General features: G+C 72.5%; 105 protein-coding genes and 1 tRNA gene (2 of these 106 only partly in view). 40 read left to right on the top strand and 66 right to left on the bottom strand.

The window, feature by feature from the left end:
- Together ACFQ46_RS04975 and ACFQ46_RS04970 are read left to right on the top strand one after the other, a co-directional pair.
- On the top strand, positions 1–605 hold the 3' portion of the coding sequence (locus ACFQ46_RS04975) for a putative bifunctional diguanylate cyclase/phosphodiesterase (protein ID WP_380257766.1). 1675 nt of this gene lie to the left of the window's left edge; the window shows 605 of its 2280 coding nt (coding positions 1676–2280); the start codon falls outside the window, past its left edge; the stop codon is at positions 603–605.
- 59 nt (positions 606–664) lie between these two features.
- On the top strand, positions 665–3025 hold the full coding sequence (locus ACFQ46_RS04970) for a diguanylate cyclase domain-containing protein (protein ID WP_380257764.1): 2361 nt from the start codon (positions 665–667) through the stop codon (positions 3023–3025).
- On the opposite strand, the gene ACFQ46_RS04965 is transcribed toward ACFQ46_RS04970, so the two are convergent.
- The 3 genes from ACFQ46_RS04965 to ACFQ46_RS04955 form a co-directional block, all read right to left on the bottom strand.
- Positions 3000–4034 (bottom strand): DUF559 domain-containing protein, encoded by a 1035-nt coding sequence (locus ACFQ46_RS04965; protein ID WP_380257762.1) that lies wholly within the window; start codon positions 4032–4034, stop codon positions 3000–3002. The two genes, ACFQ46_RS04970 and ACFQ46_RS04965, sit on opposite strands and share 26 nt — an antisense overlap.
- A 149-nt stretch (positions 4035–4183) precedes the next feature.
- Positions 4184–4648 carry an OsmC family protein gene (locus ACFQ46_RS04960; RefSeq protein WP_380257761.1) on the bottom strand — a complete coding sequence of 155 codons (465 nt, stop codon included), beginning with the start codon at positions 4646–4648 and terminating at the stop codon, positions 4184–4186.
- 47 nt (positions 4649–4695) lie between these two features.
- Entirely contained in the window at positions 4696–4983 is a 288-nt protein-coding gene (locus ACFQ46_RS04955; RefSeq protein WP_380257759.1) for a hypothetical protein, read from the bottom strand.
- Positions 4984–5218: 235 nt separating this feature from the next.
- Between ACFQ46_RS04955 and ACFQ46_RS04950 the strand changes: the two genes are divergently transcribed.
- From ACFQ46_RS04950 to ACFQ46_RS04940, 3 genes are all read left to right on the top strand, one after another.
- Entirely contained in the window at positions 5219–7372 is a 2154-nt protein-coding gene (locus tag ACFQ46_RS04950; protein ID WP_380257757.1) for a putative bifunctional diguanylate cyclase/phosphodiesterase, read from the top strand.
- 78 nt (positions 7373–7450) lie between these two features.
- A complete protein-coding gene (locus ACFQ46_RS04945; RefSeq protein ID WP_380257755.1) occupies positions 7451–9568 on the top strand; it encodes a SpoIIE family protein phosphatase in 2118 nt (705 codons plus the stop codon).
- A gap of 115 nt (positions 9569–9683) precedes the next feature.
- On the top strand, positions 9684–12176 hold the full coding sequence (locus ACFQ46_RS04940; RefSeq protein WP_380257753.1) for a SpoIIE family protein phosphatase: 2493 nt from the start codon (positions 9684–9686) through the stop codon (positions 12174–12176).
- Between the two features lie 20 nt (positions 12177–12196).
- Here the strand turns inward: ACFQ46_RS04940 and ACFQ46_RS04935 are convergent, their stop codons facing one another.
- A complete protein-coding gene (locus ACFQ46_RS04935) occupies positions 12197–12565 on the bottom strand; it encodes an ATP-binding protein (RefSeq protein ID WP_380257751.1) in 369 nt (122 codons plus the stop codon).
- A 158-nt stretch (positions 12566–12723) separates the two neighbouring features.
- On the opposite strand from ACFQ46_RS04935, the gene ACFQ46_RS04930 reads away from it, so the two are divergent.
- The 5 genes from ACFQ46_RS04930 to ACFQ46_RS04910 all read left to right on the top strand — a co-directional run bounded on the left by ACFQ46_RS04930 (position 12724) and on the right by ACFQ46_RS04910 (position 18797).
- On the top strand, positions 12724–13767 hold the full coding sequence (locus ACFQ46_RS04930; protein ID WP_380257749.1) for an NAD(P)-dependent alcohol dehydrogenase: 1044 nt from the start codon (positions 12724–12726) through the stop codon (positions 13765–13767).
- Between the two features lie 95 nt (positions 13768–13862).
- Positions 13863–14534 carry an NADPH-dependent F420 reductase gene (locus tag ACFQ46_RS04925; RefSeq protein ID WP_380257747.1) on the top strand — a complete coding sequence of 224 codons (672 nt, stop codon included), beginning with the start codon at positions 13863–13865 and terminating at the stop codon, positions 14532–14534.
- Between the two features lie 134 nt (positions 14535–14668).
- A complete protein-coding gene (locus ACFQ46_RS04920; protein ID WP_380258433.1) occupies positions 14669–16936 on the top strand; it encodes a putative bifunctional diguanylate cyclase/phosphodiesterase in 2268 nt (755 codons plus the stop codon).
- Positions 16933–17922 (top strand): D-2-hydroxyacid dehydrogenase, encoded by a 990-nt coding sequence (locus tag ACFQ46_RS04915; RefSeq protein WP_380257745.1) that lies wholly within the window; start codon positions 16933–16935, stop codon positions 17920–17922. Before ACFQ46_RS04920 ends, ACFQ46_RS04915 begins: the two co-directional genes overlap by 4 nt.
- Positions 17919–18797: a diacylglycerol/lipid kinase family protein gene (locus ACFQ46_RS04910; RefSeq protein WP_380257743.1), complete on the top strand. Its 879-nt coding sequence runs from the start codon at positions 17919–17921 to the stop codon at positions 18795–18797. Before ACFQ46_RS04915 ends, ACFQ46_RS04910 begins: the two co-directional genes overlap by 4 nt.
- On the opposite strand, the gene ACFQ46_RS04905 is transcribed toward ACFQ46_RS04910, so the two are convergent.
- The 6 genes from ACFQ46_RS04905 to ACFQ46_RS04880 form a co-directional block, all read right to left on the bottom strand.
- Positions 18754–19584 carry a nucleotidyltransferase domain-containing protein gene (locus ACFQ46_RS04905; protein ID WP_380257741.1) on the bottom strand — a complete coding sequence of 277 codons (831 nt, stop codon included), beginning with the start codon at positions 19582–19584 and terminating at the stop codon, positions 18754–18756. The genes ACFQ46_RS04910 and ACFQ46_RS04905 overlap by 44 nt on opposite strands.
- A 50-nt stretch (positions 19585–19634) precedes the next feature.
- The gene (locus ACFQ46_RS04900; RefSeq protein ID WP_380257739.1) at positions 19635–20423 is read right to left on the bottom strand and encodes an alpha/beta fold hydrolase; all 789 of its coding nucleotides are present in this window, start codon (positions 20421–20423) and stop codon (positions 19635–19637) included.
- Between the two features lie 10 nt (positions 20424–20433).
- On the bottom strand, positions 20434–21984 hold the full coding sequence (locus ACFQ46_RS04895) for a diguanylate cyclase domain-containing protein (protein ID WP_380257736.1): 1551 nt from the start codon (positions 21982–21984) through the stop codon (positions 20434–20436).
- A 98-nt stretch (positions 21985–22082) separates the two neighbouring features.
- The gene (locus tag ACFQ46_RS04890; RefSeq protein WP_380257734.1) at positions 22083–22460 is read right to left on the bottom strand and encodes a hypothetical protein; all 378 of its coding nucleotides are present in this window, start codon (positions 22458–22460) and stop codon (positions 22083–22085) included.
- Positions 22461–22538: 78 nt separating this feature from the next.
- Positions 22539–22631, bottom strand: a tRNA-Ser gene (locus ACFQ46_RS04885).
- A 70-nt stretch (positions 22632–22701) separates the two neighbouring features.
- On the bottom strand, positions 22702–24870 hold the full coding sequence (locus ACFQ46_RS04880) for a GGDEF domain-containing protein (RefSeq protein ID WP_380257732.1): 2169 nt from the start codon (positions 24868–24870) through the stop codon (positions 22702–22704).
- 165 nt (positions 24871–25035) lie between these two features.
- Between ACFQ46_RS04880 and ACFQ46_RS04875 the strand changes: the two genes are divergently transcribed.
- A complete protein-coding gene (locus ACFQ46_RS04875) occupies positions 25036–25776 on the top strand; it encodes a polyprenol monophosphomannose synthase (protein ID WP_380257730.1) in 741 nt (246 codons plus the stop codon).
- 45 nt (positions 25777–25821) lie between these two features.
- On the opposite strand, the gene ACFQ46_RS04870 is transcribed toward ACFQ46_RS04875, so the two are convergent.
- The gene (locus ACFQ46_RS04870; RefSeq protein WP_380257728.1) at positions 25822–26235 is read right to left on the bottom strand and encodes a VOC family protein; all 414 of its coding nucleotides are present in this window, start codon (positions 26233–26235) and stop codon (positions 25822–25824) included.
- A 269-nt stretch (positions 26236–26504) separates the two neighbouring features.
- On the opposite strand from ACFQ46_RS04870, the gene ACFQ46_RS04865 reads away from it, so the two are divergent.
- A complete protein-coding gene (locus ACFQ46_RS04865) occupies positions 26505–27623 on the top strand; it encodes an EAL domain-containing protein (protein WP_380257726.1) in 1119 nt (372 codons plus the stop codon).
- Between the two features lie 99 nt (positions 27624–27722).
- Here ACFQ46_RS04865 and ACFQ46_RS04860 read toward each other — a convergent pair whose 3' ends face one another.
- The 8 genes from ACFQ46_RS04860 to ACFQ46_RS04825 all read right to left on the bottom strand — a co-directional run bounded on the left by ACFQ46_RS04860 (position 27723) and on the right by ACFQ46_RS04825 (position 34582).
- A complete protein-coding gene (locus ACFQ46_RS04860; RefSeq protein WP_380257724.1) occupies positions 27723–28619 on the bottom strand; it encodes a response regulator in 897 nt (298 codons plus the stop codon).
- Positions 28620–28623: 4 nt separating this feature from the next.
- On the bottom strand, positions 28624–29139 hold the full coding sequence (locus tag ACFQ46_RS04855; RefSeq protein ID WP_380257722.1) for a chemotaxis protein CheX: 516 nt from the start codon (positions 29137–29139) through the stop codon (positions 28624–28626).
- A complete protein-coding gene (locus ACFQ46_RS04850; RefSeq protein WP_380257720.1) occupies positions 29136–29519 on the bottom strand; it encodes a response regulator in 384 nt (127 codons plus the stop codon). Before ACFQ46_RS04850 ends, ACFQ46_RS04855 begins: the two co-directional genes overlap by 4 nt.
- Complete coding sequence (locus tag ACFQ46_RS04845; protein WP_380257718.1) at positions 29516–30346, bottom strand: CheR family methyltransferase; 831 nt, start codon at positions 30344–30346, stop codon at positions 29516–29518. The genes ACFQ46_RS04850 and ACFQ46_RS04845 overlap by 4 nt, the downstream gene beginning before the upstream one ends.
- A 1-nt stretch (position 30347) precedes the next feature.
- Positions 30348–31607 (bottom strand): chemotaxis response regulator protein-glutamate methylesterase, encoded by a 1260-nt coding sequence (locus tag ACFQ46_RS04840; protein ID WP_380257716.1) that lies wholly within the window; start codon positions 31605–31607, stop codon positions 30348–30350.
- 568 nt (positions 31608–32175) lie between these two features.
- Positions 32176–32892 (bottom strand): YcnI family protein, encoded by a 717-nt coding sequence (locus ACFQ46_RS04835; RefSeq protein ID WP_380257714.1) that lies wholly within the window; start codon positions 32890–32892, stop codon positions 32176–32178.
- 20 nt (positions 32893–32912) lie between these two features.
- Positions 32913–33536 carry a hypothetical protein gene (locus tag ACFQ46_RS04830; RefSeq protein WP_380257712.1) on the bottom strand — a complete coding sequence of 208 codons (624 nt, stop codon included), beginning with the start codon at positions 33534–33536 and terminating at the stop codon, positions 32913–32915.
- Positions 33537–33625: 89 nt separating this feature from the next.
- Positions 33626–34582 (bottom strand): hypothetical protein, encoded by a 957-nt coding sequence (locus ACFQ46_RS04825; RefSeq protein WP_380257710.1) that lies wholly within the window; start codon positions 34580–34582, stop codon positions 33626–33628.
- Between the two features lie 171 nt (positions 34583–34753).
- On the opposite strand from ACFQ46_RS04825, the gene ACFQ46_RS04820 reads away from it, so the two are divergent.
- On the top strand, positions 34754–35581 hold the full coding sequence (locus ACFQ46_RS04820) for a hypothetical protein (RefSeq protein ID WP_380257708.1): 828 nt from the start codon (positions 34754–34756) through the stop codon (positions 35579–35581).
- Complete coding sequence (locus ACFQ46_RS04815) at positions 35578–36339, top strand: hypothetical protein (RefSeq protein WP_380257706.1); 762 nt, start codon at positions 35578–35580, stop codon at positions 36337–36339. Before ACFQ46_RS04820 ends, ACFQ46_RS04815 begins: the two co-directional genes overlap by 4 nt.
- 70 nt (positions 36340–36409) lie before the next feature.
- On the opposite strand, the gene ACFQ46_RS04810 is transcribed toward ACFQ46_RS04815, so the two are convergent.
- The 7 genes from ACFQ46_RS04810 to ACFQ46_RS04780 form a co-directional block, all read right to left on the bottom strand.
- Entirely contained in the window at positions 36410–36856 is a 447-nt protein-coding gene (locus tag ACFQ46_RS04810) for a chemotaxis protein CheW (protein WP_380159021.1), read from the bottom strand.
- Position 36857: 1 nt separating this feature from the next.
- On the bottom strand, positions 36858–39239 hold the full coding sequence (locus tag ACFQ46_RS04805) for a chemotaxis protein CheA (protein WP_380257704.1): 2382 nt from the start codon (positions 39237–39239) through the stop codon (positions 36858–36860).
- 198 nt (positions 39240–39437) lie between these two features.
- Entirely contained in the window at positions 39438–41030 is a 1593-nt protein-coding gene (locus tag ACFQ46_RS04800) for a methyl-accepting chemotaxis protein (RefSeq protein ID WP_380257702.1), read from the bottom strand.
- A 157-nt stretch (positions 41031–41187) separates the two neighbouring features.
- Positions 41188–41811, bottom strand: a complete 624-nt coding sequence (locus ACFQ46_RS04795; RefSeq protein ID WP_380159027.1) for an ATP/GTP-binding protein — start codon at positions 41809–41811, stop codon at positions 41188–41190.
- Entirely contained in the window at positions 41792–42187 is a 396-nt protein-coding gene (locus ACFQ46_RS04790) for a DUF742 domain-containing protein (protein ID WP_328294254.1), read from the bottom strand. Before ACFQ46_RS04790 ends, ACFQ46_RS04795 begins: the two co-directional genes overlap by 20 nt.
- Positions 42188–42193: 6 nt before the next feature.
- The gene (locus tag ACFQ46_RS04785) at positions 42194–42640 is read right to left on the bottom strand and encodes a roadblock/LC7 domain-containing protein (protein WP_328294253.1); all 447 of its coding nucleotides are present in this window, start codon (positions 42638–42640) and stop codon (positions 42194–42196) included.
- A 123-nt stretch (positions 42641–42763) separates the two neighbouring features.
- The gene (locus tag ACFQ46_RS04780; RefSeq protein ID WP_380257700.1) at positions 42764–45937 is read right to left on the bottom strand and encodes a nitrate- and nitrite sensing domain-containing protein; all 3174 of its coding nucleotides are present in this window, start codon (positions 45935–45937) and stop codon (positions 42764–42766) included.
- A gap of 184 nt (positions 45938–46121) precedes the next feature.
- On the opposite strand from ACFQ46_RS04780, the gene ACFQ46_RS04775 reads away from it, so the two are divergent.
- Genes ACFQ46_RS04775 through ACFQ46_RS04765 form a run of 3 tightly spaced genes read left to right on the top strand, consistent with a single transcriptional unit; the run spans position 46122 to position 49477 of the window.
- On the top strand, positions 46122–46730 hold the full coding sequence (locus ACFQ46_RS04775; RefSeq protein WP_380257698.1) for a molybdenum cofactor guanylyltransferase: 609 nt from the start codon (positions 46122–46124) through the stop codon (positions 46728–46730).
- Between the two features lie 9 nt (positions 46731–46739).
- A complete protein-coding gene (locus ACFQ46_RS04770; RefSeq protein WP_328294250.1) occupies positions 46740–47729 on the top strand; it encodes an NAD(P)H-quinone oxidoreductase in 990 nt (329 codons plus the stop codon).
- On the top strand, positions 47726–49477 hold the full coding sequence (locus ACFQ46_RS04765) for a glycoside hydrolase family 15 protein (RefSeq protein WP_380257696.1): 1752 nt from the start codon (positions 47726–47728) through the stop codon (positions 49475–49477). The genes ACFQ46_RS04770 and ACFQ46_RS04765 overlap by 4 nt, the downstream gene beginning before the upstream one ends.
- A gap of 28 nt (positions 49478–49505) precedes the next feature.
- Here ACFQ46_RS04765 and ACFQ46_RS04760 read toward each other — a convergent pair whose 3' ends face one another.
- The 7 genes from ACFQ46_RS04760 to ACFQ46_RS04730 all read right to left on the bottom strand — a co-directional run bounded on the left by ACFQ46_RS04760 (position 49506) and on the right by ACFQ46_RS04730 (position 56051).
- The gene (locus ACFQ46_RS04760; RefSeq protein WP_380257694.1) at positions 49506–49934 is read right to left on the bottom strand and encodes an Hsp20/alpha crystallin family protein; all 429 of its coding nucleotides are present in this window, start codon (positions 49932–49934) and stop codon (positions 49506–49508) included.
- Between the two features lie 181 nt (positions 49935–50115).
- On the bottom strand, positions 50116–50964 hold the full coding sequence (locus tag ACFQ46_RS04755) for a hypothetical protein (RefSeq protein ID WP_380257692.1): 849 nt from the start codon (positions 50962–50964) through the stop codon (positions 50116–50118).
- Positions 50961–51794 carry an extracellular solute-binding protein gene (locus ACFQ46_RS04750; protein ID WP_380257690.1) on the bottom strand — a complete coding sequence of 278 codons (834 nt, stop codon included), beginning with the start codon at positions 51792–51794 and terminating at the stop codon, positions 50961–50963. The genes ACFQ46_RS04755 and ACFQ46_RS04750 overlap by 4 nt, the downstream gene beginning before the upstream one ends.
- 49 nt (positions 51795–51843) lie before the next feature.
- Positions 51844–52710 (bottom strand): carbohydrate ABC transporter permease, encoded by an 867-nt coding sequence (locus tag ACFQ46_RS04745; protein WP_380258431.1) that lies wholly within the window; start codon positions 52708–52710, stop codon positions 51844–51846.
- A 74-nt stretch (positions 52711–52784) separates the two neighbouring features.
- Positions 52785–53729 (bottom strand): ABC transporter permease, encoded by a 945-nt coding sequence (locus tag ACFQ46_RS04740; RefSeq protein WP_380258429.1) that lies wholly within the window; start codon positions 53727–53729, stop codon positions 52785–52787.
- 292 nt (positions 53730–54021) lie between these two features.
- Positions 54022–54909 (bottom strand): sugar phosphate isomerase/epimerase family protein, encoded by an 888-nt coding sequence (locus tag ACFQ46_RS04735; protein WP_380257688.1) that lies wholly within the window; start codon positions 54907–54909, stop codon positions 54022–54024.
- Positions 54910–54935: 26 nt separating this feature from the next.
- Positions 54936–56051 carry a Gfo/Idh/MocA family protein gene (locus ACFQ46_RS04730; RefSeq protein ID WP_380257686.1) on the bottom strand — a complete coding sequence of 372 codons (1116 nt, stop codon included), beginning with the start codon at positions 56049–56051 and terminating at the stop codon, positions 54936–54938.
- Positions 56052–56192: 141 nt separating this feature from the next.
- Here ACFQ46_RS04730 and ACFQ46_RS04725 point away from each other — a divergent pair, with 141 nt between their 5' ends.
- The gene (locus tag ACFQ46_RS04725; RefSeq protein WP_380257684.1) at positions 56193–57161 is read left to right on the top strand and encodes an aldo/keto reductase; all 969 of its coding nucleotides are present in this window, start codon (positions 56193–56195) and stop codon (positions 57159–57161) included.
- A 93-nt stretch (positions 57162–57254) separates the two neighbouring features.
- Here the strand turns inward: ACFQ46_RS04725 and ACFQ46_RS04720 are convergent, their stop codons facing one another.
- The 4 genes from ACFQ46_RS04720 to ACFQ46_RS04705 form a co-directional block, all read right to left on the bottom strand.
- A complete protein-coding gene (locus ACFQ46_RS04720; RefSeq protein WP_380257682.1) occupies positions 57255–58748 on the bottom strand; it encodes a mannitol dehydrogenase family protein in 1494 nt (497 codons plus the stop codon).
- Positions 58749–58782: 34 nt separating this feature from the next.
- The gene (locus ACFQ46_RS04715; protein WP_380162266.1) at positions 58783–59592 is read right to left on the bottom strand and encodes a carbohydrate ABC transporter permease; all 810 of its coding nucleotides are present in this window, start codon (positions 59590–59592) and stop codon (positions 58783–58785) included.
- Positions 59593–59675: 83 nt separating this feature from the next.
- Positions 59676–60647 carry a carbohydrate ABC transporter permease gene (locus ACFQ46_RS04710; protein WP_380159047.1) on the bottom strand — a complete coding sequence of 324 codons (972 nt, stop codon included), beginning with the start codon at positions 60645–60647 and terminating at the stop codon, positions 59676–59678.
- Positions 60648–60744: 97 nt separating this feature from the next.
- Positions 60745–62208, bottom strand: a complete 1464-nt coding sequence (locus tag ACFQ46_RS04705) for an ABC transporter substrate-binding protein (RefSeq protein WP_380257680.1) — start codon at positions 62206–62208, stop codon at positions 60745–60747.
- 186 nt (positions 62209–62394) lie between these two features.
- On the opposite strand from ACFQ46_RS04705, the gene ACFQ46_RS04700 reads away from it, so the two are divergent.
- Positions 62395–63366 carry a sugar-binding transcriptional regulator gene (locus ACFQ46_RS04700; RefSeq protein WP_380257678.1) on the top strand — a complete coding sequence of 324 codons (972 nt, stop codon included), beginning with the start codon at positions 62395–62397 and terminating at the stop codon, positions 63364–63366.
- A 52-nt stretch (positions 63367–63418) separates the two neighbouring features.
- Entirely contained in the window at positions 63419–64693 is a 1275-nt protein-coding gene (gene hisS / locus ACFQ46_RS04695; protein ID WP_380257676.1) for a histidine--tRNA ligase, read from the top strand.
- An 18-nt stretch (positions 64694–64711) separates the two neighbouring features.
- Here the strand turns inward: hisS and ACFQ46_RS04690 are convergent, their stop codons facing one another.
- The 5 genes from ACFQ46_RS04690 to ACFQ46_RS04670 form a co-directional block, all read right to left on the bottom strand.
- Positions 64712–65638 (bottom strand): glycerophosphodiester phosphodiesterase, encoded by a 927-nt coding sequence (locus ACFQ46_RS04690; RefSeq protein ID WP_380257674.1) that lies wholly within the window; start codon positions 65636–65638, stop codon positions 64712–64714.
- A 4-nt stretch (positions 65639–65642) separates the two neighbouring features.
- The gene (locus ACFQ46_RS04685; RefSeq protein ID WP_380257672.1) at positions 65643–67007 is read right to left on the bottom strand and encodes an ABC transporter substrate-binding protein; all 1365 of its coding nucleotides are present in this window, start codon (positions 67005–67007) and stop codon (positions 65643–65645) included.
- Positions 67008–67034: 27 nt separating this feature from the next.
- Entirely contained in the window at positions 67035–67940 is a 906-nt protein-coding gene (locus ACFQ46_RS04680; protein ID WP_380257670.1) for a carbohydrate ABC transporter permease, read from the bottom strand.
- Positions 67937–68857, bottom strand: coding sequence for a carbohydrate ABC transporter permease (locus ACFQ46_RS04675; RefSeq protein WP_380257668.1), 921 nt, complete (start codon positions 68855–68857; stop codon positions 67937–67939). The genes ACFQ46_RS04680 and ACFQ46_RS04675 overlap by 4 nt, the downstream gene beginning before the upstream one ends.
- 160 nt (positions 68858–69017) lie before the next feature.
- Positions 69018–69839: a DNA-formamidopyrimidine glycosylase family protein gene (locus tag ACFQ46_RS04670; protein ID WP_380257666.1), complete on the bottom strand. Its 822-nt coding sequence runs from the start codon at positions 69837–69839 to the stop codon at positions 69018–69020.
- A 79-nt stretch (positions 69840–69918) separates the two neighbouring features.
- Between ACFQ46_RS04670 and ACFQ46_RS04665 the strand changes: the two genes are divergently transcribed.
- Both ACFQ46_RS04665 and ACFQ46_RS04660 read left to right on the top strand, forming a co-directional pair.
- Entirely contained in the window at positions 69919–71157 is a 1239-nt protein-coding gene (locus ACFQ46_RS04665) for a TolB family protein (RefSeq protein ID WP_380257664.1), read from the top strand.
- A 77-nt stretch (positions 71158–71234) separates the two neighbouring features.
- Positions 71235–72278 (top strand): esterase-like activity of phytase family protein, encoded by a 1044-nt coding sequence (locus tag ACFQ46_RS04660; protein WP_380257662.1) that lies wholly within the window; start codon positions 71235–71237, stop codon positions 72276–72278.
- A gap of 7 nt (positions 72279–72285) precedes the next feature.
- On the opposite strand, the gene ACFQ46_RS04655 is transcribed toward ACFQ46_RS04660, so the two are convergent.
- The gene (locus tag ACFQ46_RS04655; RefSeq protein ID WP_380257660.1) at positions 72286–73443 is read right to left on the bottom strand and encodes an epoxide hydrolase family protein; all 1158 of its coding nucleotides are present in this window, start codon (positions 73441–73443) and stop codon (positions 72286–72288) included.
- Positions 73444–73504: 61 nt separating this feature from the next.
- Between ACFQ46_RS04655 and ACFQ46_RS04650 the strand changes: the two genes are divergently transcribed.
- Positions 73505–74017: a CGNR zinc finger domain-containing protein gene (locus ACFQ46_RS04650; protein WP_380257658.1), complete on the top strand. Its 513-nt coding sequence runs from the start codon at positions 73505–73507 to the stop codon at positions 74015–74017.
- Positions 74018–74037: 20 nt separating this feature from the next.
- Here ACFQ46_RS04650 and ACFQ46_RS04645 read toward each other — a convergent pair whose 3' ends face one another.
- From ACFQ46_RS04645 to ACFQ46_RS04630, 4 genes are read right to left on the bottom strand one after another with little or no spacing between them, the layout of a single operon-like run.
- The gene (locus ACFQ46_RS04645) at positions 74038–75111 is read right to left on the bottom strand and encodes an aldose epimerase family protein (RefSeq protein ID WP_380257656.1); all 1074 of its coding nucleotides are present in this window, start codon (positions 75109–75111) and stop codon (positions 74038–74040) included.
- A 10-nt stretch (positions 75112–75121) separates the two neighbouring features.
- On the bottom strand, positions 75122–75349 hold the full coding sequence (locus tag ACFQ46_RS04640; protein WP_380257654.1) for a hypothetical protein: 228 nt from the start codon (positions 75347–75349) through the stop codon (positions 75122–75124).
- The gene (locus ACFQ46_RS04635) at positions 75346–76761 is read right to left on the bottom strand and encodes a PspC domain-containing protein (protein WP_380257652.1); all 1416 of its coding nucleotides are present in this window, start codon (positions 76759–76761) and stop codon (positions 75346–75348) included. Before ACFQ46_RS04635 ends, ACFQ46_RS04640 begins: the two co-directional genes overlap by 4 nt.
- A 44-nt stretch (positions 76762–76805) precedes the next feature.
- Complete coding sequence (locus ACFQ46_RS04630) at positions 76806–77219, bottom strand: PspC domain-containing protein (RefSeq protein WP_328294223.1); 414 nt, start codon at positions 77217–77219, stop codon at positions 76806–76808.
- 114 nt (positions 77220–77333) lie between these two features.
- On the opposite strand from ACFQ46_RS04630, the gene ACFQ46_RS04625 reads away from it, so the two are divergent.
- From ACFQ46_RS04625 to ACFQ46_RS04615, 3 genes are all read left to right on the top strand, one after another.
- Positions 77334–78563: a sensor histidine kinase gene (locus ACFQ46_RS04625; protein ID WP_380257649.1), complete on the top strand. Its 1230-nt coding sequence runs from the start codon at positions 77334–77336 to the stop codon at positions 78561–78563.
- Positions 78564–78592: 29 nt separating this feature from the next.
- Positions 78593–79246: a LuxR C-terminal-related transcriptional regulator gene (locus ACFQ46_RS04620; RefSeq protein WP_380162268.1), complete on the top strand. Its 654-nt coding sequence runs from the start codon at positions 78593–78595 to the stop codon at positions 79244–79246.
- A gap of 106 nt (positions 79247–79352) precedes the next feature.
- The gene (locus ACFQ46_RS04615) at positions 79353–80363 is read left to right on the top strand and encodes a Gfo/Idh/MocA family oxidoreductase (RefSeq protein WP_380257647.1); all 1011 of its coding nucleotides are present in this window, start codon (positions 79353–79355) and stop codon (positions 80361–80363) included.
- Between the two features lie 78 nt (positions 80364–80441).
- Here the strand turns inward: ACFQ46_RS04615 and ACFQ46_RS04610 are convergent, their stop codons facing one another.
- From ACFQ46_RS04610 to ACFQ46_RS04590, 5 genes are all read right to left on the bottom strand, one after another.
- On the bottom strand, positions 80442–82046 hold the full coding sequence (locus ACFQ46_RS04610) for an MDR family MFS transporter (RefSeq protein WP_380257645.1): 1605 nt from the start codon (positions 82044–82046) through the stop codon (positions 80442–80444).
- Positions 82047–82075: 29 nt separating this feature from the next.
- Positions 82076–82654: a TetR/AcrR family transcriptional regulator gene (locus tag ACFQ46_RS04605; RefSeq protein ID WP_380257643.1), complete on the bottom strand. Its 579-nt coding sequence runs from the start codon at positions 82652–82654 to the stop codon at positions 82076–82078.
- Positions 82655–82701: 47 nt separating this feature from the next.
- Positions 82702–83034 carry a hypothetical protein gene (locus ACFQ46_RS04600; protein WP_380258427.1) on the bottom strand — a complete coding sequence of 111 codons (333 nt, stop codon included), beginning with the start codon at positions 83032–83034 and terminating at the stop codon, positions 82702–82704.
- Complete coding sequence (locus ACFQ46_RS04595; RefSeq protein ID WP_380257641.1) at positions 83018–83821, bottom strand: GPP34 family phosphoprotein; 804 nt, start codon at positions 83819–83821, stop codon at positions 83018–83020. Before ACFQ46_RS04595 ends, ACFQ46_RS04600 begins: the two co-directional genes overlap by 17 nt.
- A gap of 82 nt (positions 83822–83903) precedes the next feature.
- A complete protein-coding gene (locus tag ACFQ46_RS04590; RefSeq protein WP_380257639.1) occupies positions 83904–85400 on the bottom strand; it encodes an MDR family MFS transporter in 1497 nt (498 codons plus the stop codon).
- An 81-nt stretch (positions 85401–85481) separates the two neighbouring features.
- Here ACFQ46_RS04590 and ACFQ46_RS04585 point away from each other — a divergent pair, with 81 nt between their 5' ends.
- A complete protein-coding gene (locus tag ACFQ46_RS04585) occupies positions 85482–86105 on the top strand; it encodes a TetR family transcriptional regulator (protein WP_380257637.1) in 624 nt (207 codons plus the stop codon).
- Between the two features lie 67 nt (positions 86106–86172).
- Here ACFQ46_RS04585 and ACFQ46_RS04580 read toward each other — a convergent pair whose 3' ends face one another.
- Positions 86173–86901, bottom strand: coding sequence for an SDR family NAD(P)-dependent oxidoreductase (locus tag ACFQ46_RS04580; RefSeq protein ID WP_380257635.1), 729 nt, complete (start codon positions 86899–86901; stop codon positions 86173–86175).
- 93 nt (positions 86902–86994) lie between these two features.
- Between ACFQ46_RS04580 and ACFQ46_RS04575 the strand changes: the two genes are divergently transcribed.
- The 4 genes from ACFQ46_RS04575 to ACFQ46_RS04560 are packed head-to-tail and all read left to right on the top strand — an operon-like array spanning position 86995 to position 89783.
- Positions 86995–87945, top strand: coding sequence for an AraC family transcriptional regulator (locus ACFQ46_RS04575; RefSeq protein ID WP_380257633.1), 951 nt, complete (start codon positions 86995–86997; stop codon positions 87943–87945).
- Between the two features lie 25 nt (positions 87946–87970).
- Positions 87971–88480 carry an RNA polymerase sigma factor gene (locus ACFQ46_RS04570; RefSeq protein WP_380257631.1) on the top strand — a complete coding sequence of 170 codons (510 nt, stop codon included), beginning with the start codon at positions 87971–87973 and terminating at the stop codon, positions 88478–88480.
- Positions 88477–89379 (top strand): hypothetical protein, encoded by a 903-nt coding sequence (locus ACFQ46_RS04565; protein ID WP_380257629.1) that lies wholly within the window; start codon positions 88477–88479, stop codon positions 89377–89379. The genes ACFQ46_RS04570 and ACFQ46_RS04565 overlap by 4 nt, the downstream gene beginning before the upstream one ends.
- Positions 89376–89783, top strand: a complete 408-nt coding sequence (locus ACFQ46_RS04560; protein WP_380257627.1) for a hypothetical protein — start codon at positions 89376–89378, stop codon at positions 89781–89783. The genes ACFQ46_RS04565 and ACFQ46_RS04560 overlap by 4 nt, the downstream gene beginning before the upstream one ends.
- Here ACFQ46_RS04560 and ACFQ46_RS04555 read toward each other — a convergent pair.
- The 7 genes from ACFQ46_RS04555 to ACFQ46_RS04525 form a co-directional block, all read right to left on the bottom strand.
- The gene (locus ACFQ46_RS04555) at positions 89770–91443 is read right to left on the bottom strand and encodes a glycoside hydrolase domain-containing protein (RefSeq protein ID WP_380257625.1); all 1674 of its coding nucleotides are present in this window, start codon (positions 91441–91443) and stop codon (positions 89770–89772) included. The two genes, ACFQ46_RS04560 and ACFQ46_RS04555, sit on opposite strands and share 14 nt — an antisense overlap.
- A complete protein-coding gene (locus tag ACFQ46_RS04550) occupies positions 91440–92366 on the bottom strand; it encodes a TIM barrel protein (RefSeq protein ID WP_380257623.1) in 927 nt (308 codons plus the stop codon). The genes ACFQ46_RS04555 and ACFQ46_RS04550 overlap by 4 nt, the downstream gene beginning before the upstream one ends.
- The gene (locus tag ACFQ46_RS04545) at positions 92363–93436 is read right to left on the bottom strand and encodes a Gfo/Idh/MocA family protein (RefSeq protein ID WP_380257621.1); all 1074 of its coding nucleotides are present in this window, start codon (positions 93434–93436) and stop codon (positions 92363–92365) included. The genes ACFQ46_RS04550 and ACFQ46_RS04545 overlap by 4 nt, the downstream gene beginning before the upstream one ends.
- Before the next feature lie 16 nt (positions 93437–93452).
- Positions 93453–94595 (bottom strand): enhanced intracellular survival protein Eis, encoded by a 1143-nt coding sequence (gene eis / locus ACFQ46_RS04540; protein WP_380257619.1) that lies wholly within the window; start codon positions 94593–94595, stop codon positions 93453–93455.
- Positions 94595–95485, bottom strand: coding sequence for a carbohydrate ABC transporter permease (locus ACFQ46_RS04535; RefSeq protein WP_380257617.1), 891 nt, complete (start codon positions 95483–95485; stop codon positions 94595–94597). Before ACFQ46_RS04535 ends, eis begins: the two co-directional genes overlap by 1 nt.
- A gap of 5 nt (positions 95486–95490) precedes the next feature.
- Positions 95491–96396, bottom strand: a complete 906-nt coding sequence (locus ACFQ46_RS04530; RefSeq protein WP_380257615.1) for a carbohydrate ABC transporter permease — start codon at positions 96394–96396, stop codon at positions 95491–95493.
- 65 nt (positions 96397–96461) lie between these two features.
- Entirely contained in the window at positions 96462–97739 is a 1278-nt protein-coding gene (locus ACFQ46_RS04525) for a carbohydrate ABC transporter substrate-binding protein (protein WP_380257613.1), read from the bottom strand.
- Between the two features lie 122 nt (positions 97740–97861).
- Between ACFQ46_RS04525 and ACFQ46_RS04520 the strand changes: the two genes are divergently transcribed.
- Positions 97862–98647, top strand: coding sequence for a DeoR/GlpR family DNA-binding transcription regulator (locus tag ACFQ46_RS04520; RefSeq protein WP_380257611.1), 786 nt, complete (start codon positions 97862–97864; stop codon positions 98645–98647).
- Here ACFQ46_RS04520 and ACFQ46_RS04515 read toward each other — a convergent pair.
- The 4 genes from ACFQ46_RS04515 to ACFQ46_RS04500 form a co-directional block, all read right to left on the bottom strand.
- Positions 98635–99642 carry an alkaline phosphatase family protein gene (locus ACFQ46_RS04515; protein WP_380258425.1) on the bottom strand — a complete coding sequence of 336 codons (1008 nt, stop codon included), beginning with the start codon at positions 99640–99642 and terminating at the stop codon, positions 98635–98637. The genes ACFQ46_RS04520 and ACFQ46_RS04515 overlap by 13 nt on opposite strands.
- Positions 99639–102500, bottom strand: a complete 2862-nt coding sequence (locus tag ACFQ46_RS04510; RefSeq protein WP_380257609.1) for a glycoside hydrolase family 2 TIM barrel-domain containing protein — start codon at positions 102498–102500, stop codon at positions 99639–99641. Before ACFQ46_RS04510 ends, ACFQ46_RS04515 begins: the two co-directional genes overlap by 4 nt.
- Entirely contained in the window at positions 102497–105583 is a 3087-nt protein-coding gene (locus ACFQ46_RS04505; protein ID WP_380257607.1) for an alpha-mannosidase, read from the bottom strand. The genes ACFQ46_RS04510 and ACFQ46_RS04505 overlap by 4 nt, the downstream gene beginning before the upstream one ends.
- Before the next feature lie 77 nt (positions 105584–105660).
- Positions 105661–107022 carry a 6-phospho-beta-glucosidase gene (locus ACFQ46_RS04500; protein ID WP_380257605.1) on the bottom strand — a complete coding sequence of 454 codons (1362 nt, stop codon included), beginning with the start codon at positions 107020–107022 and terminating at the stop codon, positions 105661–105663.
- 113 nt (positions 107023–107135) lie between these two features.
- Here ACFQ46_RS04500 and ACFQ46_RS04495 point away from each other — a divergent pair, with 113 nt between their 5' ends.
- A complete protein-coding gene (locus tag ACFQ46_RS04495; protein ID WP_380257603.1) occupies positions 107136–108110 on the top strand; it encodes a carbohydrate kinase family protein in 975 nt (324 codons plus the stop codon).
- On the opposite strand, the gene ACFQ46_RS04490 is transcribed toward ACFQ46_RS04495, so the two are convergent.
- Positions 108103–109332, bottom strand: a complete 1230-nt coding sequence (locus ACFQ46_RS04490) for a VWA domain-containing protein (protein WP_380257600.1) — start codon at positions 109330–109332, stop codon at positions 108103–108105. The two genes, ACFQ46_RS04495 and ACFQ46_RS04490, sit on opposite strands and share 8 nt — an antisense overlap.
- A gap of 76 nt (positions 109333–109408) precedes the next feature.
- On the opposite strand from ACFQ46_RS04490, the gene ACFQ46_RS04485 reads away from it, so the two are divergent.
- The 7 genes from ACFQ46_RS04485 (at position 109409) to ACFQ46_RS04455 (ending at position 114527) form a co-directional block, all read left to right on the top strand.
- Positions 109409–110233 (top strand): oxidoreductase, encoded by an 825-nt coding sequence (locus ACFQ46_RS04485; RefSeq protein WP_380257598.1) that lies wholly within the window; start codon positions 109409–109411, stop codon positions 110231–110233.
- Between the two features lie 53 nt (positions 110234–110286).
- On the top strand, positions 110287–111219 hold the full coding sequence (locus ACFQ46_RS04480; RefSeq protein WP_380257596.1) for an aldo/keto reductase: 933 nt from the start codon (positions 110287–110289) through the stop codon (positions 111217–111219).
- Positions 111220–111298: 79 nt separating this feature from the next.
- Positions 111299–112144, top strand: coding sequence for a phosphatase PAP2 family protein (locus tag ACFQ46_RS04475; protein ID WP_380257594.1), 846 nt, complete (start codon positions 111299–111301; stop codon positions 112142–112144).
- Positions 112145–112159: 15 nt separating this feature from the next.
- Positions 112160–112777, top strand: a complete 618-nt coding sequence (locus tag ACFQ46_RS04470; RefSeq protein WP_328294191.1) for a bacterial proteasome activator family protein — start codon at positions 112160–112162, stop codon at positions 112775–112777.
- A gap of 80 nt (positions 112778–112857) precedes the next feature.
- A complete protein-coding gene (locus ACFQ46_RS04465) occupies positions 112858–113187 on the top strand; it encodes a hypothetical protein (protein ID WP_380257592.1) in 330 nt (109 codons plus the stop codon).
- Positions 113188–113310: 123 nt separating this feature from the next.
- On the top strand, positions 113311–114294 hold the full coding sequence (locus tag ACFQ46_RS04460; protein ID WP_380257590.1) for a hypothetical protein: 984 nt from the start codon (positions 113311–113313) through the stop codon (positions 114292–114294).
- Positions 114291–114527: a hypothetical protein gene (locus ACFQ46_RS04455; protein ID WP_380257588.1), complete on the top strand. Its 237-nt coding sequence runs from the start codon at positions 114291–114293 to the stop codon at positions 114525–114527. The genes ACFQ46_RS04460 and ACFQ46_RS04455 overlap by 4 nt, the downstream gene beginning before the upstream one ends.
- Here the strand turns inward: ACFQ46_RS04455 and ACFQ46_RS04450 are convergent.
- Positions 114508–114909 carry the 3' end of an HAD family hydrolase gene (locus tag ACFQ46_RS04450; RefSeq protein ID WP_380257586.1) on the bottom strand. 462 nt of this gene lie beyond the right edge of the window, so 402 of the gene's 864 nt are visible here — the last part of the coding sequence; its start codon lies beyond the right edge, outside the window — the gene reads right to left on this strand; its stop codon occupies positions 114508–114510. The two genes, ACFQ46_RS04455 and ACFQ46_RS04450, sit on opposite strands and share 20 nt — an antisense overlap.

Genomic DNA, 114909 nt, shown 5'->3' with positions numbered 1-114909 from the left:
GCCACGCCGTGCAGTGGGCCTACGAGGCCGGAGTGTTCTCCGTCGGCGTCGGCCTGGCCGTCAACGTCTCCGTCGTGCAGCTGCAGTCCCCGGGTTTCGCCGACATCGTCCGCGAGATCCTCGACCAGTACCGGATCGCCCCGCACCTGCTGACCCTGGAACTCACCGAGTCGGTGTTCCTGGACGAGGACTCCCCCGCCGAACGCGTCGTCACCGAACTCGCCGGCCTGGGCTGCCAGATCGCGATCGACGACTTCGGCACCGGGTACTCCGCCTTCGGCTACCTCGGCCGGCTGCCCGTCCACGTGCTCAAGATCGACCGTTCGCTGACGCAGTCCCTCACCGACGACGTCAACGGCCAGTCCGTCGTGACGTGCGTCGTCGACCTCGCGAACCGCCTCGGGCTGAGCGTCGTCGTCGAGGGCGTCGAGACCCAGCAGCAGGCCGACATCTGCCGCTTCATCTCCGCGCCGCTCGGGCAGGGGTGGTTGTACTCCCCCGCCGTGCCGCGGGAACTGCTCGGCGAGCAGCTCGCCCACGTCTACCCCGTGCCCGACGCCTTGGGGCTCGAGGACGAGACCCGCGTCCCAGCGACGGAGTTCTGAGCCGGTCCGAACGGGTGTCCGCACTACGTTCCACCGCTCCACGTGCCGATGTCTGGAGGGTGACTCTCCGGCCCCTCCCGCGGGTCGACGTTCCCGCGTCGGCCCGGAGCGTCTGCTTCGCCGCCCTGTTCCTCGGCGCCGTCTACCTCGGGCGGCTCACCGTCATGGACGGGACCAGCCTGAGCGTCGTGTGGCCCGCCGCCGGGGTCGCCGCCGCGTGGCTGAGCGTCCAGCACGGAACCCGGACCCGCTGGCTCGACCTCGGCCTCCTCGCCGCGGTCACCGTCGCCGTGAACGCGGCGACGGGCGCCGGGCCCGTCCTCCTCACGGGTTTCGTCGTGACCAACGTGGTGCAGGCGGAACTGTTCGCGGTGCTGCGCCGACGCTGCTTCTCCCCCGCCGCGACCTCCTTCGGCAGCCGCCAGCTCGCGGTGCTGCTCGCCGTGACGACCGCCGCCTGCGCGGTGGGGACCCTCGGCGGGATCGTGACGATGCTGCTGAACGGTTCGCCCGTGACCTGGATCCGGATCGCCGTCTGGTTCACCCGGAACTGGGCCGGGATCCTGCTGGTCACCCCGGTGCTGCTGCGCACCTTCCACCGCGTCCCCGTCCGCCTCCCGCGCGGCGCCGGTCGCAACGCGGAACTCACCGGCGTCCTGGGCCTGTCGCTGCTGGCCTACGTCGGGGTGTTCTGGGGCATCGAGGGACTGCCCCTGGCGTTCCTGCCGCTGGCCACGACGATCTGGCTGGCCCTGCGCTTCGACACCACGATCGTCGTCGTCACCGACCTCGTGATGGCGGCGATCACGATCCTCGGGACCCTCACCGGCCACGGCCCGTTCGCCTCGATCCACGACCCCCTCACCCAGGTCCTGGTCGTCCAGGTCCACGTCGCCTTCCTGGCCGTGCTGGGCCTCGCCCTCGCCGTCGGCCGCGACGAACGCAGCTCACTGGTGGGCCGGCTCTCCGCCGCGACCGCGGAAGCCGTCGAGGCACGCGCCGAGGCCGAGCGCCACGGCCGCTTCACCGACGCCGTCCTGGCCGGCGTCGGTTCCGGCATCGTCGTCTCCGACCGGGACGGGCGGCTGCTGCTCTTCAACGACACCGCGCGCGCCTGGCACGGTCTCGACGCCGACGCCGGCCTCGATCCCGCCGAGCACGCCGGGAACTACCACCTCTACGGCCCCGACGGCTCGACCCCGCTGGCCGACGCCGACATCCCGCTGCTGCGGACGCTCGCGGAGGGCACGGTGAGCAACGCCGAGATCGTCATCGCCCGCCCGGACGGCCCCCCGGTCCCCGTGGTCTGCAACGGCCGCACCGTCACCGGTGTCGACGGGGAGGTCCTCGGAGCCGTCGTCGCCATGCACGACCTCAGCGACCTCCGGGCCCGCGAGACCGCCCTCGCGGAGGCGAACGCCCGGCTGGCCACGCACGCCACCAAGGTCGAGCAGCTGGCTGCGGCGTCCCGGACGGTGCTGAGGGCCGAGGACCCGCGCCAGGCCGTCTGCGCCGCCGCCGCCGAGATCGCCGGTGCCGACGCCGCCTACCTCATGCAGCCCGACGGGCAGGGGCGACTGGTGACGACGTCGACCGTCGGCCTGCCCGAGGACCTGGTGCTGAGCGTCGACGTCCGCCACGACGTCAGCCTGGTCCTGACCAGCTACCTGTTCTGCGAACCCGTGTTCGTGGCCGACGTCGAGACCCACCCGCACGCCAGCGCGGTCCTCACGGAGGCCTGCGGCACGGTGTCGGGCGCCTGGCAGCCCGTCGTCGACGCCGACGGCCGCGTCGTGGGGGTCCTCGGGATCATCTGGCGCCACCGGCTCGCGGTGCTGGAACCGACGACCGCCGTCGTCCTCGAAGGGCTGGCCGCGGAGGCCGCGCACGCCTTCGCCCGCGCCGACCTGCACGCCCAGCTCGCCCGCGCCGCCCAGCACGACGCCCTCACCGGCCTGGTCAACCGCCGCCGCTGGGACGACGTGGCCCGCCAGGAGATCGCTCGCGCGACCCGGCAGCGCGCACCGCTGACGTTCGCGCTGCTCGACCTCGACCACTTCAAGCGCTACAACGACACCCGCGGCCACCTCGCGGGCGACGAGCTGCTGCGGGCCTTCGCCGCGGCGGCGGGCGAGCAGCTGCGCGAGCTGGACACGCTCTCGCGCTGGGGCGGGGAGGAGTTCGCCGTGCTGCTGCCCGGCTGCGCCGCGATCGACGCCGTCGACGTGCTGGACCGCATCCGCGCCGCCGTGCCCGACGGCCAGACCTGCACGGTCGGGGTCTGCGAGTGGCTGCCGGGGATGGACGCCGAGGAGGTCATGGCCGGCGCGGACCGGGCGCTGTACCGGGGCAAGGACACCCGCAACGTCACCGTCGTCGGGTCCTGCGCCGACGTCACCGTCGTGGGCCCGGCGAGGTGAACGCGGCGGCAGCACCGGCGAGGTCTCGCCAGGAAGTGGAACGTTCGGCGGCCGTTCGCGCCTGGGAAGCCGCCGAAGGTTCCACTCCTCCGCCGGGTCGGACGATGCGACCGTCGGAGAGTCTCGCGGACCACCCAGCGCCGGCGAGACCGAGCCGCTGAGCCTCGTGGAGGCGGTGGACGGTGCGGGGTCGGCGGATGGTGACGTCGGGCTCGAAGAAGCGCAGCACCCGCAGACCGACGGTCTCGAGACGCGCCTCCCGCAGGTGGTCCTCGCGGGCCCGTCGCTCGTGCCACGTCCGACCGTCGTACTCGGCGACGAGACCGGTCACGGGGTCGAGCAGGTCGACCACACCCAGCCGGTGCCCGTCGGCGGTGAACACGTCGACGTTGGCCAGGGGACGGACGAGACCCGCGTCGCACTGCCAGACCAGTCGCAACCGGGTCTCCCCCGGGGACCACGAGTGCTCGCCCAGCAGCTCGAGGACCTCGCGCAGCGCGGGCAGTCCCCGCATCCCCGGGTGAGCCGTCGCGAAGGCCCGGACGTCCGCGACGGAGACCAGCGGCGTCGCCAGCAGGCACTCCGCGGCCGCGATCCCCTCCTTCGGGTCCTGCGCCCACCGGATGAGGTCGACGACCGTCTGCTCGGGGCTGGTCACGGGCAGACCGGCGGCGTCACGGACGTCCTCGACGCCCGAGCGCAGGTAGCGGATGCCCGGCCTCGGGCGCAGCTTCGACGTCCTGGGCAGGTGGATGAGGACGTCCTGGGGCCCGTCGGGGCCGATGCCGTCGAGGTGTCGCGCGCCGAGGAGCCTGGCTGCGGCCCAGCCACCCAGCACGTCGCCGGGGCGCATCAACCGGGAGGCGGCCTGGATGCGCAGGTCCGGGGAGTCGGGAACGTCCGCGGCGACGTGGATCCCACGGTGCACCCGACGGAACCGGCGCCCCGCGAGGACGTCCTTGCTGATCCCTGCAGCGGTGAGGTCGGCGGTGCGCTCGGGGAGGTCCATCCACCGAGGGTGGACACCCGGCCGCGCCCACGGTCCGCACCGTCCACAGGCGCTGGTCCAGAGCGTCCCTGTGCACAGAAGGACGCGAGGGAAGGGGAACGTTCAGCGGCTTCCGTCGTCCGGGAAGCCGCCGAACGTTCCCCTTCTCGTCAGACGCTCAGCGGGACCGCGCTCCAGGTGCTGGTGAAGGTGAGGCCGCTGCGCTGGAAGAGCTGGGTGACGGGGCAGCGGCGCTCGGTCTCGCTCTGCAGCCGCGCGAACTGCTCGGGGGTCGCGTCGGTCTCGAGGGTCACCTCGACGGTGACGGCGTCGAAGTTGGCGTTGCCCTCGGCGCCGGTGGAGATGACCGACGGGTCGAGGTCGCCCTGGGCCCGCAGCTGCCAGCGGCCGAGGGTGAGCCCGAGGCTCTTGGCGACGAGGCTGCCGGTGACCTGGTGGCAGGAGGTCAGGGCCCCGAGGGCGTAGCTGAGCGGGCTGGGTTCGGCGTCGGCGCCGCCGAAGGCGGGCAGGGTGTCGGCCCGGAACTGGTGCGGGTCGTCACCGAGGGCGGTGAGGGTCTGGGCGACCCCGGTCCCCTCGGCCTCGACGACGAACGGGACGGTCTGCTTGGCCACGGGTTCCTCCTGCGCTGCGCCCGGCGGTCGGGAACGCACGACGAAACCTACGGTCGCCGGGGGGAAGCGCCAACGGAGGTCAGCCGGGACGGCTCGGGCGCGCGGCTCATCAGCCGCTCCCGCAGGAAGGTCTGGAGGTTCGCGCCGAGCGGGTCGCCGGGTTGGGCCTTCTCGGGGTCGTCCAGGCCCCGTTCGCGGCGGGAGACCCGGGGACCGGTGGCGCGCAGCGACAGGAGGAGGCGACGGGAGTACGTCCCCGCGAGCAGACAGTGCCCGGCCTCGGCGCGGAGAGTCAGGTCGAGCCCGTCCAACCAGTCGTCGTAGGAGGCGATCACGCGGTCAGTGTGCACCCCGGTCGTCCACCTCCGGATCACCCGAGAGGACCCACCTCGGACGGTCACCACGCGATCTCCATGCGTCACCGGGGTGGTGTCACGCGCCGCGAGACGGGCTGTCCGGCACACAGGTTCCGGCCTGGAGCTCACCCATTCGACCGATGGATCTAGCCATCACCCGCGCCGATGACCAGGATGGCGGACGGGAGGGGCCACGAGCACCGAGGGGGCAGTCATGGGGGACACGGTCGTCACCGTGGTCGCGCTCGCCCGCACGACGGTCATCGCCGCCTCGTTCGCGGCCCTGACCCTCCGGGTGCGGCGCCCCGCCGGCGAGCGATCGGTGTGGCGCTCCTACCAGTTCGGCGTCGGGACGCTGCTCCTCGGTTCCGCGCTCGACACCGTCGTCCGGGCCGGCGGGATCCGGTCCCCCGTCACGGGCGTCGCGCTCGTCGCCTGCGCGCAGACGACGTGCTTCTTCCTGTACCGCGCCCTGCTGCACTGGAACCGCCAGCGCACCTCGACGTCGGGCACCGGCCGGGCGGACTGGCTGCTCGGCGTCGGGAGCACGGCCGCGTTCACCGGGATCCTGCTGACGGCGGCCGCGTCCGCCGGCCACCGGGCGGGCGCCTTCGCGACGCAGCTGCACGCCTTCCACCTCAGCGCCCTGCTGGTGCTCCTGGTCTCCTACCTCGTCGTGATGATCTCGGCCCAGGCCGTGCGCAACGCCCGCGGCTGGGTGGTCGTGGCGAGCGTCGCCGTGGTGCTGGCCGGCCAGGCGCACCTCGCGCTGCACCCCTCGGAGACGACTCAGGTCCTGGCCTCGCTGTCCTGGGCCGGGCTCGCCGCGACCCTCGGCGGGTGCGCGCTGCTGCACCCCTCGCCCAAGGGGCCCTCGGTGCCGTCGCCGCTCTCGCTGGCCGTCAGCGCGTTCGGGGCGCTCGGGCTGGGTCTGGTGACGGCCTTCGCCGCCCTCAGCGTCCCCGGGGCCCGCGCCGCGCTGGTCTGGGCGGGGCTCGCGATGCTGCTGGCCTGCGTGCGGTTGTTCCGCTTCGTCGGCGAGATCACCGCGCAGGACCGCGACCGTCGCGACGCCCGCACCGACGAGCTGACCGGGCTGGGCAACCGCCGGGCCTTCACCGCGGCCGTCGAGGAGGCCTGCGCGGGTGAGGCCCCGATCGCCGTGGCCCTGCTCGACCTGGACCGCTTCAAGGAGGTCAACGACCACCACGGTCACGGCGTCGGGGACCGGCTGCTGCAGGTCGCGGCCGTCCGGCTGCAGGAACTCACCCCGCCGCGGGGACTGCTGACGCGGCTCGGCGGCGACGAGTTCGCCGTCGTCCTCACCGGCGCCGACGCGGCCGCCGCGCTGCGCACCGCGCGGACCTTCGCCGCGGCGATCGGCGGCGGCCTGATCGTCGAGGGCCGCTCCTTCGACGTCGGCGCCAGCGTCGGCGTGGCCACCTCCACCGGTCTCGACGACCTCGACGGGCTGGAGCTGCTGCGCCGGGCGGACGCCGCGATGTACGTGGCGAAGGGCGGCGGCGGCGGCGTCACGCTGCACGACGACGAGATCGACCGGCTCTGGCGGGGGCGCGCCGATCTGGCCGAGGACCTGCACGCCGCCTTCGAGTGCCCGACGGTCCTCCCGTTCGAGGTGCACTACCAACCCCAGCTCTGCCTGCGCAGCGGCGAGGTCGTCGGCGTCGAGGCCCTGGTGCGCTGGCAGCACCCCCGGCACGGGCTGCTCGCCCCGGCCGCGTTCCTCTCCATCGTCGAGGAGCGCGGGCTGATGCCGGCCCTCACCTCCCACGTGGCCCGGACCGCGAGCGCCGACCTGGCCCGGTGGCGCGCGGCGGGGCTCGACCTGCGGTTGTCGATCAACACCTCCACGACGTACCTGTCGGACCCGCAGCTGCTGGAGGTCCTCGACGAGGTCGTCCGCAGCGGCACGGCCCCCTCCCGCCTGGTCGTGGAGGTCACCGAGACCACCCTGATGCGGGACCCGGAGCGGGCGCTGGCGATGTGCCACGAGATCACCGCGCGCGGTTGCGCGCTGAGCATCGACGACTTCGGGACGGGGTACTCCTCCCTGGCCTACCTGGCGAACCTGCCGGCCACGGAGCTGAAGATCGACCGTTCGTTCACGATGCGTGCGCTGACCGACGTGCGGATCGCGGCGATCGTCGCGGGGACGGTGGAGCTGGCCCACCACCTGGGTCTGCGGACCGTGGCGGAGGGGGTGGAGGACGAGGGGACGCTGGAGCTGCTGCGGCGCACGGGGTGCGACGAGTCGCAGGGATACCTGCACTCGCGGCCGGTCCCGGCGGCGGAGCTGCTGCGCTGGGTCATGGACCGGCGTCGGGCCGCGGCCGTCGCCGTGGTGTGAGGGCAGGACCACCGGGGCGGCCGCCGGGCCCCGCGCTCAGGCTCGCGCCACCCCGGAGTGGGGCTTAACCTCTTTCCGATGGACGGGACGAACTCGACGGCGTTCGCCGGGACCGCCGCGCAGTTGCCACAGGTCCTGCACGGTCAGCCCGGTGCGGTGCTGCTGGTGCGGGTGGCCGACGGCGTGGTCCTCTTCGCCAACCCCCTCGCGGACCAGCTGGCTCCCGGGATCTCCCTGCCCTGCGCGGTCGACGACTGGTCGCGGGCGGCGGGTCTGCAGGCTTCCGACGGCATCGACATCTCCGACCCGGCGACGGGCTCCTCGCCGCTGTCCCGGATCGCCCGCGGCGAGCCGGTGCACGGCGAACGCGTCACCGCAGCCCGGTCCTCCGACATGTCGGGCGCCCGTGAAGCTCTGTGGGTCATCGGCCTGCCGTTGTCGGACGCGCCCGTCGACGAGCTCAGCGGGCTGGCCCTGGTGGCGTTGCTGCCGCTGCGCGAGGAGGGACTGGTCCGCGACGCGAAGGAGTCCGCGGAGCGCCTGCACAGCCGCGCGGTGCTGGCCAGCGACCTCTCCTTCACGATCTCCGACCCGACGCAGCCGGACAACCCGCTGGTGTGGGTGAACCCCGCCTTCGAGCGGGTGACCGGGTACGGCCGGGAGGTGCTGGGGCAGAACTGCCGGTTCCTGCAGGGGCCGGAGACCGACCGCGACGCGGTCCAGCGGATCCGGCGTGCCCTGGAGACGGGCGAGACGATCACGGAACTCCTGCTGAACTACCGCAAGGACGGCACGGCGTTCTGGAACGAGGTGGTGATCTCCCCCGTCCGCAGCGCCGACGGTCGGGTCACGCACTTCGTGGGCGTGCAGTCGGACGTGACGATGCGGGTGCAGGCCGAGCGCGAACGCGATGCGGCGCTGGCCTACGCCCGCGACGCCCGGCACCGGCTGGAGTTCCTCTCCAGGGTGACCGAGCAGTTGTCGGAGGTCCTGGATCCCGATGCCGCGCAGGACCTCCTGCCCTCCCTGGTCGTCCCGGAGTTCGCCCAGTGGGCGTTCGCGACCCTCCTCGACGGCGGCGGCCGGACGCGGCACATCCACGCGTCGCATGCGAACCCGGCGATGACCGCGGAGACCGACCGGTTCCAGGAACTGCACGACGGGCTGGGCGACGGCTCGATCTCGATGCAGGTGCTGCACGGGGAGCTCGGGCCGACGCTGGTGACCGTCACCGACGACCTCGTCGACGCGGTCGCGACGACCGAGACCGCGCAGGTCCTGCGCCGTCTCGGGCTGGGCAGCGCGATCGTCGTGCCGCTGCGCGCGCGGGGTCTGGTGACGGGTTCGCTGACGCTGCTCTCGGGCCCCGACCGGGCCGCCTTCACCGAGGACGACCTGGCGACGGCGAGCGACCTGGGGGCCCGGGCCGGGGTGGCGCTGGAGAACGCCCGGCTCTACGCCCAGCAGCGGACGTCGTCGGAGACGTTGCAGCGCAGCATGTTGAGCCCGCCGACCCAGTCGGCCGGGCTGTCCATCGCCACCCGCTACCACCCGGCGGCGGAGGCCGCGCAGGTCGGTGGGGACTGGTACGACGCGTTCACCCAGCCCGACGGGCGAACCGTCGTCGTCATCGGTGACGTCATGGGTCACGACGTGTCGGCGGCGGCCGCGATGGGCCAGCTGCGGACCCTGGTGCGGGCGCTGGCCTACGACCGTTCCGCGCAGCCCGACGAGGTCCTGCGGCGTCTCGACGAGGTCCTCGCGGGCCTCGGCCTGACGACGCTGGCCACGGCGGTCGTCCTGCAGCTCGACCCCGAGTCCGCCGACGGCAGCCGGGTGATCCGCTGGTGCACGGCCGGTCACCTGCCCCCGGTGGTCGCCGACCCGGACGGGTCGGTGCGCTTCCTGGCCGGGGAGGGGATCGTCCTGGGCCTCGGCGCCGGTCAGCAGCGCGTGCAGCAGGAGGCTCGCCTCGAGCGGGGGTCGACGCTGCTGCTCTACACCGACGGTCTCGTGGAACGGCGCGACCGTCCGATGGACGTCCGTCTGGGTGAACTGCGTGACGTCGTGCACGCTGTGGCCGGGGTGGAAGGGGCGGACGTGGAGACGCTCTGCGACCAGCTGCTGGTGCGGATGCTGCCCGACGGCAGCGACGACGACGTGGCCATCGTCGCGGTCCGCGTCACCGGCACCTGACCCCACAAATCTTCTAGACTCTTCTAGACGCTCCCGACCCTACGGAACCGAACACTCTGCGTCATGATGTGTGACGGGGAGCATTCGACGCCACCCCTTCGAGGGGAGACGACGGGTGACGGAACAGACCGGCGAGGACGCCCGCATCGCCGCGACCGAGCGTCTGCTGGGTGCCGCCCCGCTCGGCGCCCTCGACGTCGTGACGTCGCTGGCGGCGCAGATGCTGCACACCACCTCCGCCGAGGTCTCGCTGGTCACCGACGTGCGGCACACCGTCACCGCGGCCGGCGAGACGGCGCAGAACGCCGGTTCGAGCACCTCCCGCATCGACTCCTTCTGCGCCATCGTCGTGGAGGAGGGGCAGGCCCTCGTCGTCGCCGACGCCGTCCACGACGTCCGGGTGCGCGACCGCCGGCCCGTGGTGACGGGGTTCCTCGGGTCCTACCTCGGGGTCCCGATGATCGCCGACGACGGCAGCGTCGTCGGGTCGCTCTGCGTGCACCAGCACGAACCCCGCGGTTGGACGGCGCACGAGCAGGAGATCCTCACCGAGCTCGCGAGCGCGGCCACCGGCCACCTCGAGATCTCTGCCCTCACCGACGACTACCGCGGCCGGCAGCGGGCCGCGGAACTCGGGTCGGCCGCCACGGCGGCGGGGATCGGCACCTGGGAGTGGAACTTCGCCGACGACTCCCTCGTCTGGGACGACGTCCTGCTGGACCTCTTCGGGCTCACCCCGGAGACCTTCGGCGGCCGCATCGACAGCTTCAACGCCGCCGTCCACCCCGAGGACCTGCCCGAGGTCACCCGCCTCCTGACCGAGGCCATCGCCACCAGCGGGGTCTACGAGGCGCAGTTCCGGATCCTGCGCCCCGACGGCGGACTGCGCTGGATCGCCGCCCGCGGGAAACCCTCCCCCGGCCCGGACGGCCGCGTCGACCGGTTCGTGGGTGCGGTGACCGACCTGACCGCGTTGCACCGCGGGGAGGCGCGCATCGGGACCGTGCTGGACACCATGGCCGTCGGCTACGTCGCGCTGGACCGGGAGGGGCGGTTCACCTACGCCAACACCGAGGCCGAACGGGTCCTCGCGACCCCGCGGGCGCAGTTCCTCGGCCGGACGGTCCGGGAAGCGTTCCCGACGATCGAGGGCTCGACGGTGATCCAGGAGTACCGCCGCGTCGCGGACGGCGGCGCGAACGTGTCCTTCGACGCCTACTACCCACCCCCGCTCGACGCGTGGTTCGAGGTCCGGGTCGTACCCGTCGACGACGGGGTCGGGATCTACTTCTTGGACATCAGCGGACGAATTGCGGCGCAACAGGAAGCGGAACGCAACGCGGAACGGGCCGCCGCCCTGGCCGAGGTCGCCGGCGCCTTCGCCGAGACCCTCGACGCCGAACAGGCCCTGCTGGACGCCGTCCGTGCGCTGGTGCCGCGGTTCGCCGACTGGACCATCGTGTCCACCCTGGACGGGGGCACGGCGTCCTGGAAGAAACGTCTCCGCGACGTGGGGGCCTGGCACCACGACCCCCTGCTGCGGGGGGTCCTCGAGGAGTACCGCGGACTGCGGGTCGAGGCGTTCGCCCACGACTCCCCGGTCCGCGACGCGCTGACCCACGGGACCCTCGTCCTGGTGGACTCCGCCGCCCTGCCCCCCGGTCACCTCCTGGAACCCGGACGCGCGCACGAACTCCTCGTCGACCTGGCTCCTGCCACCACCGTCGTCCTGCCGTTGCGCGGCCGGGGCCGGACCCGGGGACTGCTGACCGTGGCCCGCACCGCGGACCGCGAACCGTTCTCCACCGAGGACACCGCCACGTTGGAGGAGGTCAGCCGCCAGATCGGACTCGGCCTGGACAACGCGCAGCTCTCCGCCGCGCAGCGCGGTCTGGCCGAGGAACTGCAGTTGAGCCTCCTCACGGAACTCCCCCGCTTCGGCGACCTGCAACTCGTCGCGCGCTACGTCGCCGCCGCCGACGGCGCCCAGATCGGCGGCGACTGGTACGACGGCTTCACCGTCGCCGACGGCAGCACCTTCCTGGTGATCGGCGACGTCACCGGCCACGACCGGGGTGCGGCCGTCGCGATGGCGCAGGTGCGCAACGTCCTGCGCGGGGTGGCCCACGCCCTCCGCGACTCCCCCGCCCGCATCCTCGAGGCCCTGGAACGGGCGATGCGCGACCTCGCCGTCGACACCCTCGGGACGGCCGTCCTGGCCCGGGTCGAACAGGGTCCGACCGACACCACGCGCGTGCTGCGCTGGTCCAGCGCGGGCCACCTCCCCCCGCTGGTGGTGCACGCCGACGGGCGGGCGGAACTCCTCGACCGCCCGCACGACCTGCTGCTGGGGCTCGACTCCGGCCTGCAACGACACGACCACACCGTCGCCCTGCTCGAGGGCGACACGCTGCTGCTCTACACCGACGGGTTGGTGGAACGCCGCGACGAGGACCTCGACGAGGGGCTCGACCGGTTGCGGCGCAACGCCGTCGAGCTCGCCGGGCTGCCCGCGGACCAGTTCTGCGACACGCTGCTGGAGCGGATGTCACCGGGCAGCGAGGACGACATCGCGCTCCTGCTGCTCCGCGTGCACCCCACGTCCTGACCCGGCGGAGTCAGACGAGGTCAGGCGGAGAGGTCGCACCAGACGGTCTTGCCGCTCGCTTCCGGGCGCACACCCCAGGCGGAGCTGAGGACGGCGACGAGCCCGACCCCGCGTCCGGACTCGGCGTCGGCACCGGGGGTGGACAGCTGCGGCGCGGCCTCGCTGCCGTCGCTGACCTCGAGGTGCAGGACCCCCGAGCGGCAGTCCACGCAGGCGCGGACGGGGGGCTGACCGTGCTCGACGGCGTTGACGATCAGCTCGGAGATGACCAGCAGAGCCCGGTCCAGGACGTCCCCCGCGTGGTCCGGGCACATGCGCGAGCGCACGAACACTCGGGCCCGACGGGCCGCGGACAGGTCCGCCGGCAGGTCGAGCTCGGCTTCGGGCATCGCCTCGCACACAGGACCATGGTGCTGCCGGTACGGGTGGGCCGCGTCTGGTAGAAGGTGCAACCACTTGTTCTGCGCCTTCCCGGGTGTCGGGATACCGTCGGCCACGGCGCAACGACGCGTGTCCGCACCCCCCGGCAACAAGCACTGGAGAAGTCGTGCCCACCACAGTCAAGGCCTACGCCGCCACGTCCGCGACCGAGCCCCTGACGCCGTTCGAGGTCGAACGCCGCGACGTCGGACCCAAGGACGTCGCGATCGACATCAAGTTCGCCGGCATCTGCCACTCCGACATCCACACCGCCCGCAGCGAGTGGGGCCCCGCGAACTACCCGGTCGTCGTCGGCCACGAGATCGCCGGGATCGTCACCGAGGTCGGCTCCGAGGTCACCAAGTTCACCGTCGGTGACCGCGTCGGCGTCGGCTGCATGGTCGACTCCTGCGGGGAGTGCAAGAACTGCACCGCCGGCAACGAGCAGTTCTGCCTCAAGGGCAACATCGGCACCTACAACGGCGTCGGCAAGGACGGCCAGCCCACCCAGGGCGGCTACTCCCAGGCCATCGTCGTGACCGAGGCCTTCGTCCTGAACATCCCCGACGGCATCGAGCTCGACGAGGCCGCGCCGCTGCTGTGCGCCGGGATCACCACGTACTCCCCGCTGCGCCACTGGGGCGCCGGCCCCGGCAAGAAGGTCGCCGTCGTCGGCCTCGGTGGGCTCGGTCACATGGCCGTCAAGATCGCCGCTGCCATGGGCGCGGAGGTGACCGTCCTGTCGCAGTCGCTGAAGAAGCAGGAGGACGGGCTGCGCCTGGGCGCCGCGCACTACTACGCGACCTCCGACGAGTCGACCTTCGAGGACCTCAAGGGCTCCTTCGACATCATCGTCAACACCGTCAGCGCGCAGCTGGACTTCGACAAGTTCCTCTCGCTGCTCGAGGTCAACGGCGCGATGGTCAACGTCGGTCTGCCCGAGAAGCCGATCTCGCTGCACATGTTCTCCGTCGTCACGGGCAACCGCAGCTTCGCCGGCTCCAACATCGGCGGGATCCGCGAGACCCAGGAGATGCTCGACTTCTGCGCCGAGCACCACCTCGGGTCCGAGATCGAGACGATCCCGGCCGAGAAGATCAACGAGGCCTACGAACGCGTGCTCGCCTCCGACGTGCGCTACCGCTTCGTGATCGACACCGCCACCCTCTGACCCGCTGCGTCCCGGCGCGCGACCTCGCGCGCCGGGACGTCCCCGGCCCTCGACCCGGGGGAGCGCACCGGCGGGAGGCGACCTACGGTGCGGACATGGACATCGGCATCATCGGCGCCGGCAACATCGGCGGAAACCTCGCACGCTCCTTCACCGGTCTCGGTCACCGGGTCCGGATCGCCAACTCCCGTGGGCCGGAGACGCTCGCGGACCTCGCCGCGGAGACCGGCGCGGTCGCCGTGCCGGCGGGCGAGGCGGCGCAGGGCGCTGAACTCGTGGTCGTGACCGTGCCGCAGAAGAACGTGCCGGACCTGCCCGCAGGTCTGCTCGACGCCCTCCCCGACGGCACCGTCGTGATCGACACCGGCAACTACTACCCCCGTGAACGCGACGGCCTGATCGCCGAGATCGAGGCCGGTACCCCGGAGACCGTGTGGGCCGCGCAGCACCTCGACCCGGCCGGCCGGCTGCGGTGGGTGAAGGCGTTCAACGGCATCCAGGCCGAGCACCTGCTGAGCGCGACCCGTCCCGTGGGCGACATGGAACGCCGGGCCCTGCCCGTCGCCGCCGACGACGAGGAGGCCAAGGCCACCGTCATCGCCCTGCTGGACGAGATGGGCTTCGACGGCGTCGACGGCGGCTCGCTGGCCGACTCCTGGCGCCAGCAGCCCGGCACCCCCGTTTACGGGGCCGAGGGCAGTGCCGAGACGATCACCGCCGCCCTCGCCGCCGCGCCGCGCGAGCGCCCCGCCGACTTCCGCGCCTGACCTTCCGGAGGTCGAGGAGGCCCACCCCCGCTGTCGTGGAGGTGGGCCTCTCCCACGTTCCGGGGCCATCCGGGTGGTTGAACGTCAAACCACTCTTCCGGCACCCGTTCAGCGTCGAAGGTGGCGTTGTGAAGATGATTCCTCGACGCAGGGTGACCGGGCTGGCGCTGCTGTGTGCCGTCGGCGCGGCCGGGCTCGCGTCGCCGCTGGCCACGGTCAGCTACGTCGTGCTGCTCGTCCTGCTGCTCCTGGCCCTCGTCGTCCGCCCCGTCGTCCGGGCGGAGAGCCGGTGGGTCTGGGGCGGTTTCGCGACCGGTGCCGCGCTGCTCGCCGGGACCCAACTGGTCCTCCTGCTGTCCTCGCACGGCGCGAGCGACGTCACCGCGGCGGCCCTGACCGAGCACCAGGTCCTCGCCTCGCTCGCGCTGCTGGCCTACCCCGTCTTCTACGGCGCCCAGATGGGTCTGCTGCGACGGCGCGTGCAGGACCTCCTCCCGAGCGCCTGGCTGGACGGCGCGCTCACCATGATCGCTCTCGCGGCGTTCGCCGCGGCGGTGCTCGTCGAGCCCGTCGCCGAGGCGACCGGGGTCGGCCGCCTCGCGGCCCTCGCGCTGGTCGGCCGACCCGCGTTCGACCTGCTGCTGTTCTCCGTGGCCCTGGCGACCTGCGCCATCCTGCGCCGACGGACCGAGCGCGGCACGGTGCTGCTGGTCGTGGCGTTCGGGGTGCTCACGCTGTCCGACGTCGCCGGCGTGCTCCGCCTGTGCGGCACGTTCACCGGGCCCGCCCTGAGCCCGGCCGTCGACGCCGGCCGTCTCGTGGCGCTCGCCCTGGTCTGCCTGGCCTCCTGGGCGCGTGGCACCGAGCACGTCGCGGAGCGGGTCGTCGCCGGGTGGTCGACCATGCTGACCCCGCTCGTCGTGCTGGTCATCAGCTGCTCCCTGCTCGCCGTCGACCACGTCGACCGGCTGCCCGCCCCGACGGCCCAGCTCGCGCTGCTCGGCCTGGTCGGGGTGGGGTTCAAGGGCGCGGTCGTCTTCCGCGAGGTCCTGCGCCTGGCCGACAGCCGCCGGCTGGCCCTGACCGACGACCTGACCGGCCTGCCGAACCGCCGCGCCCTGGCAGCGGCGCTGCGAACCACTCAAGAGGACGACGCCCCCGCCGCTCTGCTGCTGCTCGACCTCGACGGGTTCAAGGAGGTCAACGACACCCACGGGCACGCCCAGGGGGACCTCCTCCTGCAGCTGACGGCCCAGCGGGTGCGCGGCGTCGTCCCCGCGGGCGGTCTGCTGACCCGGGTCGGCGGTGACGAGTTCGCCGTCCTGCTGCCCGGACTCGGTGCGGCGGAGGCGAGCAGCGTCGCCGTGCGGATCGCCGAGGCCCTGGACGAACCCGTCCTCGTGGGGTCCCGCTGGACCTCCCTCGCCTCCAGCACCGGCATCGCGTCGTGGCCGTTGGGGAACCACTCACCGATCGCCGATCCCGCGGGTGAACTGCTGCGCCGCGCCGACGCGTCGATGTACGTCGCCAAGCGCGCGGGCGGAGGGTTCTCGGTCTACGACGACGAGGCCGACCGGGCCGCGCGGGCGCAACGGTCCCTGGCCGAGGAACTCGCGCACGGGATGACGGCCGGCCAGCTCGTGCCGTACTACCAGCCCCAGGTGGACGTGCGGACCGGCCGGACCGTCGGCATGGAGGCACTCGTCCGCTGGCAGCACCCGCGGCTGGGGACGCTCGCTCCGGCCGCCTTCCTGGACCTCGCCGAGAGCCACGGGCTGATGGCCGACATCACGAGCACCGTCCTGCGCCAGGCCGCCGCCGACGCGACCACCTGGGCCCGGCACGGGCGACCGCTGCGCATCTCGGTGAACCTGGCGACGAGCTGCCTGCTGAACCCGGCGCTGCCCGACCTGGTCGCGACGGTGCTCCAGGAGTCGGGCCTCGATCCCGCGGCGCTGGTCCTCGAGATCACCGAGACGACGTTGATGGCCGACCCGGAACGCAGCCGGGAGACCATCGAGGACCTCCTGCTGCTCGGCACGTCGGTGAGCATCGACGACTACGGGACGGGGTACTCCTCGCTCGCCTACCTGCAGGACCTCCCCGCCGCCGAGCTCAAGCTGGACCGCGCCTTCACCGTGCGCCTGACGGGAGATCCCCGCACGGCGGCGATCATCGCGAGCACCGCCGACCTCGCCCACAGCCTCGGGCTGCGGATGCTCGTCGAAGGGGTCGAGGACGCGGAGACCCTGCACCGCCTGGCCGAACTCGGCGTCGACGAGACGCAGGGCTACCACCACGCACGACCCATGCCCGCCTCGGCCGTCCTCGGCTGGCTGGCCGGGCACTCCCCCGTCCCCGCCGCCGGAGGGCAGGACCGGATCGCCAGGATGGTCCGGTGACCGCCGACCACGACCTCCTCGTCGTCCCCACCGGTTCGTCCCCGGACCTCGCGCCGTTGCGGGAGCTCACCACCGTCCGCCTCGTGCGGCCGGAGGACCCCGGACTCGCCCAGGCCCTCGCGGACGCCGACGGGCTCGTCGTCTGGGACGGGTTCGACGCGCGGATCGCGCAGGCCTGGGAAGCCGCTGCGCCGCAGCGGCTCCGCTGGGTGCACACGAGCAGCGCGGGTCCGGACCGGCTGCTGTTCCCCGCGTTGCGCCGGCACGCCTCGACGCTGACCTGCAGCCGCGGTGTCCTGGACACCGACATCGCGGAGTACGTGCTGGCCTGCGTCCTGGGCTTCCTCAAGGACCTCCCCGCGACGGTGCGGCTCCAGGACGGGCACCGCTGGCAGCACCGCGAGACCCGCAGCCTCGCCGGGTGCCGCGCCCTGGTCGTCGGGGCGGGGTCGATCGGCACCGAGGTCGCCCGGTTGTTCTCCGCGCTCGGGGTCCGCGTCGACGGGATCGTGCGCAGCGCCCGGCCTGCCGTTGCTCCGTTCGGGTCGTTCTCCGGCCCGGAGACCCTGGCCGACGTGGTCGGTGACCACGACCTCGTCCTCGTCACGGCCCCCCTCTCCGAGAGCACCCGCGGTCTGCTCGGGCGTGAGGTCGTGCGGCGGATGCGGCCGGGGACGATCGTCGTCAACGTCGGCCGGGGGCCGGTCGTGGACGAGGACGCGCTGCTGGAAGCGTTGCAGGAGCGCCGGATCGGCGGGGTCGCCCTCGACGTCTGGACCCGTGAACCGCTGGCCGCCGACAGTCCCTGGTGGAACACCCCCGGCGCCCTCATCTCCCCGCACCTGGCCGGCGACGCGGTGGGGTTCACCGCGCGACTCGAACTGCTGCTGCTGGACCAGGTCGCCCGCTTCGTCGCCGGCGAACCGCTGCGCCACGTCGTCGACAAGGAGCACGGGTACGTCACAGCCCCTACGGTGGCACCGTGAGTGAACCACTGCGTCGTGTCGTCGTCGTCCTGAACCCGAACAGCACCGGTGACGGCCCTGACAACGCCCGCGGTCTGCGCGACGAACTCGCCGTGACGGCACCGGACCTCCCCGTCGAACTCGTCGAGACGGAGCGCGCCGGCCACGCGGAGGAACTCGCCTGCGACGCGGTCCGGGCCGAACCGGGAACCCTCGTCGTGTCCGCCAGCGGGGACGGTGGCTACCACGAGGTCGTCAACGGCGTGATCACGGCGGGCCGGGGCGCGGCCGCGGTGCTGCCGTCCGGCAACGCCAACGACCACGCCACCGCGACCCAGGAACGGCCTCTCGCGGAGGCGATCCGGGACGCCGCCACCGCCGGGGTGAGCACGAGGATCGACCTGCTCGAGGTCTCCGGTTCCGGGCGGACCCGGGTGGCGCACTCCTACGTCGGCGCCGGGATCACCCCGGTCGCAGCGGCCGCGCTCAACGAGCACGACCTCGACGCCGTCAAGGAGTCGCTCCTGGTGGCCAAGGCCTTCTGGGGGTACCGACCGTTGACGATCACCCACGACGGCACCGACATCGACATCGACAGCCTGGTGTTCGCCAACATCGACCGGATGGGCAAGTACGCCCAGCTCTCCGAGGGCTCCGCCCCCGACGACGGCAAGTTCGAGACGCTGCTCATCCCGCACCGCGGCAAGCTCCGCCTCATCGCGGAGTTCCTCCGCGTCCTGAGCGGGCGGCACGAGTACCGGTCGCGTTCGACGCCCTACGAGTTCCGCACGCACACCCCGATGCCGTTGCAGCTCGACGGCGAGGTGTTCCACGTCGACGCCGGGTCGAGCGTCACCGTGCGCTGCCTGCCCCTGGCCCTGCAGACCGTCGCCTGACCACGACGACCGTCTCCTCGAGGAGTTCCCGGGCGGTGTCGAGGCGGCGGGCGAGTTCCCCGCCGTCGGCGAACACCGACTGGGCCCGTGCGGCGAAGCCCTCGGGTGCCCGCGGCAACCGGCCGGTGGCCGCGATCGCCCCCTTCTCGTTGAGGACGTAGCGCCCCGCGTCGGCGTGCAGGGCGTGCGCGCACAGCAGCAGGACCCGGAAGAGGACCGCCGCGACGTAGGCGGCGTCCCCGCGGGGAACGGCCTTCGCGACGCCGCCGAGCAGGAACTCCGCCTCGTCGAGGCGCTGCACGACCGCCGCCCGCAACGCCGGCGGGAACCCGGCGACGGTCTCCTTCAACGCCGCCAGTTCCCCGGTCGGGTCGGCCAGCAGCACCCCGTGGGCGAGTTCCCCGGCGTACGTCGTGCCCGGGAACCCCAGCGGGTGCCCGACCTGGAAGTGCCAGTCGTAGCGTCCCGCCACCGCGTCGCGGCAACTCCGCGCGACGCGGTCGACGTCGCGGTAGATCCAGTCCACGGCCGTGCCGTCGATCCGCAGCCACGCCCCGCCGTCCACCCAGGCGCCCCAGCCGCCGGGTTCGCTCACCCCCGTGGGCGTCTGCGACACCTCGTCCGCGAGGCGCTGGAGCGCGGCGACGTCCAGGGGCGGGCGGTAGTGGAGGCCGAGGTCGACGTCGGAGTCCGGGGTGTGCTCACCGCGGGCCCGGGACCCGCCCAGGGTGACGCCCACGACTCCGCCGATCCCGACGAGCCGGGCGGCGACGGGTTCCGGGTCCACGGGGCGAGCATCTCGCACCGTCCCCCCGCGGCGTCCAGTGGTTTCCTGCGTCAGAGCGGGGTGAGGAAGGCGAGGGTGGCGGCGGTGGCGAGGGTCCGGAACTCCTCCAGGTAACCGTGCCGGGCCCCCGGGAACACCGTGAGCCGGGCGTCGGGGACGGCCCGGGCGAGGAGTTCCGCGTTGGCGACGGGCGTCATCGCGTCGTCGGCGCCGTGCAGCACGAGCGTCGGCGCGGAGATCGCCGCCAGGAGTTCGCCGCCGTCGTGGGTGGTGCTGGCCGCGTGGTGCGCGCGACGGACGCGCGGGGTCCCGCGCGGGGTGAACCGCTGCGCGACGTCGGGGTTCGCGTCGATCCAGCCGGGGGTGAAGAACAGTTCCTGCAACCCCCGCAGGCCCTCCGGGGTGGCCGTGTGCCGCATCGACCGGGTGACCTCCGGATCGCGCGGGACCTCCTGCGCACCACCGGGTCCGCTCGCCCCCAGCACGAGGCGGTCGACGCGGTCGGGGTGGCGCGCGGCGAGGACCGTCGCGACCCGGCCCCCCATCGAGAACCCGTACACGTGGGCACGGTCGAGGCCCAGGTGGTCGAGAACGGCGACGGCGTCGTCGGCGAAGGTCGACGTGCTCCACTCCCTCGGGGTGACCCGTCCCGCGCCCGTCCCGCGGGTGTGCACGGCGACGACGCGGAGACCGGCCGCGGCGAGGTCGGAGCGCAACCCCAGGAACACCTCCGGACCCAACGACTGCCCGGCGAGCAGCAGGACCGTCGTCGAACCGCCGCCCACGTCGAACCCGAGGGTCCCGCCGTCGACCGGGATCGTCCGCTCCTCGAACTCCACGCCGAGCAGGCTAGCTCTCGATGCGCACCGATCCTCGACGGGCCTTCTTGACCAGGTACATCCGGGCGTCGGCGGCCGCCAGCAACGTCTCGACGAGCCCGCCGACCTCGTCGGTGCACGAGGCGGGCAGCGCGGCGGCCAACCGGAACGGGTCCTCGCGGACGGCTCCGATGCTCGCGGTCGCGGTGAGCGGTCGCCCCGCGAGGAGGAAGGGTTCCAGCAGCGCCCGGCGCAACCGTTCGCTCACGTCGCCCGCCTCCAGGCCCGGCTCGGTCACCAGGACGGCGAACTCGTCACCACCCCAGCGCGCCGCGCAGTCGCCCTCGCGGACGCAACCGCGCAGGCGTTCGGCCACCCCGCGCAGCAACTCGTCCCCCGCGGCGTGGCCGAAGGTGTCGTTGACGGCCTTGAACCCGTCGAGGTCCACGAAAGCCACGACGACGGGAACCCCGGTCACCAGGGACTCCCGGACCGCCTCGCCGATCCGGTCGGAGAACCGGCGACGGTTCTCCAGTCCCGTCAGGGGGTCGACGTGGGCCATCAGGTCGAGCTGTCGTCGCTGTCGTTCGGCGGTGGCGAGCAGGACCCGGTGGTCCTGCAGGGCCAGGAACTGCCGGACCACGACCAGGACGGCGATCGTCAGCAGGAGGGCGAGGACGAACCGGTCGGTGGAACTCCACAACCTGACCACGGCGAAGGCCGTCGCCGGGACGAGGGCGAAGTACGGGACGAGCCACCCCCAGGACCCCGCGGACGGCGGACGTCCCGGGTCACGCGTGGTGCGCCGGTAGCGGGCGGTCAGGGTGAACAACCCGAACCCGACGATCCAGCCGACGTCGGCCGGCCCACCCGTCTCGAAACCACCCCGCAGCAGCCCGTAGAAGTACGTCGCGTCGGCGAACGCGAAGACCCCGCCCCCCGCCAGCACCAGGACCCCGGGGAGCGTCAGTCCCGCGCGGAGGATCGAGATCAGGGTCACGGTGACGAACACGACGTCGAACACCGGGTAGGCCAGGGGGACGACGAGTTCGTGCAGGGACTGACCGGACCCGCGGACGGCCGACCCCAGCCACAGCACCCAGAGCACGGTGAGCAGCGAGAGGCCGACGAGGCTCCCGTCGATCGCCGCCCGGATCCCCGCACGCGAACGGACGCGACCGCGCAGGTGCACCAGGGCCGAGCCCACCGAGAGCGCGGAGAAGGCCAGGAAGGGCACGTCGGCCCAGTTGGTGGTGCCGACCCGCAGGTGCAGCACGTCCTGCACCGCGAAGATCCCCTGCCCGGAGCCCCAGCAGAGGCAGGCCGCGGAGAACAGCAGACGCGGACGCCGCACCCACCCCGCGGTGACGCTCCGGGCGACCCAGGCGTACGTGACGCCGGCGACCAGGGCGGCGAGCGCCTCGACGAGGCCGAAGGCGAGCAGGGTCCCCGTGCTCCCGCGGCCGAGCACCTGCTGGAGGACGGCCAGGGTCACCAGGAGGAGCGCGAGGACGGCGGAGTCCACGCCGAGGCGGCCCGAGGCGCCCAGCGCGTCCCGTCCCCTGCTCGAGCGGTCCCGCACCTGGGGTTGATCGGTCCGGACGGGCGGCGACTGGACGTCCGTTCACCCGTCAGCCGGGTGGGGTCACCCGTCCGGCAGCACCCTGCGAACTGCGGGGGCTACTCCCCGTCGGCGGGGCGCATGAGCCGCAGCACGGGCGCCGTCGTCAGCCGCTGCCGGGTGAGGGCGGCACCGACGAGCACGACGACCAGGCCCAGGAACGCCAGCGGCCAGAAGTTCAACGCGACCGCCAGCGCCAGCAGCACCAGCGCGACCACGAGGGGGACCACGACGGGCATGCGGTTGTACCAGCGGGGCTGCAGGACGGCCGCGGCGTACCACCAGGCCACGGCGGCGACGCGCTCGTCGGGGTGGCGGCGGCCCTGACGGGCCAGGGCCAGGACGTCCTTGCGGTCCTCGACCGGGAGGGCCTCGAAGGCCCGGACGGCGTTGACCCGCCGCTGCGGGGGCAGTTCGGGCCCCACGACCGCGCTCATCGTCCTACCTCGTGCACGGCCCCATCGTAGGCGCGTGGCGCCGGGACCCCGCGACGGGTGGCACCGGTCGTGCTGGTGCGGAGGGCATGGGATTCGAACCCATGGGGAAGGGGTGGATACCTCCCCAGCGGTTTTCAAGACCGCCGCATTCGGCCGCTCTGCCAGCCCTCCCCCGGCGCACCGTTCGCACGGTCCGCCGGACGGGGACCATCGTAGGGGCGCCGGCCCGCGGGACGGAGCCTCAGCCCCCGCCGGCGGCGCGCGGTCGGCCCAGGTGGAAACCCTGCCCGTGCAGGACCCCGAGGCCGAGGACGCAGTCGAGTTCCGCCGCGGTCTCGATCCCCTCGGCGATGAGCGTCGTCCCGGTGCGCTGGGCGAAGGTGGCCAGCGACGCCGTCAGCGCCTGCCGGGTCCCGTCGCGGTCGATGCCCTGGACGAGGCTCATGTCGAGCTTCACGAACTCCGGGTCCAGGGCCAGGACGTGGCGCATGCTGGCGAAGCCCGCACCGGCGTCGTCGACGGCGATGCGGACCCCCTCGCGCCGCAGCGGGTCGAGGTGGCGCAGCAGCGTGGCGTAGTCCTCCACCTGCTCGTGCTCGGTGATCTCCAGGACGATCGCGTCGAGACGTCGTCCCTGCAGCAGCCGCGCCAGGGCCGGCGACGACGCCACCTCGGGACTCACGTTCAGGGCGAGGAAACCCGCCTCCGGCGCCTCGCGCAGCGCGGCCGTCAGCGCCGCCAGTTCCAGCTGCACACCGGCACCGACGTCGGCCGCCTGCTCGAACCAGTCGGCGGGTTCCCCCTCGGGGAACCGGCTCAGCGCCTCGACCCCGACGGGGCGCGACGTCCGCAGGTCGACGACGGGCTGGAACACGGGGCGCGGGCCGCCGTCGCGGTGCAGCTGGTCCAGGCGGGCCAACACCCGGCGACGTCGCCCGTTGCGCGCCTCCTCCTGGGTGAGCAGATCGCTCATGGCTTCCGCGAGCACCTCGAGGACCCCGGCGTCGCGCTGACGCAGGTCGGGTTGGGGCCGGCTCGAGATCGCGCAGAGGGTTCCGTACAGCGACCCGTCCCGGAGGTGGACCGGGGCCGCCAGGTAGGCCCCGATGTCCAGGACCTCGGTCAGCGCCAGCGACGCGGTCGCGGGATGGGCCCGGGCGTCGGGGATCACGGAGTCCAGGTGCCCGTCCAGCAGCCGCTGGCAGTAGGACTCGTCCCGACGGCAGGAGAAGCCCCGCGGGTCGCGCACCCCCGGTCCGGTGGCGGTGTACTGCAACCGCCAGGCGTCGCCCTCGAGGTGGACGAGCACCGCCGCGTCCATCCCCAGCTGCCGGCGGACGGCGTCCAGCAGGTGCTCGATGCGTTCGGGCACGGTCGGGGCGTGCGGCCCCGTCGCCGGTGCACGTCTCACCTCGGGCGAGGTCAGGTCGAGGCCGGCGGAACCCGTCGCCAGCTCGGCCGTCCCGGCCCGGGCGGTCTTGTCCGCGTACATGGCGGAATCGGCTGCGTGCCAGGCGGTGTGCAGACCCTCGGCCGCTCGGCGGGTCGCCACCCCCAGGGAGGCCCGGACCTGGTCGACGCGCAGACCGGTCCGCAGCCGGGCGACCAGGTCGGCCACGGCCCCCGCGTCGACGTCGGGGAGCAGGGCCGCGAACTCGTCCCCACCCAGGCGCACCACCAGGTCCTCCGGACGCAGCAGGTCACGCAGCACCCGGGCGGTGCGCACCAGCAGTTCGTCACCGGCCTCGTGACCCTGGGTGTCGTTGGTCTCCTTGAGCGCGTCGAGGTCGAGGACCAGGACGGAGGCGGTGGTGCCGAGCCGCCGGGCCCGGGCCTCCTCGAGGGCCAGCGCCGCGTTCCAGGCCCGGCGGTTGCCGAGGCCGGTCAGGGCGTCGTGGTCCGCGGTGGCCTCGGCGTGCTCCGCGCGCCGGGCCTCGGCCTGCAGGCGCACCTCGTAGGCCAGCAGGGTGCCCAGCAGGTTCGCGGCGAGCTCCACCTCGCCCAGCAGCAGCCCCGGGTCGGGCTGCGCCTCGCGGGCCCCGGCGCAGAGGCTGCCGAGCACCGTGCCGTCCGGGGCGCGCAGCGGGACGGAGAGGTAGCTGATCCAGGGGAAACCGGTCGCCTCGCGGGCGCGGGCCCAGGCCGCGACCTCGTCGACCCGGTTGCTGAACCGGGGCGCGTCGCCGGCCACGCTGGGGGCGCAGAAGGTGTCGGCCCAGGCCAGGACGCTGCCGTCGGCCAGACCGACCTCGCCCCCGTCCAGCGCGGAGAGGACCACGTAGTCGTCCCCGTCGCGACGGGCGATCGCCCAGGTGTCCATGCCCACGTGGCGGTGCAGGTGCTCGAGGGTCGCGGTGGCGGCCGAGGTGAAGTCGACGACAGGCGGCCCGGCCACCGGCGCGACAGGCACGTCGGCGGGACTTTCGAGTCGCGCTCCGTTGGCCACTCACGGATCCTCCTCGCACACCGCGTCCGGCGCAGCACGAAGAGTCACAGGCGGGTGAGCGGCCGGTGCGCCGGGCGGACTGGGGTAGCGTCGGGCGCCCGTCCGTCCCCGATCACGAGTGAGTCCACGTTGGCCGAAGCCCTGCGCTGCGTCGTCGTCCTGCCCACCTACGACGAGGCCGACAACATCACCGGGATGATCGAGCGGGTGCTCGCCTGCCCGATCGCCCCGGACGTCCTGGTCGTCGACGACTCCTCCCCCGACGGCACCGGCGCGCTCGTGGAACGGATCGCGGCCCGGCACCCGGAGGGCAGGGTGCGGTTGCTGACCCGCACCACGAAGGACGGCCTCGGCGCCGCCTACCGCGCCGGGTTCGCGCACGCCCTCGCCACCGGCGACCACGACGTCGTCGTGCAGATGGACGCCGACGGCTCCCACCCCGTCGAGGCCCTCCCCCGGATGCTCGCCGAGATCGCCGGCGGGGCCGACCTCGTCCTGGGCGCGCGCTACGTCCCCGGCGGTGCGCTGGACGACGCGTGGCCCTGGTACCGCAAGGCGTTGTCGCGCGGGGCGAACGTCTACGCGCGGGTGCTGCTGAGCGCACCCGTCGCCGACCTCACCGGCGGCTTCAAGGCCTGGCGCGCCGACTTCCTGCGCGCGCTGGACCTCTCGCAGCTCACCGCGGCGGGCTACGCCTTCCAGATCCAGACGACCCTCGCCGCGCTCCAGCAGGGTGCGACGGTGCGCGAGGTGCCGATCCTCTTCACCGAGCGCACCCACGGGACGTCGAAGATGTCGAAGGAGATCATCGGCGAGGCGATGCTCGCCGTCGTCCGGATGCGCCGCTTCGGCCCCACCGGCCGCCGCTGACCCCTCCGGTCCGTGATCTCGCGGGATCCCCCGCGAGATTACGGGTCAGTCGGTGGGGAGGGTGATGTTGACGAGCCAGTCGATCCCGAACCGGTCGGTGAAGGAGCCGTACTCGTCGCCCCACACCTGCTCCTCCAGCGGGGTCGTGACGGTCCCGCCCTCGGCGAGGCCGGCGAAGAAGCCGCGCAGCTCCGCCACGTCGTCACCGAACAGACTGATCGTGACGTTGTTCCCCACCTCGACGGGCCTCCCCGGGGGTGTGTCGGACGCCATCAGCGTGAACCCGGCGGGGCCGTCGACCATGCCGTGCATGACGCCTTCGGGGTCGACGCCCTCGCCGCCGCCGAACTCGCCGAACGTCGAGATGGTCAGCTCGCCGCCGAGCACGGAGCGGTAGAACGTCAGCGCCTCGCGGGCCGTGCCGGGGAAGGTGATGTAGGGGGTCAGACGGGACGCCACGGGAACCTCCAGGGAGTGGACCGGTTCCCCGAAGCTACCGCGCCGGGTGCGTCCGTGGACCCCCTCCGACCTGCGGTTCGCCGGCGCGGCACCACCGGACGAACCCCGGGTGGTGACCGGGGCCGACCCGTGATTGCCTCGACCCCGGTCATCTGGGAGGGTCGAGGAGTCGGCAGTGTCACGGTGAGGCCGTACCGTCCCCGCGCGGTGCGTCCCCGACGGGACCGTGGTGCCGGCTGCCCACACGCACGTCCGCGGGAGGTCGACAGGTGCAGGGGCACGCACGGGACGACGACGCCGACGCCGTCGCCCAACTCCTGGAACTCGCCCGGGACATCTTCGGAACGCCCGCGGCCGCGCTGACCCGGGTCACCGACACCGAGCGGAACCACGTCGAGCAGACGGCGTCCACCCTCGACCCGCACGCCACGGTCCGCCTGCTCGCCGACACCGACCTCGACAGCTGCGTCCTCGCCGTCGACGTCGTGCGGCCCGACGGCGAGCCCGACGGGCGCATCGTCGGGGTCGACCACGAACCCGTGCAGGCGCTGGGCTCACGCCAGCTCGAGGCCCTGCACGTGGTGGCCGCGCTCGTCGCCGGCGTGCTGCACCACCGCGAGCGACGCCGGGTCGCGCACGACGACCGGATGGCCTCCCTCGACGCCCTGCTGGCCGGCCAGGGCCGCCAGACCGTCGTCCAGCCGATCGTCGACCTGCGCACCGGGACGGTCGTGGGCGCCGAGGCCCTGAGCCGGTTCACCAGTTCCGAGGGGGCGGCCCGCCGACCCGAGCAGGTCTTCACGGACGCACGCTCGTCGGGCATCGGCGTGCGGCTGGAACAGGCCGCGATCGCCTCGGCACTGCCGCTGCTGCACGCGATGCCGTGGGGCACCTACCTCAGCGTCAACGCCTCCGCGGAGGCTCTGCTGGACGACCGCACCCACGACCTGCTGCTCTCCGACCGGCCCGACCGTCTCGTCGTCGAGATCACCGAGCACGACCCCGTCGCCGACTACGACGCCCTCAACGACGCGACGACGTCCTTGCGATCGCACGGGGTCCGGATCGCCGTCGACGACGCCGGGTCGGGGTTCGCGAGCCTGCAGCACGTCCTGCACCTGACCCCCGACATCGTGAAGCTCGACATCGCCTTCGTCCGCGGCGTCGACACCGATCCCGCGCGCCGCGCCGTCGCCCGCGCCCTCGTGGGTTTCGCCTCCGAGCTGGGCTCGACGATGGTCGCCGAGGGCGTCGAACGCGCCGGCGAACTCGCCGCGCTGCGCGACCTCGGGGTCGACTGCGGGCAGGGGTACCTGCTGGGACGGCCCACCCCGAACCCCACCTGGGACGTCCGGCCGGACGACACGACGGGCATCGTCCTCCTCTGACCCCGCAACTGACCCCCGCACAACGACTTCTGGGGATCTTCCCCCCCTTCCCGAGATCGGGAAGGGGGGAAAGATCCCCAGGAGTTGGTGCGGCGAAGCTCAGAACGTGACGATGCTGAGCCCGCCCTTGCCGTAGCGCGCCACCTCGACCACGAGGTCGAGACGGCTGCCCGTCCGCGTGGCCCAGTCGGCCACGTCGGGGCGCAGGACCTCGCCGGGCACGTAGGACGCGTACAGCTTCAGGTGCGCGGCACCTTCGACGTTGAACAGCGACGCCATGATGTTGAGCACCTCGCGGGAGTTCACCGCGAGGTTGTCCGGCAGTTCCTTGTCCTCGATCGCGGCCTCGCTGGCCCCGGGGGGCAGCAGACCGATCGACGCCCCGGCGTGCGCGGCGAGGGCGAAGTCGAACACGACGACGGCCTTGGACTTCAGGTGGTCGTCGACGTACAGACCGACGAGCGAGCCGGGCTTCCCGCCGACCGGCAGGGGCCGGCCGTCGGAGAGTTCGACGTCGCGGTTGAGCAGGTCCGAGAGCAGGTTGCGGATCGCGAGGTTCGACGGCAACGGGTTGACCTCGAACTTCACCTCACCCTGCACGATCGAGGCCTCGGCGGCGGCGGAACCACCGTCGCCACCCAGCACGGGCGCCAGGGCGGCCGCGAAGGCTTCCGGGGTGAAGGGTTTGGCGATGAGGAACAGGGCGCCGGCGGCGGCCGCCTTCTCCCGCATCTCCTCCGAACCCTCCGAGGTCACGAAGCCGAACGGCACGTCGATCCCGGAACCACGCAGGTTCTGCAGCATCTCGTAACCGGACGCCTCGGGCATGTTCCAGTCCGAGAGGACGATGTCGGGGTTCTCCTTGCGAACCTGGTCGAACCCCTCCTTGCCGTTCTCGGCCTGGACGACCTCGACCCAGTCGTAGCCCGCCTGCCGCAGCGTGCGGATGACGATCTGCCGCATGACGCGACTGTCGTCGACAACCAGGGCCTTCACGGGATCACCCTTCCTGAGACTGGGACTGGGACTGCTCGCCGGAGCCGGCGAGCCACACCTCGAACGTGAGCCAGGAACCCTGCCAGTTGCCGTCCAGGCGCGCCGCGAGGCGACCGGAGGAACCGTGCAGGGGCTTGGCCGTCGACACCACGGGCAGACCCAGCGGGCCGGCGTCGGGGACGAGCGCCTTGATGTTGCCGCCGATGATGTTGGCGATCTCGCCGAGGGAGTCGTAGACGTCCTCGTCGGTCAGGCCGTCGTCCTCCTGCAGCAGGGCCGCGGACAGCGGCAGGGCGACCGCCTTCTCGACGCTGACCGTGACGATGCCCGGGCGACCGCCGGAGATCGTCACCGAGGCGCACAGGATGTCGCCCTCGATGTCGTGCGGGTCGTAGGCCGGGACCAGGTAGTCGGTGTGCGCGAAGTACGACGCCCACATCTGGTCGACGATCTGCTCGAGAGCCTCGTCCTCGACGTAGTCGACGGGTTCTTCGTAGGTCTCTTCGACGAGTTCGGTCACGCCTGGCTCACCTCCGGCAGGAGGCCGAGGAGGGAGAGCTTCTCCTCCAGCGACTCCACGGTGAAGGGCTTGATGAGGTACTCGTGCGCACCGGCGGCGAGGGCGCGGACGATCTGCCCGTGCTCGGCCTCGGTGGTGACCATCATGAGGGTCAGCGCGCGGTACTCGCGGTTCGCCCGGACCTGGGTGACGAACGTGAGACCGTCCATCACCGGCATGTTCCAGTCGACCGTCGCGAGGTCGGGCAGCGGGCCGCCCTCGAGGACCTTCAGCGCCTCGGCGCCGTCGGCCGCTTCGACCGTTTCGTACCCCAGCTTGCGCAGGGCACCTCCGATGATCTTCCGCATGGCGCGGGAGTCATCCACCACAAGAGCCTTCATGCCTGACCTCCGTTCTTGGGACGGTGGACCGAAACCCGTCCGATGAGTTCCCGGTCCCAGTTGTCGTCGACGCCGAGCGTCGTCTCTGCACCACCGAGGAACATGTATCCCCCGGGTTTGAGCGACTTGCGGACCCTGGAGAGGATGTCCCGCTTGGTCGCGAGGTCGAAGTAGATGAGCACGTTCCGCAGGAAGACCACGTCGAACTGACCGAGGGCGGCGTAGGAACTCGTCAGGTTCAGCTGCTGGAACCGGACCATCTTCTTCAGGTTGTCGTTCACCTGCCACTGGGTCCCGACCCGCGTGAAGTGACGCACCAGCAGGGGCGCCGGCAGTCCGCGGTTCATGTCCAGCTGCGAGTACCGACCGGCCTTGGCCTTCTCCAGCACCTCGCTGGAGAGGTCGGTACCGATGATCTCCGCGCGCCACCCGTCGGCGACCAGGCTGTCCTGCAACCCCATCGCCAGGCTGTAGGCCTCCTGGCCGGTGGAGGAGGCCGCCGACCAGATGCGCAGCGAACGCGTCGCCGCGCGGGCCTGCTTGAGGGCCGGGACCACCGACGTCGTGAACGCCTGGAACGGCGCACCGTCGCGGAACCACGACGTCTCGTTCGTCGTCAGAGCCTCGACGATGGCGGTCTGCGCGCGGCGGTCGGGGCGCAACCGGATGCCGTCGACGTAGGCCGAGACGTCGGTCGCACCCGCGGCACGTGCCAGAGGCACGAGCCGGGACTCGACGAGGTACTCCTTGCCTGCTTCGAGGACGATCGCACTTTCCTTGCGCACGAGCGTGCAGACCCAGTCGAAGGCTGTGGTCGTGAGGGCCATGTCACCACCTGCCTTGAGAGGGACGGGCCGCGGGGGCGGCGGGTCGGGACACCGGCGGTCGGGCCGGTGCGGTGCTGCTGGGGGTGAAGCGGGAGGTGCTGGTGGAAGCGGCGCCGGCCGCGGGGCGTGCGGGCGGGGCCGGTGGGGCTGCGTGCGTGCGGGCGGCGGAACCGAGTCGACGCTGGATCGCGTCGGCGATTCCGGACAGGGGGAGCACCTCGTCCGCGATGCCCTCCCGGGCCACGGCTCCGGGCATCCCCCAGACCACCGAGGTGGCCTCGTCCTGCGCCAGCACCTGGCCGCCGGCCGCCGCCACGTCCTTGCAGCCGAGCTTCCCGTCGGAGCCCATGCCGGTGAGGATCACGGCGAGGAGTTCCCCACCGAACGCGGCGACCGCCGAGCGGACCATGACGTCCACCGCGGGTCTGCAGAAGTTCTCGGCAGGTCCCTGGTGCAACTTGATCACCATCTGCGGACCGCGTCGGGCGACCTCCATGTGGAAGTCGCCGGGGGCCACGTAGACCGTTCCGGCCACGACGGGCTCGCCGTCGGTGGCCTCGACGACGCGCAGCGCGCTGGCCTTGTCCAGTCGCTGCGCGTAGAGGCGGGTGAAGACGGGGGGCATGTGCTGGGTCACCAGCACGGGCACGCCGAGGTTCGCGGGGAGCCTGGCCAGGACGGCCGAGAGCGCCTCCGGGCCGCCGGTGGAGGACCCGATGACGAGCGCGCGGGGAGCCTTGGTGGCTCCGCTGCGGGCCCGGGTCGTGACGGGCGTCGAGGAGCTCGCGCGGCTCGCCGGGGCGGACGTCGCCGTCCGGGCCGCCGGGGCGGGCGCGGCGGTCAGACCGAGGTGCGGGACGAGCGCCTTGATCTTGGGGATGAGCTGCTGACGGACCGACTCCATCGACTCGCTGACCGAGCCGACGTTCGCGGGTTTCGTCACGTAGTCGGACGCCCCGGAGGAGAGGGCCTCCAGCGTGGCGGTGGCCCCGCGTTCGGTGAGGGTGGAGAACATGATGACCGGGAGTCTCCGGTCGATCTTGCGGATCTCCTTGATCGTCTCGAGGCCGTCCATGACGGGCATCTCGATGTCCAGGGTGACCACGTCGGGTTTCAGCTGGGCGATCTTCTCGAGCGCGATCTTGCCGTTCGCGGCGGTCCCCACGACCTCGATGGCCGGGTCGGACGCGAGCACGTCGGTGACCAGTCGGCGGACGACGACCGAGTCGTCCACGGTGAGCACCTTGATGCGTTGGCTCACGTCGCACCTTGCCTTCCTGCCGTCGGTGCGGAGGACCGCACCGTGAACACCGTCCGGGGGCGGACGACTACCTGTCCATCGGCGCTCGGCGGCCAACCCTGAACGGCGAAGCGCACGTGTCGTCACTCCGTGTACACAGCTACTGTGCGTCTCCATTCCTCACGCGTCGAGTGGTGCCGCGTCGCTCGACGGGGTAAGGGGACGCCGCCACGGTGATGCGCGGAGGGCCGGGCCGCAGGGATCGGCCCGTCGGGCGGGAACCCCGCCTGCGCACCCGCCCCTGCTGACCCCCACCGCACCGCGATCTCGCTGAGATTCCCAGCGGGATCACGGGTTGGCCGGGGTGGGGTCCTTCCGGGCGCGGGAGGGCTGGACGCGCTCGGGTTCCCCGTCGTCTCGGGGTAGCTCGGCGGGTGGGGGAGGTCGCCGACGGGCGCAGCCCGGTGGGCGACGGTGCCGACGGGCACCGGGTCGCGCCGCGGACCGCGGGTGGTGGACCGGCTCGGTCGCACCACCCGCGATCACGGGTGGAGCGCTCAGGTCCCGTCCCTCCCGGGACGGGCCGGGCTCAGGACCGCTGGCGACGCAGCAGGACGATCACGAGCGCGGCGAGACCGAGGACGAGTCCGCCCCCCGCGAGGCCACGGGCCAGCGGGTCCGACCCGCCGGTGGTCGAGGTCGTGTCGGCGCCCGCCGCCTCGTGCGCGGTGCTCGCGCCGGCGTGCTCGTCGTCGGTGGCCGCGGTGGTGGTGAACCCGGGCGCGGGGTTCTCGGGTTCGGCCGCGCCCGCGGCGGCCACCTCGGTCCAGTTCGACACCTCACCGTCGGCGTAGGTCTGGACGGTGGGCAGCACGACCTGCGTGCCGGCGTCGGGCAGCGGGCCGACGTTCGCCTCGAACTCCTCGAACTGCCCGACGGCGATCCCGGGCGATCCGGCCGCGGCGCTCCAGGTGATCTTCAGGGCGGCCTTGGTCACGGTCGTCCCGTCGTGCTCGACGGGTGCGGGCAGGGCGCCTTCGGTGACGACGGCGGTCCACCCCGGGAGGGGCCTCACGGCCACGTAGCTGAAGGGGTGGTCGGTCGGCAGGGACACCTCGACCGACGTCGTGGCGGCGGTGTCGGACTCGTTCGGGACCCGGAACGTCACGACGCTGTAGCCGTCGGCGGCCGTCGTGTCGGGGGTCGCGTGCACGTGGGCGGAGGCGCTGGAGGCGCCCAGGAGCACTGCGGCGCAGGCGGTCACGGAGACGGCGAGGGCGCGGGTGGGCAGGGTGGAGCTCTTCACGGTGGATCCTCGGGGTTTCGTCAGGACGATGGGGTGGCGAGAGCGGTCGCTCCCGGTGGCCCACGTCGACGAACCCGACGGGCGAGCACCGAACGCGGTCGCGGCGCCGTCGTCCTCGGGAACCGCGGCAGGACTCCCACGGCCGGGCGCAGCAGGGCGAGCAGCACCCGGACCAGCGGGCGCAACCACGCCCACAGCGACCACACCAGCGCCTCGCCGTGCAGCAGCAGGACCGTCGCGACGACCGTGGCCGCGACGTGGGCGACCGTCATCGCGGGAGATCCCGCGGCGGTCGCGGCGCCCGCTCCGAGCGCCGGGGCGAGGGTCTGGTGGTGTCCGTGGCCCATGACCGTGGCGGCCGACCCGGAGCACTGCTCGAAGACCTCGTGCAGGACGACCTGCCCGGTGCCCAGCAGAGCGGTGAGGACCGGCCACGTGAACCGGCGACCGGCCAGCAGCAGGGTCACCGCGGCGAGGACGACCACGACCGCGAGCAGCAGCGCCGGGCCGGGGAGCTCTCCCCCACCGGCGAGGTGGGCGCCCGCGGCGAGCCCCACGACGCTCGCGGCGACGGCCCCGGCGCGCAGCACCCGCAGCGACCCCCGCGACGGCCCGGCGGGACCGGACGTCAGGGGGCTGGGCACGCCAGCACCGTACCGCCGCGCGCCGGACGCGAGAGCGCCCGGTCACCGACCGGGCCGGTGACCGGGCGCTCCCGGGTGGTTCTGGTGGCTCAGGCGCCGAAGGCCGCTTCCCACGGACGCATCAGGACCGCACGGGCGTCGGAGGACAGCAGGTCGGCGACGACCTCGGCGTGCACGACCCCGCTGACGACGTTCCACAGACCGTTCGCGCCGTCGGCGGCGTCGAGCCCACCGGCGCGGAAGGCGCGGACCGCCAGCAACTGGGCCACCGCGGCGGTGCGGACGCGGTCGGAGAGGTGCACGGCCCAGGAGGCGTCGTGGACGGCGCCGGCCCACTCGCCCGCGCTCGGGCGGCTGGTCTCCCCCACCGCCCGCAGGCAGGCGCGGTCGGTGCCGTCGAGGCGGCGCAGGGTGTCGAGGACGCGGGTCACCCCGGCCTGCGCCTCCCCGAGACCGGTCGGGTGCTCGGGCAGCGGGGCGAGGTCGCGGGCGGCCTGCAGGTAGGGGTGCGCGAGGACCCGTCGCGCGTGGTCGGGCAGCCGGTCGCCGAGGTAGGCGGAGACAGCGGCGTCGGCGAGCACGTCGGCGGCGCGACCCGCGTCCTCGGTGCGCAGCCGGGGCCCGCCCTCCAGCGGGGCCGACCAGGTCCAGTCGAAGACGTCGTGGTGGACCAGGCGGACGAGGGCGTCGGCGTCGGCGATGGTGCTGGTCTGCAGGACCCGGACGATGCCGGCCTCGACCCGGGCGCCGGACACCTCGTCGGCGAAGTCCTCGTGGGCGAGGCCGTTGGCGACCTGGTGCAGCACGTCGCCGATCTGCGGGACGGCGTCGGTGGCGGTGCGGACCGCGTCCCAGGCCGAGGCCCGGGTCGCCGGGTCGTGACGCTCGGCCAGGACCTCGATCTCGCGGGGGCCGGAGTCGAGAGCGCGCAGCAGGACCTCCGCCGCGGAGTCGCCCGCGGGCAGTCGCACGAGGTCGAAGCCCAGGACGGGAGAACTCACCAGGGAGTAGTGCACGGTCGTCGCCTCCGGTGCGTGGTGTCTCACCGCCGGTTCCGGCGGAGTGGTCCCACCCTGACACTGGGTGAACGAGGGGGCCACACGTCGTCAGCCGTCCGGCGGCACGCCGGAGGTCCGCACCCCCCGTGCGGCGCACCCACCGCGACGGCGTTGCGCCGTCCGGGGGACGTGGGAGCACGACCGCCGTAACGTCAGGTCGTGGACCACCAGCACAGCGAGCACCCGGGGACCCACCCGCTCGCCGACGAGGGACCCGACGAGTTCGACGGGGGGTCCGAGACGGGCGCGGAGCAGGGGTCGGCTCCCGGCCGGTGGGCGTCCTGGCTGGTCGTCGCCGTCTGCGCGGTCCCACCGCTCGCGCTGGCCGTCCTCGGCCGCCGGTTCCTGGGGGGTGGGGCGGACGCCGCCTACGTCGGGACCCGCGCCGACCCCGGCGACGGCGACGGGATCGACCTCGGCTGGTCCAACCGGTTCGGTCTGCTCTGGATGACGGTCCCCGTCCCGCAGGTGCTGCTCGCGGCCCTGTGCGGCGTGCTCGTCGTGGCCGCTCTCGTCGTGGCGGGCCGGCCGGACTGGCTGGTCCCGCGGCGCTGGGCGGCCCGGGTGGGCGCGGGGGCCGCGGCCCTCACGGCGCTCGAGAGCCTGGCCTGCCTGGTCAGCCTGGTCACGCGCGCCGGGGAACCAGAACGGGAGTCCTTCGGCGGTTCCCAGATCAGCTACTACATCCCCTCGACGGGGGAGTTCCCGGAACTCCTCGGTGTCCTCGCGCTGCTGGTCGTGACGACGGCCCTGCCGGCGCTCGCCGCCCTCGTGCTCTGGCGGGCCGTGGACCCGGCGGTGGGGCCGGAGCCCGCCGACCCCGCGGAGCCCGCCGCCCCCACCGTGGTCGACGCCGAACCCGAACCGGCACCCGAGCCGGCACCCGCACCCGATCCCGCACCGCAGGCCGGGGTGGCCGACGTCCCGAAACCCTCCGCCGACGACCTCGACGCCTACCGCCGGCCGGTCTCCGGGGAGGGCGCGTGACGCACGAGCGGGACGGGGAGCACGAGGGGCCGGCGGGGGACGAGGAGGAGGACGAAGCGGGGCGGCTGCCCCTGGGCTGGGTCTCCTGGCTGCTCGTCCTCGTCGCGGTCCTCCCGCCGGTGGTCCTGGCCGAGGTGTCCCGGCGGTTCCTGACGGGGAGCGCGGACGCGAGCTACTTCGGGGCCTACGTCTCGGAGGCCGACGTCCGCGCGCGCCTCGACTTCACGTTCACCGTCCGGTTCCGGTTGCTGTGGGCGAGCGTCGCGGTGCCGGACGTCCTGATCGCGGCCCTGCCGGTGGTGCTGGGGCTGGCCGCCGTCGTCGTGGCCGGGCGGCCGGAGTGGCTCGTCCCGCCGCGGTGGGGTGCTCGCGTCGTCGCGGGCACCGCCGTGCTGAGCGCGCTCGAGAGCCTGGTGTGCCTGGTGATGCTCGTCGAACTCGCCGACGAACCCCGCAGCAGCGCCTACGGCAACCTGCAGCTGAGCTACCTGCTCCCCTCGACCGGGGACTTCCCCGAGATCGCGCCGGTCATGGCGTTGCTGGTGGTGCTGACGGTCGTGCCGGCCGTCGCGGCCCTCGTGCTGTGGCAGGCCCCGGGCGCCGCCCGGGTCGCCGCGGAACCCGCCGCGGAACCCGCCCCTGAACCGGTCGCGGAGCCACCTGCGGAACCCCGCCCCGAACCACCGGTCGAGGAACGACCGTCCGAGGTCCCCCGGCTCTCGACCGCGGAACTCGACGCCTACCGCCGCCCCCGCTGAACCCCGCCCGCGGGGCCCGGGAACGCAGAACGGGGTGGGACCCGGAGGTCCCACCCCGTTCACCGTCGGGTCAGGCCGCGACGACCGCGCCGATGCCCTCGATCTCGAGCGCCTTGTCCACGTCGAGGACGAGCAGCAGCGCCTCGTCGAGCTTGTAGGCACCGCGGATGAGTTCGCGGATCGGGCCGGACAGCGTGTCCGGCGGCGGCTCGAAGGTCGAGTCGGTGACCTCGATGACGCCGCCGATGGAGTCGACCAGCAGGCTCCAGACCTCGTCGCCGGCGCGGACGACGACGTTCATCGCGACGCGCCCCTCCTCGCGGTCGGGCATGTTGAGCCGGCGGCGCAGGTCGAGCGCGGTGACGACCTGACCGCGCAGGTTGATGAGACCCGCGACGGCCCGCGGAGCCAGCGGCGCGGGTGTGCGCGGCTGCTCGGTGAGCACTTCCTGCACTCGCCGGACCTCGACACCGAAGAGGTGTCCGGCCAGGTGGAACGTGGCGTACTGCGTGGACACGTCAGACCCCCAGTCGCGTGGATGCTGCGGCGAGCTCGTTCTGAGCCTGCTCGGAGAAGAAGTTCGGGTCGGCCGCGAGGATCGCGGACCGCACGTCGAGGAGTTCGGTCACGCGGTCGCGGATGACCGCGGAACCGACCAGACCGGCGTCGTCGATGTCGCTGTGCGCGTCCTGGCCGGAGACGATGTCGACGATCTCGTCGACGACGATCGCGACCGAGCGACCGCGGGCCGAGTAGACGACACCCGGGACCGAGGCGACCTCGCCCCCCGAGTACGACGAGCGCGAACCGCCACCGAGGTGGTTCGCCAGGCGGACCAGCGGCAGGATCTCGCCGCGGTAGCGGACGACCTCGCGGCGCCCGACCCGTTCGATGGAGTCGGTCTTGAACTCCTCGAGGCGGGTGACGACGTCCAGCGGGATCGCGACGCGGCGGTTCCCGCCGAGACCGACGACCAGCAGGCGCTGCCCGTCGCTGCTCGCGGCCTGTTCCGCGGCGGCCTGGTCGTTGGCGTGGTCGATGCCGTCGGAACGCATCGTGCGGCGCGCCAGCGACTGCACGTCGAGGATCAGCGAGACGCGACCGTCACCGAGGATGGTGGCGCCGGCGTAGGCGCCGATGGCCTTCAACGCCCCGGAGAGCGGCTTGACGACGATCTCCTCGGTGTCCAGGACCCGGTCGACGAGCAGGCCGAAGCGGCGCCCGTCGCACTCGAGGACGGCGATGACGAGGTTCGTCGGGAGTTCCACGTCGGTGGGGCGCTTGAGTTCCAGCGCCTCCTCGAGGCGGATCAGCGGCAGCAGCGCACCGCGCAGGCGGTACACCTTCGCGCCACCGACGTCCTCGATCGCCTTGCCCATCTTCTCGGTGTCCAGGCTCACGAGTTCGAGCAGGTTCACCTGCGGCATCGCGTAGCGCTGACCGGCGCACTCGACGGTCAGGGCCGGGACGATCGCCAGTGTCAACGGGATCCGCAGACGCCAGACGGTGCCCTGCCCGGTGACGGACTCGACGTCGACGGAACCGCCGATGCGCTCGATGTTCGTCTTCACGACGTCCATCCCGACCCCACGGCCGGAGACGTTCGTGACCTTCGCCGCGGTGGAGAACCCGGGCAGGAAGAGGAACTGCAGGATGTCGTTGGGGGTCAGCGTCTCGAGCTTGGCCGCGGACACCAGGCCCTTCTCGACGGCCTTGTTCCCGATGATGACCGGGTCGATGCCCTTGCCGTCGTCGCGGATCTCGACGACGACCTGGCCACCCTCGTGGGCGGCGCGCAGCTTGAGGGTTCCGACCTCGTTCTTGCCGGCGGCGAGGCGGACGTCCGGGGACTCGATGCCGTGGTCGACCGCGTTGCGGACGATGTGGGTCAAGGGGTCCTTGACGGCCTCGAGGAGGGTGCGGTCGAGTTCGGTGTCGCCGCCCTCCATCTCCAGCTTGATCTTGCGGTTCAGCATGTTCCCGAGGTCGCGGACGACGCGGGGAAGCTTCGACCACAGGTGGTCGATGGCCTGCATGCGGGTGCGCATGACCGATTCCTGCATCTCGCTCGCGACGAGGTTCAGGCGGTGGCAGGCGCGGGTGAGGTCCTCGTCGCGCAGGGCTCCGGCCCGCTGCAGGATCTGGTTGCGGGCGAGGACGAGCTCACCGGCCTGGCGGACGAGGGACTCGAGGAGTTCCACGTCGACGCGGATGGTCGACTCGGCCGCGGAGGCCTTCTCGGGGGGAGCACCGCCCCCACCGGCCGGGGCCGCGGCGGGGGCCGCGGCGGCGGGAGCGGGAGCGGGGACCTCGGCGACGGGTTCCGGGGTGGGTTCGGGTTCCGGCGCGACCTCGACGGGGATCTCGGCGACGGGCGCCTCGACGACGGGGGTCTCGGCGACGGGCGCCTCGACGACGGGCTCGGGTTCGGGAGCGGGCGCGGCGACCGGTGCGGCGGGGGGTGCGGAGACGACCTCGACCCCGGCGCCGTCGGCGGCCGGCAGGACGGGTTCCTCACCGTCGAGCACCGCGCGGATGGCGGCGACGACGGCGGCGACCTCGACGCCGTCCTCGGTGTGGTTCGCCTCGATCTTCGAGAGCAGTTCACGGATGGTGTCGACCATCCGCAGCAGGACGTCGGTGGTGACCGGCGTCATGACGATCTGGCCGTCACGCAGACGGGCCAGCAGGTTCTCACCGACGTGGGCCACGGCCTCCAGGCGCGAGAACGCCAGGAACCCGGAGGTGCCCTTGATCGTGTGGATGGTGCGGAAGACGCTCGCGAGCAGCTCGCGGGAGCCTGGCTGCTGCTCCAGCGCCACGAGGTCGGAGTCCAGCTGGTCCAGGTTCTCGTAGCTCTCGACGAGGAACTCCTGGACGATCTCGTCCATGTCGTCCACGTGGACTCCCACTTCTCGCGGCGGTGCGATCCCGGGCGGGACCACGGTGTGTCACTTGCTCGTTCACTTGCTCTGTCTGCTCATCGGCATTCGAGTGCCGGAGCTGAAACCCCGCGGCGACGGGGGTGGCCCTGGGCGTCCGGGAAGGCTTCCGGACGCCCAGTCGGACGTCACGGGCCGGACGTCACGGCCCGGACGTCACAGCCGGAAGCCCGCCACGGCGTCCTGGAGGTCGCTCGCGACGCGCGAGACCTCGTCGGCGGAGTCCCGGGTGCTCTCGGCGGCGTCGCGGGTGCGCGAGGACGACGCGGCGATCCCCTGCATGTTCGTGGAGATCTCCTGCGATCCCGTCGAGACCTCGGTGACGTTGCGGACCATCTCCGCGGTCGTGGCCGACTGCTCCTCGACGGCCGCGGCGATGGTCGTCTGCAGGCTGTCGATGTTGCCGATGACCAGGCCGATCTGGGCGATGGCCGCCGACGCGGCGGCCGCGTCGCCCTGGGTGGCGAGGACGCGCTGGGTGATCTGCTCGGTGGCGCGGGCCGTCTGCTGCGCGAGCTCCTTGACCTCGCCCGCGACGACGGCGAAACCCTTGCCCATCTCTCCCGCCCGGGCCGCCTCGATGGTCGCGTTGAGGGCCAGCAGGTTCGTCTGCTCTGCGATGGAGGTGATGAGCTTGACGACGTCGCCGATCTCCTGGCTGGAGGAGGACAGCCGCTCGATGGTCTCGCTGGCCTCGCCGGCCGAACGGACGGCGTCGGCGGCCACGGTGGAGGCGTCGGCGGTGGAGGAGGCGATCTCGCGGATGGCCGCGGTCATCTCCTCGCTGGCGCCGGCGACGGTCCCGATGCTGGCGGAGATGTCGGCGGCGGCCAGCGAGACGACGTCGGCCTGGCTCGCGGAGTCGTGCGCGCCGGCCGTCAGCTGCCGGGACACCTCACCGAGGCGCCCGGAGGAGTTCTGCAACCCGTCGACCCCACCCCGGATGCGACGCACCGTGATCGCGAGGGTGTCGAGGGCCGAGTCGAGGGCCTGCGCGGTCGCGCCGACCTCGTCGCGGCTGTAGGTCCCGACGCGGACGTCGAGCCGTCCCTCGCTGAGCGCGGTGGCGACCTCACGGGTGCGCTTCAGCGGCACCGAGATGCTGCGGGTGGTGACGACGGTGAGGGCGACGGCGGCCGCGATCGCGGCGAGCGCGGTGCCGAGCAGCGCCCACCGGGCGTGGCCGTAGGCGACGGTGCCCTCGCGGGTGCTCACGACGGCGTTCTCGGTGATGGTCGCCTGGACGACCTTCAGGGCGTCGTTGGTCTTGCCGTGGCCGATGCCGCCGGCGGCGACCGCGATGCTGTCATCGCCGCGGGTCGCGACGAAGGCGGCCTGGTCACCCGTCAGGGCGATGCCCAGCAGGACGCGAGCGCCGGAGAGGTAGTCGGTCAGCGCGGCGTCGACGGCGCCGAGCTGGTCGGCGGGGACGCCGGGGTCGGCGGCCTTGAACGCGTCCCAGGCGTCGCTCACGTCGGTCTCGTCGGTGACGACGGCCGACTGGGTGTCCTCGGAGGGGGTCAGCGCGACGGCCAGGAGGTCCTTCGACATCCGGTTGTAGATGGTGCGGACCTCGGCGAGCTTCTGCTGCGCGGCGACGTTCTGCCCGCTCATGACCTCGAGCCGGTGCTGGGCGGCGGAGAGCTGGGCCAGGCCGACGGCGGCGAGGACCGCGAGCAGGACGGTCATCACGGCGAAGCCCGCGGCGATGCGCGTCCCGACGCCGAGGTTGCGGATGGTGCGGGTCACGGACGACTCCTCAGCTGGGGCGGGGTCCTCGGTGGCGGGGACCCCTCGTTCCCGCCATCGGCAGCCGGGCGGGTGTTCCTTGAGCGGGTCGGGGGTCGGGGACCCGGGAACGCAGAACGCCGGCCCCCCGAGGGGACCGGCGTTGCGGGCGGGTGCGTCAGGCCCCGGCGTTGAGGCGCGCGAGCGCCGTCTGCACGAGCGTGATGAGGCTGTGCTTGGTCGCGGCCTTGGAGCGGGCGTCGGTGTAGACGAGCGGGACGTGCTCGGGGACGCCGAGCGCTTCCCGGACCGAGTCGAGGTCGTGCTGGGCGACACCGTCGAAGCAGTTGACGGCGACGACGAACGGGATCCCGCGGGACTCGAAGTAGTCGACGGCCGGGAAGCACTGGTCGAGACGGTCGGTGTCGACGAGCACGACGGCGCCGATGGCGCCCTTGACCAGGTCGTCCCACATGAAGAGGAAGCGGTCCTGGCCCGGGGTGCCGAACAGGTAGAGCCAGAGGTTCCCCGGCAGCGCGATGCGGCCGAAGTCCATGGCGACGGTGGTGGAGGTCTTGCGGTCGGAGTTGAGACCCGCGTCGTCGATGCCGACCGAGTGCTCGGTCATGGCGGCTTCGGTGCGCAGCGGCTCGATGTCGGAGATCGAGCCGATGAAGGTCGTCTTGCCGACGGCGAACCCGCCGGCCACGACGATCTTGACGACGGTGGGCGGGGCCTGAGGTGCGGTTCCCGCGGGCGCTCCGGCTCCGGCGGGGCTCACGTCAGAGCGAGGAAATGCCATTGAGAACACTCTCCAGGACGCTGATGGTTGTCGCGGGTTGGGGGGCGGAGGTCATCGTGAGGCCGTGGATGCGGACCTTCCCGGCTTGGGACAGGTCGCTCACCACGACGCGCACGACTCCGACCGGCAGGTGGACGTGTGCGGACAGTTCCGCGATCGACAGGTAGGACTTCTTGGTGAGTTCGAGGATCTTGCGCCGTTCCGGCGTCATCCCGACCTCCGGTTCGGCGAGGGCCTCCACGAGCGCCTCGACCGGGAGGTCGGCGTTGCTCGGTCGGGTCCGGCCACCGGTGACGGTGTACGGGCGGACGGTGAACTCTTCGAGGTCCTGGTCGTCGTCGTCGGACCAGAGGTCCGCGCTACCAGGTGCTGTCACGTCGCGTCACCACCGGGAGGCGACCGGTGCGGAGGTGGGCAGGTTCGCCCGCATCTCCGACACCAGCTGCGGGGTCAGGACGGTCTCGGCGCGCTGGACCAGCATGGCCATCTCGTAGCCGATGAGCCCGACGTCGCAGCCGGCCTCCGCGGAGACGGCCAGGACGGAACCGTCGGAGATGTTGACCAGGAAGAAGAACGAGTCGTCCATCTCGATGATGGCCTGACGGACCTCCCCGGACTGCAGCTGGTGGGCGGCGCCGCGGGCCAGGCTCGAGACGCCCGAGACGATCGCGGCGAGGGTGTCGCCGGACTCGCGGTCGAGCTTGTCCGACATCGCCATCAGCAGGCCGTCGGCGGAGACGACGACGGTGTGGGCGACACCGGGGACGCTCTTGACGAAGTTGTCGAGGAGCCAGCTGAAGTCGGCGGCCTCGGAGCTGAGCACGGTCACAGTGGGATTCCTCTTCTTTCGCAGTTCTGTCGGGTCGACTGCTGGTCGTGGTGGGGCGGGAGGTGTTCTCCGCGGGACCGTGGGGTCCGGGAGCGTGGGGCCCGGGAGGTCCGGGGGGGCGGGTCAGGCGTCACCCTCGCCACCGCTCTCGGTGGTGGGGGTGTCGCCCTCGGTGCGGCCGCGGGACACGCCGGCCTGGAAGCCGGAGAGCATCGAGCGGACGTCGGCGGGGGCACGGCGCTGGCGGTTGGCCGCGGAGGTGCGGGCCGGGACCGGCTTGGCCGCGGCCGCGGTGGCCCCGGCCTGGCGGCGGACCAGCGGGGCGGAACCGCTGCCCCGGGAGGGGGTGAAGTTCTGCCCGTCGGTGAGGGCGGTGAGGGCGTCGGCGGCCAGCGCGCTGCGCTGGCGGAGGGCCTCGCCGACCGTGCGGGTCTGCGCGGGGATCGCGACCGGGACCGCGACCACGGGGGCCACGGGGGTCTCGACGACGGGCGCCTCGACGACCGCAGCCACGGGAGCCTCGACCACCGGGGTCTCGACCACCGGGGTCTCGACCACCGGGGTCTCGACCACCGGGGTCTCGACCACGGGGGCCTCGACGACCGGCGCCTCGACGACCGCAGCGACGGGTTCCTCGACCACCGGGGTCTCGACCACGGGGGCCTCGACGACCGGCGCCTCGACCACGGGGGCCTCGACGTGCGGGGCCTCCTCGGCCTGCTGCGCGGCGCGGTCGGCCTCGAGGGCGTCCAGTGCGGACGCCTCGGCGGTCGTCGCCTCGCTGCGCTTGCGGGAGGTCCAGAACGCCTCGGCGGCGGTCTTCGGCGGGGCCACGGTCTCGCGGACCTTGCGGGCCTTCTTGCCTGCGGTGGGCAGGATGTCCTGCGCCGCAGCCAGAGCCGTGGGGGCCTCGGCCTTGCGTTCGCGCTTCGGCATCGCCGAGGTGGTGGGGGCCGACGCGGTGACCGGCTTCCAGTCCTCCTCCGACGCCACGACCGGGACGGTGGGGGCGACGGGGGCAGCGGGAGCGACGGGGGCGGGCGACGCCTCCACCTTGGCCTGCGCCTGAGCGGTGCGGCGGCGGGTCGGCAGCTGCCGGCCCTCGACCTTCGACGTGGGCGCGGAGGCGTTGACCTCGGAGCTCGCGGCCGCCTCGGCCGCGGACTTCTGCAGCGTCGCGGACAGCGCGTCGCCCAGGCCCTCGGCCGCCAGCGGGTTGCTGACGATCGTGTTCGGGCCACCGGTGGGCGCCGCCGGGGTGCGGGTGGGCAGGCCACCCGGCCCCGCGGGGAGCGCGGACGGGGCGTCCGGCAGGGCCGAGACACCGCCGTCGGGCAGGGCCGAGACGCCACCCTCGAGCGAGGGGAGGCCGCTGTCGAGGGCCGCGAGCTCCGGCTCCCCGGCCTTGACCGAGCCCGGGGTGAAGAGCGCCGCGGGCAGGACCAGGGTGACGGTGGTGCCGTTGCCCTCGGAGGTCACGAACTCGACCTCGACGTCCAGGCGGCCGGCGAGGCGACCGACGACGTAGAACCCGAGGCGCTGGGCCCCGACGAACTCCGAGGCGCGACCACCGGAGATGCGCTGGTGTGCGGTCTCGACCTCGTCGGCGTTCATGCCGAGGCCGCTGTCCTTGATCGTGATCTCGACGCCGCGGTCGGTCTCGGCGGTGCCGACGACGACGCGGGTGCCGGGGTCGGAGAAGTTCGTCGCGTTCTCGAGCAGCTCGGCGATCATGTGCGAGGCCGACAGCGCGAGGTGACCGACGACCGGCGGGTCGACCTGCAGGGCGAGGTCCACGCGGTCGTAGTGCTCGATCTCGCCGGCCGCGGTGCGGACGACGTCCGACAGCGGCAGCGGGCGGCGCAGGCGGCGCCCGGTGTTGATGCCGGCGAGGACGAGCAGGGACTCGGCGTTGCGCCGCATCCGGGTCGCGAGGTGGTCGAGGGTGAAGAGGTCCTCGAGGGTGTCGGGGTTCTCCTCGGTGCGCTCCAGCTGGTCCAGGAAGGCCAGCTGGCGGGCGAGCAGCGTCTGGTCGCGACGGGCGACGTTGACGAACATCTCAGCGATCGAGGCGCGCAGCGCGGCCTGCTCCCCGGCGATGCGGAAGGTGGTCTCGTTGAGGTCGTTGATGACGTGGGCGACGTCACCGATCTCGTCGGTGCTCGTGACCTCCAGCGGGGTGAAGTCCACGCCGGGACCCTCGCCCGGGGTCTGCATGCGCTCGACCATGCGGGGCAGTTCGTCGCGGACCGTGATGGCCGCGTCGGACAGGGCGCGCAGGCGGCGGCCGATGTCGCGGGCGACGCGCAGGCCGAAGAGGGCGACGGCGGCGAAGACGAGCAGGGCGCCGAGGACCAGGACCAGCGTGCCGAGGGTGGCGCGGCTCGACGCGGCGTCGGCGCGGTCGGCGACGGTGGTCGCGATCTCGTTGGTGGCGGCGCGGTAGGCGGTGATGACCTCGCCGGAGGTCTCCTCCCAGCCCTTCTCGGGCAGGGAGGGGGTGCCGGTGGCGGCGGCGAAGATGTTGCGGTCCTGGTTCAGGAACGCCAGCGACTGGGTGACCTGGCTGCTGTTCAGGGTGGCGTCGAGGGCCGCCGCGCCGTCGGCGTGCAGGCGGTAGCGGGCCTGCGCCTCGAAGTAGTTGCCCTGTTCGATGGCGTTGCCGCGCAGGACGTCCAGCGCGACGTTGGTGTCGCCCTGGACGATGAGGTCACCGGCGGACTGCTCGACCGACAGCGCGTCGACGCGCTTGAGGAGGTACCCGAACGCGGCGATGTCGTCGGCCAGGTCGCGGTCCTGGGCCTGCTCGGCGACGGTGACGGTGAGGTCGGTGGCGGCGGAGGCGACGGCGCTGTAGCTGTTCAGCGCGGCGAGCGGGGTGGTGGTGCCGTTGTCGACGGCGGCGCGGGTCTGCGGGAGGGTCTCCGCGAGGGCCTTCTGCACGCTGGCGTAGACCACGGCGCTGGACCCGGCGGTCAGGTCCAGGCCGCTGGCCTGGATGGCCCCGGACACCCCGGCGGTGGCGGCGTCGGTGGCGGCGCGGTCGGTGGCGACCTGCGCCTTGAGGTCGTCGGCCGGCGCGGCCAGGTACTCCAGCGTGCTCCGTCGCTCCGTCTGCAGGGCGGTGAAGAAGCCGTTGATCGTCTGCGCCGACTTCGCGTAGGCGGCCAGGTGGCGGCGTTCCGTCGTGGACGTCACGTCCTGGGCTGCCGTCGCGACGACGGCGACGAGCAGCAACACGAGAGGTACCACCAGGAGGACCGCGAGCTTGGCTCGGATGCTCAGGTTCCGCAGCATGTCAACCTTCCGTACGCGATGGTGGGCGGGCGAAACTGCCCACCGTTGGCCGAGCAGACTCAGTGGTGATCGGGACGTGGACCCACGAGGTGAACTCCACGGGCCCGACAACCCTCGTTCGGCTCATCGGCAGCTCGGCGTGGTTGCTTGACCCTTCCGCTCGAACGTGCCACCAGGAGGTCCGGTGCAGGGTGTCGTCGTCGTGGTCGTCGCGGGCGGTGGGAGCACCCGCTGGGCCGCCCGCACGGGACCGGGGGCGGACAAGCTCGCCGCACCCCTGGGTCCCGGGACGGTCCTGCAGCACCTGCTGCGCGAGTTGTCCGGTCACGACGTGGTCATCGTCGGACCGGGCGGGGTCCTGGAGCGCCCGACCGGGGGAGGTCCGCTCGCCGGGTTCGCCGCGGGCCTCGCCGCGAGCACCGCGCCCGTGCTGGTGCTGCTGGGCGGGGACCAGCCCTTCGCCGCGAGCGCCGTGCCCCGCCTCCTCGCCGCCCTCGCCGCGGACCCGGACCTGGACGCCGTCGTCGGGGTCGACGGGGACGGCCGACGTCAGCCGCTGCTCTCCGCGCACCGGCGCACCTCGGCCCAGCGGGTCCTCGACGGGTTGCCGGCGGTCGCGGGCCAGCCGTTGCGGGAACTGTTCCGCGGCCGGGTCGGGGAGGTCGCGGTCAGCGGGCGGGAGGCGCTGGACGTCGACGTGCCGCAGGACCTCGACCGGGCCCGGAGCCTGCTGACGGACGGGGATGCGGACGCGGACGGGGATGCGGAGGCGGGCGACCCGGGCCCGACGTAGTGTCGCGACGTGCGAGCCGTGATCGTCGAACGTCCCGGGGGCCCCGAGGTCCTCGTCCCCACCGAGCTGCCGGACCCGGTGGCGGGCCCCGGCGAGGTCGTGGTCCGCGTCGCCGCCGCGGGGGTCAACCGGGCCGACGTCGCGCAACGCCTCGGCCACTACCCCTCGCCCCCCGGTGCACCCGAGAACCCGGGCCTGGAGGTCTCCGGCTGGATCGAGTCGACCGGGCCCGACGTCGGGTGGTCGGTGGGTGAACCCGTCTGCGCGCTGCTGGGTGGCGGTGGCTACGCCGAACGCGTCCTCGTCCCGGTCGGGCAGTTGCTACCCGTCCCCCAGGGCGTCGGCGTGGTCGAGGCCGCGGCGCTGCCCGAGGTCACCTGCACGGTCTGGTCGAACGTCTTCACCCTCGCCGGGCTGCGTCCCGGCGAGCTCCTCCTCGTCCACGGCGGGTCCAGCGGGATCGGGACGATGGCCATCCAGCTGGCCCGTCAGGTCGGGGCCCGGGTGGCCGTCACCGCGGGGTCGGCGGAGAAGCTGCAGCAGTGCGCGGAACTCGGCGCGCAGGTGCTGGTGAACTACCACGACGACGACTTCGTCGAGGCGGTCCGCGCGTTCGAACCGGCCGGCGCCGACGTCGTGCTCGACCTCGTCGGCGCGCCGTACCTGGCCCGCAACCTCGACGTGCTGGCGACCAGCGGTCGCCTCGTGGTGATCGCCACCCAGGGCGGGACCCACGCCGAACTTGACCTCGGCCTCCTCATGCGCAAGCGGATCTCCCTGCACGCCACCGGACTGCGCTACCGCGACGCCGACGACAAGGCGACGATCGTGGCCAGCGTCCGCGACCACGTGTGGCCGCTGATCGCCGACGGCGGGGTGCGCCCCGTCGTGCACGAGACGTTCCCGCTGGCCGAGGCCGCGCGCGCCCACGAGGTCATGGAGGGTTCCTCCCACGTCGGGAAGCTCCTGCTCACGACGGGGGCGCAGGCGCCCCGGTGACGCCCGACGAGTTCACGAAGCAGTTCCCGCCGCACGTCCTGCGCGACTACGCCGTCGTCGCCGACGGCGCCCGCGGCGCGGTCGTCGGCCCACGGGGTGACGTCGTGTGGATGTGCGCCCCGAACTGGCACGACGACGCCGTCTTCGCCGCCCTGCTCGGTGGGCGGGGCGCGTTCTCCGTCACCCCCTCGCACCCCTTCGTCTGGGGCGGTCACTACGAACCGGCGACGCTGGTGTTCCGCCACCACTGGACCTCGCGCGGCGACGGCACGATCGACTGCCGCGACGCCATGGCGATGCCCAGCGACCCCCACTGCGCGGTCCTGCTGCGCGAGGTGGTCGCCGTCGAGGGTGACGGCGAGGTCGACGTCCTCTTCGACCTGCGGGCCGAGTTCGGGTCCAAGGCGCTGCGCAACCTGCGCCGCGACGACTCCGGCCGCTGGAGCGCCCGGTCCGGCGACCTGCACGTGCGGCTGAGCGGGCTGGGTTCCGCCGACGTCGAGGACGGGATGCTGCGGGCGCACCTGCGCGTCCCGGCCGGCACCTCCCACCACCTCGTGCTGGAGGTCGGGACCCGCCTGCACGAGGAACCCCCGGACCCGGTGCACTCCTGGACCTCCACCGAGCACACCTGGAAGTCGGCGGTGCCCGACATCCCGCACTCGATCGCGCCCGAGGAGGCCCGGCACTCCTTCGCGTTGATCCGGGGGCTGACCTCGGACTCGGGCGGGATGGTCGCCGCGGCGACGATGTCGCTGCCCGAGCACGCCGACAAGGGCCGCAGCTACGACTACCGCTACGCCTGGATCCGCGACCAGTGCTACGCCGGTCTCGCCCTCGCCGAGTGCGGGGAACCGACCGAGCTGTACCGGACGCTCGTGGACTTCGTGGTCCGACGGGTCCTGACCGACGGGCCGGACCTGGTGCCCGCCTACACCGTGCTGGGGGCTCCCGTCCCCGAGGAACGGCACACCGGGGTCCCCGGCTACCCCGGCGGGTGGGACATCGCGGGCAACCACGTCCGCGGTCAGTTCCAGCTCGACGCGTTCGGTGAGGTGCTGCAACTGCTGGCCTCCGCGGCGCGCTTCGACGTCCTCGACACCGACGGCCGGCGCGCCGTGGGCGTCGCGGTCTCCGCGATCGAGAAGCGCTGGGAGGAACCCGACGCCGGGATCTGGGAGATCGAGGACGACTGGTGGACGCACTCCCGCCTGGAGTGCGTCGCCGGGTTGAAGTGCATCGCGGCGGTGTCCTCGCCCGGCGAGGCGGCGCGCTACGCGGCGCTCGCGGACACGATCCTCGCGCGGACCTCGCGCGACTGCCTGCACCCCGACGAGGGACGGTGGCAGCGCAGTCCGACCCAGCCCGGGGTCGACGCGGCGTTGTTGCGGCCCGTCCTGCACGGGGCCCTGCCGGTGGAGGACCCGCGGTCGCGGGCGACGCTCGCGGCGGTGCGGCGCGACCTCGTCGAGGACCACTACGTCTACCGCTACTCCCCCGACTCGATGCCGTTGGGCACCACCGAGGGGGCGTTCCTGCTCTGCGGCTTCGTCGTCGCCGAGGCCCTGCACGCCGACGGCCAGGAGGTCGACGCGTTCCGCTTCTTCGAGCGCAACCGGGCCGCGTGCGGTCCGGCGGCGTTGCTGAGCGAGGAGTGGGACGTGCGCGAACGCCAGTTGCGCGGGAACTTCCCCCAGGCGTTCGTGCACGCCGCACTGCTCTCGAGTTCCCTCCGGCTGGCGCGCTGACGACCGCTGGTCGTCAGCGCGCGTCGGCTCAGACGGTGGTGATCTCGATCCGGGTCGGCTGCGCGGTGGTGTGCGCACCGGCGACGCGGACGGTCAGGACACCCGCGTCGTAGCTCGCGCTGATCGACTCCGCGGTGACGGAGGTCGGCAGCGTGAAGCTGCGGCGGAAGGTGCCGTAGCGGATCTCGGTGCGGCGGCGCGCGGACTCCTCGCGGGGGTCCTTGCGTTCACCGCGGACGACGAGCTCGCCCTTCTCGACCTCGACGGTGACGTCCTCCAGGAGGTTCTCCTCGGCGATGCCAGGGAGTTCCAGCTTGACGACGGCGTCGTCCCCGTCGCGGCCGACCTCGACGGCCGGGACGAACCCGGTGGAGGTTCCGAAACTGCTGCGGACCAGCGCGTCGAACTGGGCCTGGGTCTCGAAGGGGCTGCGGCGCCACACGGACAGCGTGTTCATGAGTGTCCTCCTCGGACGTTCCCGGCGCTCGGGGTGAGCGCCTTCGAAGGACACAACCTGAGTCTCCTCGACTCACTTCCGCCGTTCGCCGACGGTGGAAGGGCCCCGACCAGCCCACCCCGAACCCCCGATCCGTGATCTCGCCGGGAATCCCCGCGGGATCACGGATCGGGGTGCTGGATCAGCTCGTGGCGATCGCCCCCGCCTTCTGCAGCGCGTCCTGGTACTCGGTGCGCATCTTGTCCCCCACCGCGTTCTTCCACGTCGAGACCAGGGTCTTGAGGTCGGCGAACGGACGACGCTCCTGGACGACGTCGTTGACGCCATCGGTGAAGGTCTTGTCGGCCGTGGCGTTGTCGGTCGAGGCGGCGTTGGAGTACAGCCCGATCACCGGGTTGGCGATGCCGGTGGGGATCTCCAGCGACTGGTACTCGTGCTGGGTGTCGGCGTCCTGGGGACGACCGGGGACGTAGATGTTGTACGGGCTGTCGGCCAGGTAGCGGATGGGCAGGACCGTGTCCTTGGTCCCGGTCGGGGTGAGCACCGGGTTTCCCCCCGGGTCCAGCGTGTGGTCGACGCCCTCCTGGCCGAAGAGGCGGTACTTGTACTCCTCCGTGCCGAACGGTGCGGCCAGCCAGTTCAGCACCCGCAGGACCGTCTTGATCTTCTCCGGGTCGTCCTGCTGCTTGAGCATGGTCATCGAGAAGTACCCGTTGCCGTAGGCCCAGTGCGCCAGCCCGCTCCCGTCACGCAGGTGGACGGGCATCAACCCGAGCTTGAAGTTCGGGTTCGAGGCGTTGTCGAGCTGGTACTGGATCCACCCCGGGTAACCGTCGGCGGCGTTGATGGCGCAGGTCCCGGCGTTGAACAACTGCTTGAACGGCTGGGCCGTGTCGAAGGAGTCCGGGTGCATCACGCCCGACTTCCACATGGCGATCAGGTCGGTGACGGTCTGGGCGTACTGGTCGGTCTCGTAGACGTGGGTGAGCTTGCCCCCCTCCTCCGCCCAGACGTTCGGCTCGCCGTTCATCCGACCGAGCAGCTGGCGGGCTGGTTGAAGAGGCTGAAGGCCCACCGCCGCTGCTTGGGGTCGGTCAGCGCCTTGGTCGTCTCGACGAGTTCGTCGTAGCTCTTCGGCTCGGGAGAGACCCCGGCGGCCTCGAACAGGTCCTGACGGATGAAGTGGTAGTTCCCGATGGCCCCGCGGGCGATGGGGATGCCGTAGATGCCGTTGTTGTAGACCGTCGCCTTCCAGGTGCGGGTGGGGATGTTGGCGAGGTTGGGGTACTCCTTCACCGCGTCACCGGAGAGGTGCTCACTCAGGTCGGTGAAGCGCTTCTCGAGCAGCTGCGGCAGGTTGGGCACCGGGAAGGTGCTGCCCGTGACGGGGCCGGGGATCTGGAGCATGTCCGGGAGCTCGTTGCCGGCGATGACGGTGGGGAACTTCTGCAGGTAGTCGGCGTTGCTGACCATCTGCAGCTGGAGGTCGACGCCGAGCCGGTCGTTCAGGCCCTGCCAGTAGGTGTTGTCCCCGACGCCCGGCGGGACGGCGAAGTAGATGTTGGCCATCCCGGTCACCGTCTCCCCGTGACCGGGGACCTCGTCGACCGAGGTGGGGTTCTCGGCGGGGAAGTTCCGGAAGGCGGGGTCCACGCCCTGCTCGGTACCCGGGAGGTCCGGGGTCACCCCGGTGTAGGGCACGTAGGTCGGCAGGACGGCGGTGTTCTTCCCGCTGTCTCCCCCCGAACCACCGCTGTCGTTCCCGCTGGAGCAGGCGGACAGGCCGCCCGTCGCGAGCAGACCTGCACCACCTCCTGCCCCTGCGAGCAGACTGCGTCGGCTGAAAGCGCTCTCTGACATGGATCCTCCTCGACCCGGTGGGTTGCTCGTGAGTCGTGCGGCGGGCGGTTCAGCCCTTGACGGCGCCGATCAGGACACCCTTGGCGAAGTGCCTCTGGATGAAGGGGTAGACCAGCAGGATCGGCACGATGGCCATCACCAGGATGGCCATCTGCAGCGGCAGCTGCGGGGGCAGGGCCTCACCGGCGGCGTCGCCGCCGATCGTCGTCTGGTTGACCACGTAGGTCCGCAGCACCAGGGCCATCGGCCACTTCTCGCTGGACTGGATGTAGAGCAGGGCGTTGAAGAACGCGTTCCAGTAGGCGACCGCGTAGAAGAGCCCGATGACGGCCAGCACCGCCTTGGACAGCGGCAGCACGATGCGCAGCAGGACCGTCGCGGCTCCGACCCCGTCGATGGCGGCCGACTCGAAGAGCTCCTTGGGCAGTTCCTGGAAGAACGCGCGCATGACGATGACGTTGAAGGCGTTGACGAGCACCGGGAGGACCAGCGACCACAGGGAGTCCAGCAGGTGGAACTCCTTGACCACCAGGTAGCTCGGGATGAGTCCCGGGGCGAAGAGGATCGCGCCCAGCACCAGCATGAGCACCGGTTTGGCGCCCAGGGCACCCGGCCGGGACAGCCAGTAGGCGAGACCCGCGGTCGCGGCCAGCGACAGGAACGTCCCGACCACGGTGACCCCGATGGAGATCAGGACCGCGCGGGTGACCACACCCCCTTGGAGCACGGTGGTGTAGGCGTCGAAGCTGATCCCGCTCCCGGGCCACAGGACCATCCCGCCGCCGGAGTCGTTGATGGTCTTCTGGTCGGCCAGGGACGTGGCGATCACCGTCCAGAAGGGGATGACGACCAGCGCCACCGAGATGGCCAGGAAGACGAACTTCAGGGCCTGGGTGGCGACGCTCGGCTTCTCCATCCACGGAGGCCGCTTGCCGTCCTTGCGGAACGACGGGACGGTGTCGTCCCCGATGGTGGCGTTCTCGACGGTGGTCACTTCTCGTACACCCCTCTCTCACCGAAGAGGTGAGCCAACTTGTTCGCGCCGACGACGAGGAGGACTCCGACCAGGCCCTTGATCAGGCCTGCGGCCGCCGAGGTTCCCCACTCACCGCCGAGGATGCCGTTGTTGTAGACCCAGGTGTCCAGGACCTCACTGGCCTGCAGGCCGACCGGTCCCTGCTGCAGGATGATCTGCTCGAACCCCACCGAGAGACTGCTGCCCAGGCGGAGGATGAGCAGCAGGATGATGAGCCCCTTGAGGGCCGGCAATGTGATGTACCAGAGACGTTGCCTTGCGTTCGCACCGTCCACCGCGGCCGCCTCGTACTGCTCCTGGTCGACGCGGGAGATCGCGGCGAGGAAGATGATGGTTCCCCAGCCGGCGTCCTTCCAGATCACCTGGCTGGTGACCAGCGCCTTGAACAACTCCGGAACCCCGATGATGTCGATGATCGGGAAGTCGTTCTGCACGAGGAAGGTGTTCAGCATGCCCGCGTTGCCCAGCATCTGCTGGAACAGCGCGACGACGATCACCCAGGACAGGAAGTGCGGCAGGTAGAGGATCGACTGCAGGATCCGCTTCAGACGCTCCCCGGAGAGGCTGTTCAGCACCAGGGCGATCACCAGGGGGACCGGGAAGACCAGCACCGTCTGGATGATCGTGAGGACGATCGTGTTCCACAGGGCGTTGCGGAACGCCGGGTTCCCGTCCCACAGGAACGAGAAGTTCTGCCAACCGACCCAGTCCGACTCGGAGATGCTCAGGTAGGGCTGGTAGTCCTTCCAGGCGATGACGTTGCCCAGGAGGGGCAGGTACTGGAACGCCACCAGGGCGATCGCGCCGGGGAGACCCAGTGCGACGAGGAGCAGCCTGTCGCGCGACCACCGACGCCGGGGGGTGCGCGGCGCACGGGATCCGCGCCGCGGGGGTTTCACCGGGGCGCTGTCGACGGAGAGGTTCCCGACCGCAGCCGCGGCCGACGACTTCTCACCGGAAGAGTTCTGTCTCACCTTTGAGCTCCTGCCACGTCACCTGCACGGGGGTTGGCCGGACAGTCCGAGTTCGGGTACCGGGTTCTGCGGGGCCGGGCCCCCAACGCTGGTGGACCCGCCGACGCGGTAAACGCTTACCCCGATCGCCGTTCCGACGCTAGCACGGTGGGGGTCGCAGCGGAAGGTTTCCCGAGGCGCGTCGTGCTCTGCCGCAACGCATCCGGGGATCGTCAGGTCACGGAACGGTCACCGCGGCGAGGTGGTCCCGCGCCCACTCCCACGAGATCCGGTGCGACTCGTGGAGGGAACCCACGCTGGGGTGATCGACCTCGATCATGTAGTCCCCGTCGTAGTCGTCGGGGAGGGCGTCGAGCACCGCCCCGAGGTCGAGCACGCCCCGTCCGGGTTCCGCCCACAACCGCCCGCTGCTCGCCTTCTCGCGGTACGTCCCACCGCCGCCGGCCCCGTCGAGGTGGTCGGGGTAGAGGTCCTTGAGGTGGATCCCGCCGGTGCGGTCGGCGTAGCGCCGGACGAGGGCGACGGGGTCGATCCCCGCCCACCGCAGGTGCCCGGTGTCCGGTCCGAAACCGATGAGGTCGGGCCCGAGGTCGTCCAGCAGGGAGGTGATCTCGTGTTCGGTCTCGAACACACCCCCGACGTGGGAGTGGTGCAGCGGCCGGACCCCCTCGGAGATCAGCACCGCGCAGACCCGGCCGGCGTTCTCGATCGCCCGGTCGAGGCGGCCCTGGTCGAACCCGGCCCCGACGGCCGGGCGCTCGAGGCGTTCGGGCAGGGACATGGACGAGAGCATCGTGCGGTCGAGACCGAGTTCCGCCTGTTCGGCGCCGAAGCGCCGGGCCTGCTCGAGCACGTCGGCCATCACGACGGTCTCGTCCAGCGCGCTGCTGAAGAGCCCGATCGAGGGGCTGAGCCCAAAACCCGCGATCCAGTCCGCGTACTCCCCCGGCGTCATCCCGGCCGGGAGGTCGGCCTTCACCGCGGTGAAACCGATCTGCTGGAAGTCGCGGAAGGCCTGCTCGAAGACCTCCCGGGTCTTCCCGGCCTGCGACCAGTACGGGATGGGGTTCGCCGCGACCCTGCGGCCGGGTCGTCCAGACGTCATCGTCGTCTCCTCGTTCGATCTGACGGTCAGGGGGTTCTCTGCAGGGAGGGGGCCAGCGCCACCGGACGCGACGTCCGGGCGGACTCGTAGAGGCCGGTGATCACGGCGACCGCGAGGCGGTTCTCCTCCAGGCCGACCCGCAGTTCCGCCTCACCCCGCAGGGCGGCCAGGACGTTGCGGTACTGGGCCAGGTGCGCGTCGGACATCCGACCTGGGAGGCTGGTCACCGGCGCGGTCGCCTCCGGTCCACCGAAGCGCTCGACCTGGTTGGTACCCGCGCCGCGGGCGCCCATGAGCGTCTCCTGCGGTGCCCCACCGGGGGGCGTCGCGTGGAAGTACACGAGACGGTCGTCCTCGATCACGGCCGATCCGCGGTCGCCGTGGACCTGCAACCGGGTGCTGAGGCCGGGGTGGACGGCGGTGGAACCGTGCAGGGTCGCGATGGCCCCCGACGCGAAGCGCACGACACCCGTCGCGACGTCCTCGACCTCGATGCGCTCGTGGGCCCGGACGGCCGTCCAGCCGAACACCTCCACCGGCCGGCCCATCGTGGCGATCAGGAGGTCGACGGTGTGCACGCCCTGGTTCATGAGGGCCCCGCCGCCGTCCAGCGCCCACGTGCCGCGCCAGTCGCCGGAGTCGTAGTAGCTCTGCCCGCGCCACCAGTCGATCGAGGCGGTCGCGGAGGTCAGCCGGCCGAACTCCCCGCGGGCCACCGCGGCCACGACGATCTCCGTCGCCGGGTCGAAGCGGTGCTGGGAGATGACTGAGACCAGGGTGCCGGCGCGGTCACGGGCCCGGACCATCTCGTCGATCCGCTCGAGCGAGATCTCCGCCGGCTTCTCGACCACGACGTGCTTGCCGGCCTCCAGCGCCTGCACGGTCAGCTCGCCGTGGGTGCCGGTCGGGGTGCAGACGACCGCGACGTCGAAGGGCACGCCGGCCAGGGCCTGCGCCAGCGTGGCGTGGACCTGACCCCCGTGCTCCGCGGCGAAGGCCCGGGCGCGTTCCACGACCGGGTCCACCACCGCGACGAGTTCGGCCTCCTCGGCCAGCTGGCCGAGGACGGTGCCGTGCTGACGGGCGATGACGCCCGCGCCGATGACGGCGAAACGGGTTCTGCTGTGCTGCGGAAGGGGCATGCTTGGACTCCTCGTCGAGTGGCGTCACCGTGCCGGAGCGCCCCGACGAGGGTCAAGATCGATCGATCACCACGGATCGTTCGATCGCCCGTTCCTCCGCCCGCGCAGGCAGTCGAACGGGTGATCGGGCACGATCGCGTCATGGACTACGTGAAACTCGGTCACACCGGCCTCGAGGTCTCCCGGCTCGTCCTCGGGTGCATGAGCTACGGCGACCCGGCCCGGGGCAACCACGGGTGGACGCTGCCCGCGGAGGAGAGCGCCCCCTTCCTGCACCGCGCGCTCGACGCCGGCGTCAACTTCTTCGACACGGCCAACGTCTACTCCGACGGTTCCAGCGAGGAGATCCTGGGCGACGTCCTGCTCAAGGCCGCGCGCCGCGAGGACCTCGTCATCGCCACCAAGGTCCACGGTCGCATGCGCCCGGGACCCAACGGTGCGGGGCTCTCCCGGAACGCGATCCTCACCGAGATCGACAACTCGCTGCGCCGCCTCGGGACGGACTACGTCGACCTCTACCAGATCCACCGCTTCGACCCCACCGTCCCGCTCGAGGAGACGCTGCAGGCCCTGCACGACGTCGTCGCGGCCGGGAAGGTCCGCTACCTCGGCGCCAGCTCGATGTGGGCGTGGCAGTTCTCGAAGGCCCTGCACCTGCAGGACCTCAACGGCTGGACCCGGTTCTCCACGATGCAGGACCACTACAACCTCCTCTACCGCGAGGAGGAGCGGGAGATGCTGCCGCTGTGCGCCGACGAGGGCGTCGGGGTCATCCCCTGGAGCCCGCTGGCGCGCGGCAAGCTCACGCGCGACTGGGACGCCACGACGAACCGCTCCGAGAAGGACGAGTTCGGCAAGACCCTCTACCGCGACTCCGACGCCGACGTGGTCGCGGCCGTGGCGCGGGTCGCCGAGCGCCGCGGGGTCTCCCGCGCCCAGGTCGCGCTGGCCTGGGTCGCGCAGAACCCGGTCGTGGTCGCCCCCATCGTCGGCGCCACCAAGCCCCAGCACCTCGAGGACGCCCTCGCGGCGATCGAGCTGGAGCTCACCGACGACGAGGTCGCCGAGCTCGAGGCCCCCTACGAACCCCACGAGGTCGCCGGCTTCTGAGGCCCCACCCGCCCCCCGCAACGACTTCTGGGGAGCTTCCCACCCTTCGGCAGCGCCGGAAGGGTGGAGAGCTCCCCAGGAGTTGGGACGGGGTCAGCGGGCGACGATCGCCTCGAGGGTCGCGCGGGCGCCGTGAGCGTGCAACGAGGCCAGCGTCGCGGTGTACTCCGCGACGAACGCCTCGTCGTCGACGAGGTCGCCGAAGAGGGTCCGGTCGGCGATGAAGGCCGTCGGGTCGGTGCGGTTGCGCTGGGCCGTCGCCACGAGGCGGTCCGCGATGCGGTCCGACACCTCGATCTGCTCGCCCTGCTCGTCGACCCCCTCGGCGTAGCGGGCCCAGCTGGCCACGACGGCGGCGGCGCGGAAGAACTCACCGCCGTGCGCGATCTGGTGCCGGACGACCGGCAGCAACCACTTCGGGATGCGGTCGGAGCTCTCGTTGCACAGCCGCGCCACGGTGTCGCGGACCTCGCCGTTGGAGAACCGGCTGACGAGTTCGTGGCGGTAGGCGTCCAGGTCGATCCCGGGGACGGGGGCCAGGGTCGGGGACCCCTCGCGTTCCATGTACCCCAGCAGGAACGTCGCGAACAGCGGGTCCTGGGCGACCTCGTGGACCAGTCGGTAGCCGGCGAGGTAGCCGAAGTAGCACAGCGCCTGGTGGCTGGCGTTGAGCAGCCGGAGCTTCATCAGCTCGTAGGGCTCGACGTCGTCGACGACCTGGACGCCCGCGTCCTCGTAGGGCGGTCGGCCGAGGCCGAAGTCGTCCTCCAGGACCCACTGCACGAACGGTTCGCAGACCACGGGCCAGGCGTCCTCGACGCCGAACGCCTCGCGCACCTCGGCACGGTCGTCGTCGGTGGTGCCGGGGGTGATCCGGTCCACCATGCAGTTCGGGAACTTCACGTGCTCGTCGATCCAGGTGCCGAGCTCGGCGTCCTTGGCCTTCGCGAACGCCACGAACACCTGGTGCGCGACGTGACCGTTGCCCTGGATGTTGTCGCAGGACATCACCGTGAACGGCGGGATCCCGCGGTCGCGGCGACGGCGCAGCGCCTCGGTGACCAGACCGAACGACGTCTGCGGGACGGCGCCGTCGGCGAGGTCCGCCGCGACCTTCTCCTCGGTGAGGACGAACTCGCCGCTGACCGCGTCGATGTTGTAGCCGCCCTCGGTGACCGTGAGGGAGACGATGCGGATCCGCGGGTCGGCCATCGCCTCCACCGCCCCCTCGGTGTCCTCAGGAGCGAGGATGAAGTCGAGGATGGAACCGATGACGCGGGGTTCGCGGGAACCGTCGGGATCCTTCAGCACCAGGGTGTACAGGCCCCCCTGGGCGTCCATGACCTCCTTCATCCGCTGGTCGTGCGGCAGCACCCCGATGCCGCGGATGCCCCAGTCCAGCGCCTTGCCCTCGTTCATCAGGCGGTCCAGGTACATCGCCTGGTGCGCGCGGTGGAAACCACCGACCCCCAGGTGGACGATCCCGGGTGTCACCTGCGACCGGTCGTAACCGGGGACGGGCACGCGCTCGCCGATGGCGGCGAGGTTCTCCGGGGACAGCGGCAGTGCGGTGGTGGTGGAGGTCACGGAAGCGCTCCAGGGGTTGCGGTGGACGGGTGGGTCACTTCACGGCACCCATGGACAGACCCTGCACCAGCTTGTCCTGGGCGGCGAACCCGGCCACGAGGACCGGCAGCGAGATGACGGTCGCCGCGGCGCACAGCTGCGCCAGGAACAGGCCCTGGCTGGTGACGAAACCGGTGAGGAACACCGGAGCGGTGCCGGCGATCGTCCCGGTCAGGGTCCGGGCCAGCAGCAGTTCGTTCCAGCTGAAGATGAAGCAGATGAGCGCCGTGGCGGCCACCCCCGGCATGGCGACGGGACGGACGATCGACCAGAGCATCCGGATCAGCCCGGCGCCGTCGATGGAGGCCGCCTCGAGCATCTCGCCGGGGACCTCGGCCAGGAACGACTGCATCATCCAGACCGCGATCGGCAGGTTCATCGAGGTGTAGAGGACGATCAGCAGCCAGATGTTGTCCAGCGTGCCGGTCTTGGTGGCGAACAGGTACAGCGGCAGCAGCCCGGCGACGAGCGGCATGAACTTCGTCGACAGGAAGAAGAACATGACGTCGGTCCACTTCTGGACCGGACGGATCGAGAGCGCGAACGCCGCGGGGATCGCCAGGGCCAGGACGATCAGGGTCGAGATGACCGACGCCATCGCCGAGTTGATGAGCGGTGCGGCGGGCTGCGCGGAGAAGAACGACCGGTACCCGTCGAGGGTCAGCCCGGCGGCGATCGACGGCGGGTTGGTCGCCGCGTCGGTCTCGGAGTGCAGCGAGGTGAGGACCATCCACAGGACCGGCAGGACGAAGAGGATGCCGACGATCCAGGCGATGAGCCCCCAGATCGGCTTGCTGCGGTTCATCTCGCGGGCACGCTGTTCCCGCTTCGAGGTCGGGACGTGCGCGTTGGTGTTCGCCTTGAGCGTTCCACTGTTCGCGATGGTGCTCATCGACCGGCCTCCTGCTTGAACATGCTCGCGACGACGCGCAGGGCGAAGTTCGCGACGATGATGGTGGCGATGACGACGACGACACCCATCGCGGAGGCGAGGCCGTAGTCGTGGGCGGAGAACACGGTCTGGTAGATCGTGTACGGCAGGTTCGCGGTACCCAGACCACCGGCGGTGATGGTGAACACGGCGTCGAAGTTCTGCACGATGTAGATCGCCCCGAGCAGACCGCCGAGTTCGAGGTACTGGCGCAGGTGCGGGAAGGTCAGGTAGCGGAAGATCTGGAACCCGGTGGCGCCGTCCATGCGGGCGGCCTCCTCGGCGTCGGCCGGCTTGGACTGCAGGCCGGCGAGCAGGATCAGCATCATGAACGGGGTCCACTGCCAGATGAGGGAGACCTCGATGGCGATCTTCGGGGCGGTCGAGAGCCAGTCGACCTGGGGTGCGCCGTCGGAGCCGAAGAGCTTCCAGATCGCGTTGAGCGTGCCGTTGAGCAGGCCGTAGTTCGGGTTGAACAGGGCGTGCTTCCACAGCAGCGCGGCCGCGATCGGGACGACCAGGAACGGCGCGATCATCATCGTGCGGACGGCCCCGCGGCCCATGAACTTCCGGTCCAGCAGCAGGGCGATGAGCATGCCCAGGACGAGGCTGACCGCGACGACGGTGACGGTCAGCAGGACAGTGTTCCACACCGCACCGCGGAGCTGGGCGTTCGTGAAGACCGAGACGTAGTTGGAGATGCCACCGAACCCGCGGTCCTGCGGGTAGTAGGAGTTCCAGTTCATGAACGAGATGACGATGGTCGCCAGGAACGGCAACTGCGTCACGACGATCGTGAACAGCAGCGCGGGGAGGAGGGGCGCCCGGCGGGCCCAGTCGGCGGCTCTGCGCGCCTGACCCGCGTTGCGCTGGGGCCTGTCCGGCCCCACCTTGGAGAGGTTGTCAGCCGTGGTGCTCGATGTGCTCATGGAAGGACGTCCTCTGTGCTTCCGGGGAGGGGAACCCACTGACGGGGCCGAACGAGGGACCGCGACCCCCGGGGAACCCGGGGGTCGCGGCGACGACTCACTTCTTGTACTTGTCGCTGACCAGCTTGGTCGCGAGGTCCTGGCCCTGGTCGAGGGCGTCCTCGACGCTCATCTGACCGGCGATGGCCGAGGAGACGAGCTGCGAGACCTGGGTCGCCATGTCGGCGAACTCGGGGATGGCCACGAACTGGATGCCGGCGGCCGGACGCTTCTGCACACCCGGGTCCTCCGGGTTCGCGGCGTTGATGGCGTCCTGGGTGGCCTTGTAGAACGGGGCGGCCGACTTCTGGTAGTCGGCGTTCTCGTAGGTCGAGTTGCGCTTGCCCGCGGGCACGCTGGCCCAGCCGACCTGGGCGCCGACGAGTTCCTCGTACTCCTTGCTGGAGGCCCAGGAGACGAACTTCCAGGCGTTCTCCTGGTTCTTGGAGGCCTTCTGGATGCCCCACGCCCAGGTGTACAGCCAGCCCGAGGAACCGGTCTGGCTCACGGGGGCGGCGACGTAGCCCATCTTGCCGGCCACCGGGGAACCGCTGGCGTCCAGCGAACCGGCGGCGGAGGTCGCGTCGTACCACATGGCGACCTGCGACTGGGTCATGCCGTTGAGGCACTCGGTGAACCCGGCCTGCGGGGCGCCGGACTCGCCGTGCGCCGTGACGAGGTCGACGTAGAACTTCGTCGCGGCCACGAACTCCGGGGCGTTGACCTGGGCGGTCCAGTCCTCGTCGAACCAGGTGCCGCCGAAGGTGTTGACCACCGTCGTGAGCGGGGCGAAGACCTGGCCCCAGCCGGGCTGGCCGCGCAGGGCGATGCCCTTCATGCCGGGCGTCTTGCCGTCGAGCTGGGCCGCGAAACCCGCGACCTCGTCCCAGGTCGGCTTGTCCGGCATGGTGATGCCGTTGGCCTCGAAGACGTCCTTGCGGTACATCAGGAACGAGGACTCGCCGTAGAACGGCTCGCCGTAGACCTTGCCGTCGTCGCCGGTCAGCGCGGTGGCCAACGGCTTCAGGATGTCGTCCTGGCCGAACGCGGAATCCGCCTCGATGAAGTCGTCCATCGGGGCGAGCCAGTCGTTCTTGGAGTAGAACGGGACCTCGTAGTTCGAGATCGACGCGACGTCGTACTGACCGGCCTGGCTGGAGAACTCCTGGCTGATCTTGTCGCGGACGTCGTTCTCGGGCAGGACCGTGTACTTCACGGTGATGCCGGTGTCCTTGGTGAAGTTGTCCGCGGTGAGCTTCTGCAGGTCCACCATCTGCGGGTTGTTGACCATGATGACGTTGATCGTCTTGCTGTCGCCGCCACCACCGCCGCCGCCCGTGGTCCCGCCGCCGGCGCCCGAGCAGGCGCTCAGCGCGGCGGCGGTACCGACACCGGCCGCGCCACCCAGAGCTGCCCGGCGGCTCAGCGTGGTGGCTACGCGGCGGCTCAGCGGCGAGTTCGCCGCCGACGTGAACACGCCCGGTGCGGCGTCCTTCTTCGACAGGCCCTGACGTCCAGCCATCGTGTCCCCTCCAGTGTCTTCGTCGACAAGGTGCTCCGGCTCGCGGCCGTTGCAACCGCTCAAATGAGCGGGCTACTCTCAGCTGTGCTGATCGTGACCCGCGTCGCACGCAGCTGTCAACTCGCAGTGCCCGTTCTCCACCCGACGTCAGCCCGGCCGGACACCACGGTCGGCGAAGGAGGTGCCATGGCGAAGACGCCGGCCCGCGGTACCGCCTCGCGACGGATGTCCACGAGTGCGCTCGCACTCGCGGCGGCCGCCGCCCGGCGCTTCTACGTCGAGGGCCTGACCAAGGTCGAGATCGCCAAGCAGCTCGGGGTGAGCCGGTTCAAGGTCGCCCGCCTGCTGGCGGACGCCCAGGAGGCCGGCCTCGTGCAGATCGAGGTCGTCGTCCCGAGTTCCCTGGACGGAGAGCTCGCCGACGCGCTGCGCGAGCGCTTCGGCGTGCGGGCGGTCTACGTCGTGAGACCCGACGAGGACAGCGTGGTGGGTCAGCGCCGGGCCGTCGCGAACTTCACCGCGGGCCTGCTGGAGGAGAGCGTCACGGCCGAGGACGTCGTCGGACTCGCCTGGGGTCGCACGATCTCCCTGCTGGCCGCCTCCGTCGGGGCGAACATCGGCTGCCGCTTCGTCCAGCTCTCCGGTGCCCTGCCGCGCCCGGACGTGGAGGAGAGCGCCGTCGAGCTCGTCCGGCGGATGGCCGAGGCGACGGGATCATCCTCGACGACCTTCTACGCGCCCCTCGCCGTCCCCGACGCCGCCACCGCCGACGGGCTGCGCTCGCAGTCCGGCATCAGCGAGGCGCTGGCCGAACTCGACCGGCTGACGAAGGCCGTCGTGTCCGTGGGGGCCTGGCGCCCGGGTGAGTCCACGGCGCTGGACTCCCTCGGGGACGCCGACCGCGACGCGCTCTCCCAGGCCGGGGTCGTCGCCGAGATCACCGGGGTCCTGCTGGGGCTCGACGGCAAGGAGGTGGACGCCCTCGCCGACCGCGTCATCGGGGTGACCGGCCCGCAGCTGCGGGCGACCCCGGACGTCATCGCGATGGCCTGCGGCGATCAGCGCGGCGAGGCCACCGCGACCGCGCTGCGCAGCGGCATCGTCTCGACCCTGATCACCCACACCTCCCTGGCGCGCGCCGTCCTCGCCCAGCCCTGACCCCGCCCCGCGCGCGGACGGACCCTCCGCTCGCCTCTCCTACGATGGGGGCATGGCAGCGAAGGTCGTCCCCGCGCGGGGCATGCGTGACATCCTCCCCGTCGACAAGGCCCGCCGGGAGCACGCGCTGCACGTGATCCGCGAGGTCTACCGCTCCTTCGGCTTCGACGAGGTCGAGACGCCGGCGCTGGAGGAACTGTCCCGGCTGGAGTCGGGGCAGGGCGGCGAGAACGAGAAGATGCTGTTCAAGGTCATGCGCCGGGGGCTCGCGGCCGACGAGGCCCTGCTGCCCGGCGACGCCGCGGACCTGGGTCTGCGCTTCGACCTCACCGTGCCCCTCACCCGCTACGTCGCCTCGAACGCGGCGGCGCTGCGGATGCCGTTCAAGGCGCTGCAGATCGGGCCGGTCTGGCGAGCGGAGCGTCCGCAGAAGGGTCGCTACCGCCAGTTCGTGCAGTGCGACATCGACATCGTCGGCGAACCTGGCAGCCTCGCCGAGGTCGAGCTCGTGACCGCGACGCACACCGCGCTGACGCGCCTCGGGCTCACGGGCACGACGCTGCGCCTCAACGACCGGGGTGTCCTGACGGGGCTGCTCACCGGGTGCGGTTTCGCCGAGGACGCCCACGGCAGTGTGCTCATCACCGTCGACAAGGCCGACAAGGTCGGGCTCGACGGGGTCCTCGCGGAACTGCGGTCCAAGGGGTTCGACGAGGGGTCGGTCTCCGCGCTGGAGAAGTCGCTGACCGAACTGCTGCCGCTGCGCGACGTCCGCACCCCGGGCGTCCTCGAGTCCGCGCTGCCCGAGGCCGTCCCCACCGAGGTCGTCGTCCGGCTCCGCGAGATCGCCGACGCCCTCGCCCGCTCCGCCCCCGACCTCGACGTCCAGTTCGACGTCACCCTGGTGCGCGGGATGGGGTACTACACGGGCCCGATCTTCGAGATGTCGATGCCGGGCAGCTCGTCCTCCATCGCCGGTGGTGGCCGCTACGACAACATGGTCGGCCGGTTCTCCGGCCGCGACCTGCCGGCCGCGGGGTTCTCGATCGGTTTCGAGCGCATCGTGGACGAACTGTCCTCCGGTGACGAGGAGACCCCTGCGATCGCCCTCGTCCACCCGGCCGGAGCGAACCCCGGGGAACTGCTGCGCAAGCAGCAGGAACTCATCGCCGGCGGCGCCCGGGTCGCCCTGGTGAAGCAGGCCAAGCGGATGCAGCCCCTCTTCGACGCGCTCGTCGCCGAGGGGTACTCCCGGGTCGTGCGGGCCCGGGTGGCCGAGGACGGGACCCTGGAGTTCGGCGACCCCAGCGACCTCACGACCTCCTGAGGCGGGTCCGGGGAGCCGTCAGGCCGAGGTGAGGCGGCGGGCGGCGTGACCCTGCCGGGTCGCGGCGACGGTCAGCTCCTGCCGCTCCTCCGTCGCGCTGTCCTGGACGAGGCGCACCTCGCGGGCGTCGACGAAACCGCGGAGGCGGCCGGGGTCGTTGGTGATGATGCCGTCGACGCGGTGGTGCAGCAGATCGCTCCACAACCGGGGTTCGTCGACGGTGTAGGGGTAGGTCGCGACGCCTGCCGCGTGGTACTCGGCGACGATGTGGGGGCTGGCGACGATGCTGGCGACGTAGGGGTTGACCGCCACCACCCCCAGTTCCGCGACCGCCCGCCTGGCCTGTTCGAAGGCCACCCCGGTGGGGGTGGACAACGCGGTGAACGGGTTCTGGGCGATGTCGCGGAGGGACTGTTCCAGCTCGGCCCAACCCATCGGCGGACCGGGCTGCAGCACGAGCAGGGCCCGCCGCACGTCCGGGGCCACGTCGCGCAACGCGGCGACGCTCGACCGGTCGAAGCTCTGGACGATGCTGCGCCCGGCCACCCCGGCGAGGCGCAACGACTCCACGGCACCGGACGCCGCTGCCGGGCCCCAGGCCCCCTTGAACTCCACGAGGAGACCGGCCTGCGGGTAGCGGGCGACCACGTCGACGACCTCCCGCAGGGTCGGCACCCACTGGCCGGCGAACGCCGGGGCGAACCACGCCCCGGCGTCGGCCGCCCGCACGCGCGCGCTGCCGAGTTCCTCCACGGAACCGCGGGTGTCCGTGGTGCGGTCCAGGGTGCCGTCGTGCACGACCACCGGCACCCCGTCGGCGTCGAGGTGGACGTCGAGCTCCAGCAGGTCGGCGCCGGCCCGCAGTGCCGCCTCGAAGGCGGCGAGCGTGTTCTCCGGTGCCACCGCGGAGTACCCGCGGTGCGCGATCACGAGCGGGCGGGCCATCGGGTCAGGCCTTCACGAGGGGCTTGACGTCGGACTCGTAGGAGCGCTCGATCTCGTCCTGGGCGGTGCCCCAGGCGTCCTTCGACGCCGTGCCCTGCAGCATGACCTTCTCCCACGCGGTGACCGTGGACTGGTCGCCGCCGGGGACGAAGACCCGGGCGTTGTCCTGCTTGCGCACGTTCTCGAGCTGGTCGACGGCAGTCTTGAACAGCGGGGTCTGCGCGTAGACCTCCTGCATGGTGGAGGAGTTCACGGCGCCCGTGGTGACGGGCATGTACCCGGTGTTCTGGGAGAAGTAGGCGGTGTTGTCGTCCTCGGCGAGGAACTTCAGCAACGTGGCCGCGGCGAGCTGCTGCTCGGGGGACCGCTTGGCCGGGATGGCGAAGCCGGCGCCACCCGTGGGGGTGAACCGGCCTGCGGCGCCGCCGGGCAGGAAGGCGTTGCCGACCTCGAAGTTCGCGGCCTTGAGGATGCCGGAGAGCGAACCCGTGGAACCGATGACGGAGGAGTACAGCCCCGCACCGAAGTCGGAGGCCTGGTCGGAGGAGGAGACGGCCGCCCAGCCCTGCGTGACGTAGTTGCGCAGGTAGTCGCTGGCCTTGAGGACCGGGTCGCTGTCGACGGTCATCTTCCAGTCGTCGCTGAGCGCGCCACCCATGCCCCAGATCATGCTCTGGTGGATCCAGCTCGCGTTCCCGGTGCCCTTGCCGAGACCGTAGGGCGCCTGCGCGCCGGTACCGGCGGCGGCCAGCTTCGGCAACCACTGCTGGAACTCGTCCCAGGTGTCGGGGCCGCGGTCGGGCAGGCCGGCGGCGCTCCAGTGCGCCTTGTTGTAGTAGAAGACCGGCGTCGAACGGCAGTAGGGGACCGCCCACTGCGCGTCGGCGTACTGGTAGTCCCCGAGGAGGCCCGGGTTGTAGTTCGCGACGTCCACCCCGGCGCCGGACAGGACGTCGCCGAGCGGGGTGAGCTGGCCGTTGAGGGCGTAGCGGAACCACCAGACGTCGCTGAGGAGGACGAGGTCGGGGAGGTCGTCACCGGTGAGGGCGGCCTGGAACTTCTGGGAGATCTCGTCGTAGTTCGCGCCCGCGGTCACGAAGTTCACCGTGATGTCGGGGTTCGAGGTGGCGAAGCGCTTGAGGAACTCCGCCTCGACGGCCTGCGAGGAACCGGGGTGGTTCGTCCACACCGTCACGGTGTCGGCCGGGGTCACCTTGGTCCAGTCGGTCTTCGCCGCGGCGGACGCGGTGGAGTCGCCGGTGGAGGCGGTCGAGGGACCGGAGCAGGCGGCGAGGCCGAGAGCGGCCGCACCGGCTCCGGCCAGGGCGAGGACGCCGCGTCGGGGCAGCACGTGGGACGAGGGGTTCACGGGGGTCTCCTGAGTTCTACGGGGTGGTCAGTTCGCGAGCGCGCCCGTGGCCAGACCGGCCACGAGTCGACGCTGGAAGAAGACGAAGACGAGCAGGATGGGGAGCATCACGAGCACCGTGCCCGCCATCAGCACGCCCCAGTTGGTGATGCCGTCGTTGTTCTGCAGCAGGGTCAGACCCACGGGGAGGGTCATCATGCTCCCGCTGTCGGTCACCAGCAGCGGCCAGAGGTACTGGTTCCACTCGCTGACGACGGAGACGAGCGCGACCGCCGAGACGGTCGGCGCGGACAGCGGTACGACGAACCCCCACAGCCGGCGCCAGTGGCCCGCGCCGTCCAGGGTCGCGGCCTCCAGGACGGAGATCGGGAAGGTCTGGAAGTGCTGGCGGAAGAGGAAGGTCCCCAGCGAACTGGCCAGTCCCGGCAGGATGATCCCCTGGTAGGTGTTCAACCAGCCGAGCTGGGCGGTGAGGGTGTAGTTCGGGATGAGCGTGACCTGCGGCGGCACCATCAGGGCCGCGAGGACCAGCAGGAAGACGAGACGCTTCCCGGGGAACTCCACGAACACCAGGGCGTAGGCGCACATCAGCCCGAGGACGACCTTGAGCCCGGCGCCGAGGACGGTGGTGATGACGCTGTTCAGCAGGAAGTGCCCGAAGGGCACGGTCGCGAAGACGTCCAGGTAGTTCGCGAGGTCCAGGGACTCCGGCAGCCACCGGGTCGGGATCGTGTAGATCTCGTTGCGCTGCTTGAAGGACGCGAACACCATCCACAGCAACGGCACGACCATGATGAGCGCCGCCACCACGAGGCAGGCGTAGCCGACGACGTCGACCCGGCGCCGGGGTTCACCGGCGGCCGGCCGGGCGCCGCGCTGGGCGGGGATCCGCGGTGCGCCCGCGGAGGTCTTGCGGGGGACGTCGACGCTCACCGGTAGTGCACCTTCCGCTCGACGAAGACCATCTGGACCAAGGTGACGAGCAGCAACCCGACGAACAGCAGGGTCGCGATCGCGGAGGCGTACCCGGCGGAACCGTCGACGAACGCCTCCTGGTAGACCTGGTAGACCATGGTGGTCGTCCCCTCCAGGGGCCCGCCCTTGGTCATCGCCCGGATGATGTCGAACGAGCCACCGGAGTTCGACTCGATGAACACCGTGACGGTGAGGAACAACGTGGTGGGCGAGAGCAGCGGGAAGATGATCGACCAGAACGTCCGCAGCGGGGAGGCCCCGTCGATCTGGGCGGCTTCCAGGATGTCGTCCGGGACCGACTGCAGGGCGGCCAGGTAGATGATGGCGACGTAGCCGACGTACTTCCACAGGTAGACGATGCAGACCATGGCCAGCGACCACTGCGGGTCGTTGTACCAGTTCGGCGAGGTGATCCCGAGCCCCCGCAGCAACCCCGAGACCAGGCCGTACTGGGGGTCGAACACGAACAGCCAGCACATGCCGACGGCGACACCCGACAGGACGTAGGGCGCGAACACCGCGGCGCGGACGAACGTCCGTCCGTGCAGCTTCCGGTCGAGGAGGCGGGCGAGCGCGAGACCGATGGACATGCACCCGCCGACGGTGACGACCGCGAAGATCGCCGTCGTCAGCAGGACCGCCGGCGTCTTCGGGTCGTGGAAGTAGTTCAGGTAGTTCTGCAGGCCGATGAACGTCGCCGTGTCCGAACCCAGGTTCCAGTGCAGCAGCGAGTACTGCACGTTCTGGATCAGCGGCTTGTAGACGAACAGGACCAGGAGCGCGACGTTGGGCCCAGCGAGGAGCAGGAAGGTTCCCCACGAGCGCCAGGGGATGGTGCGCTGGCGCTGGGCGGGAACCTGGTGGAGGGTCGTCAAGGCGACCTCCTCCCAGGAAGGAGTGAGCTGGACGTTGGGAACACTAGTTCGCGCCGGGGGCCCGTCCCACGATTCCGGAGGGCCTCCGGGCAACGGACATCGACTGTTCACCTGACCCCGTCCCGGGGTGCCCGCACGTCACCGGCGGTTCACCGGGGCGTCAGCGCTGGCAGCTGGGGCACCACCAGGTGCGGCGCTGCTCGGGGTCCCCCGGGACCTCGGCGCGGACCGCGATCGGGGTGCCGCAGCGGCGGCAGGGCGCTCCCGCCCGTCCCGAGACCCAGTGCTGGCGACCGGGTCGGGTGTCCCCCGTCGTGACCTGCATCGCGCCGGTCGGGCTGACGGAGAACGTCAGCAGCTTCACGGCGAGGCGGACGATGCGCTCGAGGTCGACGGTCCCGGCCGGGGTCCAGGGGTCGTGGCCGCGCAGGTAGCAGAGTTCGTCGGCCCAGAGGTTGCCGATCCCCGCAAGGTTGCGCTGGTCGAGCAGGGCCGCCTTGAGGCCGCGCTCCGGACGTCGGCGGAGGTTCTCGACCGCGACCCGGACCCGGTCCTCGACCGGGGTCGCGGCGTCGAGCAGGTCCGGTCCGAGGTGGCCGACGACGCTCGCCTCCTGGTCGGTGGGCAGGACCTCGACGACCGGCATCCGCAACGCCAGCGCGGTCGGACCGTCCGTGCTCAGCCGGACGCGGACGTCGGGCAGCAGCCGCTGCGGCAGTCGCTTCCCGGGGCCGAGCACCGACCACTCGCCGTCCATCCGGAGGTGGGTGTGCAACGTCGTCGGTCCGGTGAGCGAACTCCCGCCGACGTCGAAGCGGGTGAGCAGGTGCTTCCCCCGGGAGACGGTCCCGAGGACGACGGCCCCCGTCAGGTCCAGCGTCGCGAAGCGGGGGACGCGGAGGTCGGCCGAGGTCAGCCGGTGACCGGACAGTTGCGCGTCGAGGCGCCGGGCCAGCCGGTACACGGTGTCTCCTTCGGGCACCCGACCACGGTGGGGGTCCGGCGACGGATCCGCACGCCGACCGGATGGCCACGGCCGCCTCACGGGGAGAAGCTGGGGCATGACCTCGCGCCGGCTGCCCGTTCTCGTGGGGTTCCTGGTCCTCGTCCTCGGGATCGCGGTCGTGCTGGCGGTGGGTGCCGGTGCCGGCCGACGCAACGTCCCCGCCCGGGTCTCGGTCCCCCGGGTCTTCCCCGGTTCCAGCCACCTCACCGCCGACTCCACCCGGTCCCCGCTCGGACGGGCGGTCGCCCTCTACCGGCAGGGCGCGGGCGTCGGGATCGCCGGGACCCCGCAGGTCCTGGCCCAGGGCAGTGACGGCCACGGCACCCGCACGGTGGACGTGGCCCTCGACCGCGGACGGGGAGACGCCCTCGGCGACCCGGCGCCGGCGACGCTGTCCCCCGACGGGTCGCTCGTCGTCGTCGGCGAGCGGCGCGCCACCCCCGCCGCGACGGACCTCGTGGAGATCACCACCGCCACCGGGGCCGAGCGCGTGGTCCGGCTGCCGGCGGCGCGGGGCGTCGTGCCCGTGGCGTGGAGCCAGGACAGCCGCTACCTCGCCTACGTCGGGGCGGACGCCACGAACGTCGTCGAGTCCGCCGTCGCGGGTCCGCTCTTCGTCCTGGACACCCGCAGCGGACGCTCGGAACTGCTCACCGGGGACGTCGGCGCGGCCGCGTTCTCCCCCGACGGGTCACGGGTCGCCGTGCAGTCCCCCGGGTCGCCGCGGATCCGGGTGCTGGACCGCTCGGGGCGGACGGTGGACCAGCTCCTCGCCCCGGACCGCGCCCGGATCGCCGGGGGCGCCGCCTGGTCCCCCGACGGGTCCCTGCTCGCCGTCCTCGACGACGTGCGCGACCACGTCGGGTTCGTCCCGGTCGCGGCGACGGCCGTGGTTCCCGCACCGGTGCCCTCCGGCGGCCGGGTCCTGGGCTGGTTGTCCCGGACCGAACTGCTCGTCCCGGCTCCCCTGACGTCCGTCGGCGACGGCGACCAGCGGCTGCTGCGCGCGGACCTCGTCGAGGGGGACACGTCGGTGTGGGCGTCGGTGCCCACGGCGGGTGCGCGCTACGCGGTGCGGGACGTGACGTTGGCGACGGCCCTGCTGCCGCGGGCGCAGCTCGTCGCGGGTGGCGACGTCGACCGCGGGCCGTGGCCGCTGGGACTGCGGATCGGGTTCGTCGTCGCCGGGGCCGTGCTGTCGTCGTTCTCGGTGGTCGGTCTGCAGCGGCGGGCGGCGGCGGTGGGTTCGCTCGTCGCCACCGCCGCCTGGTTCAGCGACTCCTCGATCGACTGAGCGTCGGCGAGGTTTCGCCCGACGTTCCCCGGGAGGTCGCCGAGGACCCCGCCCCGGAGCTCCTAGCGTGCTCGCCCGTGAAGAGAACCCTCGCGTCCGTCGTCGTCCTCGCCACCGTCTGCACCCTCGCCGCGTCCGGGGCCGCGAACGCGGGCACCACCGGGAAGGCCGCCGCCACCACCGCCCGGTGCAGCACCGCCGTCGCAGTGACGGGTTTCGACGACCACCTCGACGAGACCACGTTCGCCGGGACGCCGGTCGCGAACCTGTCGGCCCTCGCCCCGAGGCCGGACGGCTCGCTGCTGGCCCTCTCGGACCGCTCGGAACTGTTCACCCTCGACGGTGACCGCAACCCCACCGGTGTCGTGGCGCTCCGCGACGAGGAGGGCGCCGAACTGGACAGCGAGGGCCTGGTCACCGACCGGGACGGAACCCTCTGGGTGTCCTCGGAGTCCGGTCCCTCGGTCCGGCACTACAGCACCGACGGGACGCTCCTGGGTGCCTTGCCGCTCCCCCCGGAACTGCAGGTCGCCCCCGCCGGGAGGGCCCAGGAGAACCTGTCCCTCGAAGGACTGACGCTGTCGGCCGACGGGCTCACCCTCTTCGCCGACGACGAGCAGGACCTGCTGGGTGACGCCGACGGTGTGCTGCGGATCCAGACCTGGCACCGCGCCGACCTGACCGCTCCGTTCGCCCTCGCTGCGCAGTACGCCTACCAGACCGACCCCGGCCTCGGCGTTCCCGAGCTGACCGCGACCCCCGACGGCCGGCTGGTCCTGGTCGAACGCGAGTTCATCGCCCAGGTCGGGAACACGGTCCGCCTCTACGTCGCGGACCCGGCGACCGGGACCGACGTGAGCTCGGTGCAGGACCTGACCCCGGACAGCCCCGTGCTGGCCAAGACCCTGCTGGCCGACCTCGTGACCTGCCCGACGCTCGGGGCGGTCGCGGAACAGCCGCAGCTGAACCCGCTGCTGGACAACGTCGAGGGCATGGCCCTGGTGTCGAACCAGGGCGACCGCCGCCTGAACCTGCTGCTGGTCAGCGACGACAACCAGCGCCCCACCCAGACCACCCGGTTCTACGACCTCGACGTCACCCTCCCCGTCCGGCCGTCCTGAACCGCCGTCACCCCGCCGTGTCGCGGAAGAAGGCGAGCACGTCCTCGGCGAGCAGTCCGGGTTCCTCGCGGGCCGCGAAGTGACCGCCGCGGGGCATCTGCGTGTACCGCGTGAGGCGGTACCGGTGTTCCACCCAGCTCCGCGGTGGTGGGGCTCCGAGGTCGGCGGGGAACAGGGCGAGCGCGGTCGGGACGGTGACCCGTTCCAGCGGGGGCAGGAATCCGTTGCCGCTCTCGTAGTACGGCCGGAACGAGGTGGAGATCGAGTTCGTGAACCAGTAGAGCGAGGCCTGGGTGAGCAGGAAGTCGTCACCGAACTTCGCCGCGGGATCACCGTCGCAGTCGCTCCAGGCGCGGTACTTCTCGAGGATCCAGGCCAGCAGCCCGGACGGGGAATCGCTCAACCCCTGGGCCAGGGTGAGCGGACGGGTGCTGTGCTGGTGGCCGTAGGCCCCCTCCGCCTCCCGCCACGCGGCGAGACCGTCGAGGTAGGCCCGCTCGTCCTCGTCGAGTTCCCCGTCGGCTTCGTCGTGGCGGGAGTCCACGTCGAGGAGGTGGATGCCGACGACGGCCTCGGGGTGCGCCTGACCGAGCCGGCCGGTGACGCCGGCCCCCAGGTCGCTGCCGTGGGCGCCGTAGCGCTCGAAGCCGAGTTCGTCGTGCATCAGCCGGTGCCAGAGTTCGTGCGTGGGCAGCGAGTTCTCGAGGTCCGGACGCTGTCCGGAGAACGCGAACCCCGGCAGGGACGGGACGACCACGGTGAGGGCGTCACGGGCGTCCCCGCCGAACTCCGACGGGTGCGTCAGGCGCCGGGCGAACTCCGTGTGCTCGAGGAAGGAGCTCGGCCAGCCGTTGGTGAGGACGACGGGCAACGCGTCGGCGCGCTCGCCCTCGAAGAGCAGGTGGTGCACGAGCGTCCCGTCGATCTCCACGAACCGGGACGGGAGGGCGTTCAGCGCCGCCTCCTGGGCGCGCCAGTCGTACCCGTCGGCCCAGTGGGCGACGAGGCGGCGCAGTTCGCCGCCGTCGGTGCCGGCCTGCCAGGCGGGGAGCGGCCAGGCCGTGGCCCAGCGCGTCGCGCGCAGGCGCGATCGGAGGTCCTCCAGCTCGGCGTCGGGGACGGCGAGCAGGGGACGGGCGTCCGGGGTCTTCCGCGAAGTCGACACCAGTGGAGACTAGAACCGGTGTCGCTCTGTGGCAACACCCCTGAAGTCGTAAGCTGGTGTCGTGAACGCAGCGGTCGTGGACCTCGAGGTCGTGGAGCAGTTCCTCAACACCCTCGACGAACGGACGTTCAGCCGGCACGGCGAGCAGCACGTCCGCCGGGACGCACTCACCTCGCCCGGAGACCTGTCGACCTGGCTGGACGAGCACGACCTCGCCGGCGACCCGGTCCGCCCGGCCGACGTGACCACGGCCAGGGCGCTGCGCTCAGCGTTGCGCGAGGCCCTGCTGGGCGGCGAACCCGCGTTGGACCGCTTCCCGCTGCGCCTCGTCGCGGACCCGTCGGGGGGTCTGCGGGTGGCTGCGCGGACCGGCGTCGTGGGTATCGACACCCTCGTCGAGACGGTGGCCGTCAGTGTCGCCTCGGGCCGCTGGAGCCGGCTGAAGCTGTGCGCGTCCGAGGACTGCCGCTGGGCGTTCTACGACACCTCCCGCAACGGTGGCGGACGGTGGTGCTCGATGGAGGTCTGCGGCAACCGCCACAAGACGCGGACCTACCGCCGGACCCGGGGTTGACCGCCGGGGTCCGGGAGCGCTCAGGCCAGGCCGAAGCGGAACTCGGTGACCGTGCGGAACTCCTCGCCGGGCTGCAGGACGGTCGTCGGGAACTCGGGGTGGTTCGGGGCGTCGGGGAAACCCTGGGCCTCCAGGGCGAACCCGGCCCGCGGCCCGTAGGTCTGCCCCGCCTTGCCCACGAGCGTCCCGGCCAGTGAGCCCCCGGTGAAGAACTGCACCCCGGGCTGGTCGGTCCACACCTCGAGGGTCCGCCCGGAGACGGGTTCCTCGACCTTGGCCGCGAACGTCACGTCCCGGCGCCCGCCGGGGACGTCGGCCAGGACGAAGCAGTGGTCGAAACCCTTCCCGCGGGCCAGCTGCTCGTCCTCGAGGTCGACGCGGTAGCCGACCGGAACGGGTTCGCGGAGGTCGAACGGGGTGCCCTCGACGGGGCGGAACTCACCCGTCGGCAGTCCGCCGTCGTCGACGGGGAGGAATCGCTCGGCGGCGACCTGCACGAGCTGAGCGTCGACCGTCCCCGCTCCGTCGCCCGCGAGGTTCCAGTAGGCGTGGTTCGTGAGGTTCACGACGGTCGTCGAATCGGTGGTCGCGCTCGCGAGGACGGTGAGGACACCACCGCGCAGGACGTAGCTGACGTGCACCGACAGGTTGCCGGGGAACCCGTTGTCGCCGTCGGGGCTGAGCAGCGAGAACCGGACCCCGCAGGCCCCCTCGACGGGGTGGGCGCTCCAGCGCCGTTCCGAGAACGGGTGCGGTCCGCCGTGGATCGCGTTGCCGCGGTCGGTCGGCGGGACGGCGAAGGTGATCCCGTCGAGGGTGAACGTCCCGCCCCGGATGCGGTTGGCGAACCGCCCGATCGTCGCTCCGAAGGAGCGTCCCTTGGCGGTGTAGGGCGCCAGGTCGGAGAACCCGAGGACGACGTCGACGAGGTTCCCGTCCCGGTCGGGGACGAGCACCGACTGGATCCTCGCGCCGTGCTCGACGAGACCGACCCGCACCCTCCCGTCGTCCAGGACCCAGCGCGCGATCGGGGTTCCGTCCTCGAACGTTCCCCAGGCCTGCTCGACGGTCACGGTTCCCACCGGGTTCTCCACGCGCCCGAGGTTACCGGGGCCGGTCGTCCTCGGCCCGGGGAGCCGCCCGCGCGGCACCCAGGGCCCCCACCGCCGCGGTCGTGACGACCGCGACGCCGGTGAGCAGGAGAACTCCGGCGGCGTACCACTTCCAGTCCCAGCTGCGGTCGAGGACCTCGTGCGCCGCGACGGCCACCGCGAGGGCCACCAGGACGAGACCACCGAGGACGGCCCCGACGTCGGGACCCCGCGGGTTCACCGGTCCTCCAGGAGGGTCGAACCGGCGGCGGCGAGGCGGACCTCACCGGTCCAGGCCACGGCCTGCAGTTCCGGGGTGCCCGCGGGGACGGTCCAGCCGGCGGGATCGTCACCGCGGACGACGAGGGTGTCGGCGAGGGCGGCCGCGTCGGGACCGACGGCGAAGACCTGCCTGAGGTCGGCGCCGTCGACGGAGTGCTGCGTGGCCGTGCCGTCCAGCGCCACGACGTCGGCGTCGTCCTGCCACCGGACCGAACCGACGAGGACGCGCACCTCGACGAGCACCGTCGCGTCGTCGGGGACGAGGACGTCGAGGCGCCCCGCGGCGATGGTGGCCCGGGCCGGTCCCCCGTCGAGGCGGGACGGGTCGACGCTGAGCTGCCCGACCGCGGAACTCAGCGCGGTCGCGCCGGTGGGGCTCCAGGTCTTCTGCACCTGCCAGGTCCAGCCCGTCGCGGGCGGGAGGAGGGAGGTGGCGACGGCGCAGAACGCCGCGGGCCAGGCGAGCCCGACCAGGGCCGTGCGCCGGCCCCGGACCCCGGCGAGGACGGCCCCGAACCCCATCACGGCGACGGCGGCGCAGCAGGCCAGCGGCACGGTCCGGCCGGGGAGGTCGACCAGCAGGCCGAGGACGACCACGGCCCCGGCGGCGAGCAGCGCGAGACCGAGGACGGCGGTGGTGAGCAGGGGCGATCCGGGGCGACGGCGGGCCTTGGCCGCGGCCGCCCGCTCCTGCGCGCGCTCCTGGGCGAGGCGGTGCTTCTCCGCCCGGGCGGCGGCGCTGCGTTCGGTCGCGGACCCGAACCCGGCGACGGGTTCACGGACGGGTCCTGGTTCGACGGCGGGCGGGGGCTCGGGCTGGTCCCGGTGGGCCGACGACGGCGGGGCCTTCGGGGTCTTCACCAGCGAGAGGCGGGGTCGCGGTGGCGCGAACTGCGTGAAGCGCTGGTCGCGCAGCACCCACCAGCCGAGCAGCGCGACGAGGGTGGTGATGAGGAAGCCCCAGCCGGGCCCGGCCCGGCCGGTGGTGAGGATCCCCACCAGGGCCCGCGGCACGAACAGGTCGAGGACGACGAGGGCACCGGCCAGCCAGGCCGCCCCCGAGACGTCGCCCCGGGTCACCGCCTCGGCCTCGATGCGCCCGGCCTTCCGTGCGTCGGGCAGCAGCAACCAGGCGAGTCCGTAGCAGGCCAGACCGAGACCGCCGACGGCGGTGAGGGCGGCGACGGTCCCCCGCACCAGCAGGGGGTCGTACCCGGTGCGGGCCGCGACGGCGCCGCAGACCCCGGCGAACCAGCGGTCCTCGCCACGGACGACCCCGAGCCCGCGCACGGAGCGGAAGAACGTCGCCCGGCAGTCCCGGACCGGCCCGGTGGGGGCGGGTCCTTCCGGCGGGGCGGTGGTGCTGGTCACGGGTCGACTCTCCCGGTAGGCGGCGGGACGGGGGAAGGGGGGTCTCAGAAGATCCAGCCGAGGCCGAGCAGGCCCTGGCCGAGGATCAGGTCGAGCACGACGAGCCCGACCGCGAGGGCCAGGGCGCCGGAGACGTCGCCGCGCTGGGCCGCCTGCGCCTCGATGCGCCCGGCCGCTGCCGAGGCGTCGGGCAGCAGGGCCCAGGCGAGGCCGTAGAGGCCGAACCCGAGTCCCCCGAAGAGGCTCAGCACGATGAAGGCGATCCGCACGACGAGGGGGTCGATGCCGAGGCGTCCGGCGATGCCGCCGGCGACCCCGGCGACCCAGCGGTCCTGGCTGCGGACGAGGCCGGAGCGGCGGATCGCCGCGAAGAAGCGGTCGGCGGAGTTCTGCGCGGCCGGGACCTGCAGGGTCTCGGGGCGGGGGTCGGTCTGCTGGGTGTTCTCGCTCGTGGTCATGGTTCGAGACTGCTCGCCGGGACACCCCCGGCACATCCGGGGTTTCCCTGAGTCGACCCTGGTTCCGGCGCTCGGGGGATCCCCGGGGTGGGGGTCGCGTGCCACGATCGGCGGGTGAGCACGCAGACGACGGCACCCCCCGCGACGGGGCCCGCACCGCGACCGGTCCTGGTCCGCGCGGTCGAGCACCGCCGGGTCGCCGGCGTGGCCGCGGGCGTCGCCGCCCACACCGGGATCCCGTCGTCGCGGGTGCGGACGGTGTTCGTCGCGGGGGCGTTCCTCGGGGGTTTCGGCGTCGCGCTCTACGCGGCGCTGTGGTTGCTGCTGCCCGACGAGAACCAGCTCGCGCTGCCCCCGGAGCAGCGTTCCGACGCCGCCGCGTGGGTCGTGGCGCACCGCAACGCCCTGGCCGGGATCGCCCTGGTCGTCTGCTTCGGGTTGCTGCCGGCGATGAACCTGCTCAAGGGGTCCTCGCGGTTCGCGGCCCCGCTGCTCGTGGCCGGCGCGGGCGTGGTGCTGGCGTGGGGCCAGCTCGACACGACCCGTCGACGTCGGCTGGTGGCGGACTCCACGGACGGGCGGCGGGCCGCGCTGCGGGTGGCGGTGGGCGTCGCGCTCGTCGTCCTCGCCCTGATGTTCCTGTTCGTCGTGGGTGACCCGACCCAGTTCTGGCGCTCCACGGTCGCCGGGTTGGGGATCCTCGTGGGGGTGACCGTCGTGCTGGCGCCCTGGGTGGTGCGGCTGTGGCAGGACCTCGGGGAGGAACGGGCGGCCCTGGCGCGTGAGCAGGAACGGGCCGAGCTGGCCGCCCACGTGCACGACTCGGTGCTGCAGACCCTCACCCTCATCCAGAAGCGGTCGTCGGACGCCGGCGAGGTCGCCCGGCTGGCGCGACGGCAGGAACGTGAACTGCGGCAGTGGTTGTACGGCGACCACGGGCAGAGCGCCGGCACGCTCGGGGCTGCGCTGCGGGCCGCGGCGACGGAGGTCGAGGACGTGTCGGGGGCCGTCGTCGAGGTCGTCGTCGTGGGCGACCTGGACAACCGGGTCCTCGACAAGCCGCTGACGTCGCTGGCCCAGGCGGCCCGGGAGGCACTGCTGAACGCCGGCCGGCACGCGGGTGGGACCGTGTCGGTGTACGCGGAAGCCGTGGGTGCGGGTGTGGAGGTGTTCGTGCGCGACCGGGGTCCCGGTTTCGAGGTGGACGACGTCCCCGACGACCGGCTGGGGGTGCGCGAGTCCATCATCGGCCGGATGCGCCGGGCCGGCGGTCGGGCGACCGTGCGGCGGCCCGCCGACGGCGGCACCGAGGTGGCGCTCGTACTGCCGGGAGGCACGTCGTGATCCGGGTCCTCGTCGTCGACGACCACCGCATGGTCCGCTCGGGCGTCCGCGCGGAGCTCTCCTCCGCCGACGACCTCGAGGTCGTCGGCGAGGCGGCCGACGTGAGCGGGGCGGTGGCGGCGGTGCAGCGCCTGCGGCCCGACGTCGTGCTGCTCGACGTGCACCTGCCGTCGGGGCCGGACGAGAACCCCGCGCCCGGGGCGGGATCCGGTGGGGCGCAGGTGCTCGCGCAGTGCGCGTCGCTGCTCACGGCCGACCCTCCGGTGCGGTTCCTGGCCCTGTCGGTCTCCGACGCCGCCGACGACGTCATCGCCGTGATCCGCCGCGGCGCACGGGGTTACGTCACCAAGGCCATCAGCGGCGAGGAACTCGCCGCGGCGGTCCGCCGGGTCGCCGACGGGGACGCCGTGTTCTCGCCGCGACTGGCGGGTTTCGTCCTCGACGCGTTCGGTTCCGGCGCCGGTGAGGTCGCCGCGGCCGACGACGAGCTCGACCGGTTGTCGGCCCGCGAGCGTGAGGTGATGCGGCTCATCGCCCGCGGCTACGCCTACAAGGAGGTCGCGAAGGAGCTCTTCATCTCGGTGAAGACGGTCGAGACCCACGTGTCCGCGGTGCTGCGCAAGCTGCAGCTGTCCAACCGCAACGAGCTGACCCGCTGGGCCGCCGCCCGCCGTCTCCTCTGACCCTTCCCCTCCTCGACCGACAGACCGCCGCGTTGACCCGCTGCCGGGGCTTCCCTAGCATTGGACCGGTCCACCAACGGACTCACGCCCTCTCGGAAGGACACCGATGTCCCAGCCCCTGCGCTTCGCGCTGATCGGCACCGGCCGCATCGGCCAGGTCCACGCCGCGAGCATCCACCGCAGCGGGGACGCCGTGCTGCAGGTCGCCTGCGACGCCCTCATCGCGGGGGCCGAACGGACCGCGGCGGCGTTCGGCGGCCGGGCGACGTCGGACCCGCTGGCGGCGATCCGCGCCGACGACGTCGACGCCGTGATCATCGCCTCCCCCACCCCGACCCACGTCGACCTGCTCGAGGCCTGCCTCGACGCGGGGCTGCCCGCCCTGTGCGAGAAGCCCATCGACCTCGACCTCGCGCGCGTCGACGCGATCCGCTCGCGCGCCCGCGCGGCGAAGGCCCCCGTGGTCCTCGGGTTCAACCGCCGTTTCGACCCGCACTTCGCGGAACTGCGCCGTCGCGTCCAGGCCGGCGAGATCGGTCGCCTCGAACACCTGGCCATCACCAGCCGCGACCCGGAACCGCCGCCCGCCGACTACGTGCCCCTGTCCGGCGGGATCTTCCGCGACATGGCCATCCACGACCTGGACATGGCCCGTTCCTTCGTGCCGGACATCGTCTCGGTGACCGCGGTCGGGTTGCGGCAGTTCGACACCGGGATCGCCGGTCACGACGACTTCGACGCGGCCGTGACGACCCTCGTGGGTTCCGGGGGCGAGTCGATCGTCATCACGAACTCCCGGCACAGCGCCTACGGCTACGACCAGCGCCTCGAGGCGTTCGGTCCGGACGGGCTGCTCGAGGTCGGGAACGTGACGCCGACGATCGTGCGTTCCTCGACCGGCGCCTCCAGTTCGACGGGCGAGCCGTACCGCCGGTTCTTCCTGGAACGCTACCGGGAGGCCTACGAACGGGAACTCGCCGCGTTCATCGCCACGGTCCGCGGCGAGACCGTCGCGGGTTCCCCCGGGTTCGAGGACGGTCGCGCGGCGCTCGTGCTGGCCGACGCCTGCGAGGTGTCGGCCCGCGAGGGCCGGACGGTCTCCGTCGACCTGTCCTGACGCGCGTTCCCGGTGGGATCGTTGCCTCCCCGGTGTCGTCCAGCGACATCGGGGAGGCAACGATCCCACCCGCGGCGGCTACTCCTTGAGCACGGAGGGGGTCGAGCCGGTGCCCTGGGCGGGAACCTCGGCGCGCTCCCCGGCGGCCGCCTCGGCCTCACCCTCGCTCATCGGAGCGGTGCTGGACAGCGGCACCTCGGGGAGGAAGAACGCGATGACGGTGCCGAGGAGGAACATCGGGACCAGCCAGAGGAAGATCGGGACGAGGGAGTCCGCGTAGGCGGTGACGATCCCGTCGGCCACGTCGGCCGGCAACGACCGGACCACTGCCGGGGTGAGGCTCGAGGCGCTGTCCGCGGAACCGCTCAGCACACCACCGAGACGCTCGGTGAGCCGACTGGAGAACACCGTGCCCAGGACGGCGGTGCCGACGGTGACCCCGAGTTCGCGGAACAGGTTGTTGGAACTGGTGGCGGTGCCGATCTCCTTCGGGCTGACGGCGTTCTGCACGGCCAGGACGATGATCTGCATGAACAACCCGAGACCCGCGCCGAGGATCCCGACGTAGACGCAGACCTGCCAGAGCGGGGTGGCGACGGACATCGTCGACATGAGGAACATCGCGACGGCGGCGATGAACGTCCCGGCGATCGGGAGCACCTTGTAGCGACCCGTCTTCGTCACCACCGCACCGGAACCGATGCTCGTCACCAGCAGCGCGCCGACCATGGGCAGCAGCAGCAGACCCGATTCGGTGGCGTTCACGCCGTAGGCCATCTGCAGGTAGGTGGGCAGGTAGGCCAGGGCGCCCATCATCCCGGCACCGACGACGAGGCCGAGGAGCGTGGTGACGACGAACGTCCGGTTCCTGAAGAACCGCATCGGGATGACGGGCTCGGGGACCTTGTTCTCGACGACCACGAACGCGACCGCCGCGAGGACGGTGGCGAGCGCCAGAGCGACGATGGTGGCCGAGCTCCACGCGTACTGCGTCCCACCCCAGCTCATCGTGAGCACGAGGCCGGTGGTGGCGAGCGCCAGCAACGTCATCCCGACGTAGTCGATCGGGGCGGAGTTGTGCCGTTTCGGCAGCTTGATGGTGAGGGCCGCGACGACGAGCGCGACGATCCCCAGCGGCAGGTTGATCCAGAAAACCCAGCGCCAGTCGGCGGCGTCGGTGAGCCACCCGCCCAGCAACGGGCCGGCGACGGCGGAGACCCCGAACACCGCGCCGATGGGGGCCATGAACTTCGCGCGGTCCTTGGCGGGGACGACGTCGGCGATGATCGTCTGGGACATGATCATCAGCCCGGAGCCGCCGAGGCCCTGGAGGAAGCGGAACGCGATGAACTCCGTCATGCTCTGCGAGAACCCGGCGAGCGCCGAACCGAGCAGGAACACCGCGATGGCCACGATGAACAGGCGCTTGCGCCCGACGAGGTCGCCGACCTTGCCGTAGATCGGCATCGCGATCGTGATGGCGAGCGTGTAGGCGGTGATGGCCCAGCTCATGTGCTGGAGACCGTCGAGTTCACCGACGATCGTGGGCAGCGCCGTGCCGACGATGGTCTGGTCGAGGGAGGCGAGCAGCATGACGAGCACGAGGCTGGTGAAGATCCAGCCGATGCGGGGTTTCGCCCGGTCGGCGGCCGGGGGCGCGCTCGAGGGCACGGTGGTGGACACGGGGTTTCTCCTGCGGGTGCGGGGTGGGATCAGGACGTGAGGGAGCGCAGCGCGGACCAGGCCGCGCGCGTGGCGGTGACGGGGTCGGGTTGCAACCCGGCGAGCCAGCCCATGCCGCTGACCCGGGCCATCGCGCCGGCGATCGCGGCGATGGCCTGGGCGGTGAACTCGTCGACCCCGTCCCGGGCGACGACGGCTTCGGCGAGCGCCTTCTCGCCCTGCGCGACCCGGCCGAGGAGACCGGGCAGGAGTTCGGGCGAGCTCTCGACGAGGCGCATGACCTGGAGGCTGCGTTCGCGGTCGTGCTTCTCCGCGCTGGTCCGGGCGACGAACAGGAGTTCCAGCGCGTCGACGACGGGACCGTCGGAGGACGTGAACGTCGCGAGGTTCTGCTCGCTCCAGGGAACGGCGTTGCTGAACAGCGCCTCGTCCTTGGTGGCGAAGTAGTTGAAGAAGGTGCGCCGGGAGATCCCCGCGCGCGCGGCGATCTCGTCGACGGTGACCGCGTCCCAGCCGTTGGCGATCGCGAGGTCGAGCGCGGCTTCCGCGATCGACGTGGTGGTCTCGGTGCGTCGGCGTTCGCGGAGGGAGGGCTGGCCTGCGGTCACGTCCTTATCTTGCACTCAGTGCAAGGAGTGCGTCAAGTGCAGAAAGTTTACTCTGCGCAGACTTCGGCGAACCACTCCGCGTAACCCGTGTTCTTCGCCAGGTGCCGTGTCAGGTCGGGGGCGTCGTCGTCCCACCAGACGGGGCCACGCTCGCCCAGTCCCCGCTTCGCCGCCTCCACGCGCTCACGGGCCGCCGTCCGGGCCGCCTCGTCCCCGGACCGCATCGCCGCCCCCTTGGCCCGGCGCGCCGACATCAACTCCTCGACGAGCTCCTGGCGACGTTCCGGCGCCAGCGACGGGTCGGAGCAGCGCCACAGCCGGCCCCGGACGACGACGTAGCGACCGTCGGGGGTCGTGAGGGGATCAGTCACCCCCACCACCGCCACCGCCGTCTCCCCCACCACCGTCGGAGGAACCCCCGTCGGAGTGGCCACCGTCGGAGTGACCGCCGTGGTGGCCGTGGCCGTGGTGGCCACCGTCACCGGAGTACCCGCCGCCACCGTCCGTCCCGGAGTCGCCCCCGCCGGCGGACTGCAGGAGCACGGGGACGGCCGTCTCGATGTCCGCCAGGGCCTGCAGCACGTCGGCCGGCAACGTCCGGGCGGTGGCCAGGACCGCGGCCGCCTCGCCGGGGTCCACGCCGTCCGGCAGTCCGGGGACGACGCCGAGGCCACCCACGCCCGCGAGCAGCGCCACCAGGCTGACCGTCGCCGGGTCGACGGCGGCGGCTGCGCGTCGGACCCCGGCCGCCGTCAACGCGGCCGCGACGGACTCCTGCTGCGGTCCGAGGACCGCCGGCTCGGGCCACCAGCGCACCACCGGGAAGACCAGGAGCCGATGACGACGTTCGGTCACCAGCGCGCCGGCCTTCTCCAGCTCGGCCACCGACTCCGCCCACAGCGGGCGCTCGACGAGCCTGCGGAGGGTGGCGCGGACCGCGCCCGAGGTGAGCGTGACCGCCCCCAGCGCGGCGGCCAGGCGGGGTACCGGGTCCCGGCCGGGGAGGACCCGCAGCGCCGTGACGTCGAGGTCGGCCACCACGCGACCGGCGAGGACGAGGTCGGCGAGCAGCGCCCCGGCCAGCACGGCGGCCGCCGAGCGGGCGCTCACCCGGCGGCGACCGTCGGGGTCCAGCAGGAGCAGGGCGGCCCGGTCGGCGATCAGCACGTCACGAGCCTAGGGCGCGACGACGAACGGCCGACCTCCCGAGGGGAGGTCGGCCGTTGGCGACGGGAACTGCGGTAGGGACTCAGTGCACCGGCACGCGGGGGCCGGGGACGACCGGCGGGCGCCGGATCAGCAGTGCCAGCACGAGCGCGACGAGGGAGATGATCCCGCCCCAGAGGAACGCCCCCCGGACGCCGTCGGCCGTGGCGTTCAGCACCGAGGAACCGTCCGCCAGGCTGGCGGCCGACCTCGTCGAGAGGACCGTGACGAACAACGCGGTCCCGGCGGCGCCGGCCAGCTGCTGGACGGTCCCGACGATCGCGCTGCCGTGGCCGTAGAGCTCCGCGCGCAGCGAACCCAGCGCCGAGGTGAACAGCGGCGTGAACATGAACGCCAGCCCGGCGCTCAGCACCGTGTGGACCACGACGACCATGCCCGCCGGGGTCCCCGGGTGCAGCGTCGTGAGCAGCCACAGGGCCCCGCTGACCAGGACCGCCCCCGGGATGACCAGCGGCCGCGGACCGAAGCGGTCGAACAACCGCCCGACGACGGTCGAGAGGACGGCCATCACGGCGCCACCGGGCAGCAGCAGCAGACCGGTCTCCAGCGATCCCAGCTGCAGGACGGACTGCAGGAAGATCGGCAGCACGATGAGGGTGCCGAACAGGGCCATGAAGCTCGTCGCGAGAACGACGGTCGAGACGGTGAACGACCGGTTCCCGAACACCCGCAGGTCCATCAGCGCGTTCGAGGTGCGCTGCAGGCGGAACTGCCGCGCGACGAACGTCGCCAGCGCGAGGACCCCGACCACGACCGGGATCCAGGGCGCGACCGGGACGTGGCCGGTGGCGGACTCCCCGATGCTGGCGAGGCCGTAGATGAGGCCACCGAACCCGATCGCGGACAGCACCAGCGACAGCACGTCGAGGCGGGCGTCGCGCGGAGCGGTGACGTTGCGGACCTTCCAGGCGCCGAGCCCGAGGGCGATCAACGCGATGGGCAGCACGATGATGAACATCCACCGCCAAGACAGCGCGGAGAGGATGACGCCGGAGATCGTCGGCCCGATGGCCGGGGCGACGGAGATGACGACCGAGACCATGCCCATCGTCTTGCCGCGGCTGGCCGCGGGCACGAGGGTCATCACCGTCGTCATGAGCAGCGGCATCATGACCGCCGTCCCGCTGGCCTGGACGATGCGGCCCAGCAGCAGCACCTCGAAACCGGGCGCGACCGCCGCGATCGCCGTGCCGAGGCTGAACAGGCTCATCGCGGCGATGAAGACCTGGCGCAACCGGAAGCGATCCATGATGAAGCCGGTGGCCGGGATGACCACGGCCATGGTCAGCATGAACCCGGTGGTGAGCCACTGACCGGTGGCGGCGGTGATGCCGAGGTCGGCCATGAGCCGCGGCAGCGCCACACCCATGATCGTCTCGTTGAGGATCACGACGAAGGCGGAGACCAGCAGCAGGGCGATGACGGTGGCGTCGCCCGGCGCGAGCCGGTCCTTCTCGGTGGGCGGGGCGGACGCGTCGGTCGCGACCCCGGGCAGGGTCACGTCCTCGTTCGTGGACATGGGTGGGGACTCCTCGTGGTGGTGACAGTCACAACCCTAATGGCAGTGTCTGCCAACTCGACAGTCGTTATCCTCATTCCCGTGACCGACCTGGGGACCGTCGTCCCGGACCTGCGCGAACGCCGTCGACTGGCCACCCAGGCGGAGATCGAGCACGTCGCCCTCGACCTCTTCGCCCGCAACGGCTCCGAGGGCACCACCGTCGACGACATCGCCGCCGCCGCGGGGGTCTCACCGCGCACCTTCTTCCGCTACTTCCCCACCAAGGAGGACGCGGCCCTCGGTGCCAACCGCGCCTTCGACGACGCCCTGGCCGAACGCCTCGAGGCCCGGATCGACGGGCAGTCCTCCCTCGCTGACTTCGAGCGGGCCATCGCCGCCGTCCTCGCCGAGATGGTCGCCGAGACCGGGTCCGTCGAGCGGATGCTGCGGGTGCGCTGCCTGGTGATGGAGGACGCCGGGCTGCGCGGTGCCCTGCTGCGCCTGGACGCCGAGCAGTCACGGGCCTTCTTCCGGCGGATCGCGGACGCGACCGGCTCGGCCACCGTGGACCTGCGGACCCGGATCATCTCCGAGACCCTCGGCGCCGGGCTGCGCGCCGCCCTGGACGACTGGGCCGCGCGGCGCGAGAACGGCGAGGACGCCGACCTGGTGGAGATCTACCGCGCGAGCTGCGCCGCGCTGCGGGAGATCACCGCCGCCTGACCCTCACCCGACCCGACCCGACCCGCGATCGGGCAGGGGGTCCCCGCAAGGTCACGGGCGGGAGAGGTCAGGCGGTGAGGCCGCTGAGGTCGAACGCCCGCGGCGGACCGGCGAGGAGATTCTTGGCCTGGACCCCGTACCGGTCGAGGATCTCGAGCTCTCCCGCCTCCAGGCCGTCGAGCGCGAGGTTCACCAGGTCGGCGGGTTCGTTCATCGCGCCGGCCGGCAGGTCCGGCGCGAACTCCGCTGCGAATGCCTTCATCGGCTCGGTGGCGGTCATCCCGGGGACCAGCGCCGAGACCTGGGTGCCCTGTCCGGCGAGTTCCACCCGGATCGCGTTGGTCAGGCCCCACTGCGCGGACTTCGCTGCGGCGTAGGCGGAGTTGCCGTCGACGGTGGCCCACGCGGCGACCGAGAGCACGTTGAGGATCGCGCCGCCCCCGTTGCGGGCGAGGACCGGCGCGAACGCGCGGACCACCGCGAGCGTGCCGTAGTAGTTCGAGTCCATGACCGCGCGGATGGCGTCCATGTCGCCGTCCACGAGGTTCCCACCGGCGGTGAACGCGGCGTTGTTGACGAGGACGTCGACGTCTCGGGCCGCTGCGGCGGCCGCGTCGACGGTGCTCTGGTCGAGGGTGTCGAGGCGCAGGACCTCGACGCCCGGGATGTCGACGAGCTCGGGGCGGCGGGCGGTGGCGTAGACCTTCGCGCCACGACGCAGCAGTTCGGTCGCGAAGGCGTGGCCGATGCCGCGGTTCGAGCCGGTGACGAGGGCGGTGCTGCCGTGGAGTTCCATGCTTCGACCGTAGGGGCGTCGGATGCGCCGATCGATGCCTGATCGCCTCGGATCCTTGCCCGTCTGCCTCATCCGGACGGCTACCCTTCCCGGGTGGACCCTCTCAGCGACGTGCTCTCGATCTCCGGCGTCCGCGGCACCCTCGGGGCGCGCGTCGAGGCCGGCGGGAACTGGGCGACGGCCTTCGCCGACGTCCCCGACGGCGCCGCCCTGCACGTCGTCACCGCCGGCACCGCGTGGCTGACCGCGCTGGGACGCGACCCCCTGGAACTGTCCACCGGTGACGTCGTCCTGGTCGGTGCCGGGATCCCGCACACCCTCGGCGACGCGCCGGGAACGCGGGGGACCCGGTGCGACCGCACGGCGACCGCCCGCGCCAGCCTGGCGGGCGAGGTCATCGCCCTGGGCTCGGGCCCGGTCACCACGCGGATCGTCTCCCTCGCCTACGTCTGCGACCGGACGGTCCTCACCCAGGTCCTCACCGGCCTCCCCGACGTCGTGCACGTCGCGGCCACGGCGGGGACCTGTCTGGACGACACCGTCCGCATGCTCGGCAACGAGCTGGCCACCCCGCAGGTCGCGACGACGGCCGTGCTCAACAGCCTGGTCGACATCGTGCTGGTCCAGTTGTTCCGGGCCTGGACGGCGGACCGGCCCGCCGCCTGCGCCGGGACCTGGCTCGCGATGGCGGGCGACCCGGTCGTCGGGCCGGCGGTGGAGGAGCTGCACGCCGACCCGGCCCGGGCGTGGACGACGTCGTCGCTGGCCGCGGCGATCTCCGTGTCCCGGGCGACGCTGGCCCGACGGTTCCCGGCGGTCATCGGCACGACTCCCGCCGCCTACCTGACGACGTGGCGGATGGACCTCGCCGCGGCCCGGCTGCGTCAGACGCTCGACCCGATCGAGGTCATCGCGCCCGCCGTCGGCTACCTCTCGGTGCCCGCGTTCACCCGGGCGTTCACCCGGGCCCACGGCCGGACCCCCGGGCGCTACCGCACGGAGTTCCGGGCGGGCGTGCAACCTCAGGAGCGGGCCGGCGCGTAGGTGCTGGTGAGGGGGTGGTGCTCGCGTGAGCTCCGACAGGACGTTCGACGTGTTCGCCGTCGACGCCATGCCCCGGTTGCGTCGGCTGGCCTACGCCTGGTGCCACGACTGGCACCACAGCGACGACGTCGTGCAGGACACGATGGAACGCGTCTACGCGGCCTGGCCACGGGTCCGACGCGACGGCGAGGAGTACGCCTACGCACGGACCACGTTGATCCACCGGTTGGTCTCGGAGAACCGTCGCGCGTGGCGCCGGCGCGAGTCCTCGGTCCCCGACGAGTCCCTCCCGGTTCCCGTGCTCGCGGACGAGACCGACGGCAGCGCGAGCCGGCTCGACGCCCTCGACCTGCTGGGACGTCTACCCGTCCGGCAACGCGCCGTCGCCGTCCTCCGGTTCCTGGAGGACCTGCCGGTCGCCGAGGTGGCCCACCTCCTCGAGTGCAGCGAGGGCACGGTGAAGAGCCAGGCGCACCACGCGCGGCGGTTCCTCGAACAGCACCTCGTCCCCCCGACGGATGGAGCCCGACGATGAGCAGCGACCCGTTGGTCACCAGTCTGCGCACCGCCCTGGAAACCCGTCCCGCCCCACCCAGCACGCTCGACCTGGCGACCGTCAAGCTCCGCGGTCGGCGGCGCCGGCAGCGCAGGCGTGTCCTCACCGTCACGGCCGGACTCGCCGTCGTCCTGGGGTTGGCCGTCCCGGCGGCGACCGTCGACGTCGACTGGCCGTGGACCCGCACCCGGGACAGCACCGCGATCGGCACCTCGGCGGCGGCCGCTCCCGGTCCCGACGAGATCGTGCGCAGGTTCCTGTCCGCCCAGCTGGTGGGAGACGGCGCCCGCGCCTACGACGACTACTGGGTGCCCGGGTACGGCGCCCGGATCGACGTCACGGCCGAGGAACTGCAGGCCACGAACATCGCCGTCGACGTCCCGGAACCCACGACCAGGCTCGACGGGTGGCAGGAGACGGTGACCGTCGGAGTCTCCTGGACCACCGGCACCGGCCCCTGGGCCGGGTCGTTCGTCGTCGTCCGCGACGACCGCGGCCGGTGGCGGATCGACTCGCTCAGCGGGAACTTCGCCGCGCCCGTCATCACCGTCGCCGCCGAGCCGGAGGAGGACCGGGACGCCTGGGGGCGCACGGGAGTCGTCGGCCTGGACGCCGGGTGCCTCGTGCTGGACGAGGCGTTGCTGGTCTGGCCGGCGGGTTCGACCTGGGACGTCACCGCGCAGCAGGTGGTGCTGGCCGACGGGACCCGGATCGGGGTCGGTGACCGGGTCGAGGTCTGGGGTCGGCCCCTGCAGGACGTCCGGCACGTGCTGGGGGCGGACGGGGCGGCTGCCGCGGCCCGCTGCGCGGGCGTCGACGTTCCCGCGGGTTCGGCGGCGGCTCCCGGCACCCGTCCCGTGCTCGAGGTCTCCCGGTGAGGAAGCTCCTCGCGGTGGTCGCGCTGGTGGGCTGCCTCACCGGCTGCTCGACGTCAGAAGGCCGCGCCTGCACCCTGATGGGCGGTTCCTCCGGGGTGGCCTTCGACCTGAACGGGCTGCCCCTCACCGACCCGACGTCGGTACGCGCGTGCGTCGGCGAGGTCTGCACCGAAGCGCAGGTCGGGGTGGGGAGCGGCTTCGTCGGCGTCGACGACGAGACGCTGACCAAGGAGGGGACGGTCGACGTCAGCCTCCGGGTCGCGGACGCCGTCGGTTCCGTCGTGTTCGACGCCACCGGCACGGCGACGTTGCACCGCGTCGACGTCAACGGGAACGGGTGCGGCCCGATCGTGTACCGGGCGGACGTGGTGGCCGGGACCGACGGCACCCTCACCGCCGGGTGACGCTGCCGCCGAGGGCGAGGCGGTCCACCTCCCGGCGGGAGGCGGTCCAGAACGCGGGACCCGGCCGGAGGTCGTCGAAGGCGATCGCCGTTCCGCCCCCGGCGATCCTGGCGGCCTCGCCCGCACCGACCCGTGCGCCCAGCAGTTGCAGGGCCCGGTGGTCATCGACCGCCTGCCGCAGCGCGCGGTGCCGCAACGACTCCACGGGGCGGCCGTCCGCTCCGGGGTAGACGACGAAGGCGTCGCCCGCGGGGAACGCCCCGCCGGAACTCGGATCCTGCCACGGGTCGACGGTCCGCGTCGACAACTGGCTGTTCCAGAAGTTGAAACCCCAGTGCAGGAAACCCGTCGCACCGGAGGCGAAGAGCTGCTGCCCGATGGCGCGGGTGCGCCAGCTCGGCTGGGCGATGAAGCGGTTCGAGACGCCCCGGTCCTGGGCGTTGCAGTGGTAGACCCAGAACTCGTCCCCGGCGGCCGCGAACGGCCCGACGGCGTCGGTCGCCACGACGGGGACGTCGACCGCGCCCGCGGTCAGGAACCGCCGGTCGCTGAGGGCGTCGACGACGCGGGCGCCGTCGAGCAGGTTCCCCACCACGGCCCGGGCCGCGGTGTAGTCCGGCAGGGAGTCCGCGCCGGGTTCGTCGCTCACGTGCCAGACCGTCCGCAGCTCCGGCCACCGGGTTCCCAGGTGCGCGCGCAGGCGCGGGACCAGCTGACCGAGGAACTCCCGGTAGCTCGGGTCGGTCGCGGGGACGTGCCAGCCGAAGACCTCCCGGGTTCCCGCGTCGGTCCCGGCGGTCACCGACGGGGTCGCCTTCGCACCCCACTGGGTGAACAGGTGCGGCATCTCCAGCGTCGTGAAACCCCGCCGGAGCGCCGTCGCCGCCCAGCGGTCGAGGTCCTCGAACCCGAAGGACCAGCTCCCGTCCCGGAGGGTGACTCGCACCAGTTGCGTCGACGTGCGCCGCCCGCCGGGGGCGGTGTCCAGCGGCGGCGTCCACAGCGGCGTGAGCAGCGTGTTCCCGCCCATCGCCCGCAGGGACACGAGGTGGTGGTCCAGGAGTTCCCAGTGCCGTTCCCCGAAGGGCACCACGGCGTAGCGGTCGACCAGGGCGTCGGCGTGCAGCCAGTGGGCGATCGTGATGTCGACGTCCGGCAGCACCGCGGCGTGGACCCGGAGCCCGACCTCGGCGGCGAACAGCTCGACGCCGTCCTCGGTCGAGACCACCACCCCGACCGTGCGTGGGCCGGCCCGTTCGGGGTCCTCGACGACGACGTCGACCCACCAGGCCGACCAGGTGTCGACGGCGGAGGCCACGGGTTCTCCGGGACCCAGCGGGTGCAAGGGGTCCGGGTAGAGCCCCGGGGTCGTGCGCAGGTAGTGCTCGTCCGCCCCCTCGTAGGCCGCGAGCAGCACCGGGACGAGACCGACCCGGTGCAGGGCCACCCGGGAACCCGGCCCGGCGTCGACCCGGAGGACGAGCCGCGGCAGGTCGCTGAGGTCCCGGGTGGACGGTGCCCGCCAGGCGACCTGGAACGACGCCGTCTCCCCCGCGTACACCGTCAGGGGTTCGGACGACAGGAGTTCCCGTGGTCTCTCGTCGGGGAACACCTTCGCGAGGGCGTCGACGAGCAGGAACTCGTGCGCCGCCCGGGTCACCGGTCGTCCTGCGACACCATCGCCGTCAGCGTGTCGAGGTTGTGCTGCTGGTCGTCGCAGAACTCCTCGAGCTGCGGCCCGCCGTGCGGGGCGACGTCCTGCTCCACCACGAGCCACCCCGCGTAGTTCCTGCGCTGCAGGGCCGTCACGACGCCGGGCAGGTCCACGTCGCCCTGCCCGAACACCACGTTCGCCTCCGACCACCACGACCGCAACGGGGCGGGCCCCGCGACGCGTGCCCGGCGCAGGGGCTCGAGGCGGACGTCCTTGAGGTGGACGTGGTCGACGCGGGAACCCCACGCCGTCACCGCCGCCACCGGGTCGGTGCCGGCCAGCAGGGCGTGACCGGTGTCGAGGACGACGGTGAGGTCCGTCGTCGCGAGCAGGCGCTCGACCTCCCACCCCGATTCCACGAAGGTCCCCAGGTGCGGGTGGAACGTCGTCGGCAGGCCGTGGTCGGCGCAGATCGCGGCGGCCTCGGCGAGGACGCGGACCGCTGCCGCCCAGGCGGTGTCGTCCAGTCCGGAGGACCGGTCGGCGGGGTTCCGCGGCGCGTCGAGACCGGGCGCGCCGTCGTCGGCGAGGACGATCGGCGCCGGGGGCGCGCCGGGGGCGGAACTCCGGTCCACCGTCGCCCGCAGGGTGGCGCAGGCGAGGTGGAAACCCTTCCGCGCCTCCTCGTTCCACCGTCCCGCGGCGAGTTCCAGGCCGACGTAGACGCCGGCCGGGACGAGCCCGTGCGCGGCGAAGAGGTCGGCGGTCCGGTCGGGGTCGCCGAGGTAGCCCGTCGGGCCGAGTTCACTCCCCCGGTACCCGGCCGCGGCCATGGCGGCCAGCAGGTCGTTCCCGTCCCCGTCGGCCGGGCCGACGTGCGGCCCCCAGACCCCGAAGCTCACCGGGGCACTGGCGATCCACGGGGTCACGGGAGGACCGCCAGGAGCTGCTGCATCGACCGCAGGTCGGCGAGCGCGCCCTCCACCCCCGCGTGGGGGTGCGGGGTTCCACCCCCGACAGCGTCGGCGAAGGATTCGAGCTGGCGCTGGAACGCCCCGTCGGCCGCCAGCACCGGGCGACGTTCACCGTGCGGGGAGACCACGGTGACGGTGGACGTCGCGTCGAGGCGGTACGGCGGCGCCACCCCAATCTCCACGTCGCCGGCGGAACCGGTGATGCGGACGGTCTCGCGGTAGTCCGGGCGGTCGGGGGTCCACGCCCAGTCCAGGACGAACCGGGCGCCGTTCTCCAACCTGCCGGTCGCGAACACCGTGGGCGGGGCACCGCCCTCCCAGGCCAGCAGGTCGGCGTGGTCGAACGTCGGCAGACCGAAACCCAGGGAGCGCAGCAGCGAGAACTCGTGGACCACGGAACCGCACAGCACCGAGCGGAACAACCGACGCACGGCGGGCGAGGCGTCCGCCCCGACGGAGACGTCCAGCGCACGGTTCTCGGCGACGTCGTCGGCCGCGATGAGTTCCGCGGCACCCGCGGGCAGCGGGCCGGGTGCGCTGAGTCGGAGGTGGTCCACCTGAGGGCCGTCGACGGGGTGGCGCACGCTGATCTGGACGAGGCGCACGTCCCCGATCTCCGGCAGGGCCTCCACCGCCGTCGTCACGGCGCGGTCGTGCACCTTCATGTACCCGACCTGCAGCACCAACCCCGTCGCCGCCGCGACCTCGGCGGCCTCCTCGGCCTCGTCGGCGGAGAGGGCGAAGGGTTTCTCGGCGAGCACGTGCTTCCCGGCGCGCAGCGCCGTCACCGCGTGCGCGGCGTGCCGCCCGGGGGTGGCGACGAGGACCGCGTCGACGTCGTCGGCCGCGAACAACCCGGCGGCGTCCAGCGCACGGGCTCCGTACCGGGCGGCGAGTTCCGCGCTGCGGTCCGGGTCGAGGTCGGCGAGCGCGACGAGTTCGTGCCCGGGCAGGCGGGCGATGAGCGGCAGGTGGACCGCCCGGGCGATGGTGCCGAGTCCGAGGACTCCCCAGCGCAGTGTCACGGGTCTCTCCAGCGGTTCAGAAGGGTCGGGCGAGGACGGCCGGCGGACCGGCGAACAGCGTGCGCAACGACTCCACGGCGGCCTCGTCCCCCTCGAGGAGACCTGCGTGGTGGGCGCTCAGCGGGTCGAGGTGGCCGGCGTAGACGGAGGCGAGGTCGGCGAGGCCGAGACGGACCCGGGGGCCCGCCTGCGCGCCCGCCGCCACCCGGGCGGAACTGTCGGCGACGTCGAGGCTCCAGACGTCGGAACCGACGTCCAGGGTCAGCCGGGTCCGCACCCCGCGCGGGTAGCCGCGACCCGCCAGCGCGGCGGGGACGTCGAGCAGACCCAGCATCCAGGTCGCGTCCTCGACGGGTTCGGTCTGGCGGGGCAGGTGGTTCTCCAGCAGGCTGCCCGCCGGGAGCAGGGCGTGGACCTGGCGGGCACTGGGTTCGTCGGCGACCAGGTCGCGCCAGAGGGCGAGTTCGGTGGCGGGGTCCGCGCCGACCAGGTCGAGCACGGTGACGGTGTAGTTCCCGCGTTCGGAGGCTCGCCGCCCGAGCGCGCACCAGCCGACCACCACGTCGTCGCGGACGGCGACGTACTGCACGGCGGACCCGGTGGACGCGTCGTGGTCGAGCACGCCGTTGGTGCGGGCCGCGTGCGCCGCCACGAGCGCGGCGACGGCCGGAACGTCGTCGGACGTCGCCCGGCGGTAGACCGGTGTGTCGGCCGGGCGGGGCAGGGTGCGCAGTTCGTGGGTGTCGATGGCGTAGACCGACCGGCGACCGGCGATCCCGCAGCCGGCCTTCCGGTAGAACTCGTGGGTGGAGGGGATGAGCGCGACCAGCGACGCCCCCGCCGCCTGGGCCGCGTCGAAGGTGTCGGTCAGCAGGGCGCGACCGACACCCCGGCCCCGTGCGGTGAGGTCCACCGCGACCCCGCCCAGGGCGACGGCGGGAACCCGGCGCCCTCCCCACCACTGCCCGCAGAGCCGGGCCGTCGAGGTGGCGAGCAACCGGCCGTCGGCCGGGTCCTCGGCGACGCGACGGAGCACCTCCGAGGTTCCCGCCACCTCGGGCCCGGGTCGGGGTGGGTCGGCGGAGAACGCCGCGCCCGCCAGGGCCTCGGCCTCGTCCCGGTCCTCGGGCCGGGCGGCCCGCAGGACGGCTGCCGCCATCAGCGCACCGCACCCTTGACGGAGTCGGCGACGAACTGCTTGGAGAAGGCGAGGAACACGACGACGAGCGGGATGATCGCCAGCACCGCCCCGGCCATGACGACCGCGTAGTCCGTGCTGCGGGTCGCGTTGAGCTGCGACAGCGCCACCTGCAGCGTCAGCATGTCCGGGTTGATGAGGACGATGAGCGGCCACACGTAGTCGTTCCACGCCTGGACGAACGTGTAGATGCCGAGGAAGGCCAGGCCCGGTCGGATGACCGGCAGGACCACGAAGAGGTACTGGCGGAAGAACCCGCACCCGTCCACGACGGCGGCGTCCAGGATCTCGTCCGGGATCGAGGTCGAGATGTACTGGCGCATCCAGAAGATGCCGAAGGCGTTGGCCGCGGCCGGGATGATGAGCGCCTGCAGCGTGCCCACCCAGCCCAGTTGGATCATGGTGATGAACTGCGGAACGGTCGACAGCTGGGCCGGGACCATGAAGAACGCGAGCATGAGCCCGAAGAGGAACTTCTTCGCCGGGAAGTCGTACTTGGCGAAGGCGAAGGCCGCGAGGGAGTCGAAGAAGAGCACGAGCAGCGTGACCGAGACGGCGACGATGGCGGTGTTGGCCATCGACCCGAAGAAGTTGATGCTCGTCAGCACCGAGCCGATGTTCTCCAGCAGGTGCGTGCCGGGGACCACCTTGGGCGGAGTGGCGTAGTAGTCGGCGTTCGTGTTCGTGGCCATGACCACGGTCCAGTAGAACGGGAAGAGCAGCAGCAGCGTGGCGAGGACCAGTGGCAGGTGCGCCCACTTGCCGGCGCTGCGGACGCCCTTGTTCTTCGGGACCGTGGTGCGGCGGGACGGGCTCTTCCGGTCCAGCGTCGCCGTGTCGTGAGCAGCCATCTCCGTCACTTCTCCGCACGGGCGGTGATCCGCCAGTTGATGAGGGCGAACACGGCGACGACGGCGAACACCGCGTAGGCGATGGCTGCGCCGTAGCCGTAGTTGTTGTTGTTGAAGGCCTGTTGGTAGAAGTACAGGACCATCGTGAGACCGGCCTGACCAGGTCCGCCGCTGTTGGGGTTGATCGAGGCGTTGGACCCGAAGAGGACCTGGGGTTCGGCGAAGGTCTGCATCCCGCCGATCGTCGAGACGACGACGGTGAAGATGATGACCGGCCGCAGCAGCGGGACGGTGATGGACCAGAAGGTGCGCAGCACCCCGGCGCCGTCGAGCTTGGCCGCCTCGTACACCTCACCCGAGATGGCCTGCAGACCGGCGTAGTAGATGATCGCGTTGTACCCGACCCACTGCCAGGTCATGATGACGGCCAGGACGATCTTGATCGTCCAGTACCCGTTGAGCCACTCGACCGCCGGCAGACCGATCGCGCCGAGCACCTGGTTCACGACGCCGACCTGGTTGTCGAAGATCGCCTTGAAGAAGATCACGACCGCGACGATGGAGGTGACGCTCGGCAGGAAGAGGACGACCTGGTAGAGGGTCTTGAACCGCTTGACCGAGTTCAGCATCGACGCCAGCCCGAGCGCCATGAAGAGCATGGGTACCGTGGCCATGATCCAGATGATGATCGTGTTGACGACGGCCTTGCGGAACGTCGCGTCCGCCAGCAGGAACCGGAACTGGTCGAACCCGGCGAACGTGACCGGGTTGATCCCGTCCCACCGGTGGAAGGCCAGCCACGCCGAGAACGCCAGGGGGAACAGACCGAACGCCGTGAAGAGCAGGAAGAACGGACTGACGGCCACGTACTGCGGCCAGAACCGCAGGGGGTTCCTCTTGGCGCCGGTCACGGCCGGCTTCTGACCCGGGGGTCGCGACCGACTGCGCCGGAAGCCTCGGTCGAGGCTGGCCGAGCTCACTTCACGCCCTGGCGCGACGCGATGTCCTTCGCGGCCGCGACGGCGTCGGTCCAGGCCTGGTCCGCGTTCTTGCCGTTGGCCTCGACGTTCGTCAGCTCGTTGTAGTACGCGGCCGAGACGGCGGAGTCGGACGCCGCGACGTACTGCGCGGGGACCTTCTCGCCGGCGGGGCCGAAGATGTCGATGGTCTTCTGGCCGCCGAAGAACTCGTCACCGCCGGTGAGCGCGGGCAGCTTCCACGCCGCGGGGTCGGCGGGGAAGATGGTGGCGTCGGTGAAGGCCTGGCCCTGGTTGTCGGTGCCGAGGATCCACTTGATGACGTCGAAGGCGGCCTGCTTGTCCTTCGTCGCCGCCGGGATCGTCAGGAACGAGCCACCGAAGTTCGTCGGCTTGACGGGGTTGTTGGCCACCCGCCAGTTGCCCTTGGTCTCGGGGGCGGCGTCGGAGATGTCGAGCGCGTGCCAGGCGGCGCCGAGGTCCATGGCGATGAGGCCGGAGGCCAGGCCGGGGCCGAGGTTCTGCGCGGCGTTGGCGTTGATGCCCAGCGCCTGCGCCTTGACCGTGGTGTCCCAGGCCTGCTTCATCTCGTCGCTGCCGCCGGTGAAGGCGTTGTCCTTGCTGACGAATCGGTCGGACAGCTGGCCGACGATGATCTGGAAGACCGTCGCGAGGGAGGGGACCGGGAAGCTGGCCGGGACCTTGCCGTGCAGCTCCTGGCCGAAGGCGTAGAAGTCGTCCCAGGTGGAGGTGGCGGCGGCGACGGCCGTGGGGTCGGACGTCAGGCCGGCCTGTTCGAGGATGTCAGCGCGGTAGAACGTCGCGGTCGGCCCGATGTCGATCGGGAAGCCGAGCTGCTTGCCGTCGCTGGTCTGCGCCTCGGCCCACTTCCACGCGAGCTGCGTCGACGCGATGTCCTTGGCGCCGAACTGGTTGAGGTCGGTGAACTTGTCGGCCACGGAGCGGAAGAAGGGCATGTCCTCGCCCTTGACCCCGGTGACCTGCGGGATGAAGGAGCCACCGGTCAGAGTGGTCTGCAGCTTCTGCTTGAAGTCGCCGCCGACCTTGTTGGGCTTGATGTCGTCCTTGGGGAACTGGGTCTTGGCCGCCTCGACGACCTTGTCGCTCAGGCCACCGTTCCAGTACCAGATGCCGAGGCCGCTCGAGGAGCCTCCACCGCCGGAGCTGCCGGCGCTGGTGGAGCAGGCGGACAGTGACCCGGCCCCCAGGGCCGCCAGCCCCGAACCGAGGAGGAGGTTGCGACGGGAAAGCAGCATGGCGAGACCCTTCTCGACGTCTGATCATCGTGAGCGATCGCGCAACTGCCGCGACTCTCATCGACGAGATTGCGCGAACGGTACTTGCCAGATGCGCGAACGCGCAAGGTATTCTGTCGAACGTGCAAGCGAAGGAGCGACGCGAAGCGATCGTCGAGGTCGTCCGCAACCAGGGACCGGCCACGGTGTCGGAACTGGTGGACCGCCTCGGCCTGTCGGAGGCCACCATCCGCCGGGACCTGGTGAAGCTCGACGACGCCGGCCTGCTGAAGCGCGTCCACGGCGGGGCACGACCCGTCGACCTGCGCGACGACGTCTACGCCGACCTCGTCGACCGGCAGGCCGACCACAAGGAGTCCATCGCCCGCGCCGCGGCCGCACGCATCGAGGACGGCCAGTCCGTCCTGCTCGACATCGGGACGACGGTGGGCCGGGTGGCCCGCTACCTGCACGGCCGTCCCCTCACCGTCATCACCCGGAACCTGGCCGTCTTCACCGAACTCGTCGACGACCCCACCGTCGACCTCGTGCTGCTCGGCGGCGCGGTGCGCCCGGCCCACCGCTCCCTGGTGGGCTACCTCACGGAGGAGAGCCTGCGCCAGGTGCGCGCCGACGTCCTGCTCCTGGGGACGAGCGGCATCCGCCGCAGCGGCCACTCGGTGGACACCGTCACCGACGAGGTCCCCGTGAAACGCGCGATGATCGCCGCCGCGGACGAGGTGGTCATGCTCGCCGACTCCTCGAAGTTCCCCGGCAGCGGCACGGCGACCGTCTGCGACGTCGGCGCCTACCACCACCTCATCACGGACGTGGCCCCGGAAACCCGGACGAACGAGGCGCTCGGTCTCGGCGGGGTCACCGTCGAGGTCGCGCGCGAGGTCACGCGCGAGGTCGTTCACCACTCGTAGCGCAGGTCGCGCGTCGGCCCGGTCGACGCGACGTCGCGCACCTGCCCGACCGGGTGCCCGGCCCGGAACTCCCCGGGCACCACCCCGACCGCCGCCAGCAGCAGCGGCGCCACCTCGTGGCTGCCCAACGTCGTGGCGTCGGCCACCACCGCGGGCACCGCGCCGCCGAGGCGGTGGACGAGCAGGAACGAACGGCGGACGACCGTCTCGTCCTCACCGTGACCGCCCTCGGGTTTGTGCCCGTGGTCGGTCGTCACGGCGACGAGCCAGTCCTCACCCAGCTGCTCCACCCGTTCCGCGACGGCCTTCACGAGGAACCGGACGTGCTCGTCCACGGCGCGCAACGCCTCGAGGTACTCCGCCCCGGCCGAGCCGTACCGGTGACCGGCCTCGTCCACGCCCTCGAAGTACACGAACGCGGCGTCGGGTCCCTCGTGGTTCAGGACCCACGCCGCGCGGCTGCTCACCTGCCGGTCCGCGGAACGGCACCCGTCACCGAAGTCGGTGGCCGCGAACAGCTGGTGCTGGCCCCCGACGTGCTGGTCGGGCCGGGTGTGGACCACCGGCCCCGGGCCGCTCGGGTCGACCAGCCCGGCCCACGTGGACGCGGCGAGGGTGCGGGCCCGCGGATCGGCGAAGAACACCCGGGAGAGCAGGTCGGGACAGCGGGCGAGCCGATGACCGACGAACTCGTTCCACCAGACGTTGTTCTCCTCGTGGGTCGTGCCCGTCAGCAACGACGCCCACCCGGGACCGGAGTCCGTCGGCGGGGTCATCCACACCGGGACCACCCGGCCCCCGGCGGCGAGGCGCTCCAGCGTCGGCGCGACCGGTGCGCCGGGGTTCCCGGGGGCGAGCTCCGGTGGCGGACCGGACGCCGCGAACCGGGGGTCGCCCGGGTGGTCGGGTTCGGCGAACCCCGGGTCCGCGGCGACGACGTCCGGCAGGGCGAGGTCGACCCGGATCCCGTCGAGGCCGATGAGCAGCAGTTTCACCGCGCCCGCACGCTCCAGGACCACGAGTGCGTCCCCGCACCGATCCGGAACTGCGGCAGCGCGTTCGGACCGCACGACGCCGATCCGAGACCGCGGTGACGCACGTCGAGGGTGACGCCGGAGGCCGTCACCGTGGCGTGCACCGGCTGGTCGAAGGAGAACCGCACCCCACCCAGGTGGAGTTCGCGGACGCCGGTGCGGCCACCGTTCTCCTGCGGGCGCACGTAGGGCACGCCGAGCCCGGCCACCGGCAGCTCGTGCCAGCCGGTCGGGGCGGTGCAGCGGTCGGGGTAGGTCTCCCACGGACCGGTCCCGAACCAGCGGGCCACGTCGGCGACGGGGAGGGCGAGCCGGACCCCGATGCGAGGCAGGTCGTCGAGGCCCTCGGGGACCTCGACGGTGTCCTCGCAGCCCAGGACGTCGCCGGCCACCCGGAACCGCTGGGTGTGCACGACGTCGCCCACGGCGGTCTTGAGCCGGGAGACGACGACGGTCGCGTCACCGTCCGCCCGGACGCTCTCCACGACGGCCCCGGTCTGCTCGAGGCCGGCGGCGATCCACCGTTCGGCGTCGCCGGCGATGACGTCGTTGTCGGTCGGGTCGCGCCACAGCGTGAGTTCCGGACGGGTGGGCAGACCGGGGAAGGAGACCCGTCCCTCGTCGTCCACGGACGCCGGGGACCAGACGGCCTCCTGCGCCACCACGACGTCGGCCAACCGCACGGCCGGACGGCTCACCTCGGCCCCGGCCGGGTTCCACGGGGTGTCCGCGGCCTGGCTGAGCAGCAGCTGCAACCACCGCTCGCCGCTCCCGGCCGCGACGACCTCGGCGGGGAGGGCGACGACCGCGCTGCACCCGGGGGCGAGGTCGGGCAGGACGGCGGGAACCGTCAGCGAAGTCCCGTCCGTCGCGTCGAGGCGCCACTGCGCCCGCAGGTGACCCAGACCCGAGAAGTCGAGGGCGTTGCGGATCCGCACGTCACCGTCCACGACGGACAACCGGACGGGGGAACTCAGCTCACGGTGCTCGAACATCGCGGGTTTCGCGGTGCCGTCCGGGAACGTCATCCCGTCCAGGCAGAAGGCCCCGTCGTTCGGGGTGTCGCCGAAGTCGCCGCCGGAGGCCCAGCGGAAACCCTCGGCGGGGACGCCGTCGGCGAACGCCCCCGCTCCGGCCCGGCCGGCCGGGAGGCCGTCGGCGCTGCGCTGCAGGATGCCGTGGTCGGCGAACTCCCAGACGAACCCGCCCTGCAGGCCGGGCAGCGACTCGATGGCCTGCCAGTACTCCGCCAGCGACCCGTTGGAGTTTCCCATCGCGTGGGAGTACTCGCACTGGATCACGGGACGGATCGGCGGGTTCTGGGTGACGTGGTCGACCATCTGCCCGATGTGGGCGTACATGGGGCAGACGATGTCGCTCGCGGCGAACCCCGCGTTCCAGTCGTCCTTGATCGCCCCTTCGTACTGGACGGGCCGGGTCGGGTCGTCGCGACGGATCCAGGCCGCGACGGCGTCGTGGTTGGCGCCGTAGTCGCTTTCGTTGCCCAGCGACCAGATGACGACGCTGGGGTGGTTCCGGTCGCGGCGCACCATGCGCGCCACCCGCTGGGTGAACGCCGGCAGGTAGGCGGGGTCGTCGCAGATCTCGTGGGCCCAGGCGTGGGACTCGACGTTCGCCTCGTCGACGACGTAGAACCCCAGCTCGTCGGTGAGGTCGTAGAACACCGGGTCGTTCGGGTAGTGCGAGGTCCGGACCGCGTTGAACCCGAACCGCTTCAGCGTCAGCAGCTCCTCGCGCACCTGCTCGCGCGTGACGACCCGGCCGGTGAGCGGATCGCGGTCGTGGCGGTTCATCCCGCGCACGAAGATCCGGCGGCCGTTCACCAGCAGGTCCGCCCCGATGACCTCGACGGTCCGGAAACCCACCCGCTGCACCACGGAGTCCACGAGGGCCCCCGCGGCGTCGCGCAGTTCGACGGTCAGCTCGTGCAGGACGGGCGTCTCCGCGGTCCACGTCGCGATCCCGGGGAAGAGTCCCGCGAAGCGGGCCCGGCCCCGGTACAGGGAGATCCGCTCGTCGTCGAGGTCGCGGGCGTGCGCCGCGGCGTCGAAGGCGAGCTCGGAGCCCGCCAGCCGGGCGGCGGCCCGCCACCCGTCGGGGAGTCGTCCCTCGTCGCAACCGACCCGGACGTCGACGTCGAGGCGACCGTCGGCCCGGGCCACGGTGCGGACGTCGGACAGGTGCAGCAGGGGGCGGGTGACCAGCCGCACCGAGCGGGTGAGGCCGCCGTGCCACCACTGGTCCTGGTCCTCGACGAACGTCGCGGCCGACCACTTCACCACGGTGAGTTCGACCTGCACGCTCGCACCGGGCGCGGCCCACGCGGTGACGTCGAACTCCGCGGCCAGGTGGGAGTCGGTGCTGCTGCCGACGTCGTGGCCGTCGACCCGGACGAGCAGGACGCTCTCCGCCGCGCCGACGTGCAGCAGCACCCGCTGCCCGGCCCACGCGGCGGGAACCTCGACGGAACGCCGGTAGACCCCCGTCGGGTTGTGCTCCGTCGGCGGGGTCGGCGGCAGGTCCGGCCACGGCATCCGGTCGTTGGTGTACCAGGGCGGGTCGGGGACCTCACCCCACAGCGAGGGTTCGGTGGTCCAGCAGCCGGGGACCTGCGCCGTCAGCCACCGCTCCCCCGCAGCGGCGTCGGGGCGCGGGCGCAGCTGGAACTCCCAGTCGCCGTCGAGGTCGACGCAGGTCGCACCGTCGTCGGGAACGGCGCGACGCAGCGTCGACAGCGGTTCCCGGCGGCGGCCGACGTGCTCGGGGTCGAGCCACACCGGGGGCTGACCGTCGCTCACGCGCGGGCCAACCGCAGGCTGAGGACCTCGAACGGGCGCAGCGCGAAACCGACGCTCCCGTCCTCGAGCAGCGAGGCGATCCCCCGCGCGGCCGCGGTCCCGTCCTGCGCGGGGTCCTCGAGGAGGTCGACGACGGTGACCTCGCCGAGGTCGAACGAGGTCCGCAGTTCCCCCTTGGCGCGGGCGCCCCACGCCTCGTAGATCCGGACGATCACGTCGCCGGAACCGTCCTCGGCGAGCTTCACGGCCTCCAGCGTGGCGCCGGACCCGGTGACGGTGACCGGTGCGGCGGGCAGTTCCGCCGGGCCGTCGACGACGCGCAGCGGCAGGTTGAGGTCGTAGCCGCTGCGCACGGCGTCGGCGATCCGCGCCCCCGGGACGAGGGAGTACGACAGGACGTGCGTGCCCTGGTCGGCCTGCGGGTCAGGCATCCGGGGGCCGCGGACGAGGGAGAGCCGCACGGTCGTGGTGGACCCGCCGTCCTCGCGAGCGGCGCGGGTCGTGTCGTGGCCGTAGGTGGCGTCGTTGGCGACCGCGACCCCGTAGCCGGGTTCGGCGACGTGGACCCAGCGGTGCATGGCCGTCTCGAACCGGGCGTAGTCCCAGCTGGTGTTGGTGTGCGTGGAGCGCTGCACGTGGCCGAACTGGATCTCGGAGGAGCTGACCGCCGCGTGCAGGTCGAGCGGGAACGCGGCCTTGAGGAACTTCTCCTGCTCGTGCCAGTCGATCTCGGTGCGCACGTCGAGGCGGTCGGACCCGGCGCTCAGCACGTACTCCTGCACGATGCGCGAGTTCCGCACGGTGCGCACGACGCGGACGCGGGCCCGCAGCGGGGAGTCCTCGACCACGCTCACCTCGTCGGCCGCGACGAGGTCGACGACCCGGTTGCGGTAGTGCTGGTCGACGTCCCACGCGTCCCAGTTGTTCGGGAAGTCGCTGTGCAGCTGCAGCAGGTTCCCGCGGGTCCCGGGGGCCAGGACCTCGCGGTCGTTGACCTCGTCGACGACGGAGGACAGCAACCCGTCGGCGTCGACGACGACCGTGAGGGTGCCGTTGGCCAGGGTCGTGACCCCGTCCTGCGCCTGCACGGTGACGGGAACCACGACGTCCGTGCCCGCGTCGGCGAGGACCACGGCGGCGGAGGCCGGCACCCGGACGAGGGCGCCGTCGACGACGTCGGTCCGCTCGTGCGGGGCGGTGTTCAGCAGGACCCGCGAGCCGGTGCCGAGCGCGGTCACGGCCTCGGTGACGAGCCGTTCGAGGTCGGTGCGGACCTGCCCGTAGGTCGCCTCGGCCTCGCGGTGCACCCAGGCGATGGAGGAACCCGGGAGGATGTCGTGGAACTGGTGCAGCAGGACGATCTTCCACAGCCGGTCGAGCTCGGCGTGGGGGTAGGCGTAGCCGGGGACGTTCAGCGCGGCCGTCGTCGCCCAGAGTTCCGCCTCGCGCAGCAGGTGCTCGCTGCGGCGGTTCCCCGCCTTGGTGCGGGCCTGGCTGGTGTAGGTCGCCCGGTGCAGCTCCAGGTAGAGCTCCCCCGCCCAGACGGGGGCGTCGGGGTACTCCGCACGGGCGTCGGCGAAGAACCGGTTCGGGTCCTCGACCTTCACCTTGGGCGAACCCTCGAGGTCGGCGAAGCGCCGGGCCCGTTCCAGCATCTCGCGGGTGGGACCGCCACCGCCGTCACCGTGGCCGAACGGCGCGAGGGAGCGGGTGCCGCGGCCCTTCTCGGAGTAGTTCGCGACGGCGTGCGTCAGCTCCTCGGCGGAGAAGATCGCGTTGTAGGTGTCGACGGGCGGGAAGTGGGTGAAGATCTGCGACCCGTCGATGCCCTCCCAGCGGAAGGTGTGGTGCGGGAACTTGTTCGTCTGGTTCCAGGAGATCTTCTGGGTGAGGAACCACTCCATCCCGGCGAGGCGGGCGATCTGCGGGTAGGCGCCGGAGTAGCCGAAGGAGTCGGGCAGCCACACGCCCTTGCAGTCGACGCCGAACTCCTCGCGGAAGAAGGACTTGCCGGTGACGAACTGGCGGACGAGGGCCTCGCCCCCGGGCAGGTTCCCGTCGGCCTCGACCCACATGCCCCCCACGGGGACCCACTGCCCGGCGCGGGCCGCGGCCTGCATGCGGGCGTAGACCTCGGGCGAGCGTTCCTTCACCCACGCGTACTGCTGGGCCTGGGAGCAGGCGAAGACGAACTCCGGGTACTCCTGCGCCAGGGCGGTGACGTTGGCGAACGTGCGCGACGTCTTGCGCTTCGTCTCGCGCAGCGGCCACAGCCAGGCCGAGTCGATGTGGGCGTGGCCGACCGAGGAGAGCGTGTGGGCGCTGCGCACGGCCGGGGAGGACAGCACGTCCGCGAGCTGCGCCCGGGCCGCCGTCGCGGTGCCCGAGACGTCGTCGAGGTCGAGGGCGTCCAGCGCGCGGTCGAGGGCGCGGGCGATCTCGTAGCGGCGGGGTTCGTTCCCGGGGAGGTGGCGCATGAGGTCGTCGAGGACCTCGACGTCCACGGCCAGCATCCACACCTCCTCGTCGAGGACGACGAGGTCGGCGACCTTCATCGTGTAGAGGTGCTTCTCGCCCGCGGTCGCCTTGTCCCCCAGCGGGGTCGGCTTCATGTCGTCGGCCATGACGTCGGGGTTGGCGGCCATCTCGAGCAGCCAGTCGACGGTCTCCCCGCCCTGCGCGTCGCGGACGACGGGCACGACCTGGTTGTCGGGGGCGACCCCCTTGATCGGGATACCGTCGAGGGTGTGGACCAGCGCCTCGGCCTGGTTGCCCGGCCAGTCGCCGACGAAACCCAGGTCGAAGTGGGCCTCGACCCGGCGACCGGCCCACTCCGCGGGGACCTCGGCCTGCGCGCGCACCCACGTCGTCGACCACGGCCGGCCCCACGTCGTCCCGATCGCGAACCCGCCGAACTCCCCGGCCGCCAGTGCGGCGACGGCCTCGGTGGCCGGGACCGGCTCGTCCGGCACCAGCCAGGCCGACAGGGTCATCGGCACCCGGTGGGAGTGGACGGCGGGACGGATGCGGTGGGTCAGGACGCGGTGGACGCGCCCCTCGACCAGGGTCAGGTCGTCGTGCACGGGGTTTCTCCTCGATGAGTTTCTGGGCGCGGCGGGGGGGCTGGTTCAGGGCCGGATCAGGGCCGGTTCAGACCGACTCAGGGACGGTCGAACACGGCCGCGACCTCGGGGATCCGCTCGACGTAGCCGGCGAGCAGCTTCTCGGCGACGTCGGTGGAACGGACCAGCGGGTGGGTCGCGAAGGCCAGCAATGCCTCGGAGCGGTCACCGTGGACGGCGGCCGCGATGACGTGGCGTTCGACGGCCTTCACCTGCTGCATCAACCCGAGCTGGTGCAGGTCCGGGGCCGGCGTCGCGAACGGGCGGACCCCGCTGCCGTCGACGGCCACGGGGACCTCGACGACCGCGTCGGCCGGCAGTCCGGCGATGGTCGAGCCGTTGCGCACGTTGAGGATCGCGGTCGAGGGTTCGTCGCGGCTGATGGCGGCCATGACGGCCAGCGCCACCCCGGCGTAGCCCTGCTGGGACGGATCGGTCTCCGGCGGCTCGGGGTTCTCGGGAGCGCCCTGCTCACCGCCCTTGGCCTCGGCCATGTAGCTCGCGCTGCGGTCGAGGACGGTGTCGCGCCACAACTTCGCGGCGCCGGAACCCGCGTGCGGCAGGGCGTCGAAGAACTCGCCCTGGGTCTTGAGCAGGAACTCCCCCCGGGTCATGGCGGACTCCCGGATGCGCGCGACGGCTTCGGCGTTGCGGTACCAGTAGTAGAGGTACTCGTTGGGGACGGCGCCGAAGGCCTTGAGCCACGGGGCGCCGAAGACGTGCTGCTCCTCGAGCTGGGCCAGCAGTCCGTCGTCGCCGAGCAGGTCCGGGAGCACGTCCCGGCCGCCGACCTCGACCCGTCGCAGCCAGCCGAGGTGGTTCAGGCCGACGTAGTCGAGGCGGGCGTGGTCGGGGTCGTGGCCGAGGAGCAGGGCGACCCGGCGGCCGAGGCCGGACGGGGTGTCGCAGATGCCGAGCGCCTTGTCCCCGAGGACGCCCTGGAGGGCCTCGGTGATGATGCCGGCGGGGTTGGTGAAGTTCAGGAAGTAGGCGTCCGGGGCGAGGCGCTTCACCCGCTCCGCGACGTCGAGCATGAACGGGACGGTGCGCAGCGCGTAGGCGAGCCCGCCCGGACCCGTCGTCTCCTGGCCGAGCACCCCGAGGTCGAGGGCGACCCGTTCGTCGGCGCAGCGCCCTTCGAGCCCCCCGACGCGGACGGCCGCGAAGACGAAGTCGCTGCCCTCGACGGCACGGTCGAGGTCGGTCGTGGTCTGCAGACGCGGCGGATCGGGGAAGCCCTCGGACAGCTGCTCCAGCACGGCGCGCATGCCCGCGAGGCGCGCCTCGCTGGTGTCCTGCAGCGTCACGGTCGTGATGCGCGGGAACCCCCGGTCGCGCAGCAGCGCCTGCCAGACGAACGGGGTCCGGAAGCCGCCCCCGCCCAGGATCGCCAGCTTCACTCGACAGCCCCTCGTTGCTCGTTCACGCAGGGAGGATATGACCGAACGCGCATCCTTGACTAGTCTCTGGCGAACCGACCTGCACGAACGATCAGTGAATCGAGGGGTGTCCCGTGACCGAGCTCGACCTCGTCTTCGGTGGCCGGGTGTTCTGCGACCTCGTGATGTCCGGGGTGGAGGCGCCCCTGCCCGGCGCGGAGGTGTTCGCCGACGGTTTCACCGTGACCGCCGGCGGGACGGCCACCCGCGCCGTCGCCGGCGCCCGCCTCGGGTTCGGGACCGCCCTCGTGGGGGCCGTCGGGCCGGACGTCTTCGGCGGCGCGGTGCGGGCCCAGCTCGGCGCCGAACCCGGGCTCCGCCTCGACTGGCTCGCGGAACTCCCCGACGCCCACACCGCCGTCACGGTCGCGCTGACGAACGCGGCGGAACGCAGTTTCATCACCTACGAGGAACGCGCCACCTGGCTGCCGGAGTCGCTGCCCCGGGCGTTGCCGCGGGTGGCGGCCTGCCACGTCGGGATCGCCGAGGGCATCCCGGCGTGGGTCCGCGACCTGCGCTCACAGGGCACGTTCGTCGTCGGTGGCGTGGGCTGGGACGACACGGGCCGGTGGGACCCCGCGACCCTCGACCGCCTCGCCGAGGTCGACGCGTTCGTCCCCAACGAGGACGAGGCGAGGCTCTACACCCGCACGGGGAACGCCGACGACGCCCTGGAGGCCCTGGCGGCCAGGACCGGGGTCGTCGTGGTGACCCGCGGGGCCCGCGGGGCCGTCGCGCTCGACGCGGGCACCGGGGAACGGTGCGAGGTCCTCGCCCCACCCGTCGCCGCGATCGACCCCACCGGCGCCGGCGACTGCTTCGTCGCCGCCTTCTGCGGAGCACGCACGGCGGGCTGGGACCTGCGCACCGCCGTCGCCTTCGCCGTCCTCGCCGGGTCGGTCTCGGTGCAGCGGCTCGGCGGGGCGACCAGCGCCCCGACCGCCGCCGAACTCGCGGGACTCGTGCGTGCCGGCCTCGACCGCGACGACCTGCCGAGCGGTGCGTGGGCCGAGGTCCTCGACCACCTCGACCGTGCGGCGCTCAGCTGAGTCCCTGCAGCGCAGGCGCTCCCGCGGGGTAGTAGGCCCGCATCCAGGCCGGGAACTCCTGCAGGATCCGGTCGTAGAGTTCCGCGTCGTCGACGGCGTCGAGGTCGTCGAGGGCGAAGAACCCCGTGTTGTCGTGCGCCCGGCCCTCGAGGGTGTCCAGCTTCTCGAGGATCCCGTAGTCGCTGCGTCCGATGCCGATGAACTGCCAGAAGACGGGTTCGCGGTCGACGGCGCGGATCGCCTTCTCGGTGCCGCGGTTGTCGGTCACGCCCCCGTCGTGGAAGAACAGGACGAGAGTCGGGATGTCGAGGCGGTTCTTCGCGACGTAGCGGGCGACGTCCTCGATCGCGGCCTTCTCGTTGTTCCAGCCCTCGGCCTCGGTGTAGCGCTTGCCGGTGTACCGCTCGATCCACTGCGGCAGGGTCGCGATGGTGATGTCCTCGAGCTGCTTCGCCCGGCCCCCCATCGCCCAGGCCTGCATCTCGGCGCCGTCGTCGACCTGCGCCGCGACGGGGGCGACCCGTTCGACCGCCCGCGAGAACACGCCCTTGCGGTACAGCGAACTCGTGCTGCCGGAGACGTCGAGCACGACGATCACCCGGCACCGCAACCCCGTCATCCGGTGCTTGGTCAGGACGAGGGCGACCTTCTCCTTGCGCAGGTTGAGGTTCTTGCGCATCTCGACCGGGAGCTGGTCCTCGCCCTTGGTGAAGGAGACCTTCGGGACCACCGGTTCCGGCGCGGGTGTCCCGGGGTCGTCGACGTCCACCCCGAAGTCGCCCGCCAACCCGGCGAGGCCGTTGTCGTAGCCCTGGCCCACCGCGCGGACCTTCCAGGCACCGCCGCGCTGGTAGAACTCCGCGAGGACGACGACGGTCTCCGACCCCAGCCGCGCGGGCGTGAACTCCACTGCCTCCCCGGCCCCCTCGATCCGCAGGCTCACGCTCGTCCCGGCGAAGGTGGCGCCCTCGGTGGCGGGGCTGGCGACCACGACGACCTTGTCCGCCCCGGGGCGCAGCGCGGTGAGGTCGAGCGCGAGCGCCGTCCCGTCGAGGCGGACGCCGGGGGCGGTGGGCTGGTTGAAGAAGACCATGTCGGCGTCGCCGGCGACCTTGCCGTCGGCGCTGACGACGAGGGCGGTGACGTCGACCGGGCCGGTGACGTGCGCGCGGACGGAGGTCGCGGTCAGCGGAGCGTTGCCGCCTTCGGTGAGCGTGGGCACCTCCTCTTCCTACCGCACGGGAGGGGGGCCCTGCCGCGGTCTGGCAGGAGGAGCGAACCCCTGGGAAGGTCGGGGCATGTCCACGTGGTTCATCACCGGTTGCTCCACCGGCCTGGGGCGTTCGCTCGCCCAGGCCGTCCTCGAACGCGGCGACAACGTCGTCGTCACGGCCCGCGACGCGTCGCGGGTCGCCGACATCGCCGACGCGAGACCCGACAACGCCCTCGCCCTGGCGCTCGACGTCACCTCCCCCGACCAGGTCGCCGCGGCCGTTCGCGCGGCCGAGGAGCGGTTCGGCGCGATCGACGTCCTCGTCAACAACGCGGGCTACGGCTACCGCGCGGCCGTCGAGGAGGGTGACGACGACGACGTGCAGCGCCTCTTCGCGACGCACGTCTTCGGGGCCGCGTCGATGCTGAAGGCCGTCCTGCCGGGCATGCGGGCCCGCCGCAGCGGGACGGTGCTGAACATCTCCTCGATCGGTGCGCACGTCGCGCCGCCCGGCTCGGGGTACTACGCGGCGGCGAAGGCGGCGCTGGAGGCGTTGTCGCGGTCGTTGCGCCAGGAGCTCGCCCCGCTGGGGATCTCGGTGACGATCGTCGCGCCGGGCGGGTTCCGCACCGACTTCGCGGGGCGTTCGCTGACGCAGTCCGCCGAGGCGATCGGCGACTACGCGGAGACGGCCGGCAAGCGCCGCAAGGAGAACGACACCGCGCACGGGACGCAGCCGGGCGACCCGGCGAAGGCGGCGGCGGCGATGATCGCGATCGCCGAGGCGGAGAACGCCCCGGCCTCGATCTTCCTGGGCACCGACGCCGTCACCGCGATCGACGGCGTGCTCAAGGCGCGGGCGGCCGAGGTGGACGTCTGGCGCGACCTCAGCACCAGCACCGACTTCTGAGGTCCGGGGGTGCCGACGCGCGTCGGCACCCCCGGGGTGGTTGCCTGGGCACCATGACGCGCATCGGAACCTCTGAACTCGACGTGAGACCGCTCAGCCTCGGCGGGAACGTCTTCGGCTGGACCGCCGACGAGGCGGAGTCGCACCGGGTGCTCGACGCCTTCGTCGAGGGAGGCGGCGACTTCGTCGACACCGCCGACGTCTACTCGGCCTGGTCGGCGGGCGGGGCCGGGATCTCCGAGACGATCATCGGCAGCTGGTTCGCGAAGTCCGGCAAGCGCGACCAGGTCGTGCTGGCCACCAAGGTCGGCAAGAAGCCCGACCGCGAGGGCCTCGCCGCGGACACGATCCGGGCGGCCGTCGACGAGTCGCTGCAGCGGCTGCAGACCGACCGGATCGACCTGTACTGGGCGCACGCCGACGACCCGGACACCGCGCTCGAGGAGACCCTCGGCGCGTTCGACGAACTCGTCCGGGCGGGCAAGGTCCGCGCGATCGGGGCCTCGAACTACACCGGCCCGCGCCTGGAGCAGGCGCTGGAGACCTCGCGCCGGGAGGGTTTCGCGAGCTACGTCGCGCTGCAGAACAACTACTCCCTCGTGGAGCGCGCGGAGTACGAGGGCGACGCGGCGAAGGTCGTGGCGGACAACGGTCTCGCCGCCATCCCCTACTACGCGCTGGCCTCCGGCTTCCTCACCGGCAAGTACCGCCCCGGCCGGCTGGCCGAGTCCCAGCGCCAGGCGGGGGCGGCGAAGTACCTCGACGAACCCAGGGGCGAGAAGGTCCTCGCGGCGCTGGACGCGGCGGCCGCCGCCCACGGTGTCGAGGTCGCGAGCGTCGCGCTGGCCTGGTTGCGTCAGCAGCCGACGGTGCTCGCACCGATCGCGAGCGCCCGCACGCTCGAGCAGCTGCCGGCGTTGCTGGCCGCCCTCGACCTCGTCCTGGACGCCGAGGAACTCTCGGCGCTGGACCGCGCGTCCCGCTGACCCGGCAGGACACAGGAAGCTCACCTTCCCTGCACGTCACGGGTGCGCAGCGCCGTGCCTGGTGCCGCACAGTGGAGGGGTGGTCACCTCCGCGCCTTCGCAGCAGCACAGCCCGTCCCGCACGCCCGGGGCGCGACGGACGTGGTCGTTCGTCGCGCTCGCCGGGGCGTGGGGCCAGGTCGTGGCCCTCGGAGTCCTCTACTACGTCTGCGTGCGGACGGCGACGGGTCAGCTGCACGAGAACCACCTGCACACCGACGCCCTCGCGACCCGGGGCGACGCGGCCGGCTGGCTCGGCCGGGCGTTCCACCTCGCGGAACGTCTGCAGCCGCAGCACCTGGTGTTCGGGTTCGTCGCCATCGGTGTCCTGGCCCTGGTCCGGGGACGTCCCGGGCGCGCCGTGCAGGGCCTGGTCGTCGCGGCGGGGACGTTGGGGCTGACCGAGCTGCTGAAGCTCGTGCTGCTGGAACGTCCGCACCTCGCGGAGAGCTACGCGGCGTCCTCGAACAGCCTGCCCAGCGGTCACACGTCGGCGGTGCTCGGGCTGGCGCTGGGGCTGCTGGTGGCGGCGCCGCGCTGGCTGCGGTTGCCCGTCGCGGTGGTGGGGGCGGCGGCCGCGGGCGCGATGGGGGCCTTCGTCATCGCCGACGGCTGGCACCGGGTCAGCGACGTGCTCGCCTCGGCGCTGGTCGGCTCGATCGTGCTCTGCCTGGTGCAGGTGCTGCCGAGCCGCGACCACCGTCGGCGCGGCCGGCTGGTGGCCCTGTCGCTGGTCGTCCCGGCGGCCTGCGCCGCGGCGCTCGTCGTGGTCTACGCCGGTGACGCCTCGTTGCGCACGTCCTACGTCGTGGCCGGGGCGGTCGTGGCGCTGACGGTGCTGAGCGCGGCCCGCAGCCTCCCGCGAGAGGTGCACCGCCGGGGCTGAGGGCAGGATGGGGTCATGTCCGACTCCACCTCCGGATTCCCCGGTTCGACCGACTCCACCTCCTTCCCGGGCGACCCGACCCCGCCCGACGCCCCCCGTGAGACCACCGACGGCCCCGAACCGCGCGTCGTGGTGGTGACCCCGCAGGGCATGGGCATCGCCGAACCGCTCGAGGACGGCGAGCCCGGACCGGCCGACATGGTGTCCCAGCCGGCGAAGGTCATGCGCATCGGCAGCATGATCAAGCAGCTCCTGGAGGAGGTGCGTTCGGCGCCGCTGGACGAGGCCGGCCGCAGCCGCCTGGCCCAGATCCACGAGCGCTCCATCAATGAGCTCGAGGACGGTCTCGCCCCGGAGCTCGTCGAGGAGCTGCGCCGGATCGCGTTGCCGTTCGCGGAGGGTGAGACGCCCTCGGAGAGCGAGCTGCGCATCGCCCAGGCCCAGCTCGTCGGGTGGCTGGAGGGTCTCTTCCACGGCATCCAGACCGCGCTCGTCGCCCAGCAGATGGCCGCGCAGGCGCAGCTGCAGGAGATGCGGCGGGCGTTGCCGGCTGGGGCCCCGCACCCCGCCGGCCCCCCGCGCGGCGACGGCATGCCCCGCATCCAGCCGCCCGGGACGGGGCAGTACCTCTGAAGCTCGCGTTCTGGCGCCGGACGCCGGACCCCCTGGGGGACGGCGTCTGGCAGCGCGCCCACCACGGGGTGGAGCGGGCGGTGCGACGGGTCGAGCAGGTCGTCGACGGCACCCCGCCCGGTCCCGCCCGGGACGCGCTGGAGCAGTTCCTCCCCCGGGTGGACCTCGTGGCCCGGGCCGCGCGGGCCCGGTGCCTGCAGGCGCAGCTCGACTCCCCCAGCTCGCAGCTGCTCGTCCCCGGCGGGGCGGCCGGGGAGGTCCACCGTTCCGTCACCCGGACCGCGACCGCGTGCGCGCAGGTCGCCGAGGCGGCCGCGATGGTGCGGGTCGCGGAGACGTTCGACCCGGCGTCGATCGCGTCGGTGGAGCGGGCCGTCGCCAAGGCCGAAACCCTCGCCGGCCTCCGCTGATCCGTGATCTTGCGGGGAGTCCCCGCAAGATCACGGGTGAGGGGGTTGTGTCGGAGGCCGGTGGCACGGTGTGCTCGTCCCGGTTCGCCGGGTGATCAGGTACCGACAACAGGGGGACGTCTCGTGCACATCGACAACGCTCGTGAACTCAAGGCCCAGCTGCTCGCCGGGTCGATCCGGTCGGCTGCGGTCGCCCAGCCCCAGGGCGTGGCCAGCGTCGGGATCAGCGTCCTCGGCCGGGGGGCCGACGGACCGCGCTACGGGCTCGCCGTCCGCTACTCCGGCAGCCGCGGGGAGGCCCTGGCCGGCAGCGCGCGGGAGCTCACCACGAGTGCGGCGCAGGCCGAGCTCGACATCCGCGAGATCGGCCTCGTGCAGGCCCTCACCGCCCCGACGGAACCCGGTACGTGGGCGCCGGAGGCGTTGCAGCGCAAGGTGCGCCCGCTGCACCCGGGGCTGTCGATCGCACAGCGGGACGTCACGGCGGGAACCCTCGGCGGGTTCGTGACCATCGAGGGTTCGGACGGGTTGTACGTCCTGTCCAACAACCACGTCCTCGCGAACTCCGACCAGGCCGCCCTCGAGGACCCGGTCCTGCAGCCCGGCCCGTTCGACGGCGGGAAGGCCGGTGACCGGGTCGCGCGCCTCGCTCGCGCGGTGCACCTCGACGCGGGCGGCGGGAACACCGTCGACGCCGCGATCGCCCTGCTCGAGGACGTGACCGACGCCTCGGGCGTCGACCTCACCTACCCCGTGGGTCGCCTCACCGGCTGGGCCGACCCCGACGACGAGGTCGACGTCGAGAAGGTGGGCCGCACGACGGGGTGGACGAAGGGCCGGATCAGCGCCATCGAACTCGACGACGTGGCGGTCCAGTACCCCGTCGGCGTCGTCAGCTTCGACGGCCAGATCGAGGTCACCGGGGCGAGCGGGGCGTTCTCGGCGGGGGGTGACTCCGGGTCGCTGGTCTACCGGCCGGACACCCGCGAGGCCGTCGGGCTGCTCTTCGCGGGCAGCGAGCGTGGCGGGGACAACGGCGCCGGGCTCACGTTCTGCAACCCGATCGGCCTTGTGCTGAACGCGCTCGGTGCGACACTGGTGGTGTGAGCCAGTCCACTTCCCCGGACGCGAACGTGGCCCGTGCGGCCAAGGCGCAGGTCAGGAGCCTCGTCGCCGGTGACCCACGGGTCAACGGCATCGGCCTGACCCGCGCCGGCGGCGACTGGGCCGTCAAGGTCAACGTGGTCGACGAGACCGACCACCCGGACCTGCCCGACACCGTCGACGGGGTTCCCGTCGTGGTCCGCGGTGTCGGCGGGATCAGCGCTCGCGCGAGCTGAGCAGGCGCTCCAGGACCTGGGCGACGCCGTCGTCCCCGCACGCCGGGGCGACGGCGTCCGCCGCGTCCAGCGCCTCGGGGTGCCCGTCGGCCATCGCGTAGGAACGGCCGGCCCAGCGCAGCATCTCCAGGTCGTTGGGCATGTCCCCGAACGCGACGACCCCCTCGGCGGTGATCCCGCGGTCGGCCGCGACCTCGGCCAGCGTCGAGGCCTTGCTGACCCCGGCGGCCATGATCTCGATGAGGGAGTCGGCCGCGTTGGAGTGCGTGACGTTCACCAGGTCGCCCAGTTCCCGGGAGGCGATCGCGACCATCTCGTCGCTGAGCGTCCCCGGGCACTTGGCCAGGATCTTGACGATCGGCGGGGCGTCGCGCAGCAGTTC

Source organism: Kineococcus sp. GCM10028916 (assembly GCF_042674865.1).
In the GTDB taxonomy this organism is placed as follows: Bacteria; Actinomycetota; Actinomycetes; order Actinomycetales; family Kineococcaceae; genus Kineococcus.
The sequence above is the reverse complement of the archived record's forward strand: the minus strand, read 5'-3'. Positions and strand labels throughout refer to the sequence as shown.

Excerpts from the sequence above, each read along its gene's own strand:
- ACFQ46_RS04665 (WP_380257664.1), top strand. The coding sequence starts at position 69,919 with ATGACCTCGCGCCGGCTGCCCGTTCTCGTGGGGTTCCTGGTCCTCGTC.
- ACFQ46_RS04750 (WP_380257690.1), bottom strand. The coding sequence starts at position 51,794 with ATGTCAGAGAGCGCTTTCAGCCGACGCAGTCTGCTCGCAGGGGCAGGA.
- ACFQ46_RS04950 (WP_380257757.1), top strand. The coding sequence starts at position 5,219 with ATGGGGGACACGGTCGTCACCGTGGTCGCGCTCGCCCGCACGACGGTC.
- ACFQ46_RS04890 (WP_380257734.1), bottom strand. The coding sequence starts at position 22,460 with ATGAGCGCGGTCGTGGGGCCCGAACTGCCCCCGCAGCGGCGGGTCAAC.
- ACFQ46_RS04525 (WP_380257613.1), bottom strand. The coding sequence starts at position 97,739 with ATGCTGCTTTCCCGTCGCAACCTCCTCCTCGGTTCGGGGCTGGCGGCC.
- ACFQ46_RS04615 (WP_380257647.1), top strand. The coding sequence starts at position 79,353 with ATGTCCCAGCCCCTGCGCTTCGCGCTGATCGGCACCGGCCGCATCGGC.
- ACFQ46_RS04535 (WP_380257617.1), bottom strand. The coding sequence starts at position 95,485 with ATGGCTGCTCACGACACGGCGACGCTGGACCGGAAGAGCCCGTCCCGC.
- ACFQ46_RS04760 (WP_380257694.1), bottom strand. The coding sequence starts at position 49,934 with ATGAACACGCTGTCCGTGTGGCGCCGCAGCCCCTTCGAGACCCAGGCC.
- ACFQ46_RS04590 (WP_380257639.1), bottom strand. The coding sequence starts at position 85,400 with ATGTCCACGAACGAGGACGTGACCCTGCCCGGGGTCGCGACCGACGCG.
- ACFQ46_RS04755 (WP_380257692.1), bottom strand. The coding sequence starts at position 50,964 with ATGAACGGCGAGCCGAACGTCTGGGCGGAGGAGGGGGGCAAGCTCACC.
- ACFQ46_RS04565 (WP_380257629.1), top strand. The coding sequence starts at position 88,477 with ATGAGCAGCGACCCGTTGGTCACCAGTCTGCGCACCGCCCTGGAAACC.
- ACFQ46_RS04620 (WP_380162268.1), top strand. The coding sequence starts at position 78,593 with ATGGTCCGCTCGGGCGTCCGCGCGGAGCTCTCCTCCGCCGACGACCTC.
- ACFQ46_RS04965 (WP_380257762.1), bottom strand. The coding sequence starts at position 4,034 with ATGGACCTCCCCGAGCGCACCGCCGACCTCACCGCTGCAGGGATCAGC.
- ACFQ46_RS04920 (WP_380258433.1), top strand. The coding sequence starts at position 14,669 with ATGATTCCTCGACGCAGGGTGACCGGGCTGGCGCTGCTGTGTGCCGTC.
- ACFQ46_RS04470 (WP_328294191.1), top strand. The coding sequence starts at position 112,160 with ATGTCCGACTCCACCTCCGGATTCCCCGGTTCGACCGACTCCACCTCC.
- ACFQ46_RS04735 (WP_380257688.1), bottom strand. The coding sequence starts at position 54,909 with ATGACGTCTGGACGACCCGGCCGCAGGGTCGCGGCGAACCCCATCCCG.
- hisS (WP_380257676.1), top strand. The coding sequence starts at position 63,419 with ATGGCAGCGAAGGTCGTCCCCGCGCGGGGCATGCGTGACATCCTCCCC.
- ACFQ46_RS04845 (WP_380257718.1), bottom strand. The coding sequence starts at position 30,346 with ATGGCCCTCACGACCACAGCCTTCGACTGGGTCTGCACGCTCGTGCGC.
- ACFQ46_RS04780 (WP_380257700.1), bottom strand. The coding sequence starts at position 45,937 with ATGCTGCGGAACCTGAGCATCCGAGCCAAGCTCGCGGTCCTCCTGGTG.
- ACFQ46_RS04485 (WP_380257598.1), top strand. The coding sequence starts at position 109,409 with ATGTCCACGTGGTTCATCACCGGTTGCTCCACCGGCCTGGGGCGTTCG.
- ACFQ46_RS04725 (WP_380257684.1), top strand. The coding sequence starts at position 56,193 with ATGGACTACGTGAAACTCGGTCACACCGGCCTCGAGGTCTCCCGGCTC.
- ACFQ46_RS04795 (WP_380159027.1), bottom strand. The coding sequence starts at position 41,811 with ATGGCATTTCCTCGCTCTGACGTGAGCCCCGCCGGAGCCGGAGCGCCC.
- ACFQ46_RS04850 (WP_380257720.1), bottom strand. The coding sequence starts at position 29,519 with ATGAAGGCTCTTGTGGTGGATGACTCCCGCGCCATGCGGAAGATCATC.
- ACFQ46_RS04945 (WP_380257755.1), top strand. The coding sequence starts at position 7,451 with ATGGACGGGACGAACTCGACGGCGTTCGCCGGGACCGCCGCGCAGTTG.
- ACFQ46_RS04630 (WP_328294223.1), bottom strand. The coding sequence starts at position 77,219 with ATGACCACGAGCGAGAACACCCAGCAGACCGACCCCCGCCCCGAGACC.
- ACFQ46_RS04730 (WP_380257686.1), bottom strand. The coding sequence starts at position 56,051 with ATGCCCCTTCCGCAGCACAGCAGAACCCGTTTCGCCGTCATCGGCGCG.
- ACFQ46_RS04480 (WP_380257596.1), top strand. The coding sequence starts at position 110,287 with ATGACGCGCATCGGAACCTCTGAACTCGACGTGAGACCGCTCAGCCTC.
- ACFQ46_RS04690 (WP_380257674.1), bottom strand. The coding sequence starts at position 65,638 with ATGGCCCGCCCGCTCGTGATCGCGCACCGCGGGTACTCCGCGGTGGCA.
- ACFQ46_RS04715 (WP_380162266.1), bottom strand. The coding sequence starts at position 59,592 with ATGAACCGCAGCAAGCCGATCTGGGGGCTCATCGCCTGGATCGTCGGC.
- ACFQ46_RS04705 (WP_380257680.1), bottom strand. The coding sequence starts at position 62,208 with ATGGCTGGACGTCAGGGCCTGTCGAAGAAGGACGCCGCACCGGGCGTG.
- ACFQ46_RS04925 (WP_380257747.1), top strand. The coding sequence starts at position 13,863 with ATGGACATCGGCATCATCGGCGCCGGCAACATCGGCGGAAACCTCGCA.
- ACFQ46_RS04745 (WP_380258431.1), bottom strand. The coding sequence starts at position 52,710 with ATGGAGAAGCCGAGCGTCGCCACCCAGGCCCTGAAGTTCGTCTTCCTG.
- ACFQ46_RS04935 (WP_380257751.1), bottom strand. The coding sequence starts at position 12,565 with ATGCCCGAAGCCGAGCTCGACCTGCCGGCGGACCTGTCCGCGGCCCGT.
- ACFQ46_RS04580 (WP_380257635.1), bottom strand. The coding sequence starts at position 86,901 with ATGGAACTCCACGGCAGCACCGCCCTCGTCACCGGCTCGAACCGCGGC.
- ACFQ46_RS04710 (WP_380159047.1), bottom strand. The coding sequence starts at position 60,647 with ATGAGCACATCGAGCACCACGGCTGACAACCTCTCCAAGGTGGGGCCG.
- ACFQ46_RS04700 (WP_380257678.1), top strand. The coding sequence starts at position 62,395 with ATGGCGAAGACGCCGGCCCGCGGTACCGCCTCGCGACGGATGTCCACG.
- eis (WP_380257619.1), bottom strand. The coding sequence starts at position 94,595 with ATGGCGGCAGCCGTCCTGCGGGCCGCCCGGCCCGAGGACCGGGACGAG.